Annotated in this window: 115 protein-coding genes and 3 pseudogenes (2 of these 118 only partly in view); 66 read left to right on the plus strand and 52 right to left on the minus strand. The window is 70.1% G+C overall.

From position 1 onward, the window contains the following. On the plus strand, positions 1 to 916 hold the 3' portion of the coding sequence (locus BG418_RS11040) for an SMP-30/gluconolactonase/LRE family protein (RefSeq protein ID WP_317453607.1). It extends 56 nt beyond the left edge of the window; the window shows 916 of its 972 coding nt (coding positions 57–972); its start codon lies off the left edge, out of view; the stop codon is at positions 914 to 916. Positions 917 to 963: 47 nt separating this feature from the next. Here the strand turns inward: BG418_RS11040 and BG418_RS11045 are convergent, their stop codons facing one another. After that, a complete protein-coding gene (locus BG418_RS11045) occupies positions 964 to 1,383 on the minus strand; it encodes a MerR family transcriptional regulator (RefSeq protein ID WP_188273574.1) in 420 nt (139 codons plus the stop codon). A gap of 53 nt (positions 1,384 to 1,436) precedes the next feature. Between BG418_RS11045 and BG418_RS11050 the strand changes: the two genes are divergently transcribed. Next, on the plus strand, positions 1,437 to 2,435 hold the full coding sequence (locus BG418_RS11050) for an SDR family NAD(P)-dependent oxidoreductase (protein ID WP_188273575.1): 999 nt from the start codon (positions 1,437 to 1,439) through the stop codon (positions 2,433 to 2,435). 10 nt (positions 2,436 to 2,445) lie between these two features. Here BG418_RS11050 and BG418_RS11055 read toward each other — a convergent pair whose 3' ends face one another. Continuing rightward, positions 2,446 to 3,585, minus strand: coding sequence for an alkene reductase (locus BG418_RS11055; protein WP_188273576.1), 1,140 nt, complete (start codon positions 3,583 to 3,585; stop codon positions 2,446 to 2,448). Positions 3,586 to 3,852: 267 nt separating this feature from the next. Here BG418_RS11055 and BG418_RS11060 point away from each other — a divergent pair, with 267 nt between their 5' ends. Both BG418_RS11060 and BG418_RS11065 read left to right on the plus strand, forming a co-directional pair. Beyond that, complete coding sequence (locus BG418_RS11060) at positions 3,853 to 4,239, plus strand: VOC family protein (protein ID WP_188273577.1); 387 nt, start codon at positions 3,853 to 3,855, stop codon at positions 4,237 to 4,239. Continuing rightward, on the plus strand, positions 4,236 to 4,877 hold the full coding sequence (locus BG418_RS11065; protein WP_317453608.1) for a TetR/AcrR family transcriptional regulator: 642 nt from the start codon (positions 4,236 to 4,238) through the stop codon (positions 4,875 to 4,877). The genes BG418_RS11060 and BG418_RS11065 overlap by 4 nt, the downstream gene beginning before the upstream one ends. Positions 4,878 to 4,959: 82 nt before the next feature. Here the strand turns inward: BG418_RS11065 and BG418_RS11070 are convergent, their stop codons facing one another. The 3 genes from BG418_RS11070 to BG418_RS11080 form a co-directional block, all read right to left on the minus strand. Then, on the minus strand, positions 4,960 to 5,322 hold the full coding sequence (locus BG418_RS11070) for a hypothetical protein (RefSeq protein ID WP_188273578.1): 363 nt from the start codon (positions 5,320 to 5,322) through the stop codon (positions 4,960 to 4,962). A 105-nt stretch (positions 5,323 to 5,427) separates the two neighbouring features. Beyond that, entirely contained in the window at positions 5,428 to 6,663 is a 1,236-nt protein-coding gene (locus BG418_RS11075; RefSeq protein ID WP_188273579.1) for a helix-turn-helix domain-containing protein, read from the minus strand. Positions 6,664 to 6,847: 184 nt separating this feature from the next. Beyond that, positions 6,848 to 7,357 carry a hypothetical protein gene (locus BG418_RS11080; RefSeq protein WP_188273580.1) on the minus strand — a complete coding sequence of 170 codons (510 nt, stop codon included), beginning with the start codon at positions 7,355 to 7,357 and terminating at the stop codon, positions 6,848 to 6,850. A gap of 326 nt (positions 7,358 to 7,683) precedes the next feature. Between BG418_RS11080 and BG418_RS11085 the strand changes: the two genes are divergently transcribed. From BG418_RS11085 to BG418_RS11105, 5 genes are all read left to right on the plus strand, one after another. Next, positions 7,684 to 8,346, plus strand: a complete 663-nt coding sequence (locus BG418_RS11085) for a M15 family metallopeptidase (protein ID WP_188273581.1) — start codon at positions 7,684 to 7,686, stop codon at positions 8,344 to 8,346. 164 nt (positions 8,347 to 8,510) lie between these two features. After that, entirely contained in the window at positions 8,511 to 9,137 is a 627-nt protein-coding gene (locus tag BG418_RS11090) for a hypothetical protein (RefSeq protein ID WP_223184638.1), read from the plus strand. Positions 9,138 to 9,253: 116 nt separating this feature from the next. Continuing rightward, positions 9,254 to 9,502 carry a hypothetical protein gene (locus BG418_RS11095; protein ID WP_188273583.1) on the plus strand — a complete coding sequence of 83 codons (249 nt, stop codon included), beginning with the start codon at positions 9,254 to 9,256 and terminating at the stop codon, positions 9,500 to 9,502. A gap of 127 nt (positions 9,503 to 9,629) precedes the next feature. After that, a complete protein-coding gene (locus tag BG418_RS11100) occupies positions 9,630 to 9,878 on the plus strand; it encodes a DUF5133 domain-containing protein (RefSeq protein WP_188273584.1) in 249 nt (82 codons plus the stop codon). 236 nt (positions 9,879 to 10,114) lie between these two features. Continuing rightward, positions 10,115 to 10,441 carry a plasmid stabilization protein gene (locus tag BG418_RS11105; RefSeq protein ID WP_188273585.1) on the plus strand — a complete coding sequence of 109 codons (327 nt, stop codon included), beginning with the start codon at positions 10,115 to 10,117 and terminating at the stop codon, positions 10,439 to 10,441. 22 nt (positions 10,442 to 10,463) lie between these two features. Here the strand turns inward: BG418_RS11105 and BG418_RS11110 are convergent, their stop codons facing one another. Beyond that, positions 10,464 to 11,111: a TetR/AcrR family transcriptional regulator gene (locus BG418_RS11110; protein ID WP_188273586.1), complete on the minus strand. Its 648-nt coding sequence runs from the start codon at positions 11,109 to 11,111 to the stop codon at positions 10,464 to 10,466. Positions 11,112 to 11,270: 159 nt separating this feature from the next. Between BG418_RS11110 and BG418_RS11115 the strand changes: the two genes are divergently transcribed. Beyond that, positions 11,271 to 12,008 carry an SRPBCC family protein gene (locus BG418_RS11115; protein ID WP_188273587.1) on the plus strand — a complete coding sequence of 246 codons (738 nt, stop codon included), beginning with the start codon at positions 11,271 to 11,273 and terminating at the stop codon, positions 12,006 to 12,008. A 73-nt stretch (positions 12,009 to 12,081) separates the two neighbouring features. On the opposite strand, the gene BG418_RS11120 is transcribed toward BG418_RS11115, so the two are convergent. Continuing rightward, entirely contained in the window at positions 12,082 to 13,569 is a 1,488-nt protein-coding gene (locus BG418_RS11120; protein ID WP_188273588.1) for an NAD(P)/FAD-dependent oxidoreductase, read from the minus strand. Positions 13,570 to 13,804: 235 nt separating this feature from the next. On the opposite strand from BG418_RS11120, the pseudogene BG418_RS41135 reads away from it, so the two are divergent. The 7 genes and pseudogenes from BG418_RS41135 to BG418_RS11150 all read left to right on the plus strand — a co-directional run. After that, positions 13,805 to 13,939, plus strand: a pseudogene (locus tag BG418_RS41135) (hypothetical protein); the annotation flags it as partial. Between the two features lie 34 nt (positions 13,940 to 13,973). Continuing rightward, the gene (locus BG418_RS41140) at positions 13,974 to 14,306 is read left to right on the plus strand and encodes a DinB family protein (RefSeq protein ID WP_398998449.1); all 333 of its coding nucleotides are present in this window, start codon (positions 13,974 to 13,976) and stop codon (positions 14,304 to 14,306) included. 553 nt (positions 14,307 to 14,859) lie between these two features. Further along, positions 14,860 to 15,585: a trans-aconitate 2-methyltransferase gene (locus BG418_RS11130; protein WP_188273590.1), complete on the plus strand. Its 726-nt coding sequence runs from the start codon at positions 14,860 to 14,862 to the stop codon at positions 15,583 to 15,585. A 67-nt stretch (positions 15,586 to 15,652) separates the two neighbouring features. After that, complete coding sequence (locus tag BG418_RS11135) at positions 15,653 to 16,135, plus strand: hypothetical protein (protein ID WP_317453609.1); 483 nt, start codon at positions 15,653 to 15,655, stop codon at positions 16,133 to 16,135. Between the two features lie 164 nt (positions 16,136 to 16,299). Continuing rightward, a complete protein-coding gene (locus tag BG418_RS11140; RefSeq protein ID WP_188273592.1) occupies positions 16,300 to 16,725 on the plus strand; it encodes a nuclear transport factor 2 family protein in 426 nt (141 codons plus the stop codon). A 42-nt stretch (positions 16,726 to 16,767) separates the two neighbouring features. Then, entirely contained in the window at positions 16,768 to 17,088 is a 321-nt protein-coding gene (locus tag BG418_RS11145; protein ID WP_188273593.1) for a nuclear transport factor 2 family protein, read from the plus strand. A 143-nt stretch (positions 17,089 to 17,231) separates the two neighbouring features. Next, on the plus strand, positions 17,232 to 20,537 hold the full coding sequence (locus BG418_RS11150; protein ID WP_188273594.1) for a BTAD domain-containing putative transcriptional regulator: 3,306 nt from the start codon (positions 17,232 to 17,234) through the stop codon (positions 20,535 to 20,537). On the opposite strand, the gene BG418_RS11155 is transcribed toward BG418_RS11150, so the two are convergent. The 7 genes from BG418_RS11155 to BG418_RS11185 all read right to left on the minus strand — a co-directional run bounded on the left by BG418_RS11155 (position 20,509) and on the right by BG418_RS11185 (position 25,603). Next, a complete protein-coding gene (locus BG418_RS11155) occupies positions 20,509 to 20,826 on the minus strand; it encodes an AzlD domain-containing protein (protein WP_188273595.1) in 318 nt (105 codons plus the stop codon). The genes BG418_RS11150 and BG418_RS11155 overlap by 29 nt on opposite strands. A 43-nt stretch (positions 20,827 to 20,869) precedes the next feature. Continuing rightward, positions 20,870 to 21,574 (minus strand): AzlC family ABC transporter permease, encoded by a 705-nt coding sequence (locus BG418_RS11160; RefSeq protein WP_188273596.1) that lies wholly within the window; start codon positions 21,572 to 21,574, stop codon positions 20,870 to 20,872. Next, a complete protein-coding gene (locus tag BG418_RS11165) occupies positions 21,571 to 22,494 on the minus strand; it encodes a branched-chain amino acid aminotransferase (protein ID WP_188273597.1) in 924 nt (307 codons plus the stop codon). The genes BG418_RS11160 and BG418_RS11165 overlap by 4 nt, the downstream gene beginning before the upstream one ends. An 11-nt stretch (positions 22,495 to 22,505) precedes the next feature. Further along, on the minus strand, positions 22,506 to 22,970 hold the full coding sequence (locus BG418_RS11170) for a nuclear transport factor 2 family protein (protein WP_188273598.1): 465 nt from the start codon (positions 22,968 to 22,970) through the stop codon (positions 22,506 to 22,508). 26 nt (positions 22,971 to 22,996) lie between these two features. Further along, positions 22,997 to 24,265: a DUF6421 family protein gene (locus tag BG418_RS11175; protein ID WP_188273599.1), complete on the minus strand. Its 1,269-nt coding sequence runs from the start codon at positions 24,263 to 24,265 to the stop codon at positions 22,997 to 22,999. Next, on the minus strand, positions 24,262 to 24,843 hold the full coding sequence (locus tag BG418_RS11180) for a bacilysin biosynthesis protein BacA (protein WP_188273600.1): 582 nt from the start codon (positions 24,841 to 24,843) through the stop codon (positions 24,262 to 24,264). The genes BG418_RS11175 and BG418_RS11180 overlap by 4 nt, the downstream gene beginning before the upstream one ends. Before the next feature lie 334 nt (positions 24,844 to 25,177). Beyond that, on the minus strand, positions 25,178 to 25,603 hold the full coding sequence (locus tag BG418_RS11185) for a hypothetical protein (RefSeq protein ID WP_188273601.1): 426 nt from the start codon (positions 25,601 to 25,603) through the stop codon (positions 25,178 to 25,180). Positions 25,604 to 25,779: 176 nt separating this feature from the next. Between BG418_RS11185 and BG418_RS11190 the strand changes: the two genes are divergently transcribed. The 3 genes from BG418_RS11190 (at position 25,780) to BG418_RS11200 (ending at position 29,453) form a co-directional block, all read left to right on the plus strand. Next, complete coding sequence (locus tag BG418_RS11190; protein WP_188273602.1) at positions 25,780 to 26,649, plus strand: HNH endonuclease family protein; 870 nt, start codon at positions 25,780 to 25,782, stop codon at positions 26,647 to 26,649. Positions 26,650 to 26,803: 154 nt separating this feature from the next. Then, the gene (locus BG418_RS11195) at positions 26,804 to 28,141 is read left to right on the plus strand and encodes a (2,3-dihydroxybenzoyl)adenylate synthase (RefSeq protein ID WP_223184640.1); all 1,338 of its coding nucleotides are present in this window, start codon (positions 26,804 to 26,806) and stop codon (positions 28,139 to 28,141) included. Between the two features lie 118 nt (positions 28,142 to 28,259). Beyond that, a complete protein-coding gene (locus BG418_RS11200; RefSeq protein ID WP_188273603.1) occupies positions 28,260 to 29,453 on the plus strand; it encodes a serine/threonine-protein kinase in 1,194 nt (397 codons plus the stop codon). A 105-nt stretch (positions 29,454 to 29,558) separates the two neighbouring features. Here BG418_RS11200 and BG418_RS11205 read toward each other — a convergent pair whose 3' ends face one another. The 4 genes and pseudogenes from BG418_RS11205 to BG418_RS11215 all read right to left on the minus strand — a co-directional run bounded on the left by BG418_RS11205 (position 29,559) and on the right by BG418_RS11215 (position 33,254). After that, positions 29,559 to 31,496 carry a sialidase family protein gene (locus BG418_RS11205; RefSeq protein WP_223184641.1) on the minus strand — a complete coding sequence of 646 codons (1,938 nt, stop codon included), beginning with the start codon at positions 31,494 to 31,496 and terminating at the stop codon, positions 29,559 to 29,561. A 397-nt stretch (positions 31,497 to 31,893) separates the two neighbouring features. Beyond that, positions 31,894 to 32,187, minus strand: a pseudogene (locus BG418_RS41145) (DNA glycosylase AlkZ-like family protein); the annotation flags it as partial. A gap of 12 nt (positions 32,188 to 32,199) precedes the next feature. Beyond that, positions 32,200 to 32,640, minus strand: coding sequence for a DNA glycosylase AlkZ-like family protein (locus tag BG418_RS41150; RefSeq protein WP_398998363.1), 441 nt, complete (start codon positions 32,638 to 32,640; stop codon positions 32,200 to 32,202). Between the two features lie 167 nt (positions 32,641 to 32,807). Next, positions 32,808 to 33,254 (minus strand): NADPH-dependent F420 reductase, encoded by a 447-nt coding sequence (locus BG418_RS11215; protein ID WP_223184642.1) that lies wholly within the window; start codon positions 33,252 to 33,254, stop codon positions 32,808 to 32,810. On the opposite strand from BG418_RS11215, the gene BG418_RS11220 reads away from it, so the two are divergent. Beyond that, the gene (locus BG418_RS11220; protein WP_188273604.1) at positions 33,232 to 33,966 is read left to right on the plus strand and encodes a YafY family protein; all 735 of its coding nucleotides are present in this window, start codon (positions 33,232 to 33,234) and stop codon (positions 33,964 to 33,966) included. The two genes, BG418_RS11215 and BG418_RS11220, sit on opposite strands and share 23 nt — an antisense overlap. Positions 33,967 to 34,003: 37 nt before the next feature. Here the strand turns inward: BG418_RS11220 and BG418_RS11225 are convergent, their stop codons facing one another. Continuing rightward, a complete protein-coding gene (locus tag BG418_RS11225; protein WP_188273743.1) occupies positions 34,004 to 34,741 on the minus strand; it encodes a 2OG-Fe(II) oxygenase in 738 nt (245 codons plus the stop codon). Positions 34,742 to 35,135: 394 nt separating this feature from the next. On the opposite strand from BG418_RS11225, the gene crcB (BG418_RS11230) reads away from it, so the two are divergent. From crcB (BG418_RS11230) to BG418_RS11290, 13 genes are all read left to right on the plus strand, one after another. After that, on the plus strand, positions 35,136 to 35,624 hold the full coding sequence (crcB, locus tag BG418_RS11230; RefSeq protein WP_188273605.1) for a fluoride efflux transporter CrcB: 489 nt from the start codon (positions 35,136 to 35,138) through the stop codon (positions 35,622 to 35,624). Positions 35,625 to 35,664: 40 nt separating this feature from the next. Further along, a complete protein-coding gene (locus BG418_RS11235) occupies positions 35,665 to 36,012 on the plus strand; it encodes a DUF190 domain-containing protein (protein ID WP_188273606.1) in 348 nt (115 codons plus the stop codon). After that, positions 36,009 to 36,383: a fluoride efflux transporter CrcB gene (gene crcB / locus BG418_RS11240; protein WP_188273607.1), complete on the plus strand. Its 375-nt coding sequence runs from the start codon at positions 36,009 to 36,011 to the stop codon at positions 36,381 to 36,383. Before BG418_RS11235 ends, crcB (BG418_RS11240) begins: the two co-directional genes overlap by 4 nt. Then, entirely contained in the window at positions 36,374 to 37,582 is a 1,209-nt protein-coding gene (locus BG418_RS11245) for an MFS transporter (RefSeq protein ID WP_317453610.1), read from the plus strand. The genes crcB (BG418_RS11240) and BG418_RS11245 overlap by 10 nt, the downstream gene beginning before the upstream one ends. Before the next feature lie 192 nt (positions 37,583 to 37,774). Beyond that, entirely contained in the window at positions 37,775 to 37,951 is a 177-nt protein-coding gene (locus BG418_RS11250; protein ID WP_188273609.1) for a hypothetical protein, read from the plus strand. Next, a complete protein-coding gene (locus tag BG418_RS11255; RefSeq protein ID WP_188273610.1) occupies positions 37,948 to 38,409 on the plus strand; it encodes a monovalent cation/H+ antiporter complex subunit F in 462 nt (153 codons plus the stop codon). The genes BG418_RS11250 and BG418_RS11255 overlap by 4 nt, the downstream gene beginning before the upstream one ends. Continuing rightward, on the plus strand, positions 38,402 to 38,662 hold the full coding sequence (locus tag BG418_RS11260) for a hydrogenase subunit MbhD domain-containing protein (protein ID WP_188273611.1): 261 nt from the start codon (positions 38,402 to 38,404) through the stop codon (positions 38,660 to 38,662). Before BG418_RS11255 ends, BG418_RS11260 begins: the two co-directional genes overlap by 8 nt. Continuing rightward, entirely contained in the window at positions 38,659 to 39,417 is a 759-nt protein-coding gene (locus BG418_RS11265) for an MnhB domain-containing protein (protein ID WP_188273612.1), read from the plus strand. Before BG418_RS11260 ends, BG418_RS11265 begins: the two co-directional genes overlap by 4 nt. Positions 39,418 to 39,439: 22 nt before the next feature. Continuing rightward, positions 39,440 to 39,787 carry a sodium:proton antiporter gene (locus BG418_RS11270; RefSeq protein ID WP_188273613.1) on the plus strand — a complete coding sequence of 116 codons (348 nt, stop codon included), beginning with the start codon at positions 39,440 to 39,442 and terminating at the stop codon, positions 39,785 to 39,787. Continuing rightward, on the plus strand, positions 39,784 to 41,532 hold the full coding sequence (locus BG418_RS11275) for a complex I subunit 5 family protein (protein WP_188273614.1): 1,749 nt from the start codon (positions 39,784 to 39,786) through the stop codon (positions 41,530 to 41,532). The genes BG418_RS11270 and BG418_RS11275 overlap by 4 nt, the downstream gene beginning before the upstream one ends. A 69-nt stretch (positions 41,533 to 41,601) precedes the next feature. After that, entirely contained in the window at positions 41,602 to 42,585 is a 984-nt protein-coding gene (locus tag BG418_RS11280; protein ID WP_188273615.1) for a GlxA family transcriptional regulator, read from the plus strand. Positions 42,586 to 42,673: 88 nt separating this feature from the next. After that, entirely contained in the window at positions 42,674 to 43,276 is a 603-nt protein-coding gene (locus tag BG418_RS11285) for an isochorismatase family protein (protein ID WP_188273616.1), read from the plus strand. Positions 43,277 to 43,368: 92 nt separating this feature from the next. Then, positions 43,369 to 44,247: a hypothetical protein gene (locus tag BG418_RS11290; protein WP_188273617.1), complete on the plus strand. Its 879-nt coding sequence runs from the start codon at positions 43,369 to 43,371 to the stop codon at positions 44,245 to 44,247. A 105-nt stretch (positions 44,248 to 44,352) separates the two neighbouring features. Here BG418_RS11290 and BG418_RS11295 read toward each other — a convergent pair whose 3' ends face one another. Further along, positions 44,353 to 46,062 carry a S53 family peptidase gene (locus BG418_RS11295; RefSeq protein ID WP_223184643.1) on the minus strand — a complete coding sequence of 570 codons (1,710 nt, stop codon included), beginning with the start codon at positions 46,060 to 46,062 and terminating at the stop codon, positions 44,353 to 44,355. Positions 46,063 to 46,833: 771 nt separating this feature from the next. Between BG418_RS11295 and BG418_RS11300 the strand changes: the two genes are divergently transcribed. Beyond that, positions 46,834 to 48,453, plus strand: coding sequence for a metallophosphoesterase family protein (locus tag BG418_RS11300; RefSeq protein ID WP_188273618.1), 1,620 nt, complete (start codon positions 46,834 to 46,836; stop codon positions 48,451 to 48,453). Positions 48,454 to 48,506: 53 nt separating this feature from the next. On the opposite strand, the gene BG418_RS11305 is transcribed toward BG418_RS11300, so the two are convergent. Then, complete coding sequence (locus BG418_RS11305) at positions 48,507 to 48,815, minus strand: DUF4031 domain-containing protein (protein ID WP_317453611.1); 309 nt, start codon at positions 48,813 to 48,815, stop codon at positions 48,507 to 48,509. Between the two features lie 231 nt (positions 48,816 to 49,046). Between BG418_RS11305 and BG418_RS11310 the strand changes: the two genes are divergently transcribed. Together BG418_RS11310 and BG418_RS11315 are read left to right on the plus strand one after the other, a co-directional pair. Beyond that, positions 49,047 to 49,763, plus strand: coding sequence for a flavodoxin family protein (locus BG418_RS11310; protein WP_188273619.1), 717 nt, complete (start codon positions 49,047 to 49,049; stop codon positions 49,761 to 49,763). A gap of 72 nt (positions 49,764 to 49,835) precedes the next feature. After that, a complete protein-coding gene (locus BG418_RS11315) occupies positions 49,836 to 50,381 on the plus strand; it encodes an FABP family protein (protein ID WP_188273620.1) in 546 nt (181 codons plus the stop codon). Between the two features lie 9 nt (positions 50,382 to 50,390). Here BG418_RS11315 and BG418_RS11320 read toward each other — a convergent pair whose 3' ends face one another. Continuing rightward, complete coding sequence (locus tag BG418_RS11320) at positions 50,391 to 51,665, minus strand: amidohydrolase (RefSeq protein WP_317453612.1); 1,275 nt, start codon at positions 51,663 to 51,665, stop codon at positions 50,391 to 50,393. A gap of 243 nt (positions 51,666 to 51,908) precedes the next feature. On the opposite strand from BG418_RS11320, the gene BG418_RS11325 reads away from it, so the two are divergent. The 4 genes from BG418_RS11325 (at position 51,909) to BG418_RS11340 (ending at position 57,483) form a co-directional block, all read left to right on the plus strand. Beyond that, complete coding sequence (locus tag BG418_RS11325; protein WP_188273621.1) at positions 51,909 to 52,613, plus strand: hypothetical protein; 705 nt, start codon at positions 51,909 to 51,911, stop codon at positions 52,611 to 52,613. A 185-nt stretch (positions 52,614 to 52,798) separates the two neighbouring features. After that, positions 52,799 to 55,174 carry an excinuclease ABC subunit UvrA gene (locus BG418_RS11330; protein WP_188273622.1) on the plus strand — a complete coding sequence of 792 codons (2,376 nt, stop codon included), beginning with the start codon at positions 52,799 to 52,801 and terminating at the stop codon, positions 55,172 to 55,174. Between the two features lie 95 nt (positions 55,175 to 55,269). Then, on the plus strand, positions 55,270 to 56,274 hold the full coding sequence (locus BG418_RS11335; protein WP_188273623.1) for an aromatic ring-hydroxylating dioxygenase subunit alpha: 1,005 nt from the start codon (positions 55,270 to 55,272) through the stop codon (positions 56,272 to 56,274). Between the two features lie 144 nt (positions 56,275 to 56,418). Beyond that, positions 56,419 to 57,483: a glycosyl hydrolase family 18 protein gene (locus BG418_RS11340; protein ID WP_188273624.1), complete on the plus strand. Its 1,065-nt coding sequence runs from the start codon at positions 56,419 to 56,421 to the stop codon at positions 57,481 to 57,483. Positions 57,484 to 57,499: 16 nt separating this feature from the next. Here BG418_RS11340 and BG418_RS11345 read toward each other — a convergent pair whose 3' ends face one another. From BG418_RS11345 to BG418_RS11360, 4 genes are all read right to left on the minus strand, one after another. After that, on the minus strand, positions 57,500 to 58,072 hold the full coding sequence (locus tag BG418_RS11345) for a dihydrofolate reductase family protein (RefSeq protein WP_188273625.1): 573 nt from the start codon (positions 58,070 to 58,072) through the stop codon (positions 57,500 to 57,502). A gap of 91 nt (positions 58,073 to 58,163) precedes the next feature. Next, positions 58,164 to 59,003: an alpha/beta fold hydrolase gene (locus BG418_RS11350; RefSeq protein WP_188273626.1), complete on the minus strand. Its 840-nt coding sequence runs from the start codon at positions 59,001 to 59,003 to the stop codon at positions 58,164 to 58,166. A 150-nt stretch (positions 59,004 to 59,153) separates the two neighbouring features. Next, positions 59,154 to 59,501, minus strand: a complete 348-nt coding sequence (locus BG418_RS11355) for a PRC-barrel domain-containing protein (RefSeq protein ID WP_223184703.1) — start codon at positions 59,499 to 59,501, stop codon at positions 59,154 to 59,156. 75 nt (positions 59,502 to 59,576) lie between these two features. After that, positions 59,577 to 59,891: a small hydrophobic protein gene (locus BG418_RS11360; protein ID WP_188273628.1), complete on the minus strand. Its 315-nt coding sequence runs from the start codon at positions 59,889 to 59,891 to the stop codon at positions 59,577 to 59,579. A gap of 172 nt (positions 59,892 to 60,063) precedes the next feature. On the opposite strand from BG418_RS11360, the gene gvpO reads away from it, so the two are divergent. The 9 genes and pseudogenes from gvpO (at position 60,064) to BG418_RS11405 (ending at position 66,906) form a co-directional block, all read left to right on the plus strand. Then, positions 60,064 to 60,531, plus strand: a complete 468-nt coding sequence (gene gvpO / locus BG418_RS11365) for a gas vesicle protein GvpO (RefSeq protein ID WP_188273629.1) — start codon at positions 60,064 to 60,066, stop codon at positions 60,529 to 60,531. After that, entirely contained in the window at positions 60,528 to 61,244 is a 717-nt protein-coding gene (locus BG418_RS11370; RefSeq protein ID WP_188273630.1) for a GvpL/GvpF family gas vesicle protein, read from the plus strand. Before gvpO ends, BG418_RS11370 begins: the two co-directional genes overlap by 4 nt. A gap of 216 nt (positions 61,245 to 61,460) precedes the next feature. Then, positions 61,461 to 62,246: a GvpL/GvpF family gas vesicle protein gene (locus tag BG418_RS11375; RefSeq protein ID WP_188273631.1), complete on the plus strand. Its 786-nt coding sequence runs from the start codon at positions 61,461 to 61,463 to the stop codon at positions 62,244 to 62,246. Then, positions 62,243 to 62,434: pseudogene (locus BG418_RS11380) on the plus strand (gas vesicle protein); the annotation flags it as partial. The gene BG418_RS11375 and the pseudogene BG418_RS11380, both read left to right, overlap by 4 nt. A 59-nt stretch (positions 62,435 to 62,493) precedes the next feature. After that, positions 62,494 to 62,814: a gas vesicle protein K gene (locus BG418_RS11385; protein ID WP_188273632.1), complete on the plus strand. Its 321-nt coding sequence runs from the start codon at positions 62,494 to 62,496 to the stop codon at positions 62,812 to 62,814. A 179-nt stretch (positions 62,815 to 62,993) separates the two neighbouring features. Continuing rightward, positions 62,994 to 63,941 (plus strand): ATP-binding cassette domain-containing protein, encoded by a 948-nt coding sequence (locus tag BG418_RS11390; RefSeq protein WP_188273633.1) that lies wholly within the window; start codon positions 62,994 to 62,996, stop codon positions 63,939 to 63,941. Further along, positions 63,938 to 64,786, plus strand: coding sequence for an ABC transporter permease (locus BG418_RS11395; protein ID WP_188273634.1), 849 nt, complete (start codon positions 63,938 to 63,940; stop codon positions 64,784 to 64,786). Before BG418_RS11390 ends, BG418_RS11395 begins: the two co-directional genes overlap by 4 nt. A 150-nt stretch (positions 64,787 to 64,936) precedes the next feature. Continuing rightward, positions 64,937 to 66,232 carry a sensor histidine kinase gene (locus tag BG418_RS11400; RefSeq protein ID WP_188273635.1) on the plus strand — a complete coding sequence of 432 codons (1,296 nt, stop codon included), beginning with the start codon at positions 64,937 to 64,939 and terminating at the stop codon, positions 66,230 to 66,232. Beyond that, positions 66,229 to 66,906: a response regulator transcription factor gene (locus BG418_RS11405; protein ID WP_188273636.1), complete on the plus strand. Its 678-nt coding sequence runs from the start codon at positions 66,229 to 66,231 to the stop codon at positions 66,904 to 66,906. The genes BG418_RS11400 and BG418_RS11405 overlap by 4 nt, the downstream gene beginning before the upstream one ends. Positions 66,907 to 66,936: 30 nt before the next feature. Here BG418_RS11405 and BG418_RS11410 read toward each other — a convergent pair whose 3' ends face one another. Continuing rightward, positions 66,937 to 67,437, minus strand: coding sequence for an FBP domain-containing protein (locus tag BG418_RS11410; protein WP_188273637.1), 501 nt, complete (start codon positions 67,435 to 67,437; stop codon positions 66,937 to 66,939). 73 nt (positions 67,438 to 67,510) lie between these two features. On the opposite strand from BG418_RS11410, the gene BG418_RS11415 reads away from it, so the two are divergent. Further along, the gene (locus BG418_RS11415; RefSeq protein ID WP_188273638.1) at positions 67,511 to 68,080 is read left to right on the plus strand and encodes a TetR/AcrR family transcriptional regulator; all 570 of its coding nucleotides are present in this window, start codon (positions 67,511 to 67,513) and stop codon (positions 68,078 to 68,080) included. Between the two features lie 85 nt (positions 68,081 to 68,165). Continuing rightward, complete coding sequence (locus BG418_RS11420) at positions 68,166 to 69,329, plus strand: GDSL-type esterase/lipase family protein (protein WP_188273639.1); 1,164 nt, start codon at positions 68,166 to 68,168, stop codon at positions 69,327 to 69,329. A gap of 39 nt (positions 69,330 to 69,368) precedes the next feature. Here the strand turns inward: BG418_RS11420 and BG418_RS11425 are convergent, their stop codons facing one another. Beyond that, entirely contained in the window at positions 69,369 to 69,845 is a 477-nt protein-coding gene (locus BG418_RS11425) for a MarR family winged helix-turn-helix transcriptional regulator (RefSeq protein ID WP_188273640.1), read from the minus strand. 124 nt (positions 69,846 to 69,969) lie between these two features. On the opposite strand from BG418_RS11425, the gene BG418_RS11430 reads away from it, so the two are divergent. From BG418_RS11430 to BG418_RS11445, 4 genes are all read left to right on the plus strand, one after another. Further along, entirely contained in the window at positions 69,970 to 71,226 is a 1,257-nt protein-coding gene (locus BG418_RS11430; protein WP_188273641.1) for an alpha/beta hydrolase, read from the plus strand. 241 nt (positions 71,227 to 71,467) lie between these two features. After that, on the plus strand, positions 71,468 to 71,731 hold the full coding sequence (locus BG418_RS11435) for an ABC transporter permease (protein ID WP_188273642.1): 264 nt from the start codon (positions 71,468 to 71,470) through the stop codon (positions 71,729 to 71,731). A 33-nt stretch (positions 71,732 to 71,764) separates the two neighbouring features. Beyond that, the gene (locus BG418_RS11440) at positions 71,765 to 72,508 is read left to right on the plus strand and encodes a hypothetical protein (protein WP_188273643.1); all 744 of its coding nucleotides are present in this window, start codon (positions 71,765 to 71,767) and stop codon (positions 72,506 to 72,508) included. Positions 72,509 to 72,514: 6 nt separating this feature from the next. Next, positions 72,515 to 73,900, plus strand: coding sequence for a hypothetical protein (locus BG418_RS11445; protein WP_188273644.1), 1,386 nt, complete (start codon positions 72,515 to 72,517; stop codon positions 73,898 to 73,900). Positions 73,901 to 73,973: 73 nt separating this feature from the next. On the opposite strand, the gene BG418_RS11450 is transcribed toward BG418_RS11445, so the two are convergent. The 8 genes from BG418_RS11450 to BG418_RS11485 all read right to left on the minus strand — a co-directional run bounded on the left by BG418_RS11450 (position 73,974) and on the right by BG418_RS11485 (position 83,142). Beyond that, positions 73,974 to 75,044: a M14 family metallopeptidase gene (locus BG418_RS11450; protein WP_188273645.1), complete on the minus strand. Its 1,071-nt coding sequence runs from the start codon at positions 75,042 to 75,044 to the stop codon at positions 73,974 to 73,976. Positions 75,045 to 75,054: 10 nt separating this feature from the next. Further along, positions 75,055 to 75,372 carry a hypothetical protein gene (locus BG418_RS11455; protein WP_188273646.1) on the minus strand — a complete coding sequence of 106 codons (318 nt, stop codon included), beginning with the start codon at positions 75,370 to 75,372 and terminating at the stop codon, positions 75,055 to 75,057. A 144-nt stretch (positions 75,373 to 75,516) separates the two neighbouring features. Continuing rightward, entirely contained in the window at positions 75,517 to 76,224 is a 708-nt protein-coding gene (locus BG418_RS11460; protein WP_188273647.1) for a TetR/AcrR family transcriptional regulator, read from the minus strand. Positions 76,225 to 76,401: 177 nt separating this feature from the next. Continuing rightward, positions 76,402 to 77,202 (minus strand): maleylpyruvate isomerase family mycothiol-dependent enzyme, encoded by an 801-nt coding sequence (locus BG418_RS11465; protein ID WP_188273648.1) that lies wholly within the window; start codon positions 77,200 to 77,202, stop codon positions 76,402 to 76,404. Positions 77,203 to 77,233: 31 nt separating this feature from the next. After that, a complete protein-coding gene (locus tag BG418_RS11470; protein WP_188273649.1) occupies positions 77,234 to 78,103 on the minus strand; it encodes a class II glutamine amidotransferase in 870 nt (289 codons plus the stop codon). Between the two features lie 30 nt (positions 78,104 to 78,133). Continuing rightward, positions 78,134 to 80,536: a phosphoketolase family protein gene (locus BG418_RS11475; RefSeq protein WP_188273650.1), complete on the minus strand. Its 2,403-nt coding sequence runs from the start codon at positions 80,534 to 80,536 to the stop codon at positions 78,134 to 78,136. A 169-nt stretch (positions 80,537 to 80,705) separates the two neighbouring features. Beyond that, on the minus strand, positions 80,706 to 82,091 hold the full coding sequence (locus tag BG418_RS11480) for a S8 family serine peptidase (protein ID WP_188273651.1): 1,386 nt from the start codon (positions 82,089 to 82,091) through the stop codon (positions 80,706 to 80,708). Positions 82,092 to 82,356: 265 nt separating this feature from the next. Continuing rightward, complete coding sequence (locus tag BG418_RS11485) at positions 82,357 to 83,142, minus strand: SDR family NAD(P)-dependent oxidoreductase (RefSeq protein WP_188273652.1); 786 nt, start codon at positions 83,140 to 83,142, stop codon at positions 82,357 to 82,359. A 122-nt stretch (positions 83,143 to 83,264) separates the two neighbouring features. On the opposite strand from BG418_RS11485, the gene BG418_RS11490 reads away from it, so the two are divergent. The 4 genes from BG418_RS11490 to BG418_RS11505 all read left to right on the plus strand — a co-directional run bounded on the left by BG418_RS11490 (position 83,265) and on the right by BG418_RS11505 (position 86,412). Further along, positions 83,265 to 83,897 (plus strand): TetR family transcriptional regulator, encoded by a 633-nt coding sequence (locus BG418_RS11490; protein WP_188273653.1) that lies wholly within the window; start codon positions 83,265 to 83,267, stop codon positions 83,895 to 83,897. A 179-nt stretch (positions 83,898 to 84,076) separates the two neighbouring features. Continuing rightward, entirely contained in the window at positions 84,077 to 85,135 is a 1,059-nt protein-coding gene (locus BG418_RS11495) for a radical SAM protein (protein ID WP_317453614.1), read from the plus strand. A 265-nt stretch (positions 85,136 to 85,400) separates the two neighbouring features. Then, the gene (locus BG418_RS11500; RefSeq protein WP_188273654.1) at positions 85,401 to 86,063 is read left to right on the plus strand and encodes a hypothetical protein; all 663 of its coding nucleotides are present in this window, start codon (positions 85,401 to 85,403) and stop codon (positions 86,061 to 86,063) included. Between the two features lie 106 nt (positions 86,064 to 86,169). Next, positions 86,170 to 86,412 carry a hypothetical protein gene (locus tag BG418_RS11505; protein WP_223184646.1) on the plus strand — a complete coding sequence of 81 codons (243 nt, stop codon included), beginning with the start codon at positions 86,170 to 86,172 and terminating at the stop codon, positions 86,410 to 86,412. 140 nt (positions 86,413 to 86,552) lie between these two features. Here BG418_RS11505 and BG418_RS11510 read toward each other — a convergent pair whose 3' ends face one another. Further along, positions 86,553 to 86,993, minus strand: coding sequence for an STAS domain-containing protein (locus tag BG418_RS11510; RefSeq protein WP_223184647.1), 441 nt, complete (start codon positions 86,991 to 86,993; stop codon positions 86,553 to 86,555). Between the two features lie 159 nt (positions 86,994 to 87,152). Continuing rightward, entirely contained in the window at positions 87,153 to 87,806 is a 654-nt protein-coding gene (locus BG418_RS11515) for a TetR family transcriptional regulator (RefSeq protein ID WP_188273656.1), read from the minus strand. 106 nt (positions 87,807 to 87,912) lie between these two features. Here BG418_RS11515 and BG418_RS11520 point away from each other — a divergent pair, with 106 nt between their 5' ends. After that, on the plus strand, positions 87,913 to 89,043 hold the full coding sequence (locus BG418_RS11520; RefSeq protein ID WP_188273657.1) for an NAD(P)/FAD-dependent oxidoreductase: 1,131 nt from the start codon (positions 87,913 to 87,915) through the stop codon (positions 89,041 to 89,043). Positions 89,044 to 89,106: 63 nt separating this feature from the next. On the opposite strand, the gene BG418_RS11525 is transcribed toward BG418_RS11520, so the two are convergent. The 4 genes from BG418_RS11525 to BG418_RS11540 form a co-directional block, all read right to left on the minus strand. Beyond that, positions 89,107 to 89,604, minus strand: a complete 498-nt coding sequence (locus tag BG418_RS11525; protein WP_188273658.1) for a hypothetical protein — start codon at positions 89,602 to 89,604, stop codon at positions 89,107 to 89,109. Between the two features lie 140 nt (positions 89,605 to 89,744). Further along, positions 89,745 to 91,889, minus strand: a complete 2,145-nt coding sequence (locus BG418_RS11530) for a xanthine dehydrogenase family protein molybdopterin-binding subunit (RefSeq protein WP_188273659.1) — start codon at positions 91,887 to 91,889, stop codon at positions 89,745 to 89,747. Further along, entirely contained in the window at positions 91,886 to 92,878 is a 993-nt protein-coding gene (locus tag BG418_RS11535) for a xanthine dehydrogenase family protein subunit M (RefSeq protein WP_188273660.1), read from the minus strand. The genes BG418_RS11530 and BG418_RS11535 overlap by 4 nt, the downstream gene beginning before the upstream one ends. Continuing rightward, a complete protein-coding gene (locus BG418_RS11540; protein WP_188273661.1) occupies positions 92,875 to 93,447 on the minus strand; it encodes a 2Fe-2S iron-sulfur cluster-binding protein in 573 nt (190 codons plus the stop codon). Before BG418_RS11540 ends, BG418_RS11535 begins: the two co-directional genes overlap by 4 nt. Positions 93,448 to 93,789: 342 nt before the next feature. Between BG418_RS11540 and BG418_RS11545 the strand changes: the two genes are divergently transcribed. Then, positions 93,790 to 94,719, plus strand: coding sequence for an NADP-dependent oxidoreductase (locus tag BG418_RS11545; RefSeq protein ID WP_188273747.1), 930 nt, complete (start codon positions 93,790 to 93,792; stop codon positions 94,717 to 94,719). 65 nt (positions 94,720 to 94,784) lie between these two features. Then, on the plus strand, positions 94,785 to 95,720 hold the full coding sequence (locus BG418_RS11550) for an AraC family transcriptional regulator (RefSeq protein WP_188273662.1): 936 nt from the start codon (positions 94,785 to 94,787) through the stop codon (positions 95,718 to 95,720). Between the two features lie 39 nt (positions 95,721 to 95,759). On the opposite strand, the gene BG418_RS11555 is transcribed toward BG418_RS11550, so the two are convergent. From BG418_RS11555 to BG418_RS11580, 6 genes are all read right to left on the minus strand, one after another. Further along, positions 95,760 to 96,869 (minus strand): esterase family protein, encoded by a 1,110-nt coding sequence (locus tag BG418_RS11555; protein WP_188273663.1) that lies wholly within the window; start codon positions 96,867 to 96,869, stop codon positions 95,760 to 95,762. A gap of 148 nt (positions 96,870 to 97,017) precedes the next feature. Then, positions 97,018 to 97,752 carry a L,D-transpeptidase family protein gene (locus tag BG418_RS11560; protein ID WP_188273664.1) on the minus strand — a complete coding sequence of 245 codons (735 nt, stop codon included), beginning with the start codon at positions 97,750 to 97,752 and terminating at the stop codon, positions 97,018 to 97,020. A 209-nt stretch (positions 97,753 to 97,961) separates the two neighbouring features. Then, a complete protein-coding gene (locus BG418_RS11565) occupies positions 97,962 to 99,740 on the minus strand; it encodes a choice-of-anchor A family protein (RefSeq protein WP_188273665.1) in 1,779 nt (592 codons plus the stop codon). Between the two features lie 164 nt (positions 99,741 to 99,904). Further along, positions 99,905 to 100,489 carry a hydrolase gene (locus BG418_RS11570; RefSeq protein WP_188273666.1) on the minus strand — a complete coding sequence of 195 codons (585 nt, stop codon included), beginning with the start codon at positions 100,487 to 100,489 and terminating at the stop codon, positions 99,905 to 99,907. A 42-nt stretch (positions 100,490 to 100,531) separates the two neighbouring features. Next, on the minus strand, positions 100,532 to 101,956 hold the full coding sequence (locus tag BG418_RS11575) for an MFS transporter (protein ID WP_398998409.1): 1,425 nt from the start codon (positions 101,954 to 101,956) through the stop codon (positions 100,532 to 100,534). Continuing rightward, on the minus strand, positions 101,953 to 102,417 hold the full coding sequence (locus BG418_RS11580) for a MarR family winged helix-turn-helix transcriptional regulator (RefSeq protein WP_188273667.1): 465 nt from the start codon (positions 102,415 to 102,417) through the stop codon (positions 101,953 to 101,955). Before BG418_RS11580 ends, BG418_RS11575 begins: the two co-directional genes overlap by 4 nt. Positions 102,418 to 102,584: 167 nt before the next feature. On the opposite strand from BG418_RS11580, the gene BG418_RS11585 reads away from it, so the two are divergent. The 3 genes from BG418_RS11585 to BG418_RS11595 are packed head-to-tail and all read left to right on the plus strand — an operon-like array spanning position 102,585 to position 106,808. After that, entirely contained in the window at positions 102,585 to 103,121 is a 537-nt protein-coding gene (locus BG418_RS11585) for a histidine kinase (protein WP_188273668.1), read from the plus strand. 56 nt (positions 103,122 to 103,177) lie between these two features. Then, positions 103,178 to 105,859, plus strand: a complete 2,682-nt coding sequence (locus BG418_RS11590; RefSeq protein WP_188273669.1) for an ATP/GTP-binding protein — start codon at positions 103,178 to 103,180, stop codon at positions 105,857 to 105,859. 4 nt (positions 105,860 to 105,863) lie between these two features. After that, the gene (locus BG418_RS11595; protein WP_188273670.1) at positions 105,864 to 106,808 is read left to right on the plus strand and encodes a phosphotransferase enzyme family protein; all 945 of its coding nucleotides are present in this window, start codon (positions 105,864 to 105,866) and stop codon (positions 106,806 to 106,808) included. Here the strand turns inward: BG418_RS11595 and BG418_RS11600 are convergent. From BG418_RS11600 to BG418_RS11615, 4 genes are all read right to left on the minus strand, one after another. Continuing rightward, entirely contained in the window at positions 106,805 to 107,752 is a 948-nt protein-coding gene (locus tag BG418_RS11600) for a phosphotransferase (protein WP_188273671.1), read from the minus strand. The two genes, BG418_RS11595 and BG418_RS11600, sit on opposite strands and share 4 nt — an antisense overlap. 42 nt (positions 107,753 to 107,794) lie before the next feature. Next, positions 107,795 to 108,949 carry a hypothetical protein gene (locus BG418_RS11605; protein ID WP_188273672.1) on the minus strand — a complete coding sequence of 385 codons (1,155 nt, stop codon included), beginning with the start codon at positions 108,947 to 108,949 and terminating at the stop codon, positions 107,795 to 107,797. Between the two features lie 233 nt (positions 108,950 to 109,182). Beyond that, positions 109,183 to 109,983 (minus strand): 2OG-Fe dioxygenase family protein, encoded by an 801-nt coding sequence (locus BG418_RS11610; RefSeq protein ID WP_188273673.1) that lies wholly within the window; start codon positions 109,981 to 109,983, stop codon positions 109,183 to 109,185. A gap of 29 nt (positions 109,984 to 110,012) precedes the next feature. Next, positions 110,013 to 110,659, minus strand: partial view of a RimK family alpha-L-glutamate ligase gene (locus BG418_RS11615; RefSeq protein ID WP_188273674.1) — the 3' portion only. It continues 244 nt past the right edge of the window; only the last 647 of its 891 coding nucleotides appear in the window; its start codon lies beyond the right edge, outside the window — the gene reads right to left on this strand; it ends in the stop codon at positions 110,013 to 110,015.

Below are 110,659 nucleotides of genomic sequence, written 5' to 3' on the forward strand. Positions count from 1 at the left end.
CGGCGGCACAGGCCCCGAAGACGTTGTCTTCGACAACTCCGGACGGGTGCTGACCGGTGTCGCGGACGGGCGCATCCTGCGGATCGAGCTGCCCCAGCGGGACCATCCCGATCACCCCGCCGTCGTACGGGAGGTCGGCCGGACGGAAGGGCGGCCCCTCGGGCTCGACGTCCTGCCCGACGGGCGGCTTTTGGTATGCGACGCGGAGCTCGGACTGCTCCGGCTCGATCCCGACGACGGCGACCATGGCGTCGAGGTGCTGGCGGACTCGGTGGCCGGGAAACCCTTGCGGTTCTGCAGCAACGTGGTCGCGGCCTCGGACGGCACGGTCTACTTCACCGTCTCCAGCCACCGTTACGGGCTGGACGACTGGCTCTCCGACATCGTCGAGCACCAACCCACTGGACTTCTCGTACGACTGGCGCCTGGGGGTGAACCCGAAGTCCTGCTCGACAGGCTGCAGTTCGCGAACGGGGTGGCGCTCGCGCCCGACGAGTCGTACGTCGTGGTGGCGGAGACCGGCGCGTGGCGGCTCACCCGGCTGCGGCTGACCGGCCCCGACGCAGGTCGGCGCGACACCCTGACCGCCGACCTGCCGGGCTTTCCTGACAACCTGTCACGCAGTCCCGGCGGAGGCTTCTGGGTCGCGCTCGCCGGACCGCGTATGCCACCCCTGGAGTGGCTGCATCGCACCGCACCCCGAGTACGCCGGGCCGCGGCCGCCGCGGCCCGCCGCCTGCCGGCCCCGCCACCTCGCGCCGCGCGCGTGGTCGAGGTCGACGTCAACGGCCAGGTGGTGCGCGAACTACGAGGGCGGGGGCGTCAGTACCGTATGGCGACCGGCGTGGCCCAGCGCGACGGGCGGCTGGTTCTCGGCAGCCTGGTGGAGGGGAGCATCGCCTGGTGCGACCTGTGAACGCGCGCACCAGGGCGGCGGTGGCCGGGTGACAGAGAACGAGCACGTCAGCGCGAGGGTACTGGGGACCACAGCCCCGCAGCCGTCCCATCGCGCAGGTGCTGTTCGTACGTGGTGACCTTGCCCTGAATCACCTTCAGGCTGGTGTTCAAGTCGTCAATCCTGGTGCGCACGTTCTGCTCGTGCTCCCGCAGCAGCGTGAGGCGTTCGTGCTCATTGCCCGGCCCCGATCGGACCAGTTCCGCGAACGCTTTGACGGTGGCGATCGGCATCCCCGAGTCGCGCAACCGGCCGCACAGCGCGAGCCAGTCCACATCCGCCTGCTCGTAGACGCGTTGGCCTCCCCCGGAGCGCGGAATCTCCCGCAGGAACAGGCCCTCGCGTTCGAAGAACCGCAAAGCGTGCACACTCAGCCCGGTCAGTTCCGCGACCTTCCCGATGGGCAGGCCGCCCGGTTCCTTGCTCATGACAGCCACCATAGTTTGACCTAGCGTGCGCTCTAGATTTTAGCGTCGTCGGCATGACTACCAAGCAGACGAGGCATACGAAGCAGCGGAAGCTCAGCACCGGATTCGGTGCCCACAGCACGGCCGACGACGTTCTCGCCGGAACCGATCTGACGGGCACCACCGCCCTGGTCACGGGCGGTTACTCCGGGCTCGGGCTGGAAACCACCCGCGCGCTGGCCCGCGCGGGAGCGCATGTCATCGTTCCCGCCCGTCGGCCCTCCGTCGCCTGGGACGCCCTGCGCGGCATCCCCCGGACGGAGGTCCATGGGCTCGATCTGGCGGACCTGGAGAGCGTCCGGGCCTTCTGCGAACGGTTCCTGGAGACCGGCCGCACCCTCGACATCCTCATCAACGGCGCCGGTGTGATGGCCTGCCCCGAAACCCGTGTCGGACCCGGCTGGGAGGGACACTTCGCGATCAACCACCTCGGTCACTTCGCCCTCGTCAACCACCTTCGTCCGGCCGTCAGCCCCAGTGGAACCCGAGTCGTCTCCGTAGCGTCGTCCGGGCACTTCCTGTCCGACATCCGCTGGAGCGACATCCACTTCCGTACCGGCTACGACCGCTGGCTGGCCTACGCCCAGTCCAAGACCGCCAATGCCCTCTTCGCTCTCCATCTCGACAACCTCGGAAACCCTGGAAAGCCCGGATCGGGCTCCGGCCCCCGCCTGCGCGCCTTCGCTGTGCACCCGGGCAGCATCCTCACACCGTTGCAGCGCCATATCCCGCGCGAGGAGTGGCTCGTACAGGGCTGGGTGACACCGGAGGGTGAGCCCGCTGAGGGTTTCAAGACCCCGGCGCAGGGCGCGGCGACCGCCGTGTGGGCGGCGACGTCTCCCCTGCTCGAAGACCACGGAGGGGCCTACTGCCAGGACTGCGACATCGCCGAACCGGCCATGACGGACGACATGCTGATCGGAGGCGTCAAACCATGGGTCACCGACCCCGACGCAGCAGCCCGGCTCTGGGACCTCTCCAGCGAGCTCACCCGCGTGGACGCGTTCCGATGAGCGCCGAACCTCAAGCCGCCGCACGTTGCGGCGTGAGCGACCGTCCGTCGGACGCACCCAGCGTGGGGTAGTCGGTGTAGCCCGTCGAACCGCCCACGTACATCGTGTACTTGTCCCGTACCTGGTTGAGGGGCGCGCCGATCCGGAGGCGTTCCACGAGGTCGGGGTTGGCGAGGAAGGCGCGGCCCAGCGAGATCAGGTCGGCGCCTGCGGCCAGCAGACGTTCGCCCGCGTCCCGGCCGCCGTCGGCGGGCATCGCGGCGGGCCAGCCCAGGTTCGGGTTGGCCATCAGCGTGCCGGGCCAGCGGTCGCGGATGTCGGCGAAGAGCGCACTGTCGGGGTCGGCGAACTCAAGGTGCAGATAGGCCAGTTGGAGGTCGGCGAGCTCACCGAGGAGCGCGGGGTAGATGTGCTCGGTGTCGCCCTCCTCGATGCCGTTGACGGTGTTCGCCGGGGAGATCCGCAGGCCCGTCCTCTCGGGCCCGATCGCGTCGGCCACGGCCCTGGTCACCTCGACCACGAAGCGCACGCGGCCGGCGGCCGAGCCGCCGTAGTCGTCGCTGCGGAGGTTGGTGTTCTGCGCCATGAACTGGTGCAGAAGCTGGCCGTTGGCCGCGTGCACCTCGACCCCGGCGAAGCCCGCCTCGACGGCGTTGCGAGCTGCCTGGGCGAAGTCGGCCACGGTCGTGCGGATGTCTTCGACGGTCATGGCGAGGGGCACGACGGAGGGTTGGCGCCCGGTGGGTGTGTGGATGGTCTCCGGGAGCGCTACGGGCGAAGGAGCCAGCGGCATGAGGCCGCTGTTGTCCGGGTGCCCGACCCGGCCGCCGTGCTGGAGCTGGAGGAACATCCGCCCTCCCGCCGAACGCACCGCGTCGGTGACCTGCCGCCATCCCGCGATGTGCGCGGCGCTGTGGATTCCGGGGATGTTGGGGTACGTCTGCCCCACGGCGTTCGGCGTGGTGCCCTCCGCGATGATCAGCCCCGCCGAGGCCCGCTGCGCGTAGTACGTGGCCATCAGGGCCCCCGGGGCGCCGTCGGCATCGGCCCGGTTCCGGGTGAGCGGGGCCATGACCAGCCGGTTGGGCAGGTGCAGCGGGCCGAGGCGGGTGGGGGTGAGGAGTCCGGGGTTCATGGGTGTGTGCGTCATGTCCGTACCGTAGAAGTTGACATTGGTGTCAGATTCAAGTGCGGTGGGTGGGGCGCCGTGTGACGGATCGACTTGTTCGACGGGTACGCCGACGATCGCCGAGGACGAACCCTGGCCCGTCGGGTGCTCGACGGACGCTGACCACCTCCTGCACGCACCTCTTCCCCAACAGCTCATTTCCCTGTTACGATCCGATCCGGTTCGGAACGAAACTCCGAACGGACCACCCGACCGGAACTCGCCTCACGGAACTGAAAGGCTCGCCCCATGCTGCGTGTCAAGGACTTCGACCACCTCGTCCTCAACGTCCAGGACGTCGAGCGCGCTCTGGACTTCTACACCGGGCCGCTCGGTCTGGAGCCGGTCCGCGTCGAGGAGTGGCGGGCCGGGAAGGTGCCCTTCCCCTCCGTCCGGGTCAACGCGAACACGATCATCGACCTGTTCGACCGGCCGCGCGGCGAGTCCAACGTCGACCACATCTGCCTCGTGGTGGACCCGCTGGACTGGCAGGAGGTCATCGACTCCGGCGTGTTCACCGTCCTGGACGGTCCCGTTCCGCGGTTCGGCGCGCGTGGCTCCGCCATCTCCGTCTACGTCCAGGACCCGGAGGGCAACACCGTCGAGCTGCGCTGGTACCCGCAGGACGCCGAGTGAGCGCGACGGGCCGTCCGCGCGACCCGGCGATCGACGCCGCCGTTCTGACCGCCACCCTGGACATCCTGCGGACCCACGGCTACTCGGGCTTCGCGATGGAAGGGGTCGCGGCGCAGGCGGGCACCACCAAGGCGGCCATCCGCCGCCGCTGGCCCCGCCGCCAGGACCTGCTCATCGACGCGCTCGCCTCGATACTGGCCGTACCGCCCGTCCCGGACAACAACTGCACGCGTTGCGACCTGATGCAGAGCGTGCGACTCCTGGACGAGGCGCTGCACGAGCGGCTGCCGCGCGGGGTCCTGGCACCGCTGGTCGCCGACTGCGCCCGCGACCCGGAACTGCACCGGCGGCTGACCGACGTACTCGTACTGCCGAGCCGACAGGCGGCCACCACCGCCGTCGAACGGGCCGTCGGGCGGGGTGACCTGCGCCCCGACGTGAACCCCGACGTACTCGTCGACCTGCTCGCCGCCTCCGTGTACCAACGGGCGCTCCTCGGCGAGACGACGACAACCCGCCCGTCGGCGGCCGATGTCGTGGACCTGCTGCTGCGCGGGGCGGCGGTCGACTTCGACCACTTGGTCCGCGTCAGCCGCACCCCCGCCCACCTGCGCGGACACGGCGCCGGCCACGCCTGATCGGCCCGCCTGCCGGCAGTCGCCGAGGATGCGGAGGCGAGCCAGTCGGCGATGGCTCTGTCGGTGTTGGTGTGCCGGTTCGTCATGACGACACCGCCTCGACGAACGCCGCGTCGCCGAGGCCGTCGAGCCAGCTGCGGAGCTTCGCCCTGGCGAGCGGCGTGGTGGCGAGGTGGGTCTCGTCGAGGATCACGATCCCGTCGGCCTCGCCGCCCTCCAACAGGCGGGTGACCCGGGTCAGGGCGGAGCGTTCGCTCTTGGGCCGGTCCAGCGGGCCGAGGTCGTACAGGGCGGCCGTAACGCTCCAGCCCTTCGCCCTGGCGTGCGCCCGCAGTGTGCCCATGACGTCGTCGGGATCACGGCCGTCCGCGATGCAGGCGTAGAGGGCGACGCGGGTGGCGGGGGCGGCTTCGGGCCTGCCGGTTCCGATGCTGATGGCGTACACGGGGAGGCTCCTCCGGTGGGTGTCAGATCACCACCGACCGTAGGAGCATGTCGTTCACGTCTTGGGTACGAACCATGCCCCCTCAACCATGGGCACAACCTGTACCTACGCGGCCCGGACGCCCCATTCCCGAGCCAGCGCACGCGCGCTCGGCCGGATCGCGGTCGCGCCCGACTCGACGAGGTCCGCCACCGTGCTCCGGGCGAAGATATTGAAGCGCGCGGTCTCGGGGCTGAGTTTGTTGGCTTCGGTGAGGAAGTGCACGGTCGCAACATCCTCTCCGGCCAGCGAGTAGGCGCGGGCCTGCTCGATCGAGTGGAACCCACGTCGGGTGGCCGACGGCATCGCCTCCAGGCTCAGCCCGGCCGCCGCCCGCACCGCCGGCCCGCTGCGGGGCAAGTCGTTGTCGATGGTCAACCGGTAGGCGTCGACCATGCCCCGACCGAAGATCAGCCAAGGGTGGGCATACGGCGTCCCGAGCTTGGTCGCCGCGTGGTCGGCCTGGTCCCAGTAATGGTCAGCGCTGCCGGCCTCCCCGACCTTGGCATACGACAGGGCGGCAGCGAGGTGCAGCAGCCCCCAGAGGGCCATGTCCTCCTCACTACGGTCCTTGTCGAGCAATTCGGCTGCGAGCATGGCGAGTTCGACACGCGCTTCGTGGGCTTCTCCCGCATCGCGGTACACATGGTTCATGTACCAGGCAGCGGCCGCGATGGCGTGCGGACTGTCGGCGTCTTGCGCGGCGGCCATGGCCCGGTCACCGGTGAGCATCACCAGCTCGGGGGCGGGCTGGAAGCTGAGGTACAGCTGCGTGAGGTGGTACGCCTGTGCCAGTTGGACAAGCACGCGCCGCCGGGAGGTGCCGTCCCAGGCTCGTGCCGCGTGCTGGAGGTCGCCGAGGAGTGCGGGCAGCACGTCGGCCACATGCGTACGGTGGTCCCCGATGCCGTGCCAGAGCTGCCATGCCTGGCGCACACGAGCGGTCAGCACCTCGGGCGTCTCCGGCTCCTCGTCCCCAACGCCGAGAGCGTACGAGGTGAGCGCGTCCTTCACCCGCTGGAGCGCGGGGTGCGCGACATTGCAGTACGAGGATGCGGTGACGCGGTCGTCGCCGGTGAGGTCGGAGAGCGACGAGACATCGAGGACATCGGCCATACGGACGAGCATGGGCAGTCGCGGCATGCGCAGGCGACCGGTCTCGATCGCCTTCCACCATTCGTAGGAGCGGCCCACTCGTGCGGCGGCCGCAGCACGGGTCATTCCCCTGCGCTCCCGTGCGCGGCGCACGCGCTCCGGGAAAGCGGCGGTGTTCTCTGCTGTGGTGTCACTCGGACCGGGCATGCTGAAGCTCCGTTCTGAACCTGGACGTTCAGAACGCTACTCCCCTTGCGGTACGGGGAGATGACAAAAGCGCGCGGTCCCGCCCGCGCCGGTCACCTAGTCTTCGCGCTCGCACAGAAGGCAGAGGCAAGCCGGCGAACACCGCCCAGCGGGGGTGTTCGCCGACTACTCCTTCACCGCCTCGTCAGAAGTTGCACCACGCGCCCGCCGTGCTCGCGTCGTAACTGCCGTTGCTGAAGTTCCACATCACCGTCGAGCCGTCGCAGTAGGCCCCGCTGTCCCAGCTCAGGTTGAAGCCACCCTGGTACTGGCGGTCCGTGGACGGGTACGAGTAGATGGAGATCAGCGGGGAGGACCAGAACGAGCTGTTGTAGTCGTACCAGGCGTTGTGCCTGATCGTGCCGACGGTCGAGTTGTAGATGGCGATGTCGGTGGCGGGCTCGCCCCTGATCCCGGAGACGGGGTTGGAGAAGTGGACCTCGGCGTACACCTTCTTCGGGCTGGCGCACGGGTCCCAGCCGAGGTAGACGATACCGACCTGGCCCTGACCACTGTTGATCGGGATGGTCGGCCCGAGCAACTTCAGACAGCTGGCGGCCTGCGCCGCCGTGGCACCGGTGGCGGCGAACGTGAGGCTGGAGGCGAGGACCCCCAGGGCGAGGACTGCGGCGCGAACGCGCCTGCGTACGGACATACGTGACTCCCCCTGTCGGTTGGCGAGACCAGGCGGCCCGGCCCCACAATCGCCACCATGCAGGCTCCTGCGGGACAACCGGCCCACTCGGGCAACGAACCACCCGGGCTCCGGCCCCACGAGCGAATAGCGAATACGGACGGAGCAGGCACATCTCGCTGCCTTTCTCCTTCCATCAGCGCACTCTGCGACTGCTCCCGCCCACGGGGAAGCTCTTTGGACGATCCCGGCCAATGCCGGACGATCCTGGACGCGGTCGCCGACTGGAGGCCGTGAGTGTGCAACCACTTGAGCTCGCGCACTGCGCTGTGCGCCATGATCACTCCATGACTGAGATCGTCTTGATGTCGGATCCGAAGGTCGCCGCCATACCCGTTGCGGAGTGCGGTGAACGCCTCGTCGACGTGCGTGGATCCCGCTCGTTGCTGGTCGACGTACGCAAGCAGGACCCGGCGGACGCCTTCGCATACGTGCGGGAAGGCGTACTTGAGCGGTTGTTGAAGGCGCAGGCGATGCTGCCGCAGGGCGTGCGGTTGCTGTTCGTCGAGGGGTATCGGCCGCCGTCCCTGCAACGGGAGTACTTCGAGGAGTACGCGGACCGGCTGCGGGCCGATCATCCCGACTGGTCCGCCGACCAGGTCCACTCGGCGGCGAGCCGCTACGTATCGCCGCCCGACATCGCTCCGCACAGCGCCGGCGCGGCCGTCGACCTCACCCTGGCCGACGCCGACGGGCGCGAACTCGACCTGGGCACGCGGATGAACGCGGACCCGGAGGAAAGCGACGGCGCCTGCTACACGCACGCCACGAACATCAGCGAGGAGGCCCGCGCCAACCGGAAGCTGTTGGGCGGTGTACTCACAGCCGTGGGGCTGGTCAACTACCCCACGGAATCGTGGCATTGGTCCTTCGGAGACCGCTACTGGGCTCTGATAGCCGGAGAGGCCGCTGCCCTGTACGGCCCGAAGGAGCTTGCCTCGCAGAGGTAGCCCCCCCCCCGAGAGAACGTCCCTCAACGGAAAGTCCCGCCGGGCCAGCCATGCCGATGGGCCGCAAACAGATTCATCGCATTCATCGTCGGAGCAAACCCCGCATGAGCCTCACCCCCGAACCGCGCCACCTTGTCGTTCGTGCCAAGGGTGAAGGCTCTCCCTTGTGCACGGCGGAGGACCAAGGCGACGGAGACCCCGCCGAGTTCGCCCACGCCCTCGCCCTCGACGACCCCGCCCTGGGGCTTCCCGGCCGGCCGGCGGAGCAGTTGGCGTCCTGGTCGCGGGCCTTCCCGCCCGGCGGGTTCGCCTCTCGCCCGGAGCTGCGTAAGCACGCGAAACGGGGCGTGGAGCTTGCGCAGTCCCTCGCATCGCATCTCGGGCCCGCATGGGTCGTACGTTATTGGGACGCGAGCCACGACACGGCGAAGTTCGTGTGCTGGGGGTGCGGGCGCCTGCACTGGACGCTCGACTCGCACGGCAGCCCGCCGCATCCGCTGCACATCACCGTCCAAGGCGAATACAAGTGGTATCCGCTGCGCGCGGACGGCTTCGAGGACTTCGCTCCCGACGACCCGGCCGCCGCGCTCGGTCTGTCCGACGAACTCGTGGACGATCTATACGAATGGGCGCACGACGTCGACGCCGCCATGAACCAGTGGCTGCAAGACCGCGACGACGACCGGGACGACGCCAGGCGGCAGGAACTGGATCTGCGGGGCCGACAACTGGCCGAACGGCTGCGCCGCGAGATCGGTCCCGCGAGGACCGTTACGTACGGCGGAGTTTGACATACCCACCCCCGTCCCCGCCGTCCGGTTCCGGCACCGGCCGCGGAATTCTGTGTTTCCGATGCGCGTGGAGGGCTACGCGAACTGACAGACGCGTCCACCTTCGAGGAGTCGTCGTGGTCATCGTGGCTGTCCTCTTCCCGCCGTTGATGCTGAGCGTCGTGCTCGGTCTGGCCCGTTACGAAGAACGGATATTCGGCGTCTCCGAGTCCGAACAGGGCGGTGCCCCGGACTCCGCACAGCCCGAGCCGCCCGTGCGCCACCTGCACGCCGTACGGGACCACCGCGCCGATGCCCCACCCGCGTGGGGCGTCCGGCGCCGGAACGCCGCCCGGCACCGCCAGACGCCCCGGCGCGTGGCGTGAACCACCCCTCGGTACGGCCTGCGGTATGCGGGGGTGCGGGACGATCACTCCCCGCAACCGCACGGATCGCGAAGGTGGCCGGGGGTGGGCATGATGGGTGCGCTCGGCCCACGGCCAGGAGGTCACGATGCTGCTGCCCGACAAGATCATCCTCGCCCGGCTGCTCTTCCACTACCGCGCGCAGGAGCGCTCCGTACTGGCGAACCCCCATGAGGCGAGCCTGCGCAGACGCTTCGAGGACACCGCGTACACGCTGTGCGTGCTGATGGGAGAGCGAACGGCGCGCGAGGCGGCGACGGCCGCCGAGCGGTATCTGGGCGGGTCCGGCCACCACAAAGCCCAGGCCGCGCCGCCGCTCGGGCTGGGCAGCGAGTAGCACCGCGGCAGTCGGGCACACTTCTCGCACGCTTGCCGAGGCAGTGGAGCAAAGCGGTTCGCTCGCATCCTCGATGCCTATCGACACACGACGGGAACCCGTCCTTCGTCGCCCGCGCATGACTCGTAAACCTAAAGCCACCGACGGCCCGCCGCCCGAATTGCGGGGTGAGCAGCAAGAGTCGAAGGTAAACCCACAGTCCTTTCACGAAGCCTTCAAGTAGCCAAGGAGTCGAAATGCCGCGCGGATCCAGCCCCAAGCGGGAGCGTCAGTACGAGCACATCAAGGAAAGCGCCGAAGAACGCGGCGAGAGCACAAAGCGCGCCAAGGAGATCGCCGCCAGGACGGTCAACAAGGAGCGGGCCCGGTCCGGCGAGTCGAAGACCGCCAGCAAGAGCTCCATCGAGGACATGTCGTCGTCCAAGCGAGGCGGACAGCGCTCTCACACCGGCGCACAGGGCCCGACCTACGACCAGCTCTACGCCGAGGCCCAGCGCCGCAACATCCATGGCCGCTCCACCATGGACAAGGCCCAGCTGAAGCGGGCACTCGGCGGAAAGTAACGCCCCCCGGCCGAGGATCTCGTCAGCGAGGCGGCAGGGTCTCCATTTCCTCGGTGATCAGCAGTTCGGGGTCGAATGCCATCCCGGTGAAGTGGCCGGCGAGTTCGAGCGAAAGTACACCGTGCAGACGGGTCCAGAAGGACAGCGCGCGATGCAGCGTCGCGGCTGTCGCCGGATGGCCGTCGGCCCACTCGCGGTGGTTCTCCAGATGGGAGTCGAAGGGCGTCGCCGGACTGCCCGCCGACAGCGCACCGCACGCTTCGAGCAGCACCGTCATGACCTCGGAGGAGATCGCGGTGATGTCGTCGGGCGCGTGATAGCCGGGTACGGGCGTGCCGTAGATGAGGAAGTACCGCTGCGGGTCGCTGCGAGCCCATCCCCGGATGACGCCTGCCAGCCCGAACAGGTCGGCACCGGAGTCGAATGCCGTACGGACGGTGTCGGCGAGGCTTCGGTAGGCGTCGCGGATGAGCGCGGTGATCAACTCATCGCGACTGGCGAAGTACCGGTACAGGGCGGGACCGCTCATGCCCATCCGCTTGGCGATCGCGTTGAGCGACAGCGCCGGCACTCCCGCTGCGGCGATCTGCTCCCACGCGTGCTGCTTGATCTCCGCGCGCAGCTGCGCCCGGTAGCGCTCCCGCGGGCTCTGCCCATCCGGGTCCGTCATCAGCTGCCCCTTCCCCGGCCGGTGTGACACCACCGAAGTCTAGCTAGAGGGTCTCACTTTCCCTATTGACGCTCACGCTAGAGTCGTTATAGCTTCTAACTATCGAAAGAAATGCTAACGCACAGCCTCCGTAGCAGCCGAGGAACGAGGAGAAACGTCATGACCGACACCCGCCCGTACGCCTCGCCGAACACACCGGACCTGCCGAACTCGCAGCCCCTCACCGGCTCCCCACGCCCTTCCCGGCGCCAGGCCAAGCCGCGCGCCGCCCTGGGCGCCCTCTTACTGACCGCCGCCGGACTCCTCGGCACCGCCACCGCCGCACCGGCCCACGCCACCACCGCCGTCCGCGACGAGACGGCCGGCCACGCCACGCCTCCCGGCGCGGTGACATGTCAGGGCAAGGGCATCGACCCCACGGCCAAGATCCACTACCGGACCGAGACCTTCATCAAGGCACCGCTGAGCACCATCTGGAAGCTGCACACCGACGTCGAAGGCTGGCCCTCCTGGCAGGCGTCCGTCACCTCCGCGAAGCGGCTGGACCCGGGGCCGCTGCGTATGGGATCACAGTTCCGCTGGACCACCCCGGCGCCCCCCACACCCACGACGCCCGCCACCACCCTCGTCATCACCTCCTCCGTCCAGCAGATCCAGCACAACCGGTGCATCCGCTGGAGCGGACCCGCCCTCGGCGACGGACTGCGCATCGACGAGGGCATCCACGTCTGGAACTTCGTCAAGGTCAAGGGCGGCGTCCTCGTCCGCACCGAGGAGAGCTGGACCGGCAAGCAGATCGAGGCCGACCCGGCCACCTCCCTCACCTACCTCGCACCGGGCCTCGACGCCTGGCTCGCCGACCTCAAGACCACCGCCGAAGCCCACCACCGCTCCTGAGCCGACGGTCGGCCCGGCCATGGCCTGCACCCCAACGGCTTTCTCCTCATCACGAGTGCCGTGCAGGACCTGGTCATACGGCCGCGGGCGAGGTCGCCGGAGGCGGGTCGTTCACGGGCTCCTTCCCGTTCGTGTAGACCGTCGGGTCGAAGTGGCTCAGGCGGCGAACGAGTTGGCCGGTGGACCAGGGCCAGCAGAACGTGTTCCGCCCGTCGGGGCCGAAGTAGTAACTGGTGCAGCCGCCGGTGTTGTAGACGGTCGTGCGCAGCGCCTGCTGCACCTCGGCGTTGTACTGCGCCTGGGCTGCCGGCGTGATGTCCATGGACGTGACGCCCGACAGATGGTGGACCGCGGCACACAGATAGGTGAGCTGCGCTTCCAGCACGGTGATGGCGGACGATGCCCCGGTGAGGAGGTTGGGGCCGAGCAGGAGGAAGAGGTTGGGGAAACCGCTGACGGTGGTGCCGAGGTAGGCCTCGCGGCCGTGCCGCCAGGCGTCGTGGAGCGTACGCCCGTCGACGCCGTGGACGCTCCGGGCCAGGGGCAGCTCGCCGATGTGGAATCCGGTGGCGAGGACGACGGCGTCCACCTCCGCCAAGCTGCCGTCGGTGCCGATGAGTTGACTGCCTCGTACGGCCGAGACCGCAGTGCTGTGCAGGTGGACGTGGGGTTTGGCGAGCGCCGGATAGTACGTGCTCGACGACAGCAGCCGTTTGCAGCCGATCGTGTGGTCCGGGGTGAGCGCCTTCCGTAATCTCCGGTCCCGGACCGCGAACCGCAGGTGCATCCGCCCGCCGACTTGCAGCAGGCGCGCGAGCCGGGGATGCCGGAAGGCGTATCCGAACGCCTCCTGCACCCCGTACTGCCCCGCCCGCACGGCGCGCAGCGCGAGACCCCGCCGCAGGGCGCTCGGCAGGGTGAAGTCGGGTTTGGGCAGCAGCCATTGGGCCGTGCGCTGGAATACGTGTACGGCCGCCGCGCGCTCCTCGATCGCCGGGACGACCTGCACGGCGGACGCCCCACTGCCGACCACGGCCACACGCCGCCCGGTGAGATCCACGGAGTGGTCCCACCGCGCGGTGTGGAACACCGGCCCCGGGAACGTGTCGAGCCCCGGCACCTCCGGCCACCTCGGCCGATGCCAGGGGCCGGTGGCCATCACCAGCGCGCGTGCGGTGTACTCGCCGTCCGAGGTCTCCAGCCGCCATCGCCCGGCGTCCTGATCCCACCTCGCCTGTTGTACGTCGACACCGCACCGCAGGACGTCACCGACCCCGCACCGTTCCACGGTCTCGCGGAGGTAGGTATGGATCTCGCGCTGCCCGGCGAAGACTCTGCTCCATCCGGGACTTTTGGCGAACGAATAGCAGTAGAGCACGGACGGAACGTCACACGCACACCCCGGGTAGGTGTTGTCCCGCCAAGTCCCCCCAATATCAAGGGACTTCTCCAATATGAGAAGGTCCCGAACACCTTCCTGCCGCAGCCGTATCGCAGCCCCGATCCCGGAGAACCCCGCACCGACCACCACTACCTGAACGTCCCTCGTATCCCGATGCACCGCACCACCATGCGCAGAAGCGGAAGCACCCAATCAGGGCGCGAACCGGCGCGTGGGGTGCGGAGGGTCGGGGTTGTGGGGCGCGCGGGTGGCGATGCACTCCCCTGGCTCACGCCGGGGGTTTGGCGACCAGTCGCCCTTGTGGCGGATGATCTCCGCGAGGATGGTTGGTGTCCTGGAGCAGCAACTGCGGGAGACGGGCGGCAGGTTGACCGACACGAATGGCTGGCAGGGGATGACGTTGGGGCTCTTCCGGCGGGTCCGGAGCGATCTCGCCGGGTCGGTGGAGGGGGCCGGGAGCGCGTCGCTCGACTGGAAGGTGACGCCGACCGGCAACAGCGTGGGATGGCTCGCGTGGCACATCGCAAGGGGGCAGGACCGGAACGTGTCCGAGATGATCGGCGATCCTCAGGTCTGGGTCTCCGGCGGATGGGCGGCGCTGTCATCGCCCGGCAGATCCGTCCGACACCGGTTTTGGCCATTCAACGGCACAGGCCGCGGGCTTCCAGAGCCCTGGAAGCGACATACTGCTGGCCTATCACGGTGCCGTTCACGAACTGGTGGAGCGATACCTGTCCACAGCGCCCGACAACGATCTGAGCCGGGTCGTCGTCAGTCCCACTCTGGGCAATGCCCATACGGTCGAGGAACGCCTACGCGGGCTGGTCACGGACAGCTTCGCTCACTTGGGGCAGATCTACTTACTCCAGGGGCTGATGCCCGACACCGTCCACTGACACCTTCCGGCCGTCGTGTTTGACTGCACCCGTGTCCCGGCGACCCGAGCGTGTCGGACAGTTCCGTGGGCGGGTGCTGGCCGGGCCGCCGCGACCGGAAGTCGTCTTCGAGGGGTACGTCGCGGTGCCCTGCGTGCTGTATCCGGAGCAGGTGGTCCCCGAGCAGCTTGGCCATTCGGTTTCCCGCTTTCGCACTCGGTTGGCTTGGCTCGCCACAGGCTCCAGGTGCCGACGGATCGGCGCGATCCTTTCTGCGAGGGCTGAACCGTTCGTCGTCGGACAGCCGGGGGCGGTGATGGGCTGCGCATCCACCGCACGCACGACGACCTGCTCAGAGTCACCGTCGCCGACCGCCCGGCACCGTTGATGGAACTGGTGCTGGCTTTCCAGATGTTGCAGCGGATCCTGTCCACGCCACGCGCCGAGGCCCGCTCGGAGGCCAACCAAATGTGCGGGACTGCAACCGCTGCTGCGCGATGCCGCCTGCCCCGGGCCGTACGCCGGAACCGCTTTCCCGCCGCCGTCTGTCAGTGCTCTCGTCTAGCCTCGCCGCATGACTGAGCCCTCCTACCTCGCCGCCGTCCGGGAGTCGTACGACACCGTCGCCGTCGACTATGTCGCACATGTGAAGAATCCCGATGAGTTGGATCCCTTGTCGCGCGCGATGCTGGGCGCGTTCGCCGAACTCGTACGGGGCTCCGGCCGGGGGCCGGTCGCGGACCTCGGGTGCGGGCCCGGCAAGGTGACGGCGTACCTGGCCGGGCTGGGGGTGTCGGCATTCGGTGTCGACGTGTCGCCGAAGATGATCGAGCTGGCCCGAGAGGCTTATCCCGAACTACAGTTCATGGTGGGGTCGATGACCGGGCTCGACATCGGCACGGAAGCCCTCGGGGGCATTCTGGCCTACTACTCCACTCACCACACACCACCGGAGCTGCTGCCGGTCGTGTTCGGCGAGTTCCACCGCGCGCTCGCGCCCGGTGGGCATCTGATGCTCGTCGGCTATGTCGGAAACGGTGAACGTCTGCGTCCTGCGCAGGGGCACGGCGGCCATGCCGTGTCCTACGAGTCCCATCTGCTGCCGGCGGACCGGATCACGGAACTGCTGGGCCAGGCCGGGCTCGTCGTCGTCGCGCGCCTGGTCCAGGAGCCCGGCGAAGGCATGAAGAGGACGATAGCCAGCTTCATGGTCCGCAAGCCGGAATCCGTCCCGCCGTCTCAGGGTGGGGGAACCGGTACTGGAGCCTCCGCCAGTCCTGGTGGGCCGCCGTCGCCCTGAGTACGCCCCAGCAGATCAGACCGCCCCGGCAACACAACAACCCGATCCCCTCGGCACAATGAGCCACATGGCCAACAAGAAGCGCCCGGCATTCACACTGCCACGGGGCGCGACAGGCTTCTTCCAGCCGGGGGACGGGGCGCTGCCGGAAACAGATCAGCGGGCGTTCCGTACCGCCTTGCATGCCGCCGCCAGGGTCGCCGAAGGTCGGGTGGGCGACATCGAGGAACAGGTGTACCCCCGGACGTTTCACACCGCATCGGTGGTCCACGGCACAGTAGATGGCGAGAATGTCATTCTCTGCCATGCTCATCACCCTTGGATAGCTTTCGTCATGGAACGTCGGGACTGGTACACGGACGCATTCCTCTCCCCGCCACCATGGGCCCACTCCTTTACCTCCGCGGGATTTGTCGTCCTGTCACGCGAACAACTGGCCACGCCCCTCGCCGACGTGGATGCCTCAGCGCTGTCCCAGGCCGAATGGCGGCAAGTGCGCCACCACGGCGTCGCCACGCTGGGTGGCGTGCTGTTCAACGCATGGGACTGACGGCCGCCGGGGTTCGCTTCTGACGTACGTTCCCGTTCGCGCCGCCGCCGGCTCATGGCCAGAAACAGGCGGCGGCGTTTACGCTCGCCGCCACAGGCGCACCACACTGGAAGCTCGACGACCATGGAACGGCAAGGAACCGTACGAGAGCAGGAGTTGGTGCGATGTCCACGCAGTCCCCCGCCGGAGCCGCGCAGTCCACCCGCGGTGTGATCGACGCCTATCTGGCCCGGCTCTCCGCGCGGGATCTGGAAGGTGCGGTTCAGCTCTGCGCCGAGTCGGTGGTGTGGGACGCCCAGAGCTCCCCGGACGTGCCGTGGTCGGGAGTGCGGACCGGCCGGGCCGGGGTCATGGAGTTCTTCACCACGCTCCACAAGCACCTGAAGCCCGAGGAGTTCACCGTCACGCACATCGTGGTCGAGGGCGAGCACGGGGTGATCATCGGCCATCTGCGGGACACCGTGAAGGCCACCGGTAAACCGCTGGTCACGCCGTTCTCCGCCCATGCCACCGTCATCGACGGACAGATCGTGCGCTATCACCTCTTCGAGGACACCCACGCCCTCCACCTGGCCATGACCGACCGCTGACCCGCCTGCCCGTCGCCGCCCCTACCAGGAGAGGTACGTGAGATGACCCCCCGCGACATGCCGTCCCACCCGGTCGTACGCGCCTTCGTCGACGCGATCAACGCCCAGGACCAGCAGGCCCTTTGGTCCGTCCTCGCCAAGGACGCCACCGTGATCGACGTGGGAACCGAACGCGACCTCGCCGCGTGGGTGGAGAGGGAGCTCTTCTCGTCCCACGCCCATATGGAGGTGGTGCGGGAGTCCTCCGACGGTCTGTCGATGACCGCCCGTTTCCACAACGACATCTGGGGGGACATCGACACAGTGTGGGAGTTCTCGGTCTCCGACGGGACAATCCGGCGCTTCGTCACCGGCCCCGGGTGAGCACCGGCCCGGCCTCGGCGCCGGGCCGATACTCGACCCGGCCGTGCGGCGCGGGAACCTGGAACGCGGAACACCCGCCGTAAGGAACGACAGCGCACAGTACGGGTACGGGCAGTAGGGAACACGGAAGCCGAGGCAATGGTGTGAGCCGCACCTCGGGGCCCGAGGAGGAACAGGCACCGAAGGAGTCGGTGCGCATCTGCCTCCTGGGCCCGGTGAGCGTGGAAGTCCAAGGCCGCCATATCGACCTCGGGCCACAGCAGCGCGCACTCCTCGCGGCCCTCGCGCTCGCCCGGGGCCGTCCCGTCAGCACCTCGCGGCTCGCCGAACTCCTGTGGGAGGGTGACGCGCCGGACGGGGCGATCAGTGCGCTGCGTACGCATGTGATGCATCTGCGCCGCGTCCTGGAGCCGGGCCGGCGCGCCACCTCCGGCTTCGAGGTGCTGGTCAGCGCGGGCGCCCGGAGCAACACCAGTTACACCTTGCAGGTGACGGACGAGCAGGTCGACGCGCTGCACTTCGTCCATCTCACCGATCAGGCCCGCAAGGCGGCGGCCGACGCCGACGCCTCGGCCGCCGTCGGGCTGCTCGACCAGGCGCTCGCCCTGTGGACCGGGGCCGCGCTCGAAGGGGTCAGCGACCGCAGCTTCGCGCTGGCCGAGGCCGACCGCCTCGAAGAGCTGCGCCTGGTGGCCAGGGAGGACCGGCTCGACGCGCTCATCGAGCTCGGCCGCCATGAGGAGTCGGGGGCCGAACTGACCATGCTGGTCAGCGAGTTCCCGCTGCGCGAGCGGCTGCGCTACCAGCTGATGCTGACGCTGTACCGCTCGGGACGCCAGGCGGACGCCCTCGCCGCGTACCGCGATTTCTATCAGCTCCTCAATGCGGAAGTCGGCATCGAGCCGGGGCGGCAGCTCAAGGAGCTCCATCAGCGTGTCCTGGTCGGCGATCCCGGCCTCGCCCTCGGCCCGGAGACCGCGCGCATCCCCGAGCCCGCGCCCCCGCCCGCGCCGCCACGCCCTGTTCCACGCCAACTCCCGCCCGACATAGCCAGCTTCACCGGTCGGGTCGCCTATCTGCGTGAGCTCGACGCTCTGCTGTCCCATTACGACACGGGACCCGGGCAGACACTGGTGATCTCCGCCGTCTCCGGCATGGCGGGCGTCGGCAAGACCGCGCTGGCCGTGCACTGGATGCACCGGGTGGCCGACCGTTTCCCCGACGGCCAGCTCTACGCGAACCTGCGCGGCCACGCCCCCGATCCCCCGGCCACGGCCGACGAGTCCCTGGCCCAGCTCCTTCGGGCGCTCGGGGTCGGCACCGGGCATCTGCCGGAGAGCACGGACGAGAAGACCGCCCTGTACCGCTCGCTCCTGGCGGGCAAACGCATGCTGATCCTGCTGGACGACGCTGCCGGGCTCGAACAGGTGCGCCCGCTGCTGCCCGGCTCCCCGACCTGCTTCGTCGTCGTCACCAGCCGCACCGATCTGCGGGGTCTGACCGCGTTCCACGACGCGCACCGGGTGAACCTGGCCGTCTTCGGCGAGGAGGAGGCCCTCGCGCTGCTCGCCCGCGTCATCGGCGCGGACCGCGTGCAGGAGGAGCCGGAGGCCGCCGCCGAAATCGTCCGGCTCTGCGGCCATCTGCCGTTGGCCGTACGGATCGTGGCGGCGCATCTCATCGGCGACCAGTACGTGTCCGTCGCGGAGGTCGTGCGCGCGCTGCGCGGCGACGACCGCCTCGACGACCTCGCGCTCGACCAGGAGCAGCACACCGGCGTACGCAGCGCCCTCGCGCTCTCCTACCGGTCCCTGCCCGCCCCGGAACAGCAGCTGCTGCGGTTGCTCGCCCTCACCCCCGGCCCCGAGGTCTCGGCCCCGGCCGTCGCGGCCCTGGCCGGGACCGCCCTGCCCGGCACGGCCCGGCTCCTGGACCGGCTCGTCGCCCGCAGTCTGCTGGAGACGCATCGACCCGGGCGCTTCCATCTGCACGCCCTGGTCCGCCTGTTCGCCCGCGAACGGGCCGAGGCGGAGGACGGCGCCACCACGCGCGAGAGCGCCGTCGCCCGCCTGCTCACCTGGTATCTGGGCACCGCCGAGCAGGCCGCGCATCTGCTCTACGGCACTTTCTACTCCTGGTACGCGGCCGAGCCGCCCGAGCCCGACGGCTCCCCCACCGCGCCCCTGACCTTCCCCGGTACCACCGCCGCGCTGGTGTGGCTGGAGGACGAACGGCCCGCCCTGCTGGCGTGTGCACAGCACGCGCTGCGGAACGGGCCGCGCTTCTTCGCCTGGCGGTCCGCCCTGGCCATGCACGGCCATCTGATGGAGCACGGCCGGCGCACCGACTGGCTGCGCGCCGCGCACGTCGGGCTGCGCGCCGCCGAGGCCGAGCGCGACGACCACGCGCAGGCGGTGATGCACTGGAGCCTGTGTTACGTGCTGTGGGAACTGGCCCGGCACGACGAGGCGCTGCGGCACAGCGACCGCGCCGACGCGCTGTTCGCGCGGGCCGGACTGCCGGTGGAGCAGGCCGGTGCGGTGCTCGGGCTCGCCGCCTCCCGTCGCGAGCAAGGCGCCCTCGGCCAGGCCTCCCGCGACGCCGAACGGGCCCTGGCCCTCTACCGCGAAGGCGGCGAGCCCGCCGGTGAGGCGTGGGCGCTGGTCGTACTCGGCTCGGTCCGCCTCGACCAGGGCCGCCTCGTCGCGGCGCAGCAGCACTTCACCGACGCCCTGGCACGCGCCGAGGTGTCGCAGGACCAGCACACGGTGATGCTGGCCCTGTGGAACCTCGGCGCCGTCCACCACGCGCTCGGCGCATCGGACGAGGCACATCTCCTGCTCACCCGCGCCCTCGCCGCCGACGGCAGGCTGCTCTCCACGTACGCGGCGGAGGGCGCGCTCAACGCCCTCGCGGTGGTGTGCCGGGACACCGGCGACCCCCGGCTCGCGCTCAAGTACGGCGTCGACGCGCTCAGCATCACCCACCGCACCCGCCGCCGTCTGGTGGAGCCGGACGCGCTCAACACGATCGGTACGGTGCTGCTGCGCCTGGACGACGTACCCGGCGCCCTGGACCACCACCGTCGCGCCCTGGAAGCGGCCCAGCTGGCCGGGTGCCGCCGGGCCGAGGCCGGGGCCTGTGTGGGGCTCGCCGCCGTGTACCGACACCTCGGCGACAAGCGCGAGGCCCTGGCGTACACCCGGCGGGCGCTGAGCACCGCACGCCAGACCGGGCTCAGGCTCGCCATAGGCGAGGCACAGACCGAGCTCGCCCGCGTGCACCTGGCGCTCGGTCAGCACACCAAAGCCGCGCAGGCGGTCGAGCGGACGCTGCGGCTGCATCGGATCACCGGGCACCGGCCCGGCCTCGCGGAGGCCGAAGAGGTGGCCGCCGCCGTACGGCGCGCCGGCGCCGACCTCAGCTCAGCGCCCGCACCGCCGCCGTGACCACGGCCGCCACCAGCACGACGAGCGGCACCGGCGCCTTGAGCCGCCAGGCCACGAGGGCCGCGCCGAATCCGGCGAGCCGGGCGTCGAAGGTCAGGCCGTGCGCGCCCGCCGAGCCCACCAACTGGGTGACGACCAGCACGGCGAGCAACGCGGGCGTCAGATACTCCACGAACCGGGGGAACCAGCCGGGCAGTTCACGGTCGCCCATCACCAGCGAACCGGCGCCTTTGATCAGGAACGTGGTCACCACGAGGGCCCCGACGACGATCCACGGGTTGCTGCTCAACGCGCCCTCCACGTAAGGGAGTTGTCCATCCGACCCCGGCAGGTCATCGCGCCCTCCACGTCCATACGACGGCGATGAGACACGCCACGGCGATGGCCATGTCGGGCACCGCGACGGCGGTGAGGAGCGCGGCGCAGCCCGCCGCCGTGGCGGCCGCCGATCGCTTGCGGGAGCCACCCAGGTGCGGTGCCAGCAGGAGGAAGAACAGCACCGGTGAGACCGCGTCCAGGCCGTAGTTGAGGACGTCCACCGCCTTGAACGGGCCGATCGCCCCCAGCAGCGTGCCCAGGACCCAGCCGAGCCAGAGCACCACACCGGAGGAGAGCAGCCGTACGCGGTCGAAGCGCCCGTCCGCGTCGCTCGCGATGGCCCAGGACTCCTCGATGACCAGCTGGGACTCGACCGCGCGCCGGGCCCGTCCGCCGCGCAGCGCGGGCAGGATGGCGAAGCCCATCACCAGGTAGCGCAGGTTCAGGAGCGTCCCGGCGACGGCCGCGGCCGCCCAGCCGCCGCCGTTGACGATCACCGAGACGGCGGCGAACTGCGAGGAGCCGACGAAGACCAGGCCGGACATCGAGGTCGCGGCGAGCGCGCTGAATCCGGCGCCCTTGGCGAGCACGCCGAAGGAGATGCCGAAGGCGAAGATCGCGACGGTGAACGGCACGGCGGCTTTCGCACCCACGGCCCAGGCCGCACGCCGTGCGTCGCGCGCGGCCGGAGGGGTGGGCTCGGACTCGGTGCCGGTCATGCGCTCTCGCTTCGCCCCGCGCTCGTATCGGCGACGAGAGCCGAGCGCACAAGCCCGGCGTACGCCTTCGCCAGCGCGGCGGTGATATCACCCACCGCGTACTCCCGGTCGTCGACGGCCGCGACCGGCTGCACCTCGTACGCCGTACCGGTCAGGAACACCTCGTCCGCGCACGCCAGTTGGTCGGGCGCGAGGTGTCGCTCGACGACCGCGAGGCCCAGGCCGTGGGCGATGTCGATGACGGTACGGCGGGTGATGCCGTCCAGGACGCACTCCGGCGGCGGGGTGTGCAGTTCCCCGCCGATCACCAGGAACAGATTGGCGCCGGTGGCCTCGGCGAGGCGGCCGCGGTGGTCGAGGAGGAGTGCGTCGTCATAGCCCTCCTGCTCGGCCTCCTGTCCGGCGAGGGGGCCGATCGCGTACAAGGCCGCGGCCTTGGCTCGGATCGGCGCGGTGTCGGGGGCGGGGCGCCGCCAGCGCGAGGTGCGCAGCCGGATGCCGCGCGACCCGCCGTCGAAGACACGCGGCCACGGCCAGGCCGCGATCGCCACATGGACGGAGGTGCCCTGCGCGACGAGACGCAGGCTGTCGCTGCCGCGCCAGGCGACCGGGCGGACGTAGCCCTCGTCGAGAGCCGCGAGGGCGACGACCTCACGGGTGGCCACATCCAACTCCTCGGCGGTCCAAGGCAGTTCGTACCCCATTTCGCGGGCCGAGGCGACGAGTCGGGCGCTGTGCTCATGGAGCTTGAAGACCCGGCCGCCGTAGGCGCGCTCGCCTTCGAAGACGCTGCCGCCGTAGTGCAGCCCATGGCTGAGGACGTGCAGCCGGGCCTCGCGCCAGGGCACGAACTCCCCGTCGAGCCAGATGACGCCGTCCCGGTCGTCGAGCGGCGCGAACGGCACGTGGGCTTCGGTCATGCGGGCTTCGGTCACGTGGCGAACCCCCGCTCGGCGTACGGGAAGCCCTCCAGTTCATTGACGTCGATGGTGTCGTCGCGCCGGGACGCGTAATAGATACGGATCTCGTCGATCAGTCCCGAGTCGTCGAACCGGTAGACCTCCGCGCCGCGCAGCACCTTGCCCAGGCGTGGTTTGAACGCGGTCCACTCGCAGATGGCCGTGCGACTGTGCTCGTCCGCGTAGACGGCGTCCACGGCCCAGTGCGAGGAGTTGGCCCGTACGTCGGCGCCCCAGCGTTCCACGATGGGGTCGATACCCCGGACGGGTCCGGACATGCCGGTGGCGAGGTAGTGCACGACCTGCTCGGAGAGGCACTGGGCGAACAGATCGCGGTCGACTTTGTTGCACGCCTCGAAGTACTGCCGCACCGCGGCCTCCATCGCGGCCCGGTGCAGTGTCGGGGCGCCCTCGTCCGTGGTGGCTTCGCTGTCCATGTCGCCTTGTCTCCTTCTTCTCCAGGTCACATCTGGGCCGGCGCGAAGTGCAGGGGTGGCAGGGCGGCGAGACGGTCCCGCGCGCGGACGAGCCGGAGCTGGTCGTCCGTGAAGGCGTAGCGGTCGCCCTCGGCGCCCTCGCGCAGCTGTGTGCGTACCAGCGCCTTGGCCGCCGCACGGTACTCGGCGGGTGTGGTGACCTTCGCTTCCATCTCCTCGATCGTATCGACGAGTTCGCGCAGTGCGTGGAGAACGCGGTCGTACGACAGGTGCAACCGTTCGCCGTCGCCGGTGATGGCGTGGCGTTCGCGCAGCCAGGAGTAAAGGAACACGCCGGTGCCCGCGTCGAAGTTGCGGACCGCGTGGGCGTCGAGCGGATAGCGGAACATCCGCTCGACCAGAACCATGGCGATCTGTTCGTCGGCGTACGGTATGTCGTCCTCGTGACAGGCGAGCACGGTCTTGGCGTCCACCTTCAGCTCTTCGAGGAGGCCGATGAACCAGTTCATCTTGAGTTTGATGTGCTGGTCGAGCGGCCAACTCCCCTGGTGGTGGAAGTAGTCGTGCAGATATCCCCAGAGTGAGCGCGCCTGGTAACACGCCTCGGGGTCCATTCCGGTCGAGGCACGTGGAACGGATTCCGCGCTGAGGACCGTCCGCGCGGACGGCACGGCGAACGTCTCGTGAATCATCCGGAATTTACTGAAGAAGAAGATGGCATAGCCCTGTTCGGCCACTTTGTCGTGGGCCGCCACATTCTCCGGGAAGAAGACGATGCAGTTGCCTTTCGCCACTCCTTCGCTGCCCGCGAGCAGCACGGTGGCCTGGCAGTTGTTCTTGGGATGCGGATAGCGGACGGCCACGTCGGCGAGTGCGTCGGGTTCCTTGCGGCGCACGAGGAAGAACTCAAGCCGCTTGCCGACCGGTGGGGCGCTGTTGGTGGTCTGGACGGGGGCGAGGAACGCCGCCCAGTCCCCGTCGGCCGGGGCGACGAGAGCGTCGCGGCTGCGGGCGAAGTGGGGTGCGGTGTCGAGTCCGGCGGCCAGCCAGTCGTCGACGTCGGCGGCGAGCGCGTCGGCCTGCGCCGCCCTGCCGTGCCCGGTGAACCATTGAACGGCCTCGTCCTTGATGGCCAGGAGGGCGCGGCGGTCCTCGTCGCCCGGTGCGTGGACCGTGCCGTCGTCGCGCTGGCGGAGACGGAAGGCGTCGACCATGGGCAGGAGTCCGCGACCGAGCCGCACCGCCTCGCCGAGCATGGCGTCCGCACGGTGGTACGTGTTGGACGTCCCGCTCATGGGGCGTCGTCCCGTACGTGGTGGACCGTGTAGACCATCGGCACTTCGCCGAAGCTACGGATGACGCGCAGGCCGTGGGCCCGCGCCGCGACGACGGTGGTGACGCATCCGTCGACCTTGCCGTCGGCGCAGTCGATGGCCGCCTGCGCGTTGCTGCTCACCAACTGCCGTTCACCGGTGGGCGGTACGAGACCGGCCGGGGCCGGGTGAGTGGCCACGGTGCGCGGCTCGGCGGGCGCACCCGGCGCGACGGCGAGCACCATTTCGTGGGTGGGCCAGACGAAGGAGTCCACCATGCGACAGACCTGGAGGTTCCCGAAGACGAGCGTGTGCAGATCCGGGTAGACCGCGCAGGCGAGCAGAGCGTGCTCACCGGTCCTGGGCACGCTCTCCATGGCGTATTCGAGCGTCGCGTGCAGCACGACCTGTCCGTCGTCCGTACGCCCTTGCCGACTGAACCACCGATGGGCCGCCGCCTCCAGATTGGTGCCGGTGGGGCCCAGTGTGTGCAGATATCGGATCTCGTCGATGGATGAAGGCGCTAAGGAACTGACGCGCCCTTGTTCCCCCGTGACCATTTTCTACTCCCCTATGCTTTCCCCCGCATATTCCGGTTGCCCTGAGGCAACACGCGGACTGGGCGCGTCCGCACTCGGCCCGCGTCGGCGATCCTAAGCGGCTGCGCTCCATGGCGGCTAGCGCGCCGGGGGTTCCACCGACGGGATTCCCGCACTCTGGCCACTTCGGCTCGCTCAGCCTTGCGGATATCCGGCGACAAATCCCATCGGGCCGGGCGACAATCACACGGCTTTCATCGACACATCCGGATGTCGCGGTCCACATCGCGTCATATGGCCGACACGCGTCGGCACACACCGGTCACCTGGGTGCAAAGAGACCCCGTACGCGTTCCTACAGCTCGTGGTCCCTGGCCACTTCCTCCCAGGAAATGTCGCCGAGCACGGCACTCTCGCCCGACGGGACGTCCGCGGTGGGCTGGAACCAGACAACGACGAGCGCGGAGCGGTACAGGACCGGGTCATGGTCGGGGTCGATCGCGGTGGAACCGAAGACGCCGACACACCGCACGGCGGGCAGCACCTCGACGGGACCGAAGGCGCCCCCGGTCTGGTCCGGATACTCACGGGAGGGCGGAACGAGGTGGACCGGCAAGGTGGGGAAGTCGCGTTCGGCGGTCCGCACGGCGCCGGTGACCTTCATGTCGTTGATGGGCTTGCACGGGTAGCCCTCCAGCATGCTGCCGTACGTCGAGGACGTCCGCAGATCGGAGAGCTCGATGGAGCGGCCGGAGGCGAGGACGATGTTACTCAGTGACATGTCCACACCTTAGGTCTGCGCGTCACGCGGTACGAACGGGAAAACACCGACCGGAGACTGGGCAACACGCCGTCAAACGGGCGAATTCCCGAACAATCCGCGTCGTTCATGCCTGGGCGGTCAATCCCTCCTAGCGGTGCCCCGGCACCTGCCACGTCATATCGAAGGAGGCCCTTGTGCGCCCGTACATGGGATCGGCCATCACATCCGTACTTCTCACCGCCGCCCTGCCCGCGGCCCTGCTCCCCGCCATCGCCAACGCCACGGCCCTGTCCGCCCGGCCGGAGTCCACCCGGCAGCACGCGGCGGCACGGAACTTCGACGAGCTCGACTGCGAAGGACCCGAGGAGGACCGGCTGCCGCCGTCCGATTCGGGCCAGGGCGGGGTACACCAGCCCGGCGGCACGACGCCCAGCCCCACGTCCAGCCCGGCAGCGAACCCCACGTCCACCCACCGCGGCCTCCGCGCCGACGCCGTCAAGTGGCCCAAGAACGTTCCCGACCTCGACGACGCCAAGCGCATGCTCGGCGAGCTGGACGTCCACACGTTCGACAGCAGCGGGTTCCAGCGGACCTACTTCGGCGGTAAGAGCTGCTGGGTCCTGCACGGCGCGGACAAGTGCCCGACCCGCGAGCTCGCGCTCAAAGCGCTGTCCGAGATCCCGGTGACCCTGAAGGGGACCTGCAAGGTCGTCGGCGGGCGGTGGCACAGCGCGTACGACGAGATGACGCTCACCAATCCCCTGCGGGTCGACATCGACCACATCGTGCCGCTCAGAGTGGCGTGGGGTTCGGGCGCCCGGGACTGGCCGGAGTACAAGCGCCGCGCGTTCGCCAACGATCTCAGCGGCTCCCCGCAGCTCATCGCCGTCTCCACCTGGAGCAACCGCGAGAAGGGCGACAAGGGGCCCGAGAAGTGGCTGCCCAAGGGATACGAGTGCATGTACAGCCGCTCCTGGGTCGGTGTGAAGGACTACTACGGGCTCAGCGTCACCAACGCGGAGAAGAACAAGCTCCAGCAGGTGCTGGACCACTGCCCGTCATAGCCCGGCACCCTGGTCCCGGACAGCACGTTCTTCCTGGTCAGCAGCGCTCATTGGACGTTCTGCCGATGGAGTACAGCGTCCATGGTCGGGAAAGCGCATTGCGGACAAGGGGTGTTGACGGTTTGGATCGCCACGGTCAACAAGAAGGAACCGAATGGCATCCATGCTCGCCGGCTGCACGCCCTGGCCCGAGGAGTTCGTCGACCGCTACTGGGCGTCCGGGCACTGGCGCGGCAATACGCTGGACAACCTGCTGCGCGACTGGGCCCTGCAGCACGGGCCTCGCACCGCGCTCGTGCACGGCGACACCCGCGTCACGTACGCGAACCTGAACCGGCGCGTGGACCGTATGGCCGCCGGGTTCCTGCTGCGCGGCCTGCGGCCCGGGCAACGGGTCCTCGTCCAGCTGCCGAACGTACCCGAGTTCGTCATCACGGTGTTCGCGCTGATGCGGGTCGGCGCGGTCCCCGTGTTCTGCCCGGTCGCGCACCGCGCGTCCGAGGTGTCCCACCTCGCGCGGCTCACCGAGGCCGTCGGCTACGTCGGTCCCTCGACGTACCAGGGTTTCGACCACATGGCGATGGCCGCGGACATCGCGACCCAAGGGCCGTTCCTGCGGCGGGTGTTCACGTATGAGGCGCCGGGCACCTCGTCCCCGTACGGCGGTATGTCGACCGACCCGTCGGGCTGTCACTACTTCCCGCTGGACTCCGTCGACGCCCCGCCCGAGCGTGCGCGCACACAGAACGCCGACCAGGTGGCGTTCCTCCTGCCGTCCGGCGCCCGGCTCGTTCCACGCACCCACAACGACTACGCCTACCAGGCGCGGGCCGCCGCCGAGCTGGTGTCGCTCAGCGAGGACGACGTGTATCTCGCCGCGCTGCCCGCCGAGTCCACCTTCGCCTTCGGCTGCCCCGGCATCGTCGGCACCCTCTCCGTCGGCGGTACCGTCGTCCTGGTCGAGAGCCTGGAACCCGCCGAATGCTTTACGGTCATCGAGCGCGAGCGGGTCACCATCACATCGATGACACCCGCCGTCGCCCAGCGCTGGATCGACGAACTCCCCATGATCCAGGCTGACTTGAGCAGTCTGCGTCTGGTGCAGATCGGCGGCGCACCCCTGGACCGAGCGGCCGCCAAACGTATGGGCCCGGAATTGGGCTGCCGCCTCCAGCAGGTCTTCTCCCTGTCCGAGGGGCTGCTCACGCTCACCCGGCCCACCGATTCGGACGAGGCCGTGCTCACCACTCAGGGCCGCCCGCTCTCGCCCGACGACGAGATTCGTATCGTCGACGCCGACGGCAAGGAGGTGCCTGACGGGGAACCGGGTGAACTCCTCGTACGCGGTCCGTATACCGCACGCGGCTATTACCGGGAGCCCGACGCACGCTCCTTCACCCCTGACGGCTACCTCCGCACCGGCCACCTCGCACGGCGCACCCCGGACGGCAATCTGGTGCTGACCGGCCGCTTCAAGGACGCGGCGGGCTGACGACCGCACCCGGTGGCCCCGGTGCTGTCACCCGAAACGATCACCCCGCGACCTGCGTCCTGCAGCTCGGAGTGCGTAAGCCATACTGAGGCGCCGGAGCACAGGGGGTACACAGCACATGGGGCACGGGGCGGACGGTGCAGGCGGCCTGCCGGAGCGTATCGGTGGGTACGCCGTGGAGCGGGAGTTGGGGGCCGGCGGGATGGGCACCGTCTATCTGGCGCGTTCGCGCGGTGGACGCGCGGTGGCCGTGAAGGTGGCGCGCCCGGAGCTCGCGGCCGACCCGCACTTTCGAGAGCGGTTCCGCGCCGAGGTCGCGGCCGCGCGGAGCGTGGGTGGCTTCCATACGGCCCCGGTGGTCGACGCGGACCCGGCAGCGGCGACGCCCTGGCTGGCCACGGCGTACGTTCCCGGGCCCACGCTCGCCGCGCTGCTCGAAGCCGAGGGGCCGATGGACGAGGCCCGGCTGCGGCAGCTGGGCGCGGCCCTCGCCGAGGCGCTGGCGGCGATCCATGGCTGCGGCCTGGTGCACCGTGACCTCAAGCCCGGAAACATCATCATGGCCGCGGACGGCCCCCGGGTTCTGGACTTCGGTATCTCCCGGGCGCTGGAGTCGACCCGCCTGACGGCCACCGGTATGGCTTTCGGGACGCCGGGGTTCCTGGCGCCCGAGCAGGCGCAGGGGCAGGAAGTCGGCGGCGCCGCCGATGTGTTCGCTCTGGGTGCGGTGCTCGTCGCGGCGGCGGGCGGCAGTGCGTTCGGGGCGGGAACGCCCATGGGCCTGATGTACCGGTCGGTACACGAGTCACCGGATCTGACAGCGGTACCGGACGGCCTACGGCCGGTCCTGGCGTCGTGCCTGGCCAAGGATCCGGCTCAACGGCCCACGCCGGAGCGCCTGTTGGACCTGTTCGTGCCGGACGCCGTGACGTACTCGCCCACGGTGGCGGTACCCCCGCCGCCTTCCTACGCGCCGTTCGGCGCCGTCCCGCCGCACCGGGCCCCTACCGAGCCTGCCCCTGTGGGCGACGCGTCGGCCAACGCCGACCTCACCTTTGTGGCGACGGACTCGAAGGTTTCCCTGCTGATAGACGCTGCGGGCGTCGCGCTCGGCTCGGAAGCCGGGGACCTGCTGTGCACCTGGGCCGAGATCAGAACGGTCGAGTACGCGCCCGAAGGTCCCAAACACCTCAAGGTCACCGTCCACCTTCACAACGGTGCCGCCTATCAGTGCCTGCTCGCCGCTCGTAGGCGGACCCACCTGCGGGAGTGGCTGGAGGACCTGCCACTGATCCTGGAGTGCTTCATGTAGCCGCCGCACAGCCCAGGTGCGCGTTGATCGGGGTGAAGCACAACTCGGCCTGCACCACCGCACTCTGCGGGTGCGGCCCGCACGCCGGGCCGCACCCCTCGGAGGTCAGTGCGCGGTGACGAGGGCGGCGCGGCCCGTCGGAACCGGCGAGGTGTACGTCGGGGACTGGTGGGACCTGACCGGGCCGCCCGCGATGGGCTGGGGGCCCGCCGTATAGAGGGCTTCGTCGAACGCCTGGCCGTTGGTGGGGGCCTTGCCGACGGCGAAGGTGGCGACCGCCTTGCCGCCCACGACGGAGGTCGAGATGTAGTCGCCGACCATGCTCCCCTGGGTGGTGGAGGCGATCTGGCTCAGCGGGAACGGGCCCGCCAGGGTCGTCGGCGCGGACCAGCTGGTGCCGCTGTTGGCCGAGGACACATAGCCGACCTGGAGCTGGCAGGTCGTCGCCGTGCAGTTGGCCTGCGGGTAGAAGTAGTAGTACAGCCCGATCCGGGCCGACGAGCCCGAGGTCGACTTGTCCACGCCGATGCCGGGGATGAAGTGGTCGACGCTGCTGGAGGTGGCGTCGATGGGGACCCGGGTCACGGCCGACCACGACGTGCCGTTGGTGGACGTCGAGTAGACGATGTCGTTGGACGGGCAGCCTGAGCGGAAGCGGCAGTCCTGCCAGGCGACGTAGATCTTCCCGGCCCCGTCGATCTCCGCCGAGGGCAGCCCCTCGCCGTCGCGGAGGTTACCGGCGACGCCGTGGCTGGTCACGTTCGCGACCAGCGAGGTGGAGCTCCAACTGGACCCGCCGTTCGTGGAGTTGAAGGCGCGGACCGAGGTCCCGTTGGTGGAGTAGGGGACCACCACTGTGCCGCTCGGTTGGACCAGCGGCTGGCCGCCGAGGCCGGCCGGGTTGCCGGAGGGCGATGTGGGCGCGGCCCAGGTGGTGCCGCCGTCCGTGGAGGTGCTCATGATGACGCGATTGCCGGACGAGGTGACGTCGACCTCGACGTAGCAGTTGCCGTAGAAGGGGCTCGTGGCGGTGTTGTCGCAGACGATCCACTCCTTGTCGTACCCCTGACCGTCGTTGCCGACCGCGAGAACGGGGTTCTGCCAGGAGATACCGTCGGCGGAGCGGCTGACGGTCACCCCGGCGCCGTTGACGCTCGCATCGATGACGAGACCGGCGACCATCCAGGTGCCGTGCTTGGCGTCATAGGCGACCGCCGGGTCGGACACCCGCGCCCAACTGCCGCCCTGGTAGACGGTGATGCCCGGCAGCATCCCGTGCTGCCAGGTGGCGCCGCCGTCGGTGGAGGTGTTCCAGCCGATGTCGGACGAGCCGCCGTCGGTGAACCGGCCGACCTGCGAGGAGGCGACGACCGTACTGCCGTACGCGAAGGTGTCCGGCTCCAGCTCGGTGGCGTGCTGGCTGGTGGTGTTGGTGAACGGGTCGGTGCTGAGCTGGGTGAGCGAGGGCGGCGGTGTGGTGCCGGTGAGGGCGACGTCGTCGTAGAGCGTGTACGTGGCGTCGCCCGCGTAGTTGTCGTCGTGACTGACGAGCGTGAGGGTGTAGCTGTGCCCCTCGGTCACGGCGGTGGCGACCTGCTGCCAGCCCTGGCCGTTGGTGCAGGTCTTGGCGAGGACGGTGCTGGTGGTGCCTGCGGTGTTGTCGCGGAGGGTGGCCGTCGCCCAGTCATAGGTGAGGGTGTCGGGACAGGTGATGTCGTACCAGAACGACAGCTGGTTCTCACCGGTCGCGGTGGTGAAGGTCTGGGCGATGGACGAGTCGCCGTTGGTGGGGGTTGTGCCTCCCACCCGTGCGGTGTAAGTACCGCTGTGCGCACCCGAGTTGACCGTGGTCGTGGTGCCGGTCGACGTCCAACCGCTGAGCGACCCGGACTCGAAGCCGCCGTTGCTCACGGCGGCCTCGGCCGGTTGGGCGAGCAGCGCGGCGGAGAACAGGACGGTGGCGAACGTGGTGGAGGCGGCAAGTAGGCGGCGTATGTGCGGGATTCTGGCTCTCCGTACGGATTGCCACACGCGATGCGACATGGAACTCACCCTTCACGCAGCCGGGTCGGGGGACCCGCGGGGACATAGGGAAGTCCGTTCACGTACGGGGCGAGATGCTGCCAGGGTGATGTTTCCGCCACAATGCGGAGGGCACGGAATCATGTCATGCACACGGTAAAGCTTTGACATGTCTCGGAGTTGGCGTCAAAAGGCTTGGAGATCAGTCCGCCGTACGGGTCCCGGAAGGCTCGGCCGCGAGACGGGGTTCGAGCGGGGTGCGGTAACACGGGGTGACCCGGGTGTCGCCGAGGAATGCCGACAGGCGGTCGACTTCGGCTGCGACGGCGGTGCGGGCCGCGCGGCCGGGGTCGGTGAGGAGGTGGTGGTTGATGTGGCCGCCGGAGTGCTGGGCCCATGCGCCGACGATGCGGCCGTTTCACCAGATGGTGAGGCCGATGTTGCCGTTGCGGTAGAAGAGGGCCTTGGTGTGGTCGGGGTCGAGATACCAGTCCCGGTGACGCCAGCCCATGGCCGTGGGGTCGAGGCCGGGCAGGAGGGCGGCTGAGGGTTCCGGCGCGGTGTCGGGTGCGTCGGGGTGATCGGACGCGTCGAGGTGTTCGGGCAGCAAGTAGCCCGTGCCCTCGTCCAGTTCGACGGCTTGGGCGCCGGTGGCGGCGAGAGCCTTGCGGGTGTCGGTGAGGGTCCAGCCGGTCCACCACTTCAGATCGTCGACGGTGACCGGTCAGAAGGCCGCCACATAGCGGCGGGCCAGCTCCGTCTTCGCCTCGGCGACCGGCACCTCCGGCAGCGGACGCGCCGATGTCCAGCGGAACTGCGCCGAGGTCCACGAACCGACCGGACGGCCGCGCCGGATACGCCCCTCGGAGGCGAGCACACCCAGGACCGGCGTACTCGCGCGCTGCCGTGACTCGTACGGTTTGCCGGGAGAGACCACGATCTGCCCGCGCAAATCGGGTACGTCGACGGCGAGTTGAGCGGCGGTGGCCTCGCCCCGGACTGCCATCGCCTGAAGGACCGAGCGCTCCGCGGCGACGTACCGCCGCTCGTCCCACCCCAGGGCGTCGCGCAGTCTCACCAGGGCGTCGGCGCGGTGGCGAGGGGTGAGCGGCCCGGCGGTCGCGGAGTGGACGGCCGGGGCGACGGCGGAGGGGACGACGAACATGGTGCGGCGCCTGGCCTTGGGTGTGTAAGGGTCAGGTTCAGGGTGAGAGTCGGCGCGCTCCGGTGGGTGCGGAAGGGCGCGGCCGTCCGGCACGCCGGTGCCACGGGCCGGCTCACCCGTGGCACCGATGACGGCGACTGTCCGGCGCGGTGAAGGCACGCCGGGCCTCAGCGGACGACCTTGATGCCGAAGTGACCGCCGAACTGCTGGCCGAGACCGAAGCCGATGGCCGAGTGCATATGGGCGTACATCTCCATGCCGCGGGCGCACACCAGGGGGCCGAGGTCGAGGATGTCGGTCCAGCCGTACAACTTCAGCAGCTCGATGACCTGCTGCTTGGCGTCCGCGTGCTCGCTCGCGAGGAACATGGTGTGGTCGCCGCCCGCGACGACCTCGGGGTTGACGACCGTCGCCTGTTCCTGCGTGACGAAGGACTTGACGACCTTGGTCCGCGGAAGGGCGCGCTGGATCTGCTCACCGAGGCTGTCGGTGTCGCACGGGTCGAGCTTCGGCATGGTTCCCCAGGGAGTGGGCCAGGGGTGGGCGACATCGGGGTTGTAGATGTACGGGACGGCGTAGTCGACGAGCGTCTTGCCGGCGAGTCGGTCGGCCATCGCGGTCGCCCTGCGCACGGCCGCCGGTGGCCTGACCGGGATCGAGGAGACGGCTCTGAGAACCCTGGCCAAGCTCGAACAGGTCCTCCCCCGCCGACTGCGCGGCCAGGTCACCGCCCTCCAGACCTCCCTCGCCGGCATCACCTGGGAGAACCGGGGACCGCGCGCCGACCCGGCCCTCCTGGCCACCCTCGCCGTCGCCTGCCGCGACCACGAGATCCTGACCTTCGGCTGCACCACCCGTCACAGCGCCACCACGGCACGCCGCGCCGAACCCTGCCGCCTGGTCGCCTCCGGCGGCCTCTGGTATCTCCTCGCCCACGACACCGAGAAAGACGACTGGCGCCTCTTCCGTCTCGACCGCATCACCGAACCCACACCCACTGACCGACGCGCCCCCCCACGCCCGGCCCCCGGCGACGACCCCGCAGCCTTCGTGGCGTCCCGCCTGTCCGCCGCGCCCACCCGCTACCGGGTCGTCGCCACCGTCGAGGCCCCCGCCGACGAAGTCCGCGCCCGCACCCGAGGCCTCGCCACCCGCATCCACCGCCTCACCGACACCACGTGCCTGGTCGACGCCTCCGACGACACGCTCCCCCGCATCGCCCAGACCTTGGCCGGCCTCGACACCGACTACACCCTCGACGCGGCCCCGGAGGTCGTCACCTACCTCCGGGACGCCGCCCAGCGCACTTTGCGAGCGGTGGGCTGAAGGTACTTACGTAGTCGCCCCGCCCGCCAGGCATGCGTCACGCGGCATCGTGAAAGACAAGCCCCAGTGCGCGCCGCCGCCCCGAGCGGACCGTGCTCACGCCGTGCCGCATGGGCCCGTTCGACCAACCACGCTTCGTTGCCACCGGGCGGTCGCGGGTGGTGAAGATCAGCCCGTGGCCCTGGAGCAGGGTCGTGGACGAACCCCTCGACTGCGCGCGCGGGCGCTGCTCGGTCATGATGAACTCGCCGCCGGTGAAGTCGGTTCCGGGTGCGTCCAGGCCGATGACGACCTGGAGCGGGAAGAGCATGTCGCCGAACACATCGCGGTGCAGCGCGTTCCAGTCCCCCGGGCCGTATCGCAGCAGGATCTGCGCCGAGCGCTCCTGCCCGGCCTCATGGCACATGCCCAGCCACTCCTCCAGCGTGTCCGGCCAGGGCGCGGGCCTGCGCAGCTTCTCGGCCCAGTCGCGGGCGATGGGCAGCAGTAGCGGGTAGAACGCCTTGCGCAACTCCTGTACCACGTCAGGGAGTTCATGTGTCAAGTAGCGGTACTGGCCGGAGCCGAAGCGATGGCGGGCCATGTCGATCGTCGTACGGAAACGGTCGGCCTCGTCGTACAGGCCCGCGATCTCATGGCACTCGGCGGGGGTGAGGAGTCGGCCGGTGAGGGCGTGGCCGTACTCGTCGAGTTCGCTGGTGAGCGCGGGCCAGTGGGACGCGGTGACACGGTCGCCGACGTTTCGCGACCGTGAGCGATGAGCGGTGTCGAGCATGACGTTCTCCAGGTCCGGGAGCTTCTGCTCTCCACCCTGCGGCTTCCGCCCCGCCATATCCGGCGGGATTCGGACGTCACGCTGCGAGGCGGGCGGCGCTGGTCGGCCGGCGGGTCAACTCCCTGGGCAGGGGGCCGACTCGCCACCGTCCCGGTCGGTGACGCCGTCGCCGCGTTCCGCGAGCGTCCGATGCGGCTCCGGGCCCCCAGGGGCACCAATGCCGCGCCTTGGTCCCTGTGAGCGCTACCCTGGTCGTCTGCGGCGATCTCCGGGTCGCCGCGCGGCGGTGGGGCCCGCCGTACCCGAACCGTGGCATGCGTGCCACCAACGGTCCCTACTTGCGATGATGTGCACCCGTATGTCCAGGTGCCCGGCGAGTAGGAGACATGTGTCCATGGGATCCCCGTTTTCCCGCGTGGTGGACGAGCCCGTCGATCCCGATGTCGGTCCTTCCCTGCGCGAGCAGCGGTGGCGGGCGCGGCGCGCGCTGGCACCGGTCGTGGCGGTGGTGGCGCTCGGCGGTGCGATAGGCGCATCGGCGCGGTACGGCGCCGGGCTGCTGTGGCCGGCCGCCCCGCCCGGGGCTTTCCCCACGACCACGCTGGTCGTCAACGTGCTCGGCTGCGCGGTGATCGGCGTGTTCATGGTGGTCATCACCGATGTGTGGGCGGCGCACCGGCTGGTGCGGCCGTTCTTCGGCACCGGTGTGCTCGGCGGGTTCACCACGTTCTCGACGTACGCCGTGGACATCGAGAAGCTGGTGGACGGCGGCCGGCCCGGCGCGGGGCTCGCCTATCTCGCGCTGACGCTGGTCGCGGCACTGGCGGCGGTGTGGCTCGCGGTGACGGCGACGCGCCGCGTCTTTGCACGGAGGCAACGATGACCGGCCGCGAGGCGACGACGACCGGGCTGCGGAGGCACGGATGACCAGGCTGACGGGCAGGGCCCTGCGCGTGACGATCTTCATCGGTGAGAACGACCTGTGGCATCACAAGCCCGTGTACGCGGAGATCGTGCACCGGGCGCACAAGGCGGGACTCGCCGGTGCGAGCGTGTTCCGGGGGATCGAGGGCTTCGGCGCCTCGTCCCTGATCCACACCCAGCGGCTGCTGTCGCTGAGCGAGGACCTGCCGGTGGCGATCGTGATCGCGGACGACGAGGAGAGGATCCGCGCGTTCCTGCCGCAGTTGGACGAGCTGGTGGCGGAAGGGCTGGTGATCCTCGACGACTGCGAGGTCATCCGGTACGTGGGCCGGGAGAAGAACGCGTGAACTGGCTGCTCGTGATTCTGGGTGCCTCTGTCGGGGCTCCGCTGCGGTTCCTGACCGACCGTGCGGTGCAGACCCGCCACGACTCGATATTCCCCTGGGGCACGTTCACCGTCAACGTCGTCGGCTGTCTGATCCTCGGCGTCCTGACCGGCGCGGCCACCGCCGGGGCGAGCTCGTCGCACCTGCAACTGCTCCTTGGCACCGGCCTGTGCGGGGCGTTGACGACGTACTCGACCTTCTCGTACGAGACACTGCGCCTGGCCGAGGACGGCGCCGCGTTCTACGCGATGGTGAATGTGGTCGCCAGTGTGGTCGCGGGTCTGGGGGCGGTCTACCTCGGGGTCACGGTCGCGGAAGCCGTGTGGGTGTGAGCGCCGGCGTGCCGCACACGCGGCCTGCGGCCCGCATGAGTCCGTGGCGGTTCGTCGTCGCGTTCGGCACGGTCAGTCTGCTGGCCGACTTCGTGTACGAGGGCGCGCGGGCCGTCACCGGACCGCTACTGGCCTCGCTCGGGGCGTCGGCGCTGGTCGTCGGTGTGGTCACCGGCGCGGGCGAGGCCGCCGCCCTCGGACTGCGGCTCGTCTCCGGCCCGATGGCGGACCGCACCCGCCGCTTCTGGGGGATCACGATCGCCGGGTACGCCCTGACCGTGGTCAGTGTGCCCGCCCTCGGCGTGGTCGGCGTCCTCTGGGCGGCCTGCGCGCTGGTGATCGCCGAGCGGGTCGGCAAGGCGGTGCGCAGCCCCGCCAAGGACACGCTCCTCTCGCACGCCACCGCCGCGACCGGCCGGGGGCGCGGTTTCGCCGTGCACGAGGCGATGGACCAAGTCGGCGCGCTGATCGGCCCGTTGACGGTGGCTGGCATGCTCGCGCTCACCGGCGGCGACTACGGCCCCGCACTCGGCGTCCTCGCCCTGCCCGGTGTCGCGGTGCTCGGAGTGCTGGTGTGGCTGCGGGCCCGGGTGCCCGATCCGGCCGCGTACGAACGCGAGTTGACGCCGGAACCGACAACGGCCGAGACGGCCGGGCGGCTGCCGACCGCATTCTGGACGTACGCCGCGTTCACCGCGACCACCACCGCCGGGTTCACCACCTTCGGCATCCTCGCCTACCACCTGGTCCAGCGCGGGCTGCTCGCGACGGCGTGGGTGCCGGTGCTGTACGCGGCCGCCATGGCCGTGGACGCGTGCGTCGCGCTGGCCACCGGATGGGCGTACGACCGGTTCGACGCGCGGGTCCTGGTGGTGCTGCCCCTGCTGTCCGCCGCCGTGCCCGCGCTGGCGTTCACGAACACGGTGGGCTTGGCGGTGGCGGGTTCGCTGGTGTGGGGCGCGGCGATGGGCATCCAGGAGTCCACCCTGCGGGCCACCGTCGCCGACCTGGTCCCGGCCGGACGCCGGGCCACCGCGTACGGCGTCTTCGCCGGGACGGTGGGCGCCGCGAGCCTGGCCGGCGGCGCGCTCACCGGCGCCCTCTACACGTACTCGATCCCGGTGCTCATCGCGGTGGTCGCCGCGATCCAGGTGGCCGCGCTGGGTGTCCTGGCGGCTCTGCGCATGCGGGCCGGCTGAGAGCGCACCTCACAGCCTGGATTGTTTGGTGGGCCGCTGGGTACCCGTCGCCGCGCCGGTGACGGGTGGGGCGCACGCGGTGATGTCGCGCGCCTTCGGCCATCGGTGCCACCGAGGGTGCTTTCATGATCGGGCCCCTTGGAAATACGGGCGAACCAACTCATCACGGGCAGCTGTCGAGGTGATCAACGGATGGGGCGAGCAGCGGCCGCGACCGCCGAGACCCTCGCGTGGTGGCTCCTGCTGACGGGCGGCTGGCTCGTGCTCATCAGCACCGTGGACGCCCTGGAACTCGTCGTCGGCGCGAGCTGCGCCCTGTTGACGGCGGTCGCGGCGCGCGCGGCCCGCCGGGCGATGGCCGACCGGTGAACGGGTGGCTCTGGGCCGCGAGCACGCTGCTCGCCGCCGGGCTCGGGCCCGTGGTGTGGGGTGTGGCGACCGGGCCGATGGAACGCCGGGTCGTCGCCCAGAACTTCGGCACCTCCGCTGTCACCCTGGTCATGCTCCTGCTGGCCCAGGGATACCAACGCCCCTCCTACGTCGATCTCGCACTGGTCCTCGCCGTGCTCGGCCCGGTCGGCACCCTCGTCTACGCACGCCTGCTCGCCGACGACCTCACCTCCGATCCCCCGCACACCGTCCTGCTGACGGCGGTGGCCGCCTTCGCCACCTCGGTGGTGACCGTCGCCCTGTGCGTCGCCACGGGGCCGGGCCGGGCCATGGTGAAACTGCTGCTGATCGGGGCGCTCCTGGTGGCGGGGAACGTGATCGCGTCGCGGGCCATGTCCGGTGGTTTCTCGGGAGGCAAGGAGACCTCGCATGGCTGATGTGCCCGTCGTCCTGGCGCTGCTGCTCGTCGCCGCCGCGGCGACCGCGGCGGTGGCGGTCCGGGATCCGGTGCGCCAGGCCCTGGCCCTCGCCGTGCTCGGCCTCGCGCTGGCCGTTCTGTTCACGATCCTTCAGGCGCCGGACGTGGGGCTGTCCCAACTGGCCGTGGGTTCGGCCCTGACGCCGCTGCTGATCCTGCTGTCCGTACGCAAAGTACGGCGCCGGGGACAGCAGAAGGGCGGCGGCCGATGAGCCGACGGCTGCGGATGTGGGTGCTGGCCGTGGGCGGTCTCGGGGTGGCCGCCCTGCTGACCGCCGCCTTTCTGCGGCTGCCCGCCTTCGGCGGCGACGTCCACCCGTACGGGGACCGCTCGGTGGCAGCCTCCCTCAGCCGCCGGACGTCGAACGTCATCGCCTCCGTCAACTTCGACCAGCGGGCCTTCGACACCCTGGGCGAGGAGAGCATCCTGTTCGCCGCCGTCCTCGGCACCGTCGTGCTGCTGCGCCAGACCCGCGACGAGCGCCAGGTGAGGCCGGCCCCGGCCGAGGTCGTTCCCGCCGTACGGCGCTATGCGCTGATCATGCTGCCCGTCGCGCTGCTGGTCGGCCTCTACGTCATCGCGCACGGGCAACTGAGCCCCGGTGGCGGGTTCCAGGGCGGCGTGGTCGTGGCCACCTCACTCCATCTGCTCTACATCGGGGCGGACTACCGCGCCCTAGAACGGATCCGTCCGGTCGGCCTGTACGAGATCGGGGACGCGGCCGGCGAAGCCGCCTATCTGATCCTCGGTGTCGCGGGGCTGATCGGTGGTGCGTCGTTCCTCGCCAACACCATCCTCCCCTACGGCACGTTGAACGCCCTGGCGTCGGGCGGGACCGTGCCGCTCCTCAACGCGGCGGTCGGTATGGAGGTCGGCTGCGCGGTGGTCGTGCTGCTCGCCCGCTTCCTCGACCAGGCCGTCGAGATCGAGGCGGACCCCACGAACGGGAAGGACCACACCAAATGAACGGGGGCGCGAGCACACAGTGATGTCCGTACTGCCGTATCTGGTCGCCGGCTGGATCTTCTTGGCCGGCTGCTACGGTCTCGCCACCAGCCGCCATCTGGTCCACGCGGTGGGCTGTCTGGCGGTCTGTCAGTCCTCGACGTACGTCCTGCTGCTCGCCCTCGGCTACCGCGAGGGCGGCACGGCACCGGTCCACTCCGATCTGAAACCCGGCTCGCGACCGGTCGTCGACCCGGTCGTCCAGGCCCTGACCCTCACGGACGTCGTGGTCGGCGCGACGGTGACGGCGCTGCTGCTGGCTCTGGTGATGCAAGTGGCCAAACGCCACGGCACGGTCGACCCCGACGAACTCTCCGAGCTGCGCGGATGAACCACCTCCTGCCGCTGGTCATGGCCATTCCGCTGCTCGGCGCCGCCGTGCTGGTCGCGGCCGGGCGCCGACTGCCCCGGGTCGCCGCCGAGTCGATCGGGACCGGCGCGGCGGCGGCGACGGCGGGCCTCGCACTGGTCCTGCTCCTCCACTCCTCCCCCGACGCCGCCGAGTGGGTCGGCGGCTGGCGTCCCGAGAACGGCACCGGGGTCGGCATCGTCCTGGTCGGCGACGCCCCCGGGACCGGTCTCGCCGCACTGGTCTCCGTCCTGGTCGTGGCGGTACTCGTCTACTCCTGGCACTACTTCGACGAACCGCCGCGCAGCCACGCGGGTTCCTACCCCGCACTCATCCTGCTCTTCCAGGCCGGTATGTGCGGCTTCGCGCTCACCGGCGACCTCTTCAACGCCTTCGTCTTCTTCGAGCTGATGAGCGTCGTCGCGTACGCCCTGACCGGCTACCGGGTCGAGGAGGCCAAGGCCGTCCAGGGCGCTCTCACCTTCGGGGTGGTCAACTCCCTTGGCGCGTACGCCACGTTGGCGGGCATCGTGCTCCTTTACGCCCGCACCGGCGAGCTCGGCATGCGGCAGATCGGGGCCCACCTCGACGCGCACGGCGGGCCGGACGCGCTCACCCTCGGCGCCTTCGCACTCGTCCTGACCGGCCTGCTGGTCAAGGCGGCCGCCGCGCCCTTCCACTTCTGGCTGCCCGACGCGCACGCGGTCGCGCCGACACCCGTGTGCATGCTCCTGTCCGGGGTCATGGTGCAGCTCGGGGTGTACGGGACATGGCGGGTGTACACGACGGTGTTCGCGGGGCCGGGCGGCATCCCCGCGCCCGACGCCGGACACGCCCTGCTGACGCTCGGCACGCTGAGCGCGCTCGTGGGGTCGCTGATGTGCTGGCAGCAGCGTCACATCAAACGCCTCCTCGCGTACTCGACCGTCGCGCACACCGGGCTCTTCCTCATCGGGATCGGCCTGGTGCGCCCGGAGGCCACCGGCGGAGTGGCCCTGTACGTGGTGGGCCACGCGGGCGCGAAGGCGGCCCTGTTCGCCTGCACGGGCATCCTCCTCGACCGCTACGGAAGCGTCGACGAGCACGAACTCCACGGCCGCGCCCGGAAGTCACCCGTCGTCGCCGCGCTCTTCGTGGTGGCAGCGCTGGCCCTCGCGGGGCTTCCGCCCTTCGGTACGTGCCTGGGCAAGTCGGTGACCGAGGAAGCGGCGGGCGGCGCCTTCACCGTCGTGTTCGTCGCCGTGTCGGCGGTCACCGCAGGGGCCGTACTCAGGGTCGCCGCGCGTGTGTTCTTCGGCCTCGGCCAGCCGCCGCCGAGCGACCCGGCACACGAGACGAGTGGCGAGGACGAGGAACCGGAGACGAAGGGGCGGATCAGCCGGGTGCCCGCCACCATGATCGCTGTTCCGGCGCTGTTGCTCGCCGGATCGCTCGCGGCGGGCACGGCGCCGGGGCTCGCCGCGGCGACCGGCCGCGCGTTCGGCGTCGAGCCACCTCACGCCCCGCACTGGACACTCCTCGGAATTCTGCTCGGGATCGCGTCGGCGGCGCTGGCCGTCGCCCTTGCCGCGGTAGCCGTTCGGGGATCGGCGCGCGTCGAACCGTACGGCTGGACGGAGCCGGTGCGCCGACTGCACTCCGGCCATATCGGCGACTACGTGGCCTGGCTTCTGGTGGGCACGGCTCTGCTCGGCGCGATCGCGCTGCCGGGCATCGTGACCGGCTGACCCGTGCGTGTCCGGATGTGACAGAAAGCCGTCATTGCGGCCATCGGGAACGGCGGCGACGATAGACGCATGTCCAGCACCCGCCGCGTCGTCATCGCGGTCTTCCCCGACGTCGATCTCCTCGACGTGACGGGCCCCGCCGAGGTGTTCGCCCTGGCCAACCGGGAGACCGGCGGCCGGGCGGGCTACCAGGTGCAGCTGGCGGGCCGCTCCCGTGGCGAAGTGGTCACCTCGGCCGGCGTACGGCTGGTGGCCGATCTCGCCTTCGCCGAGGTCGGCGGGGTACTGGACACGCTGCTCATTCCCGGCGCGGTGGATCTGCACCCCGACGGCCCGGTCGCGCGGATCGACCAGGACGTCGTGGAGTGGGTGAAGGAGGCGGCGCCACTGGCCCGCCGGGTGGCATCGGTCTGCGTGGGCGCACATCTGCTCGCGGCGGCCGGGCTCCTCGACGGGAAAACGGCCACCACCCACTGGTCGACGGCCGCACAGCTGGCGGCCGACCACCCGGCGGTGACGGTCGACCCGGACCCCATCTTCGTACGGTCCGGGAACGTGTGGACCGGGGCCGGGATCAGTGCCTGTATGGATCTCTCGCTGGCGCTGGTGGCCGAGGACATGGGTGAGGAGGTCGCGCTGGGCGTCGCCCGCCAGTTGGTGATGTACCTCAAACGGCAAGGCGGCCAGAGCCAGTTCTCGGTCCCGCTGAGCCGACCGGTCGCCTCCCGCCGGGACATCGACGAGCTGCGGATGTACATCGCCGAACACCTCGACGGCGATCTGTCTGCGGCCGCACTGGCCGAGCGGATGTGCCTGAGCGAGCGGCACTTCGCGCGGGTGTTCCGCCAGGAGACCGGCACGAGTCCGGCCCCCTATGTCGAGGCGGCCCGTGTGGAGGCGGCTCGCCGCCTGCTGGAGAGCACCGACCAGCCACTCGACCAGGTCGCCGCCGCCTGCGGATTCGGTTCCGTGGAAACCCTGCACCGGGCACTGCGCAAGCAGATCGGCACCACGCCTGCGGCATACCGTCGCCGGTTCCGCACGACCACCTGAACCAACGATCAACCTCCCCCAGTACGCGTGCAATTGGGCACGTCGTACGGCTTCGCCCTGCACAAACGCTATTGAAAGGACCATCCCGATGACCAGTTCCCCCAGCCTGCGTGACGTGAGCGGCCTCGGCAACGAGCTCCCCCGGCTAGCCGACACCACCCTGATCATGATCGACTTCCAGAACACCTACCGGACCGGCGTGATGGAGCTCGAAGGCGCCGAACCCGCCCTCGCCGCAGGGGCCCGTCTGCTGGCCGCTGCCCGCGCGGCCGGCATACCGGTGATCCACATCATCAACGACGGCGGGGAGAACACCCCGTACGACATCCGCGCCGAAATCGGTGCCATCAGCGACGAGGTCGCCCCCATCGAGGGGGAGCCCGTCGTGGTCAAGCGGGTCCCCAACGCCTTCCACGACACCGACCTGGAGAAGACCCTGCGCGAGCTGGGCGCCGGGACCGAACTGGTACTGGCGGGCTTCATGACGCACATGTGCATCACGTTCACCGCAGAGGGCGCGTTCTACCTCGGCTACCGCCCCACGGTCGTCGCCGAGGCCACCGCCACCCGCGCGTTGGCCACCCCCGAAGGCACCGCCCTTCCCGCAGCCGCCCTCCAGACGGCGGCGTTGACCACCATCAGCGACCTGTTCGGCGTCATCGCTCCCACGGTCGACGACCTCATCGCCTGAGCACCCTGGCTGGTTCGGCAGTCCTGTGCCCGCGCTTCTGCCGGGCGCAGACTGTCCGGGTCACGAACCGGCGAGTGAGGGGAAGGGCAGGGATGACTGAAGCGAGGGCCGCCGATGCCACGGAGCCGACAGGGGGTTCCGCCGCGGTGGGCAGGACCCCGTTCGACGACCTCTACGAGCAACCGGACCCACGGACCTACTTCCGCGTGCTGGGCGCGTTGGACTACCGGACACCTCACCATGCCCAGGAAGTCTTCCGACGCCTGGCCGCCGCACGGTCCACCCAACTTGCGGAAAGTGCTGCGGTGTTGGACATCTGCTGCTCCTACGGCATCAACGCGGCCCTCCTCAACCATGACCTGACGTGGGACGACCTGTACACCCACTACACATCGCCGCAGGCGAAGGCGCTCAGCACCACCGAACTCATCGCATGGGACCGCACCTATTACGCGGCCCGGCGCCGCCACGACGCAGTGCCGGTGACCGGACTCGACGTGTCAGCGCCCGCCCTCGACTACGCGCTCGCGGTGGGCCTTCTGAACGAGGCGTACGCCGAGAACCTCGAAACCGCCCCGCCCTCACCGGCCCTGCGTCGCGCCGCGCGCGACATCCGCTTGATCACGGTCACGGGTGGGGCGAGTTTCCTGTCACCGCGTACCTTCCGACCGCTCCTGACCGCTGCCGACGCCCCGGTGTGGGTGGCCGCGTTCGTGTTGCGTACGGGCTCGTACCACCCCATCGCCGCAGGTCTGCTGTCCCACGGCCTCGTCACCGAGAAGGCCACCGGGACCACCTTCCCTCAGCGCCGTTTCACCAGCGCGCAGGAGCAGCAGTACGCCGTCGACGCGGTGACCGCTGCCGGAGAAGACCCTCGCGGGCGGGAAACCGACGGGTACTTTCACACCGCCCTGCACCTGTCGCGACCTCCCGAGGACGCCGAGGCGTTCCCTCTCACGGCGCTGTCGTAGGCCACGGACAACGGACCCCTCCCCCACGTTCGGTGGGAGAGGGGTCCGGATGCGTGCCGGTGACGTCGGACGCCAGTCAGACGTCAGTCGGGCATCGGTCGGGCATTAGGAGACGGTCACGTCGTCGTAGTACGTGTAGGTCTCGTCACCCGCGTAGTCGTCGTCCTTGCTGGTGAGCGTGAGGGTGTAGCTGTGGCCCGCGGTGAGGGAGCCGGACGCGGTCTTCCAACCGGCGCCGTTGGTGCAGGTCTTGGGCAGGACCGTGGTGGTGGTGCCGGTGGTGTTGTCCTTCAGGGTGGCGGTGGCCCAGTCGTACGTGACGGTGTCGGGGCAGGTCACGTCGTAGCCGAAGGAGACCTTGGAGCTGCCGGTGGGCGCGGTGAAGGTCTGGGCGATGGAGGAGGTGTTGGTCGGGCTGGACGAGCCGACCAGGGCGCCGTAGCTGCCGTTGTGGGCGGCGTCGGTGCTGGCGGCGGTGGAGCCGGTGGAGGTCCAGCCGCTGAGGTTGCCCGTCTCGAACGCGCCGTTGGTCAGCGCGCTGCCGGTGCCGCCGCCGGTGCTGCCACCGGTGGCGAAGGCCGTGGTGCCGTTCGGGGTGCCGAGGCCGGTCGGGCCGTCGTAGCCGGGGCCGGCGGTGCACAGGTAGCTCGGCGAGCAGGTGCCGTTGCTGCCGGTGGTGACGTCGTTGAGCGCGCTGGTGTGCGCGTACGGGTACTTCGACGGGTAGTCGCCGGTGCCGGGGGTGCCGGCCAGGGCGTAGACGCCGGCGATGATCGGCGCGGAGGCGCTGGTGCCGCCGTACACGTTCCAGCCGGTGGCCTGATAGCTGTCGTAGACCGCGACACCGGTGGCCGGGTCGGCGACGGCCGACACGTCGGAGATGGCGCGCTTGGAGCAGCCGCTGTCCGTCTGCCAGCTGGGCTTGGGGTCATAGGCCGAGCAGCCGGAGCCGGTGCCCTCGGTGCTGCTGGTGTGCCACACCGACTCGGACCAGCCACGGGCGCTGGAGTCCTTCTTCAGCGCGGTGCCGCCGACCGAGGTCACGTACTGGGAGGCCGCCGGGTACTCGGCGCCGTACGCCGAGTCGCCCGCCGAGACGGTGATCGCGACACCGGGGTGCTTGAAGTACTGGTTGTCCGCGGTCAGGTCCGAGGAGTCCTCGGAGCCGCCGTAGCTGTTGGACACGTACTTGGCGCCCGAGGCGACGGCGGTGTTGACCGCGGTGCCCAGGTCGCTCATGTTGGCCGTGGAGGACTCGACCAGCAGGATGTGGGCGTTGGGGGCGATCGCCGAGACCATGTCGAGGTCCAGGGAGATCTCACCGGCCCAACCGGCGTCGGCGGTCGGGTAGTTGGTGCCGCCGTTCTGGTCGACCTTGCTGAAGCAGCCGTTGGCCGTGGTGCAGGCCGGCAGGCCGTACTGGCTGCGGTAGGCGGCCAGGTCCGACTCGGCGTTGGGGTCGTCCTGGGCGTCGACGATGGCGATCGTCGCACCGGCGCCGCCGTTGGCGGGCAGGTTGTAGGCGCTCAGCAGGTCGGAGGGGCCGTAGCCGGACGGCACGGCGAGCGGCGAGACCGCGTTGACCGTGAGCGCGTGCGGCTGGACGACGTCGGTGCGGGCCAGCGCCTTGCAGGCCATCACGCGGTGCTTGGTGGGCTGCGAGCAGAGCCGCTTGACGTGCGGCGTTGCCGACGCGCCGGCGGTCTGAGCCTGGGCCGAACCGGCCGCGACCAGGCCGGTGGTGGCGAAGGCGAGCGAAACGAGCCCGGTGAGGGCGGTCCGCTGCGCGGCTCTAGATATGCGGGGGATACCCATGGGTGGGGGGTGCCTCTCTCGTACCGGTCACCACGCGTCGATCGACCGCGATGACCGCTCGGCTGGACAGCGGCGGACGGCATGCCGGGCCACGCCTCAGAACAGGCACTCGCCACCCCGCCGAAATATCCACGTAAAGAGAGCAGTGGAATACGACACCGCGACCGCGCAGGGGAAATCCCTGGGCATGCGGTGACCGTTCCGCGGGGAATTGCTCTCTCCGCAGACAGGGAAGTAAGCCCCCGGACCTAAACGCGAACCCCGTTTATCCAACGAACTGTCACCACGGGCTGTGGTGGCACCGTCCGCCGGGCGGAAGCAAACCAGACTTGATGAGCACCGGTCAACGGGTATGACTTCGGGTTCCTGCACTCCGCCCGTTACGGGAATGTGAACGGTCCGGACAGAGCAACACCAGAACATGTAAATGTCAGGTGCGTCATTACTCGCCGCTGGACGGTGATTGACCGACGCCAGGACAAGGGAACAGAAGTGCATGGCAAGACCTTGACCAGCCATTGACCAGGATCTCGGGGGCCGACCGTTCAACCGCGGCGAGTTTTGGGGGAATTGAGGTCGGGTCGCTGTTCAGCGGATTACGGGCGGAAAGAGTGCGTAATCGGTCGGGTCGGTATTTTCGGCAACGGTCCGGCCGAAGCCCCCCGGGCGACCGCGCCCGGGCGACGCTCGACCAGCGCCTGCTCCGGGTTCGACCCGCCATGACGTCTTATGGTTCACATGACCAACTTCCGTCTCTGAAAAGGTCGTTACATGACGATCGCGCGCAGATCAGTACTGACCGGTTCGACCGTGGCCGCGGCCGCCACCGCTCTCGGCGGCGCGGGGGCCGCCGAGGCCGCGGACCAGGAGCGGCCCGCGTCGCTCCCCTTGCTCCAGCGCACGCCGAGCCGCCTGGGCGCGCCGGGCGTGGCCGGGCTGCATCTCCAGTTCGGCGCGGATGCCGCCTCCGAGATGACCGTCTCCTGGATCAGCCCCCAGTCCGTACGCCGCCCGCAGGTGCGCCTCGGCTCCCCGCACGGAGGGGTCGGCCGGGTGATCGACGCCGAGACCCGTACATACCGGGACGGACTCTCGAACGAAGAGGTGTACGTCCATCACGCCCACCTCACCGGGCTGCGGCCGGACACCACTTACCTGTACTCCGCCGGGCACGAAGGCGCCGCGCCGGAGACGGGGTCGTTCACCACGGCGCCGCGCGGGCGCACGGCTTTCACCTTCACCAGCTTCGGGGACCAGGGCGCGCCGAACCTGCGCCGGGCCCTCAAGTGGCCCACCGGCGGCGCCCCTTCACCCTCGGGCCGCTTCCCCCTCTACACCAGCAGCAACGCCGGCAGCCCGGCCTCCGCCGACATCGTGGCCGCGGTGGAGCGCGTCGGCCCGCTGTTCAACCTGGTCAACGGCGACCTGTGCTACGCCTCCGCGGCCGGTGTCTTCGGCCAGGACCGGGTCGCCACCTGGGCGGACTGGTTCATCGGCAACAGCCGTTCGACGCGGCTGCGGCCGTGGATGCCGTGCGTCGGAAACGGCGAGAACGAGAAGGGCAACGGCCCCCTGGGGGTGACCGGTTACCAGACCTACTTCACACTGCCCGGCGCCACGAACGCCACCGAGCCGGAGACCCGGGGCCTGTGGTACGCCTTCACGGTCGGCTCGGTCCGCTTCGTCAGCCTCGCCAACGACGACGTGGCGATCCAGGACACCGGTGACACGTATGTGCACGGGTACTCGGGCGGGGCACAACGGCGATGGCTGGAGCGGGAGTTGAAGGCGGCTCGGGCGAGCCGCGACATCGACTGGATCGTGGTGTTCATGCACCACCCGATGATCTCCAGCAGCCGTAGCGGAAGCGGAAGCGATCTCGGGATCCGCGCGGCGTGGGGGCCGCTCTTCGACGCGTACGGGGTCGACTTGGTGCTCAGCGGCCACGAGCACTACTACGAGCGCTCACTGCCGGTCCGAGGCACCCTGCCGAACGAGGCCCGCACGCCCATCCCTGTCTCCACCAGGACCGACCTCGCGGACACGTCGCAGGGCACCGTCCACATGATCATCGGGAACGGCGGCAACTTCGCGACCACCCAGGACGACCTCTTCGAGGAGCCCAAGGGGCGTGTCGTGGTCGACCTGAGCAAGGAGACCGAGGGCCGCCACCGCAAGGCGATCTTCGTGACGGAGGACGCGCCCTGGCGCGCGGTCCAGGACCGCGCGCACACCCACGGCTTCGCGGCGTTCGACGTCGACCCGGGAGACGCCCGGACCGGCCGCACCCGGATGCGGGTCACGTACTACACCTTCGACGGCCCGTACGGGAACCTCACGCCGGTGGACACGTTCACCTTGGAGCGGCCGCGGGGAGACGTACGGCGGTGAGGGGAGGGGGCAGGGGCCCGACCGCACGGGCCCCGTCTCCGGTCCCCCGCTGCTCACCCCTGCCCGGACCGGGCGGCCTCTTCGCTGCGGAGGATCATCAGCCGGCCCATGAACCGCCGATCCACCTCGCGCGCGCCCAGCCGGGTGGCCTCGGCCCGGGTGGGAGCGGTGATGTCGTAGTGCCACCGGTGGTCCTTGGGGCCCTTGCGCTGATACCAGGAACGGCGCAGACCGAGTGCTTTCGCGAAGGCGTGCAACTCGCGTTCGGTGTCCGCCGTGAGATGACACCAGCGTGTGGCCGGCAGGCCACGCCGTACCGCGAGGGCTCCGTAGTCCTTCATCCCGTCCACGTAGACCGTCACATCAACCTCCGACTCGTACCGACGCCTTTGGACCGTCGCACCCCGTACAACGATCCAACACCACTGGAGATCTGCTTCTTGGTCTCCCCCGACGAGAACGGCGCAAACCGCACGGTGCGACGAGTCGGTGCGGGCCGGGGGCACTCACGCGTTCGGCGCCGAACGGTGGCCCGGCCTCGCCATCGGGAGCACGCTGGTGTCGTACTGTGTCCCGCTGCGAGGAGTCGGCCGATGTCCGCGACCGCGTACCGCTATGACGATCTGCGCGCCCTGTTCGTCAACTGCACGCTCAAGCGCTCGCCGGAGGTGAGCAACACCGAGGGGCTGATCGACAGGAGTCGGCTCGTCATGGAGAAGAACGGGGTGACGACCGACCTCATCCGGGCCGTCGACCACGACATCGCCACCGGCGTCTGGCCCGATATGACCGAGCACGGCTGGGCGAGCGACGAGTGGCCGCAGTTGTACGAGAAGGTCATGGCCGCCGACATCCTCATCCTGTGCGGGCCCATCTGGCTCGGCGACAACAGCTCGGTGATGAAGCAGGTCGTCGAGCGGCTCTACGCCTGCTCCAGCATCCTCAACTCCCAGGGGCAGTACGCCTATTACGGCCGCGTCGGCGGCTGCCTCATCACCGGGAACGAGGACGGCGTCAAACACTGCGCCATGAACGTCCTCTACAGCCTCCAGCACCTCGGTTACACCATCCCGCCGCAGGCCGACGCGGGCTGGATCGGTGAGGCGGGCCCGGGGCCGTCCTATCTCGACCCCGGCTCGGGCGGTCCGGAAAACGACTTCACCAACCGCAACACCGCGTTCATGACGTGGAACCTGATGCACCTGGCCGCGATGCTGAAGCGGGCCGGCGGCATCCCCGCGCACGGCAACCAGCGCTCGGAATGGGACGCGGGCTGCCGGTTCGACTTTCCCAACCCCGAGCACCGCTGAAGGCGGCGTACGTACGCCTAGGCTTCCGTCTGACAACGGCCCCATTCCGCATCAGACCCAGGAGCGCACATCGTGTTCGACGCCGCACCCCAGTACCCGTACCCCGAGAGCAACGCACCGGACGAGGCACCCGCCCCGCACGCACTGCTCGCGCCCGTGCTCGGTCTGCTGGGCAGTTGGCGGGGTCGGGGGCAGGGTGGCTACCCGACGCTCGAGAAGGACTTCACGTATGCGCAGGAGGTCACCTTCAGCCACGACGGCCGCCCGTTCCTGCGCTACGAGGCCCGCGCCTGGCTGCTCGACGCCGACGGTGCGCCGCTGCGGCCGTCGGCCCGCGAGAGCGGCTGGTGGCGGCTCCAGCCCGACGGGCGGGTGGAGGCCCTGATCACCCAGCCCACCGGCATCGCGGAGATCGCGGTCGGCCTCGCGACCGGCAAGACCGTGGACCTCTCCACCCACGAGGTGGCCATCACGCCCACCGCGAAGGAGGTCAACGCCACCCGCCGCCAGTACACCCTCACCGACGACGACACCCTTTCCTTCGTCCATGACCTCGCGGCCGTCGGCCAGCCGTTGCAGCACCATCTGTCGGCACAGTTGCGACGAACGACGGCGTAGACGTAGATCTCACACGTGCGTCCGCTTCGCGATCCAGCCCGCCATCGCCCGTACACCCACGCCGATCGCGCGCTCGTCCGGGGCGAAGTCGGGGTAGTGCGGGAAAGCGGTGGTGATGGGTGCGCCGGGGGCGCGGACGCCGAGGAAGGTGTACGTGCCGGGCAGTCGCTGCAAATACAGCGCGAAGTCCTCACCGTTGAAGGGGAACGCGGCGTGCAGCTCGGTGACCGCGTCCGGGCCGAGCGTGCGGCGCAGATGGTGGGCGACCCTGCGGGCGTCGCCTTCCGGGCACACCATGGCCGGGAACGGCTCGGCGGGGAAGCTCACGCCGCTTCCCGCGTACGACTTGGCCAGGCGCCGGATGTCCTCGCGTACCTCCACGTACCGCTCCTGCAGCCAGCAGCGGTACGACACGCTCACCTTGGCGTCCTGCGTCCGGGCGCGGACCGCCACGAACCGGGCCAGCGGCCCGTCGGGCGTCCGGATGTCGGCGACCATACGCTCCAGATCGGCGGCCGACTGAGGCACGGCCACCGTCGCGAGCGCACTGATCTCGGCGGCCAGGCGCCGCGCCGCATCGGGCGCGTCCGGCCCCGAGAAGGTCACCTGCGCGCGGTCCTGGCCCGGCAGCCCGTACCCCGGTGTCACGGCGAACTGCCCCGCCGGGAACGGTCCGCAGTGCAGCGCGTGGATCTCCTGGACGCGGTTGCTCTCCAGCACGCCCGCGTCGATCATCGCGCGGGCCCCGGCCAGGGCCTCCTCGGCGGGCTGGAACAGGAACACCACGGTTCCGCTCAGCTGCCGCCGCAGCCGTGCCAGGACCTTGGCGACCCCGATGGCCACCGTGGTGTGGATGTCGTGGCCGCACACGTGGGCCACCGCGGTGCCCCCACCGACGATGTCCTGCGGCGGCACCGCGTCCATGTCCGCCCGGTACGCGACGGTCCGGCCCGGACGCGCACCTCGCAGGACGCCGACCACGCCGGTGCCGCCCACCCCGGTGGTGACGGTCAGCCCGGCCGCCCGCAGCTCCCGGGCGACGATCCCGGCGGTGCGCTGCTCCTGACCAGGAGCCTCGGGGTGCTGGTGGATGTCCCGCCGCAGCGCGATCAACTCCCCTTCCAGACGGGCGAGTTCGGCATCCACCGTACGTTGCCCCACCGATCCTCTCCCCCCGTCGGCAGCGGCCTGCCCCGCGGTTCCCCACACGATTCCGGCGCCGGCGGCCGCCGCTCCGGCGAGCAGGGTGCGGCGCGCGAAGGTGTGGTCGATGGGACGGTTCACTGTTCCCCCTTGGTGGTGCTTCAGATACTTCCGGGACGTCGGATTCCCTGGCCATACCTTCTCCGTACGCGGGTGTCGTTGCCCATCCGACGGACCACCGCCCGGGGGTGGGGATAACCCCATCGTGCGGGTGCGCAACTCCCGGTACCGGCCCCGGAACTCATCCCTCCAGACACATACCGGTTGACCGGCTATGGTGATCGCCGACCTGGATCAACGGTCCTCAATCGGGGGATGACCTGCATGGACTCAATTCTGTTCAACCTGACGACCGCAGCACTGATGGTGCTGATGTTCAAGAGCGGCGTGGCGCTGGTCGGTGAGGGCACCGTCCGCGAGCGGCCGATTCCCTGGGCGGCAGTCGGTGTGACCGCCGTTGCGGTCGGCGCGGTGGTGTTGCAGCACCTCTGGTCCGGGGCGATGGACGCCCTCGACAGCGATCCGCGCAAGGCCGGTTGGTGGCGCGTGGTGACCTCGGTGTTCATGCAGAACGGCGGGCTCCTCGGAGGCGCCTGGAACATCGCCACGCTCGCCGCGATCGCCGCGCTGGCGCAGTGGTTCTGGCGCGGGCCGCTGATGCTGGCGCTGTTCGCTGCAGGCATCCTGCTGCCCGAGCACATCGACGCCCTGTTCGGCGACACCGCCCCCAGCACCGACCCGCGCAACTTCGCCGGGAGTTCGGGCGCGACGTATTTCCTGGCGGCCACCCTCGCGGCGGGCCTTGTGCTCACCAGCAGCGCCACCAAGGAGCGGCTCCTTGCGGTGAGCGTGCCCGTGGCCGGGCTCGCGATGTGGCTGGCCCAGGAGAACGGCCACGGCCTCGTGTCCGTCTACGGTTTCCTCCTCGGCGCCGCAGTGCTGCCGGTCGCCCAGCGGTTGCGTAACCGGCCGATGGCGGCTGCGGCCGTGCCGGAGGACGGGCTCTCCCCCACCCGGGCCAACAGGTAGCCCACCAGCGGCAAACGCCGCGATGCGCGTGTTCGAGGCCGACGGCGGTAGCACCTACCGCCGTCGGCTTCCTCGTCTCCGCCGAGTTGCCGACCCCGCCGGCCCCGCTACAGTGCGAACGCATCGACTTCCCCCCTCCGAGGGCGGCCCGTCTCCCAGGGCCCGCCCCCACCGCTGGAGACACGATGAGCAAGGCCAAGAGCCCCGCGTCGCACGCCGCCGACAGCCACGACGGGATCCGCGTGCACGGCGCGCGCGTGAACAACCTCAAGGACGTCAGCATCGAGATCCCGAAGCGCCGTCTGACGGTGTTCACCGGTGTCTCCGGCTCCGGCAAGAGCTCACTCGTGTTCGACACGATCGCCGCCGAGTCGCAGCGGCTGATCAACGAGACGTACAGCGCCTTCGTGCAGGGTTTCATGCCGACGCTGGCGCGGCCCGAGGTCGACGTACTCGAAGGGCTGACGACCGCGATCATCGTCGACCAGCAGCGGATCGGTGCCGACCCCCGCTCCACGGTCGGCACCGCCACCGACGCCAACGCGATGCTGCGCATCCTCTTCAGCCGCCTCGGCAAACCCCACATCGGCCCGCCCAGCGCGTACGCCTTCAACGTCCCCTCGGTCCGGGCGAGCGGGGCGATCACCGTCGAGCGCGGCACCCACCAGAAGGCCGTGAAAGCGACCTACAACCGCACCGGCGGTATGTGCCCGCGCTGCGAGGGCCGGGGCGCGGTCTCCGACATCGACCTCACCCAGCTGTACGACGACACCAAGTCGCTCGCGGAGGGCGCGATCACCGTCCCGGGTTACACCGGCGGAGGCTGGAACTCCCGGCTCTACAGCGAGTCGGGCTTCGTCGACCCGGACAAGCCGATCCGCAAGTACACCAAGAGGGAACTGCACGACTTCCTGCACCGCGAGCCGATCAGGATGAAGATCGCGGGCATCAACATGACGTACGAGGGTCTGGTCCCCCGGATCCAGAAGTCGATGCTCTCCAAGGACACGGAGGCGCTGCAACCGCACATCCGGGCGTTCGTGGAGCGGGCCGTCACCTTCACCACATGCCCGGACTGCGACGGCACCCGGCTCAGCGAGGGTGCCCGGTCGTCGAAGATCAAGAAGATCAGCATCGCCGACGCCTGCGCGATGCAGATCAGCGATCTGGCGCAATGGGTACGCGGTCTCACGGAACCGTCCGTGGCGCCGCTGCTCACGGCGCTGCGGAGCACTCTCGACTCGTTCGTGGAGATCGGGCTCGGCTATCTCTCCCTCGACCGGTCGTCGGGCACGCTGTCGGGCGGCGAGGCGCAGCGCGTCAAGATGATCCGCCACCTGGGCTCCTCGCTCACCGACGTCACGTACGTCTTCGACGAGCCCACGATCGGCCTGCACCCGCACGACATCCAGCGGATGAACGACCTGCTGCTGCGGCTGCGCGACAAGGGCAACACGGTGCTCGTGGTGGAGCACAAGCCGGAGACGATCGCGATCGCGGACCATGTCGTCGACCTCGGTCCCGGCGCAGGTCAGGCGGGCGGCACCGTCTGCTTCGAGGGCACCGTCGACGCGCTGCGCACCGGCGGCACCATCACCGGCCGCCATTTCGACGACCGGGCCGCCGTCAAGGAGACGGTGCGGACACCCACGAGCGTGCTGGCGATCCGCGGCGCGGCCACGCACAACCTGCGGAACGTCGACGTCGACATCCCGCTCGGGGTGCTCTGCGTGGTCACCGGTGTGGCGGGCTCCGGCAAGAGTTCGCTGGTGCACGGGTCGATCCCGGCCGACGCGGGCGTGGTGTCGGTCGACCAGCGGGCCATCAAGGGCTCCCGGCGCAGCAACCCGGCGACGTACACCGGACTGCTCGACCCGATTCGCAAGGCCTTCGCGAAGGCCAATGGCGTGAAGCCCGCGCTGTTCAGCGCCAACTCCGAGGGCGCGTGCCCCACCTGCAACGGCGCAGGCGTCATCTACACCGATCTGACGATCATGGCCGGTGTCGCCACCACCTGCGAGGAGTGCGAGGGCAAGCGGTACCAGGCGTCGGTCCTGGAGTACCACCTCGGCGGCCGCGACATCAGCGAGGTGCTGGCGATGTCGGTGACCGAAGCCGAGGCGTTCTTCGGCGCCGGTGAGGCGGCCACACCGGCCGCACACCGCGTCCTCGGCCGCCTCTCCGACGTCGGGCTCGGCTACCTCAGCCTCGGTCAGCCGCTCACCACGCTGTCCGGCGGCGAGCGCCAGCGGCTCAAGCTGGCCACCCATATGGCCGAGAAGGGCGGCCTCTACATCCTCGACGAGCCGACCGCGGGCCTCCATCTCGCCGACGTCGAGCAACTGCTCGGCCTGCTCGACCGGTTGGTCGACTCCGGCAAGTCGGTCATCGTCGTCGAACACCACCAGGCGGTCATGGCCCACGCCGACTGGATCATCGACCTCGGCCCGGGCGCGGGCCACGACGGCGGCCGGATCGTCTACGAGGGCACCCCGTCCGACCTCGTCGCGGCCCGCGCCACCCTCACGGGCGAGCACCTGGCGGCGTACGTCGGCGCCTGAGCGCAGTCAGTCCGTACGGACGAGCGTCCCCGGTGCGAGTGGTTTACGGGGTACGCGATTCCGGCGCCGCGCCTCATCGTGGTTCATTACGGTTCGTGACGACGCAAGCACGACTGTCCGACCCGCTCGGCCAAGGCCCTGAACTCCCCTACCCCGCCGGGTGGTTCTGCGTTGCCCTCTCCCATGAACTCGCCCGAGGAGCCGTGGCCACCCGACGGTTCATGGGCGAGGACGTCGTCGTCTACCGCACCCGCAGCGGTGCCGCCCACGCCGTACGCCCCTACTGCCCGCACCTGGGTGCCCACTTCGGCGTCGGGGGCACGGTCGAGGGCGAGTTGCTGGTCTGCCCGTTCCACCGTTTCGGCTTCGCCACGGACGGGATGTGCGTCCGTACCCCGGACGGACCGCCGCCACGTGCCCGGGTGGCACACCATCACCTGCGGGAACGCAACGGGATGCTCTTCGTCTGGCACGGTCACGACGATGCGCCGCCCGCCTGGGAGTTGCCCGACACACTCGGCGCCAACGCGGCACCCACGGCGTGGTGGGCCACGGACGTGACCAGCCACCCGCAGGAGATCATCGAGAATATCGCCGACTACCGGCACCTGTCCGCCCTGCACCAGCAGGCCATGCGGGAAGTGGCCCCGCCGAAGCCCGACGGACCTCTCCTGCACCTACGACTGCGTATCGCCCCGGAACGCTTCCCCAGAGGCGGGGAACCCTTCGGCGACCAGAAGGTGCTGCTTGCGGGCCTCGGCGTGCTCTGCACCGAGCTGCCCCTGCCCCGGCTCGGCCTGCTGTTCCACGTGTGGAGCCTGCCCACGCCGACCGGACCGTGGCGGTCGCGTCTGCGATTCGCCACCGCCTGCACGGTGACCGACCCGAAGCGGCTGCCCGGCAGCGGCCTCGCGACCCTGCGCACCGCGCTGACCAGAAGCGCGGCCCAGGGCGTGCACCGACTCGCTCTCAGGATCGTCAAGCAGGACCTGCCCATCTGGAACACCAAACGTTACGAAGCACGCCCGCGTCTCGCCCCCGGCGACGAGGCCATCGGCCAGTACCGCCGCTGGGCCCGCCAGTTCTACCCGACCGGCTGACCCCGGAGACGTCCTGCTGACCCGGAAGACCTCGCGCGCGGCGCGACGGGCGGCGCCCGCCCTGTTGAACCGCACTCACCCATCACTCGTCTGCCCGACGTGCCGTCACCTGGCCGCGTCTCACCGCCCGTCAGGGTCGGCACCATGAAGACCGCACTCACCGCTCTCCTCACGGCCACCGCGCTCGCCCTGCCTGCCGCCGCTCCCCGGCCCGCTCCCGTGCCTCCTCCCCCGGTCGCCCGTACGGTCTCGGCCTGGCTTCCCTGGTGGAACACCGACGTCGCGTACGACGACGCGTTGCGCCATGCCGACCAGCTGCACACCGTCAGCCCCTTCTGGTACACCGCCGCCTCCGGGACCGACGTCAGGGGTGAGACGGGTGCGGGAGAGCAGCGGATCATCGACGGTCTGCACGCCAAGGGCATCAAGGTCGTCCCCACCGTCACCGAGGTCCCGGACGCCGCGTCGATGGCGGCCCTCATGAACGACCCCGTCCGGCGCACCGCGCACGTCGACGTCCTCATGAAGACGGTCGCGAGCCGCCCGTACGACGGCCTCGACCTCGACTACGAAAGGATGACCGAGACCGAGGACGCCTCCCTGCGCGAACAGGTCCGTATCGGCTACAACGCCCTGACCAGCGAACTCTGCGCCCGCCTTCACGCGCTGGCCAAACAGTGCGTCATCACCGTCATGCCCCGCACCGGCACCACCGGTCACGCCTACGACTACGCCCACCTCGGCACCGTCGCCGACCGTCTGCGCATCATGGGGTACAACCTCCACGACGCGCTCGACAAGCCCGGCCCACTGTCCTCCGTCGCCTGGTACGAGGAGTTCCTGACCTACGCCACGACCACGGTCCCCCGCGCCAAACTGGAGGTCGCGCTGCCCGCGTACGGCTGGGACTGGACGGTGGGTTCCACCGCCCGCGCCAAGCACGTCACTTCACAGGAAGCGGAGGTCCTGCGGCGCAGGGTGGGCGCGGAGTACGTCTTCGACACCACGTCCGGCACCCCCCACTTCTCGTACACGGACACGGACCGCAAGCGCCACGAGGTCTGGTACCAGGACGCGAACGGCTCAGCCGCACACCTGGCCGTACTCGCCCGCTTCGGAGTCACCGGCACCGGCCTGTGGGCCCTCGGCTTCGAGGACACCAAACTGTGGGACACGCTGGCCCTGCACGGCGGAGGCGGTGCGAGATGAACTCGCTCCACGGCTGTCAGCGCACGACGTCGAAGACGTTCTTCTGCAGGCCGTTGGCGTACGCCTCGTGCTCGACCAGCTTCAGCTTCTGGGTGTCCTTGTCCGTGGCGCTGAACAGCCGCTTGCCCGCGCCGAGCAGCAGCGGGAAGACCAGCAGGTGGTAGCGGTCGATCAGACCGGCGTCCGAGAGGCTCCGGTTCAGGGCGGCGCTGCCGTGCACGATGATCGGCCCGCCCTCGGTCTCCTTGAGCGCGGCGACCTCGTCGAGCGAGCGCAGGATCGTGGTCTCGCCCCAGTTCGTCACCAGGTCGTCCTCGGTGAGCGTGGTGGACACGACGTACTTCGGCATCACCTTGTACTCGGCGAACTCCGCCATGTCCGGCCACACCGCACTGAAGGCCTCGTAACTGGTCCGGCCGAGCAGCATCGCGGTTGCCTCCTGCTGCTCCCGGCCCTTGATCTCGAACGCCTCGGGCAGGAACTCCACGTCCTTGAAGGTCCACCCGGAGTTGCGGTAACCGGGCTCACCGCCGGGAGAGTCCACAACGCCGTCGAGCGAGATGAAGGCGGAGCTGATGAGAGTACGCATGTTGGGTTCCTCGGTGTCCGTATCGGGTTCTCGGCAGGTAGGACCGGTGCACGCACCGATCACCACCTTTGACTGCGGACCACGAAGAAACTCATCGGCCGTCGCCAAGCCCGCGTTCGAGGAACGGCAGGACCGCGTGCAGGAAGTCCTCCGGGGCCTCGGCGAAGGGTGCGTGGCCTGTGGGTAGTGGGTGCCAGGTGGCGTGGGTGATCGCTCGGCGGGCGGCACGGCCGTCGCGGCCTACCAGTGGGTCGCGGGTGCCCCAGCAGAGCAGGGTCGGCGCCGTGATGGCCGAGGCGGCGGCGCGCAGGTCATGGGCCGGGGCAGCGAAGCTCCGCCAGATGGCCGCCGCCGTGGCCAGGGCTGCGGGGTCGTGGCGGCGGGCGGCGTCGCGGGCGATCATCTGCGTACGGAAGGGTGTACGTACACGTAGGTAGCGGCGGGGCAGTCGGCCCGACAGCAGGCGCATCGCCGACGTGGTCCCGATCAGCCGCATCAGCGGGGCGTTCAGTGGGGTGACGAGCGAGAAACCGCCGCTGTTGACGAGGATCAGAGCGGCTACGCGATCCGGATCCGTGATGGCCAGGCGTGCGGCGGCGTATCCGCCCACGCTGTTGCCGATCAGGGAGGCGCGCTCCAGGCCCAGACCGTCGAGGATCTGCGGCAGGATCGACGCGTACGCCATCGCGGAGATCCGGTCGGCCGCCGGGCGGGCGGAGTCGCCGTATCCGGGCCAGTCGACGCAATAGACCGTGTGCCGTTCGGCGAGCGTGGGGACCACCGCGTCGAAGTCGCGCCGGTCGCCGGGGTTGGCGTGCAGCAGGACGACCGGTGAGCCGGGGCCGATACCGTGCACGGCGACCGCCACCTCGCCGAGGGCCGTGGGAACCCGCTTGAGGGTGTCGGCCATCGGGGACTCTCGTCGCGTCACCTCGGACTCCTGCGCATGGGGCGAACGCTAACCAGCCCTCGACCGGACGGTCAACATCGAGCAGGAGTGCGGAGGAACGGGGAGGGGTGAGCGCCCCCGGCTGGAACGCTCACCCCTCGGACCACACCCCCCGGCATCCACACGCTCGGCTCAGTGGCCCGGCATGCCCATGTAGTACGTGCCGACGCTCTCGTGGTAGGTCGGGTCACCCAGGTGCTTCTCCTTGTCGAACTCCGGCGCGTTCTTGATCTCTTCCTTCGTCCGCGCCACATAGATCTTGCGCTCGTCCGGGTCGATCCGGGAGATGACACCGGCCGGGAGCAGCACATGCTTGCCGAAGATCCACATTCCGGTGTCGACCACGATGCAGGCCGCGCCCACCGCGTCCGAGTGCTTGTCCACCTTGCCGATGCTGCCGTCGGTGGCCTCCACCTTGAAGCCCGTCAGGTCGGCGCCGGTGGTGAATCCGGCGGTCAGGGCATAGCCCCACATGTCCATGTCGCTCACAGCGATCTCCAATCTCTTCAGCTCTGCTTCTTCAGCTCTGTTCGAGGTACGAGGTCGTATCGGGCGCTACAGCAGCCCGTTGCCCGGGGCGGCCACACCGACCAGCCAGATGAAGGCCAGTAGGGTGTCGATGGCGCCGAGCACCAGGGCGACCAGCGCCGGCATCGGCTCCGCGCCGCCGTTCCAGCGGCGGCCCATCCCCAGCCAGCCGCACGCGACGGCGACCGGCCCGAGAATGATGCCGAGGACGAAGAAGCCCGCGATCGCGCAGACCAGTCCGATGATGCCGAGCGTCGCGCGGTCCGGCCCGGTCCGGGGCCACCTGCGGTTCCGTGGCCGGGGGCTCCTGCGCGTACGCATGTTTCCGAGGCCCGTTGTCATCACCGCTCCCTCGGGCGTCGATTCAACTCGCACCCCGAGTACCCGTCTTCGGCCGCCGTATCCACCGACCTTCACCCGACCGTGCCACCTCGGGGTTTGGCCCGCCGGGTCGGGGCTACCCGGAGCACCTGAGAGGTCCGCGTCAAAGGAATTCGAGTGGCCGCGAGGGGACATGGCGAACGCATCCGAGAAGAAACCGACGCCCGATCAGGACCTGGACGTCGACGACGATCTGCCCGGCGCGATGGACGTGCTGTGCGCCGCCCGCGACCAGCTCTCCGAGCTCACCGGTATGCCCGCAGAGACCGTCTCGTCCTTCGAACGGACCGAGAACGGCTGGCGGTTGTGCATCGACGTCCTCGAACTGGCCCGCGTCCCCGACACCATGAGCCTGCTCGCCTCGTACGAGGTGGACCTCGACCTGGAGGCCGGGCCGCATCGCAGCGCGGGACTGCCGGACATGGTCGGCGAGATCACCGAGTCCGGCGCCCGCGGAAAGACCAAGGGCGCGCTCTCCGGCGCCGTGCAGACCGTCGCCGACGTTTTCAAGGGGACACGTGAGGAACACGAGGAAGACGAGCCGGAGCCCAGGCCGCGCGCCCGGCGCACCGCCTCCCGCCGCAAGGAGGAGCAGGAATGACCACGTACGTATACGGCATCGCGCGTCGTACGCATGACCGACTGCCGGAGAGCATGGGCGGGGTGGGTGACCCGCCGAAGCCGGTGCGGACCGTCGCCCAGGGCGAGTTGGTGGCGCTGGTGAGCGACGCCCCCGAGGACCTGAAGCCCAGGCGTCGCGATCTGCTCGCCCACCAGAACGTCCTCGCGGAGGCCGGTGCGGGCGGCCCGGTGCTGCCGCTGCGGTTCGGCGGTATCTCCGTCGACGACGAGGCCGTACGGTTCGTGCTCGCCGAACACGAGCAGCGCTATCTGGAACGGCTGGAGGCGCTGGAGGGCAAGGTCGAGTACAACATCAAGGCCGCCCACGACGAAGCGGCCGTCCTGCACCAGGTGCTCGCGGCCAGCCCGGAGCTGCGGGCCATGAGCGAGGCCAACCGCAAGGCCGGGGGCGGCACATACGATCAGAAGCTGGCGCTCGGCGAGCGGATCGCCGCCGCCGTGCAGCAGCGCGAGGCGCAGGACGCCCAGCTGATCCAGCAGGCTCTGGCGGGCGCGTCCGAGGACCGGCGCAGCGGGCCCGAGTCCACCGGCTGGCTGGCGAACCTCTCCTTCCTGATCGACCGCTCGAAGGCCACCGACTTCCTCACGGCCGTCGACAAGTTGCGCAACGAGGCACCCCAGCTCCTGCTGAGCGTGAACGGCCCACTGCCCCCGTACAGCTTCACCGACTGACGACAGGACGACAGAACCAGAACCACGGGCTGAACTGGCGGACGGGGAGCTGCTGATGGCCGGTGAGATCGACTAGGCCGAGTTCGACCGCCGCGAGGACGCGCTCCTCGATCGACTGCAGAACAGGAATACCTGGACGTGAACAACCGCCTGACAACAGGGCTCGGAGCCGGGAGGCGCTGGGACGGGGATCGGAACCCATGAAGGGGCTGCGCGATGGGGAGTGATCTGCTGTACGTGTACGCGGTGGTGCGGCCCTTCGCCGGGGCGCTGCCCGACGGGGTGTGCGGCCTCGACGGCACACCGCCCCGGTTGGTCGAAGACCGCGGCCTGTGCGCGGTGGTGAGCCCGGTGCACGCCGAGGACTTCGACGCGATCCCGCTCCGCGACCATCTGGAGGACCTGGACTGGCTCGCCGCCACCGCCACCACCCACCAGGAGGTGACCGGGGCACTGTTCTCGGTGACCTGCGCGGTGCCGCTCCGGCTCGCCACGGTGTGCCGGGGCGAGGCCGGGGTGCGCCGGCTGCTCGGCTCCGGGCGCGCCGGTTTCGTACGCGCTCTGGAACGCCTTGACGGGCGTGTCGAATGGGGCGTGAAGGTGTACGCGGACATCCGCCCGGCACCGGCCGGTGCGCCACCGACCAGTGCGAGGCCGGCCGACGGGCGGGAGTATCTGCGGCGGCGCCTCGGTCAGCGGCGCTCCCGCGAAGAGGTGTGGCGCAGGGCCGACGCGCTCTCGCGCACACTGCACACCGAGCTCAGCGGGCGCGCCGAGGCGGGCCGCCTGCACCGGCCGCAGAACGTCCGCCTCTCCGGCGACCCCGGGGAGAACATCCTCAACGCGGCCTATCTGGTGCCGCGCGAACAGAGCGAGGAGTTCGTCGCGACGGTCCGGCACCTTACCCCGCACACCGACGGCGTACGCGTGGAGCTGACCGGTCCCTGGGCGCCCCACTCCTTCGCGGGCGAGGCCGGGCAGGACGCCGAGAGGGAGACATGACGGGCGGCGGCAGGGTCCTCGCACAGCACGAGGTCGCCCTGGTGGACCTGCTCGACCGGCTGCTCGCGGGCGGCGTGGTCATCACGGGCGACCTCACCCTGCGGATCGCGGATGTGGACCTCGTACGGATCGACCTGAACGCGCTCGTGAGCTCGGTCAGCGCCCAAGTCCCCTCCCCCTTCGCGGAGTTCGACGAACCGACCGACGAACCGACCGACCAACCGTTCGACGAGCCGGAGAAGACTGCATGATCATCGACAGGAGCAACGGTACCCAGACAGATCGGCGGCGTCGGGTGGAGCTCGACCCCGACACCGTGGAACGCGATATCGCACGGCTGGTCCTGACCGTCGTGGAGCTGTTGCGGCAGCTCATGGAGCGCCAGGCCCTGCGGCGGGTCGAGACCGGCGAGCTGACGGAGGATCAGGAGGAGCGCATCGGGCTCACCCTCATGCTGCTCGACGACCGGATGGGCGAGCTGAGGTCGAGGTTCGGGCTGCGCCCGGAGGATCTCAACATCGACCTGGGCCCGCTCGGCCCTCTGCTCCCCAAGGAGCCTCACCCATAGGACCAGGTGTTCCTCGCCATCACGGACGCCCCGGCATACCACCCCTGCACGTAGTACCGCGGTACTACACAAGGGCCGGAGTTCACTCCCCGGTACCACGGATCGCGACCGCCGGGATCCTAGCGTCGCCGGTGTAGCGGGCCAGGACGGTCTGGCGCCCGGAGGCGAAGGACAGAACGATGATCGAGGCACACCAGCTGACGAAGCGGTACGGGGAGAAGACGGCGGTCGACCACCTCGACTTCGTCGTGCGGCCCGGCACCGTCACCGGCTTCCTCGGGCCCAACGGCGCGGGCAAGTCCACCACGATGCGCCTGATCGTCGGTCTCGACGCCCCGACCAGCGGCTCCGTGACCGTCGGCGGTCGTCGATACGCCCAGCACGCCGCCCCGTTGCAGGAGGTGGGCGCGCTGCTTGAGGCCAAGTCCATCCACCCCGGGCGCTCCGCGTACAACCACCTCAACGCGCTCGCGCTCACGCACGGCATTCCGCGCCGCCGGGTCGACGAGGTCATCGAGCTGGCCGGTCTGGGCAGTGTGGCCAAGAAGCGGGCGGGGGCGTTCTCGCTCGGCATGGGCCAGCGTCTCGGCATCGCGGCGGCGCTGCTCGGCGACCCGCAGACGATCATGCTGGACGAGCCGGTCAACGGTCTCGACCCCGAGGGCGTGCTGTGGATACGCAATCTGCTCACCCAGCTCGCGGGCGAGGGCCGTACCGTCTTCGTCTCGTCCCACCTGATGACCGAAGTGGCCCTGGTGGCCGACCATTTGATCATCGTGGGGCGCGGGCGGCTGCTCGCCGACACCACCGTGAACGATCTGATCCGCGAGGTCGGCGGCGACACGGTGAAGGTGGCCAGCGCCGATCCGGCCCGGCTGCGCGAGGCGCTGGCCGGTCCCGGGGTCGACATCACCGGTCACGCCGGCTCCGAGGAGTTGCACGTGACGGGGCTGACGGCGCGCGAGATCGGGCTGACGGCGGCCGAGCACGGGATCGCGCTCTTCGAGCTGAGCGCGCGGACGGTGTCGCTGGAAGAGGCGTTCATGGACCTGACCAGGGATGCCGTCGAGTACCACGGCTCCACCAGCGTCGTCGCCGACGCCGAGACCCCCGGGAGGGCGGCATGAGCACCATCACCGCGACCGAGACATCCGCCCCGGCGCCCGCACCCGCCGCGCGTCCGGCCTACCGGGTGACCGGGCCCCGGGTGGTGCGCTCGGAGTGGGCCAAGCTGTGGTCGCTGCGCTCCACGTGGATCACGCTCGGTCTGGGTCTGCTGTTCCTGGTGGCCTTCGGGATCATCGCTGCGGCACAGTTCAAGTCCCACTTCGACTCCGGCCGGCACATGGACAAGGACTGGGCGGACTCCACCGCGGTCAGCCTCTCCCTGTTCGGTACGAACTTCGCGCAGCTGGCGCTGGGTGTGCTCGGCGTGCTGGTCACGGCGGGCGAGTACTCCACCGGCATGATCCGCTCCACGCTGGCCGCCGTCCCGCGCCGTCTGCCGGTTCTCTGGTCCAAGTCGGCGGTGTTCGGCCTGGTCGCGCTGGTGGTCGGCACGGTCGGTGTGTTCGTCGCGTTCCTGATCGCCAGCAATATCGTCTCCGGCACACCGGCCGCCATGACGATCTCGCACACGGGCGTGGTGCGCAGCCTGCTCGGCGCGGGGCTCTACCTCGGCCTGGTCGGGGTGATCGGCGCCGCCCTCGGCGCGCTGCTGCGCTCCGTGGCGGGCGGCATCTCGGTGCTGGTCGGCACGCTGATGCTGGTCCCGGGGCTGATGTCGCTCCTGCCGAGTTCGTGGAAGGACAACATCACCCCGTATCTGCCGAGTCACGCGGGCGAGTCGATGTTCTCCCTGACCCACGACAGCACCGCCCTGTCGCCGACGGCCGGACTCGCCGTCTTCGTCGCCTGGACCGTGCTGGCGCTGGCGGGGGCCGCGTACCGGTTGGTGCGCAGCGACGCCTGACCCTTACGGGTACGTCTACCTGTCGCTCAGGTACGGCGCGTATCCTCCGCTGTCGGTGCGGCACCCGGCTCGCCCGGGTGCCGCACCGATGCGCCGGGCCCCTGCGCCCAGCCCTCTGATGTGCCTCATGGACAGGTGATACCCGGGACGATGACCACGAACGTGACCGTGACCAGCGACGACACCGCCGGAATGAGCCCCCTGGTCGCCCGGCTGGCCCAGGTCGGCCAGCGGCTGCGGCAGGCGGACCGCGCGCGTCCGTGGGTGCTGGACACGGCCGTCGTGGTGGTGATCTTCCTGATGTTCTGTCTGCCGGATCTGAGGGACGGTGACCACGACCGTCACGACATCGCCCTGAGGTTCACCCGCCCGCCCGTCGCCGGGATGCTCGCGCTCCAGGTGGGACTGGTGCTGCCGCTGCTGTGGCGGCGCCGCAAGCCCTCCGTGGCGTTCGCCGTCATCGCGGCCGTCTTCCTCCTCCAGTGGTCCCTCGGGGTGGCGCTGCGCGCCGATGTCGCCCTGCTCGTGGCGCTGTACAGCCTGACCCTCCACGGGGAACTGCGGCGGCTGCCCTGGGCCTGCGCCGCCATGGCGGGTGGCCTCGCGCTGGTCGCCGTGGGCGTCTCCTCGGTGGTGTCCGTCTGGGACGCGCTGTTCTTCCTCTTCAGCACCGCGATCGCGGCCGTCGCCGTAGGACTCGCGGTACGGATCCGACGGGCCCAGCTCGCCGGTCTGCGCGAGCGCGCGGCACGCCTTGAGATCGAACGCGACCAGCGCAGCAGGCTGGCCACGGCCACCGAACGCACCCGGGTGGCCCGCGAGATGCACGACATCGTCGGCCACAACCTCGCCGTCATGGTCACCCTCGCCGACGCGGGTACGTACGCCTCGGACATCGCCCCCGACCGCAGCAAGGAAGCACTCCAGCTCATCGGCGAAACCGGCCGCCAGGCGCTGGGCGAGCTGCGCCGTATGCTCGGCGTCCTGCGCGAGGAGGCCGACGCGCCCGCGTTCCGCCCCCAGCCGGGCATCGGCGACATCGACGCCCTGTGCAACCGTATCCGCGCGGCCGGACCGGACATCGCGTACCGCACCGGCGGCGATGTGGAAGTCCTCGACAGCGGCGTGCAGTTGACGGTCTACCGGATCGTCCAGGAGGCACTGACCAACAGCCTCAAGCACGCCGGCGCCGACACCCGGGTCCGCCTCGCGGTGACCAAGGAGGGCACGCGGCTGCGCATCCGGGTCCAGGACACCGGGCCGCCCGGCGGGTCGGCGCGGGCCGGTTCACCGCACGAGGAAGGGCACGGTCTGGTGGGCATGCGCGAACGGGCGGCGCTCTACGGCGGCAGCGTCGTGGCGGGACCCGGTCCCGGCGCGGGCTGGACCGTACAGGCGACCCTGGATCTCGCACCGCTCCCCGCAGCAGAAGGCGGTACTCCATGACCACCGTGCTCCTCGTGGACGATCAGCCGCTGCAACGCTTCGGTTTCCGCATGCTCCTGGAGAGCGTCCCGGACACCGACGTGGTCGGCGAGGCCGCGCACGGCGCCGAGGCCGTGCGCAAGGCTGCGGAGCTGCGCCCCGACGTGGTCCTCATGGACGTACGGATGCCGGGCATGGACGGCATCGAGGCCACCCGCCGCATCATCGCCTCGGGCGGGCGCTCCCATGTCCTGGTCCTCACGACGTTCGACCTGGACGAGTACGCGCATGCCGCGCTGCGCGCCGGGGCCAGCGGTTTCCTGCTCAAGGACGCGCGGCCGGAGGAACTGCTGTCCGGCATCCGTGCCGTGGCCGTCGGCGACGCGGTCATCGCCCCCGCCCTCACCCGGCGCCTCCTCGACACCTACGCCCACCACCTGCCGCGTCACACACCGAACCCCGAGCCCCACAGCGACCCGCGCCTTCGCTCCCTCACCGACCGCGAGCGCGAGATCCTGGTGGCCATCGGGCAGGGCTGGAGCAACGGCGAGATCGCCGCGCGGCTCGTCCTGTCGGAGTCCACCGTCAAGACGCATGTGGGCCGCGTCCTGGCGAAGATCGGCGCGCGCGATCGCGTACAGGCCGTGATCTTCGCGTACGACCTGGGGCTCGCGCGTCCGAACCCGATGGACTGATCGGCACCGTGGCCGTATCGGTCCTCGGCGTCACACGGTCGCCGTCACCTTGGCGATGAACGCCGCGACGTTCGCGACGGTCCGCTGGATCTTCTCCTCCGGCGTCAGCGACTCCTGGAGACGTCCGCCGACGCCCGCGTCCTTCTTTCCCCGTACGTACAACGAACAGGCCAGGTCGCTGCATATGTAGGCGCCGACCGAGTTGCCCTGCTGCCCGGCCTTGCCCGCCTTCGGCGCGACCATCAGGCAGACGCCGCCACTGTGGGTGGTCAGGCACATCGAGCACATGCTGCGGCGCATCTGTGCGGCGGCCGGGCTCGGGCAGCGCAGCGCGAGGGCCTGCGGGCGGCCGTCGGCGGACTCGATGACGAGGTACGCGCGATCGGGGGCCTGCGGGTCGCGCCAGCCGAGGTAGTCCAGGTCGTCCCAGGGCCGGTCGGCCAGGTCACGCGGGACGGACAGACGCTTCGCCTCGCCCTTGGTGCAGTTCACGAACGCGGTACGGATCTCTTGCTCGGTCAGTTGCTTCATAAAGCTCACGCTAGTTTGCGCCTAAAAGCTTTAGGCAAACGCATAATAGATTCTGGCGAACGAGAGGATGGTTATGGCACGGGTAGGACTGACCACGGAACGACTGACCCGGGCGGGGGCGGAGCTGGCCGACGAGGTCGGGTTCGACCAGGTGACCGTCTCGGCGCTGGCCAGACGGTTCGACGTCAAGGTCGCGAGCCTGTACTCGCATGTGAAGAACTCCCAGGACCTCAAGACCAGGATCGCCCTGCTGGCCCTGGAGGAGATGGCCGACCGCGCCTCCGACGCACTGGCCGGCCGGGCCGGCAAGGACGCCCTCACCGCCCTCGCGAACGTCTACCGCGATTACGCCCGCGAGCACCCGGGCCGCTACGCCGCGTCCCAGCTCAGGCTGACCCCAGAGGCAGCCGCCGCCAGCGCGGGCATGCGGCACTCACAGATGACACGGGCGATCCTGCGCGGCTACGACCTGACGGAGCCGGACCAGACGCACGCGGTCCGGATGCTGGGCAGCGTCTTCCACGGCTACGTCAGCCTGGAGCTGGGCGGCGGGTTCAGCCACAGCGCCCCCGACACCCAGCAGACCTGGACGCGGATCCTGGACGCCCTCGACGCCCTGCTGCGCAACTGGCCCACACCCTGACCGCAGGGCCGATCCCACCGTACGAAGGCACACACGAAGCCAGTCCGATCCCCCAGTCCGCACCTCTGATGAACAGGCCGAGACCATGCCCGCCTTGATCACCACGCCCATCACCGAGGACATCCTGCGCGGCGCCCTCGACCTGGAACGCACCGCCAACGGGCTGCTCCCCCACCGCCTGCCCGCCCGGGCCCGCGCCCAGTGCACCGACGCACAGCTGGCCATGGCGGAATCCCAACCCTCCGGCGTACGGCTGGTCTTCAGGACCCGGGCGACCACTGTGGAACTGGACACCGTACCCACCAAGCGGGTCTACGTGGGTGCCCCGCCCCGCCCGGACGGTGTGTACGACCTGCTCGTCGACGGCGAGTTGGCGGGCCAGGACCATGTGACCGGCGGAAACACCCTGACCATCGACATGACCACCGGGAGTGTCGAGAACCGCCCCGGTCCGCCCGGCACCCTGCGCTTCACCGGCCTCCCCGACCACGTCAAGGACGTCGAGATCTGGCTGCCGCACAACGAGACCACCGAGCTCGTCGCCCTGCGCACCGACGCCCCCGTCGAGCCCGTACCGGACCGGGGCCGCAAAGTGTGGCTCCATCACGGCAGTTCGATCAGCCACGGCTCCGACGCGGCCAGCCCCACCACCACCTGGCCCGCGCTCGCCGCCTCCCTCGGCGGCGTGGAGCCGATCAACCTGGGCTTCGGGGGCAGCGCGCTGCTCGACCCGTTCACCGCCCGCGCGCTGCGGGACACCCCCGCCGACCTGATCAGCGTGAAGATCGGTCTCAACCTGGTCAACACCGACCTGATGCGGCTGCGCGCCTTCGGCCCCGCTGTCCACGGCTTCCTCGACACCATCCGCGAAGGCCACCCCACCGCACCACTGCTGGTCGTCTCGCCCGTCCTGTGCCCCATCCACGAGGACACCCCCGGCCCCAGCACCTTCGACGTCACCACCCTCGGCACCGGACAACTCCGGTTCGCGGCGACGGGCGATCCGGCGGAGCGCGCGAGCGGAAAGCTGACCCTGAACATCATCCGCGACGAGCTGTCCCGGATCGTGGAGCAGCGGTCGGCGGACGACCCGAACCTGCACTACCTCGACGGCCGCGCCCTCTACGGCGAGGCCGACGCCACCGAACTCCCGCTGCCCGACGGCCTCCACCCGGACACCGCCACCCACCACCGCATGGGCGAACGCTTCGCCCAACTGGCTTTCGTGAACGGGCCGTTCATCGACTGACGCCCCCCTCGACCACCGGGTGAGCCACATCCACCCGCGTCACAACTCGTCGTAGATCGAGGCCAGTTGGCGCAGTACGTCGGTGGCCGCGTCCAGCGCTTGCGTGTCGTGGTCGGCGAGGGCTGTGTGCAGGGACCGGGCGAGCGCGGTCTGCCGTTCGTCGTGGCGGCGGCGGCCGTCCTCGGTGAGGGCGACCAGGACGGAGCGCTTGTCCTCGGCGGGGCGTTCACGCGTGACATAACCGGCCGCGACGAGGCCGTTGACCAGTTGGGTGGTTGCGGCGCCGGTGGTTTCCGTACTGGCGGCGAGGCGGCCGATCGACAGGGGGCCCTCCTCGGCCAGGACGCGCAGGGCGCGGGCATGGGTGAGGGAGAGCGCGCCCGCCGTACGGGTGGCCCGGCCGCGCAGCCGTGAGTCGGCGGCGCTGAGGCTATAGGCGGCACGGGCGAGGTGGTCGAGTGCCTGGTCGCGGGCGGGGCCGGACGGTTCGGACGGTTCGGACGGCTGCTTGGGCATGTGCGGGACTCCTGAGTGCCAATCGGGGCGAGTTGACAGCCACTCTATTCTAAGTACTTATTAGTTAAGTACTTAGCAATCACCGCCCCCCGTGCGCACCGCACACCCCGAGAGGACATCCACCATGACCATCCGTTCGACGGGCCAGAGCTGGGCCCTGGACATCGCCCTCGCCCAGGGCGGTTTCGACGCCCTGCACCCCGAGGCCAAGGGCACGCTGGAGCAGCTGGGCCATGACCACACCGACTTCGACAAGGTCTTCGCCCTGGTCAGGAGCGGGGCGATGCTGCCCAAGGCGTGGGCCACCGTCGCCGGGCAGGCCGAGGAGCGTGCCCGCCACCACGAAAAGGGCGGCTTCGCCCAGACCGCCGCCGATCTCTATGTGCGCGCCGCCGTGATGTGGGGCCGCGCCCAGTACTCGGTCTTCGACGCCGCCGACCCCCGCAAGGCCGCGTTCCGTACGCACGCCGACCACTGCGTCGAGCGCATCGGGGCGCTGCGCGAGAACCGGGTCCGCCGGGTGGTCCTCGACTTCGAGGGACAGCAGATCTTCGGCCTGCTGCACCTGCCCGCCGGGCCCGTACAGAACGCTCCGGCGGTCATCCTCGGGCCGGGAATGGACATGATCAAGGAGGACTATCTCCACGCCGCCGAGCGCTACTACACCTCGCGCGGGATGGTCGCCCTCTCCATAGAGGGCCCGGGCCAGGGCGAGACCCGGGCGAACGGCCTGGTCGTCGACCTCACCAACTACGAGCGCGCGATCAGCCGCTACATCGACCACCTGGCATCACTGCCCGAGGTCGACCCGGCGCGGATCGGCATGTTCGGCATCAGCATGAGCGGCTACTGGGGCTCGCGCGCCGCCGCCACCGACCGCCGGCTCGCCGCGCTGGCCGCCTTCGAGGCCGTCACCGGTGACTTCCGGACCATCTTCGAGCACGCCCAGCCCAGCTTCAAGAACAACTACATGTACATGGCCGGATACACCGACGAGGAGGCGTTCGACCGCGAGTTGGTCGCCCGTATGCCGCTGGGCGACCTGGTCCGCGACATCACCTGCCCGGTCCTGTACGGCATCGGCGAGTTCGACGAACTCACCCGGCTGGAACAGGCCTTGGCCAGCTATGAGCGCATCGGGGCACCCAAGGAGATGCGGGTGTACGAGGACGAGTTCCACCCGCTGGGCGGTGTGGCGGCCGAGGTCTTCCGCTTCGGCGCCGAGTGGATCGAACGCGCCCTGAACGGCGAGTTCACCGAACCCGGCCGCGATGTGCGCCACTACGTCCACCGCGACGGCCGCACCACCGACGGCACCGCCGATCCCGCGTGGTGGCTCGGCGCCGTCCCCGCCGAGATCGCCGAGTACCGGCGCGGCTGACCACCACCTGGCACTTGACCCGGGTCTTTGCCGCGCGGAGACTGGTATACGAAGTATGTGTGCCTCGTAGGTATACGTCGGAGACGTCGGGTTCCCGCTCGTTCGCTGCCGCGCCTCGCTGAGTGGACGCGGACAGCGGTGCGGGCGTGGATACGAGCCCCGACCCCGTACGCCGAGCCGGCGCCCCGCGTGGGCGGTGCGTCGGCGCGGCCACCGCACTCCCCCGAAGGGAGGCCGCGAGATGCCCTTCCACACTGACCGAACCATCCGTACACGCTTCTGGCTGGAGATCGTCCTGGGGAGCGTTTTCGGGGCGTTGTTCCTGGTCACGCTCGTCTGGCGGGACTGGATCGAACTGCTTCTGGGTGCCGATCCCGACGCCGGCAGCGGAGCCGTCGAGTGGCTCGTCGTGGCCGCGACGGCCCTGGTCACCGTCCTCTGCGCGCTCGGCGCGAGGACCGAATGGCGTAGAACGCACCCGGTCACCGCACACGCCGTGCGGTAGCGACGCCGGGCTCGATGCGAGAGGAGGATTGCCATGCCCGAGGATGTCACCGCACTCATCCGAAAGGCCCCGCTGAGTTTTCTCGGTACGGTCATCCGGCTCGGCAGCGCGCGCATGACGGCCGTGCCGGTCGACGACCGTACGGCCGTGGTCCAGGTCGACCAGGTGCTGCACGCACCCGACGCCTTCAAACGGCTCGCGGGTACCGAGGTCACCGTCCAGTTGTCCAGCGAGGTGGACCCGCCGGCGCTCGGCGAGTCGGCCGCGTTCTTCACCCAGGGAATGGTCTACGGCGAGAGCCTGGCCGTGACCGAGGTGGGACGGCTGCCCGCCGACGCCGTCCAGGAACACGTCGCCCTGGCCGCCACCACCGCCAACGCGATGCCGTTCTCCGCGCTCCAGCGCGACATCCGCGACGCCGACATGGCCGCCCACGCCGATGACGCGGACGCCGTGGTGGTCGGCGTCGTGGTGAGCCTGGAGCAGGCGGACGGCTTCCAGGCCTCCGAGCACTCCCCCGACTGGTGGCGTGCGCAACTGGACGTGGAACACGTGGAGCGGGGAGAGGTCCCCTCCGGGAAGATCGCCGTGCTCTACCCCAACAGCCTGGACTTCCGCTGGTACAAGGTGCCGAAGCCCAAGGCCTCACAGGAGGGGATGTGGATCCTGCACGCCACGACCGGCGACCTCAGCCAACAGGCGCCGTTCCAGCTCCTCCATCCCGATGACTACCAGCCGGTGCAGAAGCTCGACGCACTGCAGGCGGCAAGGAGGTGAGCCCGTATGTCCACCCTCAAGGTCGTCAACATCACCCCTGTCGCCCTGAGCGGCGAAACGACCCAGGACGCTGAGCCCAACCTCGCGGTCAACCCCGAGAAACCCACCGAGATCGTCGCGACCGCGTTCACCCCCGACCCGATGGGAGGCCCGTTCGCCCCGGTCTACGTGTCGACCGACGGCGGGGACACCTGGGTGCTCAGAAGCATCGTTCCCGGCGACGCCAACGGCATAGGCACCGGGGACATCTCGGTCAGCTTCGCGTCCGAGGGAGGCGCCCTGTACGCGGGCATCCTCAACGGCAAGGCCGCCGAGCACAACATCTTGAGAATGCAGATCCTGCGCGCACCGAGCATCGCCTCGACCGCGCCCATGGACATCCTCGTCTCCCGGGACGCGGAGGACCAGCCCTGGGTCGTGGCCGGCAGCGTAGGGGTCAACGGCGCCAGCCACGACCGCGTCTACGTCGGCAACAACAACACCGGGCCCAGCGAGAAGACCGCGACCGTCGACGTCTCGGGCGATGCCCGGACGGCGCCGGCACCAGCCGGGTTCGCACCCGTTCCGATCGAACGGCGTGGCACCGCGGGCCAGGACGGGCCACCGATCCGGATCGCCCTTCACTCGGGCGGGACGGTGTACGCGGCGTTCGAGAGCTGGCAGAACACCCAGGGGCCCAACGTCACCTTCGACGTCGTCGTCACCCGCGACGACAACGGCGGTGTGGGCGCCAAACCCTTCCAGGACCTCACGGACGCGGCCGACAACATCGTCGGCCAGCGGGTGGCGACCAAACGGTTCGTGAAGTTCAACGCCTCCATGGGCCAGGACCGCCTCGGCGGCGACCTGTCCATCGCGGTGGACCCCACGGACGCGGGCAGCGTCTACATCGCCTGGTGCGACCGCGTGGGCGGGCTCACCGGGCGCGATTACACCCTGCACGTCCGGCACTCCACCGACCACGGACAGACGTGGTCCGACGATGTACGCACCATCACCAACGCCAAGAACCCGGCGCTTGCGGTGAACTCCGAGTCCCTGGTCGGACTGAGCTACCAGCAGTTCACACAGGCGCAGTGGGTGACGGCGCTGGAGACGACCGCCGACAGCTGGCAGACACCGGCGCAGCGGCAGGTGCTGCACCAAGCACCGGCCAACGTACCCCTCACCCAGGGCCTGCCGTTCCTCGGCGACTACATGCGGTTGCTGTCGATCGGGAAGGACTTCTACGGAGTGTTCTCGGGGAACAACACCCCTGACAACGCCAACTTCCCGGCCGGTGTGACGTATCAGCGCCACGCCGACTTCGTGCACCACCAGTTGCTCGACCTCGACAACGTGACCCGCGTGCCGCCGTCGATCGACCCGTTCTTCTTCCACCGGGCAGCGTAGAGCCCGTAGTTGAGGCGCCCACTCGGCGAGTGGGCGCCTCAACTACGGGCTATCGGCACTATGGGCTAGCGGGCTATTCCTGAGCCGTCAGGCAGAACTGTACGAGCCCGGCGTCGACGTCCAGGATGATCCGCTCCATCTCCGTCCACGGCGGTTGGAAGCTCTTGCCCCACTCGACAGTGAAGGCGAGGACCTTGCCCTTCGCGGGGTCGACGAAGTGGCGGGAGAAGGCGTAGTCGTCGCTGGTCCCGCTGGTCGGGTAGAGGTGGAAGCCGGACATCGGGGTGTACGTACGGCCGCGTACGCCGTGCAGCGCCCGGCAGAACCGCTCCGCGAGCAGGACCGAGTTGTCGGCGTCCTCCTTCGGGATGTACTCCGCGTAGGCCAGGTCACCGGCGACCCCGCGTCTGCCGTCGTAGGCAGGGTTCTGGAAGTTCTTGTCCGGGTCGTCCGACTGGTTCTCGTCGTCGCCCCAGACGAAGAGGATGTCCTCGGAGTAGCTGTGCACATCGACGAACCAGCGGGTCCTCGGGTACGTGTCGAGGAGCCAGCGGACATTGCGGGTCTCGGGCTCGGAGAACGCGCTCGGCCCCTCGTACACCTGGGGGTCGCACGGGTCGGCCGAGACCTGCGGGCCCGCCGTCGGGCCGAAGGCGGTGGCGAAGTCGAAGAGGAAGTCGTAGTTGCGGTTGATGTCGACGCCGACGCAGGCGGGTCTGCCGCCCGAGTTCGCGGGGTCGCGGTTCTTGCGCCACATGGCCTGGACGGTCTGGCTGTAGTGCCGGCCGTCGGGGTTGACGAGCGGGAAGACGACGACATCCAGGTTGTCGAGGATGGTCCCCACCTGGGCGGAGGTGAAGGTCGTGCCTCCGTAGGCGAGGCCCGTACCGGTGCTGGACGCTTCGAGCAGGTCGGCCGCCAAATGGACGAGGATCTCGCAGCTGCCCCATTCGCGGGCGTGCACGCCTCCGATCAGTACGACGCTGTCCTTGGTCCCGGCGGGGGCGGTGCCGATCCGCAGGGCGTGGCAGGCGCGGCCCTCGACGGAGGTCTCGGGCAGGTCGACGAGCTCGCATTGCGCCGGGAACGCGGTGGCGAGACTGGCCACGGCGGACTCGACCTCGGTGATGTTGAGATACGACATGGTGTCCCTCCTAGGTGTCCTTCACCTTGAGGGCCAGTCCGCGCGGGACCGCGTCCGCCGGGGCGAACCGGTCTCCCACGCCGACCTCGGCCTGGCGTGCGCGTCCGGTGGCGGCGGCGTCCTCCAGCGTCGTGACCACCACACCCTCGCGTTCGAGGGCTTCGGCTGCGTCCGGGGATACGTAGGCGTCGATGCTGAAGCTGCCGTCCTCGCCCCGGCGGGGACGGCCTCCGACGTCGGGACGGGCCTCGCGCAGCAGCGTGCGCAGGGTCTCGGCGTCCTTGGCCGTGACACGGACACGGAGAAGCTCGTACGGATCAGTGGACATGGCGACCTCTTCCGGGCGCCCTCGGGTCCCACATCGGCGATGCCGACTCTCACATCAGCGATCACATCGGCGATGCCGACGGCGCGGGCGCTGACGTACGCGTAGTTCGGATGTCTGGATATGCCCGATGTATACCTCGTATCTTCAGCGTGCGCTTCCGCCGTAGAACGAGTCAAGCGGGGCCTCGGGCATCCTGCTCAGCAGGCCGTCGAGGCCCGCGATCATCTCCTGCTCGTCGTCGTACTCGGTGAAGAGCGGGACGAGCGCGCGCAGCCTCGGGTACTCGGCGGCGGGCAGCCGGTGCAGGCCGAGGCGCAGCATCGGGTCCGGCTCGTCGGGGTCGTCGACGACCTGGCGCTTGTCGACCAGGAGGGAGCCGAGGTTCCAGGCCACCACGGCGCGGTAGATCCGCAACGCGGTGGCGTCGTCGAAACCGGCCCGGCCGAGGACGGCGAGGATGTGCTCGGTGAGCTGGAGCGCCGGGGCCGGGCGCCGAGCCACCGGCACGCTCAGCGGGCGGGTGGCCACCAGGGGCAGTATCTCGGGGTGGGTGTGGGCCACCACGGCGAAGGTGCGGCAGATCCGTCGCAGCTCGGTGCGCCAGGGCTGGTCGACGGACTCGGTGCCCCGGTCGGCCCGGGACTCCTCGGCCGAGCTCCGCAGCCGCTCGTTGACCTCGGCGAAGAAGGCTTCGACCAGGCCGTCGACCAGGGCTTCCTTGCCGGGGAAGTACCGGTAGATGGCCATCGACTCCACGCCCAGGTCGGCGGCCAGGCGCCGCATGGTGAGCGCCGCCAGCCCGTCGCGGTCGACCAGCGAGACGGCCGCGGCGAGCACCAGCGGACGACTCAACCGCCCCCTCTTCTCGGGGCCGCCCTGTTCAACCATGTCCGCACCCCTATCGCGTGCGTTGCGACTCCGCCGGGTATGCCCGGTCCGGTCGGGAGGTACAGAAATAAGGATACAAGGTAAACAGGGTAAATACACTCTTCAATCATCCCGAACCGTCCCATTGCGCCGCTGAGCCTGCTACACCGGCGGGACCAGGGTGAAGTAGCGGTCCAGCAGGGACCGGTCTCCCCGGACCTCCAGGTGGTCGGCGGGCACGCGCTGCCACAGGAACAACATCAGGTCCGATGCCGTGGCGGTCAACTCGACGTCACAGCACGCGGTTCCCTCGTTGACCAGGATCTCGTCGCCCTCGAACTGGATGATCCAGATGCCCGCGCCGTCGCTCTGCCGGAACCGCATCCGTTCGCCCGATCCGAGCGGCGCCCGCTGCAGGGCCCGCCGGAACGGGGCCATGACGCGGAAGGTGTGGGTGACGGCGTCCGCCGCGAGGAGGGTTTCGACGGGGCCGGGCTTTCCCACCGCGTTCTCGGCGTCCCAGCGGTGCACGGCCGCCTCGATCGCCTGTATCCGCTGCCAGAAGCCGACGGTCTGCTCCGACGACCAGGTCCACACCGGCTCGCGCGGATCACGGGTGGCGAACAGCCGCTCCAGCCGCGCCGCCCCGTCCACGTACCAGTCGAGCAGACCCACCGGCAACCGGCCGCGATTCGGCGCCTGTTCGGGGTGGGGCCAGCCTTCCGCGTCGCCGGGAAACCGGAGGAAGGTGAGGTCGGTGCTGTCGGGTTGGCTCAGTGCGCGTTCCTCGATGAGCCGGATGACGTACCGCTGCACCGAGCCCAGATGCATCACCAGGTCCGACAGCGACCAGCCGGGACACGACGGTACGAGCGGCGCCTGCTCACCCCCCGTCGCCAGCTCCCTTCTGACAGCGGCTTCCAGTGCCTCGGTCTCACGATGGAACTGCGCGACGTAGTCCATGGCTCCCACTGTGGCAGATACGCATACGGGCTCAGGCGGGCTTCTGCGAGGCGGCGGCCTCGGGGCGCAGATCGGTCAGGGTCAGGCGTTGGGCCGGTGGGTCGGACAGGACTGTTCGGCGGTCCACGTGAAGGCCAGGGCCGGTGTGGAACAGTTCGCCGGGCTCCAGCAGGCGCCAGTCGGGGTGGTCGTCCATCCGCTCGCTGGCGATCACCACCGCCGGCGCCTCGGCGAGATCGCCGGAGTGGACGCGCAGCCGCCCGGCGGTGCCGCTGTGGTCCAGGTGCCGGGTGCCGTGGTGACCGCCGGCCGCACGCTGGAGCACGTACAGCTCGTGCGTGTCCGGATAGCGCAGCGCCCACAGCTCATCCGGTGTGGTGAGGATGAAGTTGAGGGCGTAGACGGGCAGTTGGTCGGCGACCCAGCGGACCGCGTGCTCGATTCCGGCGGCGATGTCTCCGTGGTGCGCCCGGATCTCCCTGGTGATCAGGGCGAAGAGGCGTTCGGAGTCGGTGTCGCCGACGGCGAGGGCGCGGTCCGGGCCCAGGTGGGCGTCGAGTCGGTCCAGCCCCTCGACGACCCCGTTGTGCGCGAACAGCCGCCCGTCCTGCGCGAAGGGGTGGGTGTTGCGGACGTCGAGGCCGCCGGTGGAGGCGTACCGGATGTGCGCGAGGAACGTGGCGGAGCGGACCTGGCGGGCCTCTTCGGCGAAGGAACGGTCCTCGAAGGCGGCGATGGGCTCCTTGTGCACCTGCGCGATGCCGTCGGCGTCGAAGAAACCGAGACCGGTCCCGTCGGGGTTGCGACGGCTCTGGTCGCTGAGGCTGTCGGGGGCGTCCAGCAGCCAGAACGTGGCGCGGGTGCGCTGCGGGGCGCTGGTCAGAGCGAACAGGCGACACATGGCGTTACTCCCTTCCCGGCATGGGCTGGATCAGCCGTTCCACGTCCAGTCGGCGATCTCGGGCAGATCGGTGCCGTGGGCGCGGATCCAGGCGTGATGGCGGGTGCGGGCGTCGGCCATGCTCTGGCGGACGGCCGCCGCGCGTACGGCCAGTCGCGGCACCCGGTCGATGACGTCCATGACCAGGCGGTACCGGTCGAGGTCGTTGCGTACGACCATGTCGAAGGGTGTGGTCGTGGTGCCGGACTCCTTGTAGCCGCGTACATGGAGATTGGCGTGGCCCGTGCGGCGGTACGCGAGGCGGTGGATCAGCCATGGGTAGCCGTGGTAGGCGAAGACCACCGGCCGGTCGCGGGTGAACAGCGCGTCGTACTCGAAGTCGGCCATTCCGTGCGGGTGTTCCTCGCGGGGCAGCAGCTTCGTCATGTCGACGACGTTCACGACCCGTACGACCAGGTCCGGCAGATGGTGGCGCAGCAGTTCGGCCGCCGCGAGGACTTCCTGGGTGGGGATGTCCCCGGCGCAGGCGAGCACGACGTCCGGTTCGCGGGTGCCGTCCTCGGTGCCCGCCCACTCCCAGATGCCCGCGCCACGCGCGCAGTGCACCCGGGCTTCGGCAAGGGAGAGCCAGTCGAAACTGGGCTGTTTGCCCGCGACGACGACGTTCACGTAGTCGCGGGAGCGCAGCACATGGTCCGCCACGGACAGCAGGGTGTTGGCGTCCGGCGGCAGATACACCCGTACTACGTCGGGGCTCTTGTTGAGTACGTGGTCGACGAAGCCGGGGTCCTGGTGCGAGAAGCCGTTGTGGTCCTGGCGCCAGACGTGCGAGGTCAGGAGGTAGGTGAGGGAGGGGACGGGGGCGCGCCAGGGCAGCGTGCGCGCGGTCCGCAGCCACTTGATGTGCTGGCCGACCATCGAGTCCACGATGTGCGCGAACGCCTCGTACGAGGAGAACAGACCGTGCCGACCGGTCAGCAGATATCCCTCCAGCCAGCCCTGGCAGAGGTGTTCGGACAGGACCTCCATCACGCGGCCGTCGCGGGCCAGGTTGCGGTCGCTCTCCAGGATCTGCGCCTGCCATGCCTTGCCGGTGACCTCGAAGAGCGCGCCCAGGCGGTTGGAGTCCGTCTCGTCGGGGCCGACCACGCGGAAGTCGCGCCGGTCGGCCGTGTCGCTCATGATCTGCGCGAGCAGGCCGCCCAGTACCCGGGTCGGCTCGTGCAGGGTGGCGCCGGGTTTGTCGACGGGGACGGCGAAGTGCTCCAGGGGCGGGACGGGCAGATCGCGGGTGAGCGCGCCGCCGTTGGCGTGCGGGTTGGCGCCGAGACGCCGCTCGCCGTCCGGGACGCAAGCCAGGACCCGGGCCGAGGGGCGGCCGTCCGCGTCGAAGAGCTCCTGCGGCCGGTAGGAACGCAGCCAGGCCTCCAACTGCCGTAGATGCTCCGGGTCTTCGCGCACGTTGGCGAGCGGCACCTGGTGGGAGCGCCAGGTCCCCTCGACGGGTTCGCCGTCGACCTCTGCCGGTCCGGTCCAGCCCTTGGGCGTACGCAGCACGATCACCGGCCAGCGGGGGCGGGTGCTCGACTGCTTCGCCCGGGCGATGCGGTCCAGGGCCAGGTCCATCGCCCGCGCCATCGCCCGATGCACCTTGAGCGGGTCGGAGCCGGTGACGTGCAGCGGCTCATGGCCGTATCCGGTCAGCAGCGCGTCGAGTTCGGCCTCGGGCAGCCGGGAGAGCACGGTCGGATTGGCGATCTTGTAGCCGTTGAGATGCAGGATGGGCAGCACCGCGCCGTCGTGGACCGGGTCGAGGAACTTGTTGGAGTGCCAGGATGCGGCGAGCGGCCCGGTCTCGGCCTCGCCGTCGCCGATCACGCAGGCGACCAGCAGGCCGGGGTTGTCGAAGGCGGCGCCGTACGCGTGGGAGAGCGAGTAGCCGAGCTCGCCGCCCTCGTGGATCGAGCCGGGTGTCTCGGGCGCCACATGGCTGGGCACGCCGCCGGGGAAGGAGAACTGCCGGAACAGCTTCGCCATCCCGGCCGCGTCCCGGTCGATGTCCGGGTAGATCCGCGCGTACGAGCCGTCCAGCCAGGAGTTGGCGAGGACCGCCGGACCGCCGTGACCCGGGCCCCACACGCACATGGCGTCCAGCGAGTGCTCCTTGATCACCCGGTTCAGATGCGTGTGGACCAGGTTGAGGCCGGGTGAGGTGCCCCAGTGGCCGAGCAGACGCGGCTTGATGTGCTCGGGCCGCAGCGGTTCGGTCAGCAGCGGGTTGCCGAGCAGATAGATCTGGCCTGCGGACAGGTAGTTCGCGGCCCGCCAGTGGGCGTCCAGAGAGCCAAGATCCAGCTCCCGTTCCTGGTCCGCCGGTCGGTCCTTCGTCACGGTGCCTCCTACGTCGTGAGCCACGGATATGCGGTGGCTCATGGACGTCTGCGGGTTCCATCCGCAGGCTCTTTCAGTCGTACGGGTCGACCGGGAGCGGGGCCAGACTGTCGGCGGCCAATCCGGGCGGGGCGATACCCGGAAAACGAAGCCGGTCCCTCCCCGGGCCTGAACGGCCGGGGAGGGACCGGTGTCGTTACCGTGCGGGTCGTCAGTGGTGACGGCTCGCGCGGACGAGGGCCGGGACGAAGCGGGCGGCGTCGATGGTGCCGATGCCGGTCGCCATGTCGTAGCCGTTCACCGCGGTGTAGCCGGTGACGCCCTGGTAGCTGTTGTTCGTGCCGTCGTTCACGTCGACCAGACCGCTGGAGCGCTTGTAGCCCTCGTGCTTGTACAGGGCGTACAGCGCGTCCTGGATGTTGCCGACGCGGTGACCGGCCGCCTGGTCGGCGAGCGCGACGATGCCGGAGAACAGCGGGCTCGCCTCGCTGGTGCCGCCGGACACGTCCCAGCCCACCGCAGTCGGGTCGTAGCTGGAGTACACCCACGCGCCGCCGTTGACCGCGGCCGCCATCGAGATGTCGGGGGTGGCACGCTGGGTGCCGACCACCGAACGCACGCCGTTCTGGTAGGCGGGACGCTTGAAGACGTGCGACTGGCCGCCGCCGCCCGCGCCGTTGTCGTTGTACACGCTCTCCGGCTTGAGGCGGTTGCCCAGGTCGTCGAGGTGCAGCTGGGTGCCGCCGATCGAGGTGACCAACGGGTCGGACGACGGCCAGGAGTTGACCGGCTTGGTGTAGTAGCCCTTGCCGTCCGCGGTGTTGTCCGTGGCGCCGCCGTCACCGGAGGAGGCGAGCACGGTGACACCGTGCTTGGCGGCGTCCTTGAACGCGTACCGCAGCTTCTGGATGCTGGAGAAGTCACCCTTGTCGAAGCCCGGGAACGTGTTCTCGGTGGCGCCGAAGCTCTGGGTGATGACGTCGCCGACACCGCGGTCGATCATCGCCTTCTCGGCGTCCATCATCTCCGGCAGACCGGTGACGCCCTCGGTCTCGGCGACGGCCGTCTCGACGAGCACGATCTTCGCGTCGGGCGCCATCGCGTGCGCCATCTCGACGTCCAGGGTGGACTCGCCGGCCCAGCCGGTCATGTCGGGGTTCTTCGGGTCCCACTTGGGGACGTTGCCCCACTTGACCACGGAGACCTTGGAGCTCTTGATGCCGAACTGCTTGCTGTAGACGTCCAGGTCGTGCTGGATCGTCGGCGAGCCGAACGAGTCCACGATCACGATCGTGCGGCCCTTGCCGGTGATACCGGCGTGGTACAGCGGGTTGAGGTTGTACGCCTGGCGGTACTGGAGCGGACCGTAGCAGGCTATCTTCCACTTGGTCTGGCACTGTTCCGTCGTGAGCGGGGTGCCCACCGCGCGGACCAGGTTGTGTCCGGCGATCGCCGGGACAACCTTGGTGTGCGGGGTCGCGGCAGGTGCGGCGACGGCGGACCCGGGCAGCGGCGCGGTCAACGCCGCGGCGGTCGCCAGGGCGGTGGCCCCAAGTGCTGTGGCGGCGACGCGTGTCCGGGAACGGGCTCTGCGCATGAATGCTCCTTGTGTGGAGAGTTGCCGCCTTCGGCGGCTGCTGTGATCCCACCCGCAGCGTCATGCGCAGGACAAGTACGTTTATCGCTCGATTGCCGAACGTTTTACCTGGCGAGCCTTTCTTTGTTGGTTCATGACCAGCTCATGGGCCACCAATTGGGCCGTCAACCTGTGGTCAGGGGGCTGCGATTCACACATCGGACATATCGCGGCCACCCGGATCCGACCACCCGGCCACACCCTTTACCCGTCACGGCCGGGGCCGTCAGTAATGCGTACCGCCGTCGATACGGATCTCCGTACCGGTGATGAACGCGCCGTCCGCCGACCCCAGCATGGCGACCACCCCGGCGACCGTCTCGGGGCCCGCGAAGCCCTGGCCGAGTGCGGGAGCCAGCTTCATGAAGAGGGACATATCGGCGTCCTGCGGCAGCCCGGGGCCCGTGCTGGCCTGGCTTGCACCGCTGCCGTCGGTCATCCCGGACGAGATCGAGCCCGGCTGCACGGAGGTGAAGCGGATGCTCTGCCCGGCGTACTCGGCGGCGAGCGCGTGGGTCATGGACTGGATGCCGCCCTTGCTCGCCGCGTAGGCGGCCATGTACGGGTGGGCGAACGCGGCCGAGGTGGAGCTGAAGTTGACGACGGCCGGCCCGTCGCCTTCGAGCAGGGCCGGAATCGCCTCCCGGATCATCAGGAAGGTGCCGGTCAGATTGACCGCGACGATCTTGTTGAAGTCGGCCAGGCTCGTCTCGTGGGTGTGCGAGGAGCGCAGGATGCCAGCCGCGTTGACCAGCACGTCCAGGCCCCCGAGGGCGGAGACGGCGGCGACGACCCCGGCCCGTACGGACGTCTCGTCGGAGATGTCGACGACGAGCGTGGTGAGCCGGTCCGCGTACGCGCCCGCCTTCTCGACGGTGTCCTTGAGTCCGGCCTCGCTCACATCGGCGGCGACGACCCGGCCGCCCTCGGCCAGGATCCGCAGCACGGTGGCCTGGCCTATGCCGGAGCCACCGCCGGTGATCAGTGCGCGGCGGCCTGCATAACGGTCCATCTGTCCTGCTCCTCCATATGTCGATCTCAGCAACACTCTCCTTGCACGGTACGCCGAAGTGGCACGTTTTGCCACTATGGCGATTCATGCATCATGGCTGCTGGGGGACGTAAGCTTGCCGGGTGAGCACCCAGCAGCCCCTCTCCCTCACCGAGCGCCGCAAGGCGGCGACCCAGCTCGACATCGCCCGCGCCGCCGCCGAGCTCTTCGCCGAACACGGCCCCGACGGCACCACCGCCGAGGCGATCGCCCAGCGGGCGGGGGTCGCGCTGCGCACCTTCTACCGGTACTTCCGCTCCAAGCAGGACGCCGTCGCCCCGCTGCTCTCCAGCGGCGCCGAACGCTGGCGGTCCCTGCTCGCCACCGCCGACCCGGCGGCCCCGCTCGCCGAAACCCTGGAGCGAGCCGTCACCGAGGCGCTGGCCGTCCGGGACGAGGAGGGCGCCGAGCAACTGGACCGCACCCGTGGGCTGTTGCGGGCTGGCGCCTCCGACTCGGCGCTGCGGGCGGTGTGGTACCGGGTGAACCAGGACTCCGAGGAGCGCCTGGTTCCGGTCCTCGCCCGACTGGCCGGCCCGGACGCGGACCCCCTGGAGGTACGGCTCGCGGCGGCAGCGGCGACCGACGCGATCCGGGTGGCCCTGGAAACCTGGTCCGGGACGGACGCCCCGACCACGGGCCCCGGCTCCCCGGGCGCGCTGGCGGTGCGGTGTCTGCGTGAACTCACGGGCGGGATGCGGCTGTTGGGGCACTGAGGGGCGGGGTGGCCTGATCCGCCCGCGGCGCAGCGGCAGTGCGTGAACGGCCCGCGCCATCCCCAAAGTTAGGGATACCGGGGTCTCCTGAGCGCCCCTAGCCTGGTGTGGCCAGTTCTTGCACGGTCCTTGTACGGGGGATACGTACCGCCGCACCGGGCGGATGAGGGGAACATGCCGTGGCACACGCGATAGAGGTCGCCGACAGTCCGCAGTCCGTCATCTGGGACATCACCTACGCCTGTCCGCTGCGCTGCACGCACTGCTACTCGGAGTCCGGCAGGCGGCCCTCGCGGCAGGTGGGCCACGACGACATGCTCCGGATCGCCGACGCGATCATCTCCCTGCGACCGGAGCTGATCACCCTCGCCGGTGGTGAACCGCTGCTGGTCAAGGGCATCTTCGAGGTCGCGGACCGGCTGACGCAGGCGGGCATCTCGGTGATCGTGTACACCGGCGGATGGACGTTCCAGCCGTGGATGGTGGACGAGCTGGCGCGCGTATGCCACCGGGTCGTGGTGAGCCTCGACGGGCCGACCGCCGAGATACACGACCGCATTCGCGGCCGGGTCGGCTCCTACGCGCGGGCCATGAACGCGCTGACGCTGCTCGACGCGGGCGCGCGCAGGCAGCGCGAACAGGGCCGCCGTCCCATCGAGTTCGGCATCGACTGCGTCGTGGTGCGCAGCAACGCGACGCGGCTGGACGAGTTCTGCACGGACATCGCGCCGCGCTTTCCTGAGTTACGGTCGATGGACTTCGGCGCCGCGATCCCGTCCGGGCTCGGCAGCCGGGCCGGATTCGTCGAGCACGAACTGCTCTCCGACGAGCAGGTCGCCTGGCTCGCGGGCGACGAGCACCGCAGGCATCTCCAGTCCCTCGCGCCCTCCACCGTGCGCATCGACACCACCAGCAACGTCGAGCTGCAGATGAACCCCACCCAGGTGCGACGTGGGCTCGACTTCCAGGCGATCCAGATCGAACCGGACGGCCAGGTGCGGGCCATGCTCATCTACGAGGGCACGGTCGGCAGCCTCCTGGAGGAACCGGCGGACGTGCTGTGGCGGCGCGCGGTGGCACGCTGGACCGACCCGTTCATCACCGAGGCGCTGTCCCACGCGGGCACGATGCGGGGCTGGGCCGAGGCGGTCCGGCGCATCGACTACCACTTCGGCTCGGACGCGGTCCGCGCCCGGATCGACCGCCGCCCGGTGTTCCAGGCGCCGACCGCAGGCTGACGCGGTGCGCAGCACACCGTCAGCACGCACGCCCATCGACTCGTCGCCGCCACAGCCGTCGGCGACGCTCCCCACCAGGACAGTGAGGAGGTGAATCCCCATGGCATACCCGCCGCCGCGGCCCCGTTGCGACTCCCCCGAGTAGTACCGGCGCGCCTGCACGGACCGACGAACGCTGCACAAGAGGCAGGCCACTGCCCGACCCACTGCCCCACCGAACCGGGGACGTGGGCGGTGTCAGTGGCCTGCCGTAGGGTCTCGTTCCATGACGACGCTGATGACATACGCAGGCCCGGGCGAAGCCGATGCCCTGGTCACACGCACAGGCGGAGTCCCGCTCGCGCCGGCCGGGACGGCGTGGCCGAGCTGCGCGGAATGCGACGGGCCGATGCAGTTCCTGACGCAGATCCTGCTGGACGGCCAGGGCCGCCCGATCACCCAGGACGGCACGTCGGCCGACCGTGTCATGGCGATATTCATGTGCCAGAACGATCCCGGCATGTGCGAGGAGTGGAGTCCTACGGCAGGCGGCAACCAGGCCCTGCTGTTCACCTCCGATGGGTTGCAACCCCTGCCCGCACCCGAGCTTGAGCCGGGTGAGGACGAGGACGTGCTGCACCTCGGGGCCGTCAACGCCGTGGCCCTGGCTCCCTTCCCCTCCGCCGACTACGGCAGCGCGCGCGAGGAATGGGCCGGCCTCGGCGACAACGACCTGAGCAACGTGCTGGGGCAGCTCGGAGGCGAGCCCGACTGGCTTCAGCACCCGGAGACACCCACATGCCCGGCTTGCACGCATCCCATGGACTTCGTCGCGCAGTTCGAGGAAGGCCCCGACCACACGACGGCCATGAACTTCGGCGGTTGCGGCTCGGCGTACGCCTTCAGCTGCGCGCCCTGCGTCCGGGCCGCCTTCCTGTGGCAGTGCTGACCTGCGCATATATCCCGTGACCCATTCGGGACACCGTGCTACCTTCCAACAATTTGTTCCCACCGGGCCAAGGCCCGACGAACTCATCGGCTCCTGGGCTGACCTCGTGGCGGGGTTCACCGGTGAACACGTCGGTGAACCCCTCCTGATCATCACGCTCGTCGGGCCGCCTCTCCTCCATGTCGACTTCAAGGTCGCCCGGCGCGTGGGTGAGCTGCCCCGTGGCGTACGCCACCTGGAATTCATCGCGCCCAACGAGGCACGCGCGCTTCGGGCGACCGTGTGTGGTTACGACCGACACGAGGCGGGCCGGGCGCTCCTCGCCTGCGTCGAGCTGTACCGGCGGTGACTCGACGACTCGGGCACGGCCGTCGAACACCGCCGTCACGCGGAAGAGGTCTCCTTGCGGTATCTCAACGAGGTTGTTGAACAGGTGAGTTGATGGTGTCGATCGCGGTGCGACGCAGGTGTTCATGGCCGGTAATGAACCTATGCGGCGGCAGTCTCCGTCAGGCTCGGCGGAAGGTCGTCGATCGCGGTGAAGACGGAGTCGAGGCGGACGATGCGCAGCACCTGCCACACCCGGGGAACCGCCCGCACCAGCCGCAACCTGCCGCCGTGGCGCGCCACTTCGTCCCGCACGGTCAGCAGCAGCCGAATGCCGCTGGCGTCCAGAAAGGTCACCGGGCGCAGGTCCAGCACCACGTCAAGGGCGTCCCGGGGTGTGAGCTCTCGTAGGCTCGCGGCGCACTCGTGGTATGCCAGGATGTCCAACTCTCCGCGTAATTCTATGATCAGGGTCCCGCCGACCGTGCGAGTCCGCACGGAGAAGGCGAGTTCGTCTGTGCTCACTAGAGCCTGCCCGTTCTCCCCAAGACACTGTCGTGCCGCGACGCGCACGGCACCCGAATTTATTACTCTCCGTGACATCGGCGAGCCACGGAGAGGAACCGTTTTCGCAAAGCTCCTGCTAGTCGTGATGCCCAGCCTGCCGACACCTCGCACCTCCGTGACGGTGCGTAATTCAGCCGGATTTCAAGTACGCGATTCGGGCCGGGGACGCCTGACTTCCGTATGGCGTAAGGCCGTTCAGGCCTGCCCCTCGGGGCTCAGCGCCCCCTCCAGCGTGGCCCGGATCGCCGGGGTGAGCGTCTCGGTGATCTGATCGCGCGTCAGCACCACGACCGCCGGAAGCCGCAGCAGATAACGGGCCAGCGCGACCCCGAGCAGCTGGGCCGCCACGATGCCGCCGACCCGGGCCGCCGCGTCGGGGCCGAGAGCGGCCGCGAGGGCGGGCCCGACCTGGGTGGCCAGGATCTGGTGCAGACGCTCGGCGGCCCGCTCGTTGGTCACGGCCGAGCGCAGCAGCACGAGGAGCGCGTCGTCGGTCGGGTCGCCCTCCCACCGGTCGAGGAAGTGCCTGACCATCACCTCTGCGAGCGCGTCGGGCTCGACCTCCGACAGCGCGGGCAGCCGCAGGTCGATCGTCAGGGCGGTGTCGAAGAGCTGCTCCTTGCTGCCGAAGTACCGCATCACCATCGACGGGTCGATCCCGGCGTCGGCCGCGACCGCCCGGATGGTGGTGCGCTCGTACCCCTGGGCCGCGAAGCGGTCGCGCGCGGCGCGGAGGATGGCGGCGCGGGTGACTTCGGACGACCGCCGTGCGGACGGTGCACTGTTCGTTGCGGAAATGCCCGTCGCGGCACTACTCGCCGTGCCACTGCTCGTCGCGCTGTTCGTCATGCCAACAACTGTAGGCCAACAAGTGTTGACACGCCATAAGTTGGGGTACATCGTTGTCAACAGGCGTTGGCCAACACTCGTTGGCACATCAGAAGGGGGCTCCACCATGACCGGTACCGCACTCCCCGAGACCACACACGTCGCGATCGTCGGCGCCGGGCCGACCGGTCTGGCACTCGCCGTCACCCTGGCGCAGTCGGGCATCGAGTTCGTCCTGCTCGACCGTCTCGCCGAGGGTGCCAACACCTCCCGCGCCGGTGTGGTGCACGCCCGCACCCTGGAGGTCCTGGAAGAGCTCGGCGCCGCCGACGCACTGATCGCCCGGGGGCTGCGACTGAACCGCTTCACCGTGCGCGACGGCGCCCGCCACCTGCTCACCATCCCCTTCGGCGACCTCCCGACGCGGTACCCGTACACCCTGCTGACCCCGCAGTACGAGACCGAGGCGGTCCTGCTGGCCCGGCTGCGCGAGCTCGGCGGCGATGTTCACCGACCGTACGAGATCAGCGCCGTCGAGCAGGACGACGACGGGGTCACCCTCACCATGAGCACCGGCGAGCGGCTTCGGGCCGCGTACACGGTCGGCGCGGACGGGATGCACAGCGTGGTCCGCGAAGCGGCGGGCATCGGCTTCACCGGCGGCTCGTACGGTCAGTCCTTCGTGCTCGCGGACGTCACCATGAAGTGGGCGCCGGGCCCCGAGGAAGTGGGCCTGGCCTTCGGCACCGACGGACTCTTCGTCGTCGCGCCACTGCCCGGCGAGCGCTACCGCGTGGTCGCCACCGTCGACGAGGCGCCGGCCGAGCCCGACCTCGGCTACGTCCAGCGCCTGCTCGACGAGCGCGCCCCGGGCCAGGCGCATGTGACCGACCTGGTGTGGTCCTCGCGCTTCCGCGTCCACCACCGCGTCGCCGACCACTACCGGGCCGGCCGTCTCTTCCTCGCAGGCGACGCCGCCCACGTCCACAGCCCGGCCGGCGGCCAGGGCATGAACACCGGTATCCAGGACGCCCACTTCCTCGGCCGCGCCTTCGCCACCAGGACGCTGGACGAGTACGAGGCACGCCGCCGCCCGGTCGCCGAGCAGGTGGTCGCCTTCACCGACCGGATGACCCGGATCTCCACCGCCACCGGCCCGGTGCGCGCCCTGCGCAACACCGTTCTGCCCCTGCTCGGCCGCGTCCCCGCCTTCCGCCGGAACCTGGCCACCAACCTCGCCGAGCTCAACTACCGGTGAGCGCCGTGACGAAGGCCGCGCCCGGGACGACTGCGCTTCCGCCCCGGGCACGGCCTTCGCGTACTACGGGCGGGCGGCGGCCTCGGCGGCGCGCAGCGCGTCGACCGTCTTCCGCAGCTCCGCCAGCGTGTCCGCCGGTACGTGCCGGGTCGTCGTCGCATGGTCGGTGAGCGCGCCGCCCGGCAACGCGGGGAGCGGGGGCAACGGCGGCAGCTTGATCCCGAGGAGACTGCCGAGCAGGCCCTGGAGGGTGTTCAGCAACCCCGTCACGACCGACAACAGCCCACCGCCTCCGTCGTCGGCGACCGCCGCCGACTCGGTGCTCGGCGACGCCGGAGCCGTGCTCGGGGACACCGATGGGCTCGGTGCCTTCTCCGGGACAACGGGATCCTTCGCCATCGGCATCGCCGGGACCGCTGCCACGGGCTGCGCCGTGGGCGAGGCCGGTGCCGTGACCGGGCGCGGGGTGTCGGGACCGGGAAGCGCGACGGCGGCGGCCGAGGCGACCGAGGTCAGGCTGAGCGCTGCGGTCAGGGCGGCAGCGGTCCAGGTGGCACGCATCAGAGGTGGTTCTCCTGTTCGATAGGTCGATTGATCGACAAGGGAGATCGAGGAGACGGGACACAACACCGCACCCCTTGGTCCACACCGTGCGGCACGACCACCACCTCAGCCACCGCTCCTACGCCGAATGCGTAGCGTCACCTCCCTTTGCCGACGGGGGCCCCGGCCACGGCGCCCGCCGCCAGCACCCGGTCGGGCCGGATCGGCAGGTGGCGGTGGCGTACGCCCGTGGCGTGCCAGACCGCGTTGGCGATCGCCGCCGCCGCTCCCACGATGCCGATCTCGCCGATGCCCTTGATCCCGACGGGGTCGTCCGGGTCGGGATCGTCCACCCAGTCCGCCTCGATCAGCGGGACATCGGCGTTGGCCGCGATGTGGTAGCCCGCGAGGTCGGGGGCGACATGGCCGCCCGACGCCGGGTCCCGGACCGCCTCCTCGTGCAGGGCCATGGAGATGCCCCAGGTCATACCGCCGATGAACTGGCTGCGTGCGGTGAGGGGGTTGACGATCCGGCCCGCCGCGAAGATGCCGAGCATGCGCCGTACGCGTACCTCGCCGGTGGTGACGTCCACGGCGACCTCGGCGAACTGGGCGCCGAACGAATGGCGTTCCTTCTTCGCCAGCGCACCGACCAGCTCGGCGGTGTCCGACCGTGCGGTGATCCCCTCGGGCGGGATCGCGCCCCCGGGGACCAGTTGTTCGCGCAGCTCCCGGGCCGCCGCCATGACCGCCCAGGCCCACGACCGGGTGCCCGCCGATCCACCGGCGACCCACGCCGGGCCGAAGTCGCTGTCCCCGATGTGCACTTGGATCCGGTCCGACGCGACCTCAAGGGCGTCCGCGGCGACCAGCGCCAGCGCGGTCCGCGCCCCGGTGCCCACATCGGCCGCGCTGATCCGGACGGTGAACGTGCCGTCCGCCTCCGCCGTCACGGCCGCCGTGGACGGCAGGACACCGGACGGATACGTGGACGCGGCCGTACCGGTGCCGAGCAGCCAGCGTCCGTCGCGCCGCACGCCGGGGCGCGGATCGCGGTCCGCCCAGCCGAACCTGCGGGCGCCTTCGCGGAAGCAGCCGAGCACATCGCGGGTGCTGAACGGCAGTCCGCTGACGGGCCCCACGACCGGCTCGTTGCGGGCGCGCAGCTCGATCGGGTCCAGGCCGCACTGCTCGGCGAGCTCGTCGAGCGCGGACTCGACCGCGAACGAGCCGGGCGCCTCGCCGGGCGCGCGCATCCAGGTCGGCGTCGGCACATCGAGCGCCACCACGCGGTGCACGGTGCGATGCGCCTCGGCGTCGTACATCACCCGCCCCACATTGGCGCTGTACTCCACGAACTCCGACACGGTGGAGGTCAGGTTCTGGGTCTCGTGCTCGAAGGCGCGCAGCCGTCCGTCCGCGTCGGCGCCGAGCCTGACGTGGTGTGCGGTGGGGCTGCGGTAGCCGATGAGCGAGAAGGTCTGACGACGCGTCAGAACGACCCGGACCGGCCGGTGCAGCACGGTCGCGGCCAGCACCGCGCACACCTGGTGCGGGCGCACCCCCTTGGCCCCGAAGGCCCCGCCGATGTGTTCCGAGCGTACGCGCACGGAGGCCGCGTCGAGGGAGAACAACCTGGCGAGGTCGTCCGCCACCCACCTGCTGCCCTGGTTGGAGTCGAAGACTTCGAGCCGACCGCCGTCCCAGCGGGCCGTCGCCGCGTGCGGCTCCATCGCGCTGTGGTGCTCTTCCGGAGTGGTGTACCGCGCGTCCACCCGTACCGCGGAGTCGGCGAGCGAACCCTCGACGTCACCCTTCTCGGCCGCGGCCTGCGGGTTGTCCGGCGTGTACGTACCGGGGCGTCCGGCGTGGAACTCCACGTCGTGCGGCTCCTCCTCGTACCGTACGACCAGCGCCTCGGCGGCCTCTCGCGCCTGCTCGGACGTCTCGGCGACGACCAGCGCCACCGGCCAGCCGAAGTACGGGACGCGGTCGTGCTGGAAGACCTCGACGACCGGGTCGGGAGGGCCGAGGAGACCGGCGAAGTCCACAGCGATTCGGGGTGCGTTGGCGTGGTACAGGACGGTGAGGACGCCGGGCATCGCGAGGACCGGGTCGGCCTCCACCACGCTGATGCGGCCCCGGGCGACCGTGGACAACACCAGCCACCCATGGGCGAGTTCGGCGAACGGCACCTCGGCCGCGTAGCGGGCAGCGCCCGTGACCTTGTCCACGCCCTCCAGACGTGTGTGGGCGGTGCCCACGGCCCCGGTGACCGCGGTGGGTCCAGTCACGGTGGTCATCGGCCGGCCTCCTCATTGAGCTCGGTCAGCACGGCCACCACGAGATTGCGCATCAGAGTCACCTTGTATCCGTTGTCGGACAGCGGCTCGGCGGCCGCCAGCTCGGCGTCGGCCGCGGCCGCGAACGCCTCGGCGCTCGCGGGTCCGCCGACCAGCGCCCGCTCGGCCGTCCTGGCCCGCCACGGCCGTGAGGCGACCGCCCCGAAGGCGAGACGTACGTCATGGACCAGGCCGTCCCGTACGTCGAGCGCGGCGGCGACCGAGCCGATCGCGAACGCGTACGACGCCCGCTCGCGCACCTTGCGATAGCGGGAGTGGGCGGCGAGCGGGGCGGGCGGCAGGGTGACCCCGGTGATGAGCGCGCCGAGCGGGAGCGCGCTCTCCAGGTGCGGGGTGTCACCGACGGGCAGGTAGAAGGCCTCCAGCGGCACCTCACCGGGCCCGTCGACCGACTCGTACGACACGACCGCGTCGAACGCGGCCAGCGCCACCGCCATGTCGGAGGGGTGCACCGCCACACAGTGCTCGGAGGCGCCGAGGATCGCGTGGTTGCGGTGCTCCCCCGCGACGGCCGCGCAACCGCTGCCGGGGACACGCTTGTTGCACGGTCGTACGAGGTCGGTGAAGTAGGCGCAGCGAGTTCGTTGGAGCAGGTTCCCGCCGACCGTGGCCATGTTGCGCAGCTGCCCCGACGCTCCCGCCAGCACCGCCTGCGCCAGCGCGGGGTAGTGGCGGCGCACCCGGGGGTCGGCGGCGAGATCGCTGTTGGTGACGGTCGCGCCGATACGCAGCCCGCCGTCGTCCGTCTCCTCGATCCGGTCGAGCGGCAGGTCCCGTACGTCGACGAGGAGCCCGGGGCGTTCCACTCCCGCCTTCATCAGGTCGACGAGGTTGGTCCCGCCGCCGAGGAAGCGCGCATCGGGCTCGCTGTCGAGCAGCGCGACCGCACCGGGTACGTCGACGGCACGCCGATAGCCGAACTCCCTCATGCCGAAACCTCCTCATCGATGGCGCCGGCCACGCCAGGTGGGTTCGCGGCCGCCGCCCGTGCGACGGCCTGGACGATCGATACGTACGCCCCACAGCGGCACAGGTTGCCGCTCATCCGCTCCCTGATCTCATCAGCGGTCAGCGGCGCCACACCCGCCTCCGGACTCACGTCGGCGGTCACGGCGCTCGGCCAGCCCGCCGCATGCTCCTCGATCACCGCGAGGGCCGAACAGATCTGGCCGGGCGTGCAGTAACCGCACTGGAAACCGTCGAGGTCGAGGAACGCCTGCTGCACCGGATGCAGCCGGTCGCCCTCCGCGACCCCTTCGATCGTGGTGATCTCACGCCCCTCGGCGGCGACCGCCAACTGCAGACAGGAAACGGCCCGGCGCCCGTCGATCAGTACGGTGCAGGCCCCGCACTGGCCTTGGTCGCACCCCTTCTTCGTCCCGGTGAGATCGAGCCGCTCGCGTAGGGCGTCGAGCAGTGTGGTGCGGTGATCGACGGACAGCGTGTGCTTCTCGCCGTTGATGTGCAGGGTGACAGGGCTGGACGTCGACAAAGCCATGATCAGCCTTCTTTCCCCTCGGATATCCGTGGTACAGCTCCGCGCTCGCCGAACAGTACCTCTCCAACATCCTTTCCCAGTGGACCATTTGGTGCCTCCTGCGCCGGCTCGACGGCCGAAGAGGAACGCACCACCACCTCGCGGTGCCACGCGGCGCCCCGCACCGACTCCTCCGGCACGCATCGATCGACCCGCACCATCGGCGAGACGATCGGACATCTTCCGGAGACAGAGAGATATTCATCGGCTCGTTCGATCTTCCTAGGCTGAGCGACATGAAGAACCGGCCCTCACCGAGGGGCCGGACCAAACACTCAAGAAAGAAGTCTTCTCATGTCTTCGATGCGCGCAGTCATCCAGAAGTCCTTCGGCGGCCCCGAGGTCCTGGAGACCGTCGAGATGGAGCGCCCCACGCCGCTCAGCGGTGAGGTCCTGATCCGCGTCCACGCCAGCGGTATCAACCCGGCAGACGTGGCCGTGCGTTCGGGTGCGTTCCCGCTGCTCGGCGAGCCGCCGTTCGGTGTCGGCTGGGACATCTCCGGTGTCGTCGAGGAGACCGGCCCGGGCGCCCGCTTCAAGCCGGGCGACGAGGTGTACGGCATGCCGTTCTTCCCGCGCGCCGCCACCGGCTACGCCGAGTACGTCGCCGTCCCCTCGCGGCAGGTCGCCCGTAAGCCCACCACGATCGACCACACCCATGCCGCCGCCGTGCCGCTCGCCGCGCTCACCGCGTGGCAGGGTCTGGTCGACGCGGCCCGGGTCACCGAAGGACAGCGGGTGTTGATCCACCGCGCGGCCGGTGGCGTCGGCCACTTCGCCGTCCAGATCGCCAAGGCGCGCGGCGCCCACGTCATCGCCCTGGCGAGCGAGCCCAAGCACGACTTCCTGCGCGGACTGGGCGCCGACGAGGTCATCGACTACCGGACCACGGACCTCACCGAGGCGGTACACGACCTCGACGTCGTCTTCGACTCGTCCTCGCAGGGCGCCAGTTCCCTGGAGATACTGCGGCCCGGCGGCACCCTCGTCACCATCATGGAGCACGGGAACCAGGAGCTCGCCGCCCAGGTCGAGGCCGCCGGACGGCGCTTCGCGGGCATCTCCGTCGAGCCCGACTACGCCTCTCTTGAGGCCATCGCCGCGCTCATCGACGCGGGCAGCATCCGCCCGCATGTGAGCGAGACGTTCCCGCTCACCGACGCCGCCAAGGCCCATGAAGTGGTCGAGTTGGGCCGGGTCCAGGGCAAGGTCGTCCTGACCGTCGCCGAGTGACAACAGGTCCTAGGGTGGGTGCGCAGGCACAACCGCAGGTGGGACATGGAGAGAAGGGGCAGGCGTTGGACATCCTGACCGAGGCACTGAGCTCGATGCGGACGGGGCAGCCCGCTTCCGTACGCACCGAGGGCCGCGCGCCCTGGGGCCTGCGCCTCCCCCCGGTCGCGGGCGCCGGCTTCCATGTGGTGCTGTACGGAACGTGCTGGCTGGTCCCGCTGGACAACGCCCCCGGCGCCGAGCCCATCGCGCTGAGCCCCGGCGATGTGCTCTTCCTGCGGGACGGTCGCGGTCACATCCTCGCCGATCAGCCCACCACCCCGGCCGAGATGGAGGGGCACGGCCAGTACCGGGCGGGCACTCCGATCGGCACGGTCACCCTCGGCGGCGACGGGCCACGCACCAGTCTGCTGTGCGGCAACTACCAACTGGACCAGGGCCGTCCGCATCCACTCGTACGACAGCTGCCCGAGATCATCCACCTGCCCACCCGGCACGGCCGGCACCCCGAACTCAGTGCGGCGGTCCAGCTGCTCGGCTCGGAGCTGGAGAACCCGCGCATCGGGTCGACGGGCATCGTCCCCGCGCTCATCGACTCGCTGCTTCTCTACATCCTGCGCGCCTGGTTCGAGGACCAGCCGCCCGCGGCCGCCGCGGGCTGGGCGGCCGCGCTCGGCGACTCCGCAGTCGCACCGGCGCTCGCCGCCATCCACGAGACCCCGTCGACCCAGTGGACCGTGGAGGCGCTGGCCGACCGGGCGGGTCTGTCCCGCGCGGCCTTCGCCCGCCGCTTCACGACGCTGGTGGGCGAGCCGCCCATGGCCTATCTGACGCGGTGGCGCATGACGACCGCCGCCAGGCTGCTGCGCGAGTCCGAGTCCCCGCTGACCACGGTCGCCGCGCAGACCGGCTACAGCTCCGAGTACGCCTTCGCCAAGGCGTTCAAGCGGGAGTACGGCGAGGCCCCCGGCGGCTACCGCCGGGCGGCCCGCGCCGCTTGAGCCTGGCCGGGCAGCCACTCAACTGCCCGGCGGCCGCGCTCAGTTCGCGCTGAGCCGACTGCTGAGCCAGTCGAGGGCCGGCGGGATCTCCCGGCGCCAGGTGTTGAAGTTGTGGCCTCCGGTGTCCAGGGTGATCGAGGAGACCCGGGCGGGGGCCTTCACCTTCGCGATGAACTTCTGCGTCGCCCGGTAGTTGCTCTCGCCCTTCTTGGACGTGGTGACCAGGAAGGAGGAGTTGCCCTGCGGCAGGTGGTCCAGGGCCCACAGCAGGTCCGCCCGGTGTTCCTCACGCTTGTTGCCGTGGAAGAGGTCACCGGAGTCCATGTCGATCTCGGGCTTGTAGTCGGCCGACAGACCCACCCCGGCCGCGTACTTCTCCGGGTGGTGCAGCGCCACCGCCAGAGCGCAGTAGCCGCCGGTGGAGTCGCCGATGAAGCCCCAGTTGCGCGGCTTGGTGCCGACCCGGTAGTTGGACGAGATCGCGCGCGGCAGATCGGCGGCGAAGAACGTCTCGGTCTGCGGGCCGTGCGGGATGTCGACGCACTGGGTGTTGCGCGGCGGCACCACGGTCGGCCGCATCATCACCAGGATCATCGGCAGCATCTTGTGGTCCTTGGCCTGCATCCAGGCCGTCTTCGGATAACGCAGCCCCTTGAGCAGGTTCTCGGCGGTGCCCGGGAACCCGGTGAGCACCACCGACACCGGGAACTTCTTGCCCTCGTACGCCTTCTGGAAGTACTCCGGCGGCAGATACACATAGGCCGGGCTGGCGATATGAGACTTCTCGCCCTGCACCATGACCTTCTGGATCTCTCCGCCGATATGGGGCGTTCCGCCGCCGGGGACGTCGACCTTCTGCTTGGCGATCAGCTTCACGTCCGGGCCGGCGGCCGCGTTGTCCATGACCCCGACCCCGTCCTGGTGACCGAGGAGATCCGCCCACGAGCCGTAGAACAGGAAGGTGTTGTTGGCGATGAGGCCCACCGAGGCGAACACCAGGAGCTGGACCGAGAGGATCAGCCCCACCCTCCCCAGAATGGCTCGCCAGGTGTTCCGTGCCAGGTTCGGCCACAGCCAGACAGTGACCGCGAACAGCACCATCGCGCCGAACACGGCCAGAGCCAGGACCTTGCCGCTCGTGAGACCCATGAAATCAGTGACGCTCTCTGCCAGTTGTTCACCCGGGCACGCGGGCACGCGCGCCCGGGGGCAGCACCACGCAGGGGTGTGCACCGGTATAGATAAGCATCAGCGGGGATCCGTTCCACCTCCGGGGGCCGTCTCCGGCCCCTCGGCGTCAGCGGTGAGCGGCGGATGCGCCGCGCACGGTCCCCGTGGCCGGTTTCTGCCCCCAGATGAAGACGGCGTCGCCGATCTCGATGGTGTTCCACAGCCGCTGGGCGTCGGCCAGCCGGAGATTGATGCAGCCCGCCGAGCCGCCGCCGTTGAAGAGGTCGCCGTACACCCCGTGGAAGGCCTGGCCGCCCGAGAAGTACTGGGCGTACGGCATGGGCGCGTTGTCGTAGAGCTCGGAGTGGTCGTCGATGCGACGCTCGGTGATCTCGTGCCATCCGTCGCGGGTCGTCTGACCCCAGCGGCCGCTGCGGACCGCGACCGCCGGATAGATCACCCGGCCGTCCCGCTGCACCCACAGGAGCTGCCGCTCCAGATCGACACAGACGACCCGGTCCTCCCGCCGGGGACACTTTCCGGCCTTGTTGGGAGCGCGGTGCTCTTCGATCACCAAGGTCGTACGGTACGTGGCGAGGCTCGCGTAGCCGTCGGCCGGGACGATGCCGTTGTGCGCCTGGAAGGTCCGGATCGCCGCGCAGTCGGCGGGCGACTGGCGGCCGTCGACGGGGAGCTTCAGATACCGCTCCAGCTGCCATTGATACGGGCCGGTGTCCGCGGTGCACGCGGGCTCGGGCGGCGGTGCCGCCGACGCGGACTCGGCGGTCAGGCCGGTCGCCAGCGCGGCGAACAGGCCGAGGGATATCGCCTGGCGAAGGCGGCTGCGTATGAGCGGGATCATCACGTGCTCCGGGTCGCTGGATGCGGCGACAGCGTCCAGGCACCGGCGCCTTGGCGCCATTCGAGCACGGCACGGCACGGGCCGCCGGGTGCCCGGGGCCATCCGGGTGGCGGTGCACTACGACGGATCAGGCGGGCGGCCCCGGCCCGTACACGATGTTCGCGTACGGACCGGGGCCGCCGTGGGTCAGTGCGAGCCGCCGTGCCCCATCAGTGGCGCGGGCCTCCCTTGCCCTTGCCCTTCCCCTTGTCCGGCTCGCCGCGCTTGTTGGTGAGCCGCAGCTCGATGCCCTTCGGCGCGTTCTCGGCGGTGAGGACGTACGGACCCGAGACGGGGTTGCCGGGCAGCACATACCCCTCGGGGACCGCGACCTCCCGGACGTAGTACGTGCCCAGGTCAAGGCGGTCGAAGTCGCATCTGCCCGTGCCGTTGGTCGCGCACGCGGGGCCGGTCTTGGTGTCGGGACCGGGGCCGGACGTCTGCAGGCCCGGCCGCCCGTTGGTCTCCCGCCACAGCTCGAACACCACCCCGCTCAGTGGCCGGTGGGTCGTCTCGTCCGTCTTGTGCACGTAGATGCCGCCGTGGACCGGCGGGATCGGGGCGTCCTCGACGGTGACGGCGACGCCTCGCTCGGCGTTCTCGGCGGTCAGCTCGTGCGGGCCGGACACATTGGGCCGGGGCAGCTCATAGCCGTTCGGCGCCTTCGTCTCCTGCCAGTAGTACGAGCCCAGCGACAGATCGGCCACCCGGCACTCGCCGTCCGCACCCGTTGTGCACGCACCGCCGACCGCCGTGTCCGGTGTGGCGCCGCCGGTCTGCAACCCGGCCTGGCCATTGGACTCCCGCCACAGCTGGAACACCGCGCCCGGCAGCGGACGGCCCGTGTCGGACGCCTTCTTGGTCACGCTGATCCGGCCGTGGACGACAGGCGGCTCGTCGTCCGGCAGATCCCCGTCGAAGGGGTAGCTGTGCAGTTCATAGCCGCCGGAGCCCTCCTGGACCAGGTTGCCGGCGAGGTAGACGCGGCCGTTCATGCCCGGTGTGGAGATCGTCGTGGTGCCGGCCGGGTTGCCCGCCATCATCGAGCCCTGGAACTGGGCGCCACCGGTGAGCCGCACGGTGGTCGCGGTGGGGAAGTTCCACATCAACTTCGGCCGCAGTTGGGTCAGTTGATCGCCCGGGAGACCGGTGCCGGTGTAGGTGTTGATGGTGGGGGTGTTCGAGAGCATGTTCACGATCACGGTCGCGCCGGCCGGGATGCCCGTGAAGGCCAGACCCACCTGCGTCGTCGGCCCACCGAGGTCACCGGGGACGTTGAAGACCTGCCGTTTGCTGGTGCCGTCGCCCTTGAACGTGACCGCGCCGCTCGACGCGGTGACCGTACCGGTGGCGCTCTGGCGGGCCATGGAGTGTGAGAACCGCTCGATGACCGGCAGCAGGTCGGCGTACTTGGCGCCCGCGCCGCTGTCCTGGATGGCCTTGCCGGTCGGGGCGATACTGATCGTCCCGGTGGCCGTCGTGCCGTACCGCAGATTCCCCCAGGCGGTCGTCTTGGAGTCGGAACCACCGAGGTAGAGCGTGTTGCCGCCCGCGACCGAGACGCCCTTGCCGACCGTGACGAAGTCCGTGCCGTCCGGCGGGACCACCCGCGAGCCCACGCCGACGACACTCATGTTGAACGCGCCGCCGCCGTTCTTGGCGATGCTCAGACCGCCGAGCGTGACGACCTGCCCCTCCACCTCGGCGGCCCGGCCCTGCACCGTGTAGTCGCCGCCGACGAACACGTTGATCGAGGCGTCCCGCCCGACGAAGTCACCGTTGTGCGGCGGCGGGTAGGTGCCCGGACACTGCGGGCCCGAACAGGCACCCAGCGGTGGGGGCAGCGAGACTGCGGCGCTGGGCCAGGCCGCCGCCAACGGCGTACCGGCCAGGGCTGTCACCACCGCAAGCCGTACCAGCAGGCTTCTTGCGCGGGCGCGGTTCGGCACGGACGCTCCGATCTACGGGGACGCGAACAGCGGACCCCGCCAGCAGAAACGGTCGAGCGCCCAGGAGCCGCCAACCGGCCCGGCGACGCGCAGAAGATCGCTCGCATGGGCCAGCTTGCCCGAATTCCGAACACGCGCACGCAAAGGGGGGGCGCTCCCCGGATTCAGGGACGCGTCTTGGCCAGCAGCTCGACGATCTCGGCCGTGGTACCGCTCTCACCGAGGCGCGGGAAGATCCGCTCCACGCTGTTGCGATGCGCCTCCGCGTCCAGGTCGGCCATGGCGTCGATGGCCAGGGTGACGTGGTAGCCGTGCTCATGGGCGGCGCGTGCGGTGGACTCCACGCCGATGCTCGTGGCGATTCCGGCCAGCACGATCTGGGTGACGCCCCGGCGGCGCAGCTGAAGATCGAGGTCGGTGCCGTGGAACGCGCCCCAGTTGCGCTTGGTCACCCTGATGTCCTCGGGGTGCCCGGACAGCTCGTCGACAACGATGTCCCAGCCCTCGGGGAGCCCCGCTCCCCCACGGCTCGCCTCGGTGCGGCCCGGTGTGGCGTCCGCTCCGTCGGCGGCGACGGTGACTCGTACGAGAACGACCGGGAGGTCGTGGGAGCGGAAGGCGGCGGCCAGTTCGGCAGCGCGGGCCACCACTTCGGGGCCGGTGTGGGGAGTGGTCGGGGCGACGACGATGCCCTTCTGGAGGTCGATCACGACGAGCGCGGTGCGGGCGTCGAGAGTGGTCAGGGTCATGGGTGTGCCCTTTCTGATGTGCCGGGTGTCATGTCGCATGGTTTACGGGTTCGGTGCGCCGACGCGGCGCAAGGACGGGTCCAGAAGGGTGGCCGCGGCGAGCAGGACGGACACGGCGGCCATGAACAGACCCAGGTCGTGCAGCCCCCGGGTGTCGGCGCCGTGCTTGAAGAAGGCGGCGTTGGCGGACGAGGCGATCAACGCGCCGAGATACATGAACGTACGCAGCAGCCCGGCGGCGGAGCCGATGCGGGCGGGGTCGGCCTGGTGGTACAGCGCGTTCTGGTTGGCGAGCCCGATGAGGCCCTGCGGAACCCCCATGACCACGCCGACCAGGATCAGCAGCCACACCGCGCTGCCGGAACCCAGAAGCAGCAACAGGGCGGAGCCGATCACCTGGAAGACGCTGCCGACGACGAGTTTGCCGCGCAGCCACGGACGGCGTCCAGTGATTCCGGAGACGAGCACCGCGCTCAACGAAAGCGGCAGTTGGATCAGCCCGGCCATTGAGGCGGACAGCCCGCGCCCCTCCTCCAGCCACTGGGTGAACCCGTACAGGAAGGCGTACAACGTGATGAAGCTCAGCACCTGCCGCAGATACGTGGTCATCAGCGGGCCGTTGCTCCCGAACACCCGCAGATCGATAAACGGCTCCGCTGTGCGCAACTCCCGTACGGCAAAACCTCCTGCCGCCAAAGCGGCGAGCACCAGCAGGTACCAGTGGGTGAGTTGAGGACCCATCAGGAACAGCATCGCGGTGACGAGCGCGACCGCGAACAGCCCCATGCCCGCCAGATCCACCCGCGCCTTCGGTAGGCGTGTGTCCTGTTCCTTCCCGCCAGTGGGCGCCTTGGGCAGGCGCCGCGCGCCGAGTACGAGACAGGCGGCCGAGAGCGGGATGTTGACCGCGAAGATCCACTGCCAGCCGCCCAGACCGATCAGCAGTCCGCCGAGTGCGGGGCCGACGACGGCGGTGACCTGGTTGGCCACCGACAGTGCGGTGAGGATGCCGACCGGGCTCTCCTGGCCAGTGCGTTCGGCCTCGCTGCGAGTCAGCGACATCGACGCCGGATACGCGGCCGAGGTGCCGAAGCCGAGCAGCACTCGACTCGCGATCAGCACGCCAAGGGTGGGCGCGAGGATGCCGAGGAGCCCGGCGGCGCCGACCAGGGCCGTGCCCACGAGGTAGAGGCGGCGGGGGCCGTATCCGTCGACCAGCCGTCCGATGACCGGCTGGCCTATGGCGGTGGCGAGATAGAGCGCGGAAACCAGCCAGGCCGTCCGCGCCGGAGGCGCCCCGAACGCGGCGCCGATCGGCACCAACGCGACCGCGATCATCGAGGAGTTGATCGGGTTCAGGACCGAACCCAGGATCATCGGGGCGATCAGGCGACGATCGAAGCCGTCCTGCGAACGGGTCGAAGGTCGGCGCAGTGAGCGGGCTATCCGTGCGACTAACGCGCTCACGGCTGCGTGAGACGTTCCAGCAGGGCCATCGCCTCGACGATGGTGCGCCGCTCGTTCTCCGAGTAGCGGTCCTGGAGCGCCCGGGCCAGCCACTCCTCGCGGGCCTGCCGGTTGCCTTCGGCGCGCTCACGGCCCGCTCTGGTCAGGCTGACCAGCTGGCGGCGGCCGTCCTGGGGGTCGGGATGGCGCTGGATCAGCCCGTGCCGGTCCAACCCCGCGAGGGTGGCGGCCATCGACTGGGGGCGCACCCCCTCGGTGGCCGCCAGAGCGCTGGCCGAGGTGGTGCCGGCTTTGCCCAGGAGGGTGAGCGCGGACACCTGGGACGGGGTGAGGTCCTGTGTCTCGGCGATCTCCCGGAGCCGTCGCCGCAGGCGACTGAACGCCACCCGCAGGTCACGCGCCGCGCTGACGGCCGACCCGGAGATGTCCCCGGTGATCTCTTCTCTGTCGTCCGTGGTCATATCGTCCACCGTAAATCCTTCAGGCTGGACTGTCCAGTCTGGACTGCACAGTTTCACCTGAACATTTTTACGCCACCGCATGTGCGCGGGGGCGCCGACGGATGTGCGCGGGCACACGCCCGGTGTGATGCTGGGCGTTGACACCTCGACCGCCGCCGGGAGACTCCATGAGCGACCGCCACCACGTCGTCCTGCTGCCGTTCGCCGACCCGGCGCGGTGCCGGTCCGCGTTCGCGCAGGCCAAGGAACTGCCCGGGCTGCGCCAGGCCGCGATCCTGGAGCGTTCGGCGGACGGCGTACTGGACGTGCCCGACAACCACGTGCGCGGCGCGGGCGTGCCCACCGTCGGCTCGGGCGTGGTCGGCGGCCTCATCGGTCTGCTTGGCGGCCCGCTCGGGATGCTGCTCGGCTTCACGGCGGGAGCCGCGCTCGGCAACGCGGCCGAGGGCCGACGCGAATTGGACGACATGGCCGGTCTCATCGTGCTGAGCGCCCGCGTCCCGGACGGCGCCGCGCTGCTCGTCCTCGACCTGGACGAAGCCTCGCCCGCACCGGTCGACCAGCTGGCCGCCGACCACGACGTCGCCGCCGAGCGGCTGTCCGCGAGCGCGTTCGCCGAGCAGGTCCGTGCGGCCGAACGGCAGGCCGAGCGTCCGGCCGGGGACTCCCCGGCCGCCACCGATGCCCGGAACCCGCTTGACTAAGCGTCATCACCCTGCTGCGCTAGGTGAGTTGGGCGACCTAGGGGTGGGGAGTCGCGGTGTCATCACGGGCGGATCTGCGCGCGCTGTTCCGGTCCAACGACCGGGAGTTACGGGCGGTCGACTTCTTCGCCGACCGGCGTGACGAATGGGTCACCGTGGCCTCCAGCCTCGTACGCCACATACGATGGGTGAACGATCCCGCCTTCGACGTCCAGGACCTGGAGACCCCCCGGCGCAATGTGCTGGTCTTCTACGGCGTGGGCGGCATCGGCAAGTCCACGCTCTCCCGTGGTGTGGCGGAGCACCTGGTGGACGGCGCGGCCCACGGGGCGAACTGGCCGCCGCTGGACCCGCAGGTCGGGCCGGTCATTCCGGTCCGGGTCGATCTGGCGCGGGACGCCGGTACGGACTTCGAGGCGCTGATCCTGGCCCTGCGCCTCGCCGTGGCGGAGCTCGGGGTGCCGATGCCCACCTTCGACCTCGCCTTCCAGCGGTACTGGGAGCGCAACCACCCCGGTGAGCCGATCGAGGAGTACTTACGTCGGCGTACGTGGTTCAGCCGTTTCCCCGCGACCCGCTCGATGCCCCGGCAGATGCAGTCGGCCCTGTCCGATGTCGCCCAGGCACTCCAACTGCCAGGCACAGCAGGGGCGTTGGTGGGGCAGGGGCTGCGCGCTGTGGTGCGCGGGCTGCGCGAGCACCGGCGCCAGGTGCGCGCGCTGGCCGACTGCCGCCGCCTCGCCGATCTGCTGGAGGCCGATCCGGACCTGGAGGCGCTGAGCTACTACGCCCATCTGCTGGCCTGGGACCTCAGCCGGGTCTCCGCCCGGAACCGGGCTGTGCTCGTGGTGCTCCTGGACACCTTCGAGGACGTCGGCAGCCGGGTGCACCGGGATCTGGAGCGGCTGATCCAGCGCGTGGTCTGGCTGATGCCGAACGCGCTGTTCATCATCACCGGCCGCAACCGACTCCCGTGGGACGACCCTCAGTTGGAGGGCCAGTTGGACTGGGCTGGCCCGCAGTACTGGCCGCTGCTGGCCGGCGGCTCCGAGGAGGATCCGCGCCAGCACCCGGTGGGCTATCTGTCGGCGGGCGACTGCGAGACGTATCTGTGCCACCGGCTCACGCTCGGCGGCAGCCCGCTGATAGACGACCGCACCCGCCGGCTGATCACCGCCAACTCCCATGGCCTGCCGCTCTATCTCGATCTGGCCGTCATGCGGTTCCTGGACCTCTACCGGCGCGACGGCCGCGCCCCCGAGCCCACCGACTTCAACCTCGACTTCCCCGCCCTGGTCGCGCGCACCTTCCGCGATCTCACCGCCGATGTGCGGCGGGTGCTGCGCGCGGTGAGTCTGCTCGACTCGTTCTCGGTGGAGCTGGCGACCGCCTCCGCCGGGCTCGATCACGACGCGCCCGCCCTCGACCTGGTCGAGCGGCCCTTCGTCGACAGCGACCACGGCGCGCCCTGGCCGTACCGGCTGCACGATCTCGTACGCGACGCGGTACGAGAGGCCGACTGCACCAGCGAGGACCGGTGGAGCGCCGCAGACTGGCAGCGGGCCGCGCGCCGCACCTTCGACGCCCTGGGCTCCCAGACCACCGGCGAGCGGCAGCGACTGGTGGCCGCGCTGCGCCAGGGCCTGCGCCTGGCGCGTGACTACCGGCTCGACCTGGCGTGGCTGGCCGACGCGGCGTTTCGTTATGTGGACGACTTCGTCTGGGAACCCATCGAGTTACCACCCGCCGCCGGGACAGATCCCCAGACTCCCCAGGCACCTCCGGGTATCGACAGCCCGGCCGAAGCGCTCGCCGTGACGCTCTCGGTGATCGCCCGGCGCCAGCGCCGCCACCGGGGCGAGACCGCCGAGCAGCTGCGCACCGTGCTAGCCAGCGGCCAACTCCCCGCCGAACTCCTGGAGTTACCCCGGTACTTCCTCGCCGAATGCGACCGCGACCTGGGCCACTTCGACGCGTCGCTGGAAGGGATGCGGCAGGTCGCCGAGGCCGGTGGACACCTCGCCCCCACGGCCGCCCGGGGTCTGGTGCATCTGGCGCGCCGCATCGGCCGGTTCGGGCACGTCCGCACCGCCGCCGAGGCCCTGGGCCCCGAGGGCCGACGCGACCGGGTCCTGGGTGATCTGTGGTGGACCCAGGGCAGCATGGGGCTCGCCTGCTCCGCGTACGCCGCCGCCCGTGACGAGGCACTGCGCGCGGGCCAGCCAGGTGAGGCGGCGTTGTCCCAGGCCTGTCTGGCCTACGCCGCCGCCTTCCAGGACCGGCCCCGGTCCGCCGAACAGATCGCCCGGGCCGAGGACATGCTCGCCGGGGTCTCCATCCGCTGGGCCGAGGTCCAGAACGACATCGCGGCCCTGATCCGGGACGCGGGCGTGGCCTCGGATCTGCCCGAGCGGGCCGACGACCTCCTCGCCCGGGCACGCGCGGCAGGTCTGACGTCGTCCATCGCATATGTGCGCCTCGCCGTGTGCCTGCACGCGGCCGTTCTGGGACACCCCGATCAGCTCGACGACGCCCGGGCCCGGTTGCGTACGTGCGTACGGGGTGAGGAGTTCGCGTATCTGGCCGAGCTCTCCTATCTGATGGCCGACGAGGAGCCGCCCGCCGATCTGCCGCGCGCCCAGTGGCTCGACGGCCGACCACAGGTGCGGGCGCGCTGGACGGCCGTCGTGCAGGACCGGCGCCGAGAAGCAGCCGCACGTGCCGTGAGGGGGGAATGAGCCGATGGCGACCTACACCACGCTCGACGACATCGATCTGTCCGCCGTCGCCTACCACTACGGCCTCGGCCCGATCCGGCTCGCCCCCCTGCCCGGCGGCGCCGCCAACTCCAGTTTCCGTGTCACGGCGGCGACCGGCACCTACGTCCTGACGATCCTCGACAACCACGACACCGCCAGCGCACGCCGACTCTCCGCGCACACTCAGGCGCTCTTCCGGCTGGGTGTGCCGACCAACGAGGTCGTCCCGACCGTCGACGGCGCACCGATCACCCGGCTGCGCGGCCGTGGGGCGGTCCTGAAGAAGTGGATCGAAGGAATCGTTCGGCAACCCCTGCCCCTGACCCACCTCCCTGCGGCGGGCCGTATGCTCGCCGAACTCCACGCACTCCCACCCACCTCACCCGGCCTCGCCGACCTCCCGGTCGGCACACGTCGGCTGACCCCTCAACACGAGTTACTCATCCGGGAGTTCACGGACAAGGAATTCGCCGCCTGGCTCACCGACCACCTCGATCGCGTCCACACCGCCGAGGCGGCCAACCAGCGTACGCCCAGGATCGTGCACGGCGACTTCTTCGACGACAACATCGTGATACGCACCGACGGCGGCCTCTCCCTGCTCGACTGGGAGACACTCACCCTCGACGACCCCCTCCTCGATCTGGGTGCGGCGGCGGTGGGTGTGGGACGGGAGGCGGGTCTGCTCGCACCGGCTCGGCTGCGCGCGCTGGTCAGCGGTTACGAGCAGGTCGCCCCGTTGTCGGACGCCGACCGGGCCGACCTGCCCATGGAGATCACCCACGCCGCGCTGATCATCGCGTTCCACCGCTACCGCCGCCACCACATCCGCTTCCCCGACCCGCGCAAGAGCGGCTACCACATGGAGATGATCACGTTCGTGGACTCGGTGGCGGAGGGCACCCGGACGCTGCGCGAGCGCGACTAGCCGGACACGACGGAGGGTGTCATGACCTCGGCCCACTCGCGTCGCATCTGGTCGATGAACGGCGGGATCTCCCGGTAGAGGTGGTGGTTGGCCGGGTCGGGGTGCGTGAGGTGGTGTCGTACGTAACGGTGGTAGGCGATCACCACGGAGGCGTAGACCGCCGCGTCGAGCAGCTCGGCGGGGTCGATCTCCGCGTCCGCGGCGGCTTCCGTGTACCCCTCCACGAGTCGCCGGGCACGCTCCGCGTGGAACTCCGCGCCGACACGGCACAGCCCGACGATGGCCATGCCCAGGTCGATGAGCGGGTCGTCGAACGAGGCCGTCTCCCAATCCAGGATGACCAGTTCACCGTCCTCGCCGACCACGATGTTGTCCGCGAAGAGGTCACCGTGCACCAGGACGGGCTTCACGTCCCGCGCGGTGATGCGGTCGACGCTGCGCCGCACTGCCGTCAGCCAGGCCGCGAACTCCCGGTCCGGGAAGGTCTCGCAACGCCGACGGGCATCGGCGGGCAGCCGACGTCCGTACAGCGGCACATCGGGGACGCCGTCGACGGGCAGCACATGAACGGCGGCCAGCGCCGCGCCTGCCGCAGGAAGCAGATCGATCGGCAGTACGTCGTGACACCGGCCCGACACGAAAGGCTTGACGATTACGGGACGGTCCTGGTGACTCGCGACAGACGTACCGTCAGACATGGTCAGTGGGGCGGGAGTTGATACTCCCTCGCCGCTGAGGTGATGCAGCAGACGAACCAGGGAGTACGCGGATTCGGCGGTGTGGTTGTCGAGGACGGTCAGTACGTGTGGGCCTTCGAAGCAGGACACCAGGTAGCTGGAGTTGGCCATTCCGCCGTTGAGCGGTGATACCTGATGAACTGTCAACTCATAGCCCTCACACAGACGCTGGACATCGTCGGACTCAAGCGTGGTGTAGCGGGCCATGGTGAGCGGCACTCCTTGTGGTGGGTGTGGTCAGGTGGGTGATCAGGGGTGGGCGAGGTGCACCCGGCGTTGCTCGACGACCTCGCGCCAGCGCGCCGCCGTGCCCTGCGCCGAGTCGATCCAGTCGGACACCGACACGGTCTGCCGGTGCGGCTCCCGCTCGGCGAGCCAGAAATCGATGATTTCCAGCAGATAGGTGAACTGCCCGGAATCCACCTGCGCGGCGAGGTTGTCACTAGCGACGCTCATCACCGAGGGGTCGCGCCGCACGGCAGCATGAAAGGCCCGAGTGAATTCGGCGTAAGCGGCGCTGGAACTCAGCCCGGCAGAACGGGACTTGGCGACCACCTCGTCACAACGGGCATGGAATTCACCGTCCGCGTCCGCCTTCCCCGCATCCGCGAGAAGTGCGGCCAGGATCACCTGAATCTCGGCCCAGGTGATGTCCACAGCGGTGAGCAGTTCCCGCGCCGACTCCACCGTACGCGCGGCATACGCGGGACTCCCGAACCCGGACGCGAAGGCACGACAGGCTTCCGAGAGCGCGGATTCACCCACCGCTCCCCGGGACCAGGCCAGATCGCGAGCGGTCAGATAGCACTCATCGGCCCGATCGAAGCACGCCTGCGTCCACCACAGGTCCCCGGCGAGCCGCGACCAGACCGGCGCCGGAGGCAGTGCTTCCAGATCAGCGTGCAGGGCGCGGAACTGCCCGGCTCTTCGCCGCAGATGGAGCAGGCCCTTCATGGCGGTGTCGGAGATTCGGCGTCCACCGTCTGCCAGCGCCCGAAGTTCGGCCTCCGACTCGGTGAATCGTCCCAGGTCACGGGCACACTCGGCATGGAAGTAGGACACCAGGTCATACGCCTCGCCGCTCAGCAGATCCGCGTCCAGACACCGTTCGAGGGCTCTCTCCGTCACCCGGCGATGCATGTGCTGGCGCTCCACCACGGCCACCAACGCCAGGGCAAACGCCTGCCCGGCAGTGGTCAGCGGAACATCGGGGTCCCCGCCCACCCCCGGCACACGGGGGCGCAGTGTCCCCTCCCAGACGTGGTCCGCCGTGAATCCGTACGCCGCGTCCACCAGCCATCCCAGCCCGAGCCGGCGTTCATGGGCCAGCTCAAGGCCCTGGTTGAGACAGTCGATCAGCGTCTGCCGGTCCTGGGCGCCATACGTTTCGTATACGGACCCCAAACGGCGGAAGGCTCGTTCTGCCGCCGCGTGCTCACTGGCCGACGTCGGGGGATTCTCATGCACAAGCGCGTTCCGTCCGGGCTGCGGGTGGCAGGAAGGGAGTCCGGGCATGCGGGGGCCGAGATCTCGGCGAGGGGTGCCCTGGAGAACGCAGAGGCTAGCAGCTCCGCACCAGGGCACCGCCCGTGTTCCGCCGGGCGAGGGCGAGTTGGCGCCAGAGGGACCCGGGTGGATCAACCGTTGCGCCGAGTGCCGGTGGTCGGCCCGTCCACACTCGTCGAGCGCCGCATACCGACGAGGAGTACGTCACGCCAGCCTCGCGACGGACCCGCTGTCACGACGGTGTGCCGACGTCGTACGGGCGTGGTGAAGTGCCTCAGCCGACGGTCGTCCACCAAGAGGGAGTCCAGCGGCCGCGTCAGGCGTACGCGCCCCAATTCCCGCCCCTCGTCGTCGAATACGCTACTCACGCCTCCTTCGACCCCACTGGCCTCGATCAGGTGAATGGCGATGGCGTCGAGACCGTCCCGGTGCACCCCCTCCGGAGCGGGCCGCCCAAGGCCGCCGGGCCCCGGCGCTATCCGCACCATATGCATGTCCACCTCCCAGAGCCCCTGCCCCGCCCCGGCAGCGGCCAGATCGAAACGCAGCAGCCGCCGCACCAGAGCGCTACCGCTGATGTGATCCGGCAGCGGCGCAAACGTACGGTCGATACCACCCGCGAGGGCGTTGAACTCCGCCTTCTGGTGATACGGGAGATGCGGCACGCGCAGCAATCGACCCCGGAACCGGCCCGCGCGCGCATTTCCCTGCCAGAGCAGACGGCCGTAGCGCCGATAGCGGCCGGTGTCCGGTGGTGCGTAGGGGTCGGCGGGCAATGCCTCCCAGGTGTCGTGGGAGTCGGTCCGAAATCGCGAGAAGGCTTTCGCCAGCGCGAACCGGTCACCGTTCACGAACATCCAGCCCTGTCCCGAAAGTCTCCGTGCGACCTCCTCCGTCGCCGATTCGGCCAGTAAGTGCTCACCACCGGGCACGCCGCCCCCAATTTCCCAGTGGCCGGTGGCTATGCCCGAGTTCTGCGGCTCTCGGCGGCCACGGCCTCGACGAAACGCTCCAGCCCTCGCGGGTCCGTATCAAGGAACAGATTCGGCTCGACGAGTTCCAGCTCCATCACCACCGGCTGCCGGTTCTCGCCCAGCGCCAGGTCCACCCGGGCGAAGAGCAGATCGCCCGGCGGGGGAACCGCCGCCAGTGCCGCCCGCGCGGCGCGAAGCTCCGCGTCCGTGGGCACGTACGGGGTGACACCCGGATGCGCGACCCGCTCGTTGTCGATCACCCCGGCCTCGGTCAGCACCGGCCCCTTGCGGATCGCGTGACTGAAGTCGCCCGCGACGAAGACCAGCGCCCGCTCCCCCTCCTCCACCAGCGGCAGATACGGCTGGACCATCACCGTACGACCCTGCTCCAGGAGCATCCGCGCGTGCCCCAGCGCATCCGCATGGCGGCCGGGCAGATAGCGCGCGGTGTCACGTGCTCCGGCGGACACCGCCGGTTTGACCACCACACCATCGGCCTGGTCGAAGGCTTCCTCGCCGATCGCCTCGCCCGGGGCGAGAATCCGCGTGGGCACTATGGGCACCCCGCGCTCACCGAGCTTCAGCAGATACCGCTTGTCGCTGTTCCAGTGCACCACCGGCGCCGGATTCCACA

The organism is Streptomyces sp. CBMA152 (assembly GCF_014596475.1).
In the GTDB taxonomy this organism is placed as follows: Bacteria; Actinomycetota; Actinomycetes; order Streptomycetales; family Streptomycetaceae; genus Streptomyces.

Excerpts from the sequence above, each read along its gene's own strand:
- BG418_RS11045 (WP_188273574.1), bottom strand. The coding sequence starts at position 1,383 with ATGAGCAAGGAACCGGGCGGCCTGCCCATCGGGAAGGTCGCGGAACTG.
- BG418_RS11050 (WP_188273575.1), top strand. The coding sequence starts at position 1,437 with ATGACTACCAAGCAGACGAGGCATACGAAGCAGCGGAAGCTCAGCACC.
- BG418_RS11055 (WP_188273576.1), bottom strand. The coding sequence starts at position 3,585 with ATGACGCACACACCCATGAACCCCGGACTCCTCACCCCCACCCGCCTC.
- BG418_RS11060 (WP_188273577.1), top strand. The coding sequence starts at position 3,853 with ATGCTGCGTGTCAAGGACTTCGACCACCTCGTCCTCAACGTCCAGGAC.
- BG418_RS11075 (WP_188273579.1), bottom strand. The coding sequence starts at position 6,663 with ATGCCCGGTCCGAGTGACACCACAGCAGAGAACACCGCCGCTTTCCCG.
- BG418_RS11080 (WP_188273580.1), bottom strand. The coding sequence starts at position 7,357 with ATGTCCGTACGCAGGCGCGTTCGCGCCGCAGTCCTCGCCCTGGGGGTC.
- BG418_RS11085 (WP_188273581.1), top strand. The coding sequence starts at position 7,684 with ATGACTGAGATCGTCTTGATGTCGGATCCGAAGGTCGCCGCCATACCC.
- BG418_RS11100 (WP_188273584.1), top strand. The coding sequence starts at position 9,630 with ATGCTGCTGCCCGACAAGATCATCCTCGCCCGGCTGCTCTTCCACTAC.
- BG418_RS11105 (WP_188273585.1), top strand. The coding sequence starts at position 10,115 with ATGCCGCGCGGATCCAGCCCCAAGCGGGAGCGTCAGTACGAGCACATC.
- BG418_RS11110 (WP_188273586.1), bottom strand. The coding sequence starts at position 11,111 with ATGACGGACCCGGATGGGCAGAGCCCGCGGGAGCGCTACCGGGCGCAG.
- BG418_RS11115 (WP_188273587.1), top strand. The coding sequence starts at position 11,271 with ATGACCGACACCCGCCCGTACGCCTCGCCGAACACACCGGACCTGCCG.
- BG418_RS11130 (WP_188273590.1), top strand. The coding sequence starts at position 14,860 with ATGACTGAGCCCTCCTACCTCGCCGCCGTCCGGGAGTCGTACGACACC.
- BG418_RS11135 (WP_317453609.1), top strand. The coding sequence starts at position 15,653 with ATGGCCAACAAGAAGCGCCCGGCATTCACACTGCCACGGGGCGCGACA.
- BG418_RS11140 (WP_188273592.1), top strand. The coding sequence starts at position 16,300 with ATGTCCACGCAGTCCCCCGCCGGAGCCGCGCAGTCCACCCGCGGTGTG.
- BG418_RS11145 (WP_188273593.1), top strand. The coding sequence starts at position 16,768 with ATGACCCCCCGCGACATGCCGTCCCACCCGGTCGTACGCGCCTTCGTC.
- BG418_RS11160 (WP_188273596.1), bottom strand. The coding sequence starts at position 21,574 with ATGACCGGCACCGAGTCCGAGCCCACCCCTCCGGCCGCGCGCGACGCA.
- BG418_RS11165 (WP_188273597.1), bottom strand. The coding sequence starts at position 22,494 with ATGACCGAAGCCCACGTGCCGTTCGCGCCGCTCGACGACCGGGACGGC.
- BG418_RS11170 (WP_188273598.1), bottom strand. The coding sequence starts at position 22,970 with ATGGACAGCGAAGCCACCACGGACGAGGGCGCCCCGACACTGCACCGG.
- BG418_RS11175 (WP_188273599.1), bottom strand. The coding sequence starts at position 24,265 with ATGAGCGGGACGTCCAACACGTACCACCGTGCGGACGCCATGCTCGGC.
- BG418_RS11180 (WP_188273600.1), bottom strand. The coding sequence starts at position 24,843 with ATGGTCACGGGGGAACAAGGGCGCGTCAGTTCCTTAGCGCCTTCATCC.
- BG418_RS11185 (WP_188273601.1), bottom strand. The coding sequence starts at position 25,603 with ATGTCACTGAGTAACATCGTCCTCGCCTCCGGCCGCTCCATCGAGCTC.
- BG418_RS11195 (WP_223184640.1), top strand. The coding sequence starts at position 26,804 with ATGGCATCCATGCTCGCCGGCTGCACGCCCTGGCCCGAGGAGTTCGTC.
- BG418_RS11200 (WP_188273603.1), top strand. The coding sequence starts at position 28,260 with ATGGGGCACGGGGCGGACGGTGCAGGCGGCCTGCCGGAGCGTATCGGT.
- BG418_RS11205 (WP_223184641.1), bottom strand. The coding sequence starts at position 31,496 with ATGTCGCATCGCGTGTGGCAATCCGTACGGAGAGCCAGAATCCCGCAC.
- BG418_RS41150 (WP_398998363.1), bottom strand. The coding sequence starts at position 32,640 with ATGTTCGTCGTCCCCTCCGCCGTCGCCCCGGCCGTCCACTCCGCGACC.
- BG418_RS11215 (WP_223184642.1), bottom strand. The coding sequence starts at position 33,254 with ATGGCCGACCGACTCGCCGGCAAGACGCTCGTCGACTACGCCGTCCCG.
- BG418_RS11225 (WP_188273743.1), bottom strand. The coding sequence starts at position 34,741 with ATGCTCGACACCGCTCATCGCTCACGGTCGCGAAACGTCGGCGACCGT.
- crcB (WP_188273605.1), top strand. The coding sequence starts at position 35,136 with ATGGGATCCCCGTTTTCCCGCGTGGTGGACGAGCCCGTCGATCCCGAT.
- BG418_RS11235 (WP_188273606.1), top strand. The coding sequence starts at position 35,665 with ATGACCAGGCTGACGGGCAGGGCCCTGCGCGTGACGATCTTCATCGGT.
- BG418_RS11250 (WP_188273609.1), top strand. The coding sequence starts at position 37,775 with ATGGGGCGAGCAGCGGCCGCGACCGCCGAGACCCTCGCGTGGTGGCTC.
- BG418_RS11260 (WP_188273611.1), top strand. The coding sequence starts at position 38,402 with ATGGCTGATGTGCCCGTCGTCCTGGCGCTGCTGCTCGTCGCCGCCGCG.
- BG418_RS11265 (WP_188273612.1), top strand. The coding sequence starts at position 38,659 with ATGAGCCGACGGCTGCGGATGTGGGTGCTGGCCGTGGGCGGTCTCGGG.
- BG418_RS11270 (WP_188273613.1), top strand. The coding sequence starts at position 39,440 with ATGTCCGTACTGCCGTATCTGGTCGCCGGCTGGATCTTCTTGGCCGGC.
- BG418_RS11275 (WP_188273614.1), top strand. The coding sequence starts at position 39,784 with ATGAACCACCTCCTGCCGCTGGTCATGGCCATTCCGCTGCTCGGCGCC.
- BG418_RS11280 (WP_188273615.1), top strand. The coding sequence starts at position 41,602 with ATGTCCAGCACCCGCCGCGTCGTCATCGCGGTCTTCCCCGACGTCGAT.
- BG418_RS11285 (WP_188273616.1), top strand. The coding sequence starts at position 42,674 with ATGACCAGTTCCCCCAGCCTGCGTGACGTGAGCGGCCTCGGCAACGAG.
- BG418_RS11290 (WP_188273617.1), top strand. The coding sequence starts at position 43,369 with ATGACTGAAGCGAGGGCCGCCGATGCCACGGAGCCGACAGGGGGTTCC.
- BG418_RS11295 (WP_223184643.1), bottom strand. The coding sequence starts at position 46,062 with ATGGGTATCCCCCGCATATCTAGAGCCGCGCAGCGGACCGCCCTCACC.
- BG418_RS11300 (WP_188273618.1), top strand. The coding sequence starts at position 46,834 with ATGACGATCGCGCGCAGATCAGTACTGACCGGTTCGACCGTGGCCGCG.
- BG418_RS11310 (WP_188273619.1), top strand. The coding sequence starts at position 49,047 with ATGTCCGCGACCGCGTACCGCTATGACGATCTGCGCGCCCTGTTCGTC.
- BG418_RS11325 (WP_188273621.1), top strand. The coding sequence starts at position 51,909 with ATGGACTCAATTCTGTTCAACCTGACGACCGCAGCACTGATGGTGCTG.
- BG418_RS11330 (WP_188273622.1), top strand. The coding sequence starts at position 52,799 with ATGAGCAAGGCCAAGAGCCCCGCGTCGCACGCCGCCGACAGCCACGAC.
- BG418_RS11340 (WP_188273624.1), top strand. The coding sequence starts at position 56,419 with ATGAAGACCGCACTCACCGCTCTCCTCACGGCCACCGCGCTCGCCCTG.
- BG418_RS11345 (WP_188273625.1), bottom strand. The coding sequence starts at position 58,072 with ATGCGTACTCTCATCAGCTCCGCCTTCATCTCGCTCGACGGCGTTGTG.
- BG418_RS11355 (WP_223184703.1), bottom strand. The coding sequence starts at position 59,501 with ATGGACATGTGGGGCTATGCCCTGACCGCCGGATTCACCACCGGCGCC.
- BG418_RS11360 (WP_188273628.1), bottom strand. The coding sequence starts at position 59,891 with ATGACAACGGGCCTCGGAAACATGCGTACGCGCAGGAGCCCCCGGCCA.
- gvpO (WP_188273629.1), top strand. The coding sequence starts at position 60,064 with ATGGCGAACGCATCCGAGAAGAAACCGACGCCCGATCAGGACCTGGAC.
- BG418_RS11370 (WP_188273630.1), top strand. The coding sequence starts at position 60,528 with ATGACCACGTACGTATACGGCATCGCGCGTCGTACGCATGACCGACTG.
- BG418_RS11375 (WP_188273631.1), top strand. The coding sequence starts at position 61,461 with ATGGGGAGTGATCTGCTGTACGTGTACGCGGTGGTGCGGCCCTTCGCC.
- BG418_RS11385 (WP_188273632.1), top strand. The coding sequence starts at position 62,494 with ATGATCATCGACAGGAGCAACGGTACCCAGACAGATCGGCGGCGTCGG.
- BG418_RS11390 (WP_188273633.1), top strand. The coding sequence starts at position 62,994 with ATGATCGAGGCACACCAGCTGACGAAGCGGTACGGGGAGAAGACGGCG.
- BG418_RS11395 (WP_188273634.1), top strand. The coding sequence starts at position 63,938 with ATGAGCACCATCACCGCGACCGAGACATCCGCCCCGGCGCCCGCACCC.
- BG418_RS11400 (WP_188273635.1), top strand. The coding sequence starts at position 64,937 with ATGACCACGAACGTGACCGTGACCAGCGACGACACCGCCGGAATGAGC.
- BG418_RS11405 (WP_188273636.1), top strand. The coding sequence starts at position 66,229 with ATGACCACCGTGCTCCTCGTGGACGATCAGCCGCTGCAACGCTTCGGT.
- BG418_RS11410 (WP_188273637.1), bottom strand. The coding sequence starts at position 67,437 with ATGAAGCAACTGACCGAGCAAGAGATCCGTACCGCGTTCGTGAACTGC.
- BG418_RS11415 (WP_188273638.1), top strand. The coding sequence starts at position 67,511 with ATGGCACGGGTAGGACTGACCACGGAACGACTGACCCGGGCGGGGGCG.
- BG418_RS11420 (WP_188273639.1), top strand. The coding sequence starts at position 68,166 with ATGCCCGCCTTGATCACCACGCCCATCACCGAGGACATCCTGCGCGGC.
- BG418_RS11425 (WP_188273640.1), bottom strand. The coding sequence starts at position 69,845 with ATGCCCAAGCAGCCGTCCGAACCGTCCGAACCGTCCGGCCCCGCCCGC.
- BG418_RS11430 (WP_188273641.1), top strand. The coding sequence starts at position 69,970 with ATGACCATCCGTTCGACGGGCCAGAGCTGGGCCCTGGACATCGCCCTC.
- BG418_RS11435 (WP_188273642.1), top strand. The coding sequence starts at position 71,468 with ATGCCCTTCCACACTGACCGAACCATCCGTACACGCTTCTGGCTGGAG.
- BG418_RS11440 (WP_188273643.1), top strand. The coding sequence starts at position 71,765 with ATGCCCGAGGATGTCACCGCACTCATCCGAAAGGCCCCGCTGAGTTTT.
- BG418_RS11445 (WP_188273644.1), top strand. The coding sequence starts at position 72,515 with ATGTCCACCCTCAAGGTCGTCAACATCACCCCTGTCGCCCTGAGCGGC.
- BG418_RS11450 (WP_188273645.1), bottom strand. The coding sequence starts at position 75,044 with ATGTCGTATCTCAACATCACCGAGGTCGAGTCCGCCGTGGCCAGTCTC.
- BG418_RS11455 (WP_188273646.1), bottom strand. The coding sequence starts at position 75,372 with ATGTCCACTGATCCGTACGAGCTTCTCCGTGTCCGTGTCACGGCCAAG.
- BG418_RS11465 (WP_188273648.1), bottom strand. The coding sequence starts at position 77,202 with ATGGACTACGTCGCGCAGTTCCATCGTGAGACCGAGGCACTGGAAGCC.
- BG418_RS11470 (WP_188273649.1), bottom strand. The coding sequence starts at position 78,103 with ATGTGTCGCCTGTTCGCTCTGACCAGCGCCCCGCAGCGCACCCGCGCC.
- BG418_RS11475 (WP_188273650.1), bottom strand. The coding sequence starts at position 80,536 with ATGAGCCACCGCATATCCGTGGCTCACGACGTAGGAGGCACCGTGACG.
- BG418_RS11480 (WP_188273651.1), bottom strand. The coding sequence starts at position 82,091 with ATGCGCAGAGCCCGTTCCCGGACACGCGTCGCCGCCACAGCACTTGGG.
- BG418_RS11485 (WP_188273652.1), bottom strand. The coding sequence starts at position 83,142 with ATGGACCGTTATGCAGGCCGCCGCGCACTGATCACCGGCGGTGGCTCC.
- BG418_RS11500 (WP_188273654.1), top strand. The coding sequence starts at position 85,401 with ATGACGACGCTGATGACATACGCAGGCCCGGGCGAAGCCGATGCCCTG.
- BG418_RS11510 (WP_223184647.1), bottom strand. The coding sequence starts at position 86,993 with ATGTCACGGAGAGTAATAAATTCGGGTGCCGTGCGCGTCGCGGCACGA.
- BG418_RS11515 (WP_188273656.1), bottom strand. The coding sequence starts at position 87,806 with ATGACGAACAGCGCGACGAGCAGTGGCACGGCGAGTAGTGCCGCGACG.
- BG418_RS11520 (WP_188273657.1), top strand. The coding sequence starts at position 87,913 with ATGACCGGTACCGCACTCCCCGAGACCACACACGTCGCGATCGTCGGC.
- BG418_RS11525 (WP_188273658.1), bottom strand. The coding sequence starts at position 89,604 with ATGCGTGCCACCTGGACCGCTGCCGCCCTGACCGCAGCGCTCAGCCTG.
- BG418_RS11530 (WP_188273659.1), bottom strand. The coding sequence starts at position 91,889 with ATGACCACCGTGACTGGACCCACCGCGGTCACCGGGGCCGTGGGCACC.
- BG418_RS11535 (WP_188273660.1), bottom strand. The coding sequence starts at position 92,878 with ATGAGGGAGTTCGGCTATCGGCGTGCCGTCGACGTACCCGGTGCGGTC.
- BG418_RS11540 (WP_188273661.1), bottom strand. The coding sequence starts at position 93,447 with ATGGCTTTGTCGACGTCCAGCCCTGTCACCCTGCACATCAACGGCGAG.
- BG418_RS11545 (WP_188273747.1), top strand. The coding sequence starts at position 93,790 with ATGCGCGCAGTCATCCAGAAGTCCTTCGGCGGCCCCGAGGTCCTGGAG.
- BG418_RS11555 (WP_188273663.1), bottom strand. The coding sequence starts at position 96,869 with ATGGGTCTCACGAGCGGCAAGGTCCTGGCTCTGGCCGTGTTCGGCGCG.
- BG418_RS11560 (WP_188273664.1), bottom strand. The coding sequence starts at position 97,752 with ATGATCCCGCTCATACGCAGCCGCCTTCGCCAGGCGATATCCCTCGGC.
- BG418_RS11570 (WP_188273666.1), bottom strand. The coding sequence starts at position 100,489 with ATGACCCTGACCACTCTCGACGCCCGCACCGCGCTCGTCGTGATCGAC.
- BG418_RS11580 (WP_188273667.1), bottom strand. The coding sequence starts at position 102,417 with ATGACCACGGACGACAGAGAAGAGATCACCGGGGACATCTCCGGGTCG.
- BG418_RS11585 (WP_188273668.1), top strand. The coding sequence starts at position 102,585 with ATGAGCGACCGCCACCACGTCGTCCTGCTGCCGTTCGCCGACCCGGCG.
- BG418_RS11595 (WP_188273670.1), top strand. The coding sequence starts at position 105,864 with ATGGCGACCTACACCACGCTCGACGACATCGATCTGTCCGCCGTCGCC.
- BG418_RS11600 (WP_188273671.1), bottom strand. The coding sequence starts at position 107,752 with ATGGCCCGCTACACCACGCTTGAGTCCGACGATGTCCAGCGTCTGTGT.